The sequence below is a fragment of the Roseospira goensis genome, assembly GCF_014197795.1.
GTDB lineage: Bacteria > Pseudomonadota > Alphaproteobacteria > Rhodospirillales > Rhodospirillaceae > Rhodospira > Rhodospira goensis.
In genome coordinates, this window is sequence record NZ_JACIGI010000012.1 from 1 (window position 1) to 112,549 (window position 112,549).

The 112,549-nt window shown below is 70.0% G+C and carries 101 protein-coding genes, 2 tRNA genes and 1 pseudogene (1 of these 104 cut by a window edge); 60 read left to right on the forward strand and 44 right to left on the reverse strand.

Annotation, left to right across the window (positions count from 1 at the left end):
• Positions 1–198 precede the first annotated feature (198 nt).
• The 3 genes from GGD88_RS08620 (at position 199) to GGD88_RS08630 (ending at position 4,886) form a co-directional block, all read left to right on the forward strand.
• Entirely contained in the window at positions 199–1,992 is a 1,794-nt protein-coding gene (locus tag GGD88_RS08620) for a diguanylate cyclase (protein WP_184434218.1), read from the forward strand.
• Positions 1,989–3,320, forward strand: a complete 1,332-nt coding sequence (locus GGD88_RS08625) for a DUF2336 domain-containing protein (protein ID WP_184434220.1) — start codon at positions 1,989–1,991, stop codon at positions 3,318–3,320. Before GGD88_RS08620 ends, GGD88_RS08625 begins: the two co-directional genes overlap by 4 nt.
• Before the next feature lie 243 nt (positions 3,321–3,563).
• Positions 3,564–4,886, forward strand: coding sequence for an AarF/UbiB family protein (locus GGD88_RS08630; RefSeq protein WP_184434224.1), 1,323 nt, complete (start codon positions 3,564–3,566; stop codon positions 4,884–4,886).
• Between the two features lie 27 nt (positions 4,887–4,913).
• Here the strand turns inward: GGD88_RS08630 and GGD88_RS08635 are convergent, their stop codons facing one another.
• From GGD88_RS08635 to mutM, 8 genes are all read right to left on the reverse strand, one after another.
• Entirely contained in the window at positions 4,914–5,693 is a 780-nt protein-coding gene (locus GGD88_RS08635; protein ID WP_184434227.1) for a cyclic nucleotide-binding domain-containing protein, read from the reverse strand.
• 137 nt (positions 5,694–5,830) lie between these two features.
• Complete coding sequence (gene ccoS / locus GGD88_RS08640; RefSeq protein WP_184434229.1) at positions 5,831–6,007, reverse strand: cbb3-type cytochrome oxidase assembly protein CcoS; 177 nt, start codon at positions 6,005–6,007, stop codon at positions 5,831–5,833.
• Positions 6,004–8,475, reverse strand: a complete 2,472-nt coding sequence (locus GGD88_RS08645; RefSeq protein WP_184434490.1) for a heavy metal translocating P-type ATPase — start codon at positions 8,473–8,475, stop codon at positions 6,004–6,006. Before GGD88_RS08645 ends, ccoS begins: the two co-directional genes overlap by 4 nt.
• Positions 8,476–8,557: 82 nt before the next feature.
• Positions 8,558–9,073 carry a FixH family protein gene (locus GGD88_RS08650; protein ID WP_184434232.1) on the reverse strand — a complete coding sequence of 172 codons (516 nt, stop codon included), beginning with the start codon at positions 9,071–9,073 and terminating at the stop codon, positions 8,558–8,560.
• A gap of 295 nt (positions 9,074–9,368) precedes the next feature.
• A complete protein-coding gene (gene rpsT, locus GGD88_RS08655) occupies positions 9,369–9,635 on the reverse strand; it encodes a 30S ribosomal protein S20 (protein WP_184434236.1) in 267 nt (88 codons plus the stop codon).
• 183 nt (positions 9,636–9,818) lie between these two features.
• Positions 9,819–10,595, reverse strand: coding sequence for an enoyl-CoA hydratase (locus GGD88_RS08660; protein ID WP_184434238.1), 777 nt, complete (start codon positions 10,593–10,595; stop codon positions 9,819–9,821).
• Positions 10,596–10,752: 157 nt separating this feature from the next.
• Complete coding sequence (locus GGD88_RS08665; protein ID WP_184434241.1) at positions 10,753–11,163, reverse strand: hypothetical protein; 411 nt, start codon at positions 11,161–11,163, stop codon at positions 10,753–10,755.
• 16 nt (positions 11,164–11,179) lie between these two features.
• Positions 11,180–12,031, reverse strand: a complete 852-nt coding sequence (gene mutM / locus GGD88_RS08670) for a bifunctional DNA-formamidopyrimidine glycosylase/DNA-(apurinic or apyrimidinic site) lyase (protein WP_184434243.1) — start codon at positions 12,029–12,031, stop codon at positions 11,180–11,182.
• A 105-nt stretch (positions 12,032–12,136) separates the two neighbouring features.
• Here mutM and GGD88_RS08675 point away from each other — a divergent pair, with 105 nt between their 5' ends.
• The 6 genes from GGD88_RS08675 to GGD88_RS08700 all read left to right on the forward strand — a co-directional run bounded on the left by GGD88_RS08675 (position 12,137) and on the right by GGD88_RS08700 (position 19,307).
• Entirely contained in the window at positions 12,137–13,018 is an 882-nt protein-coding gene (locus tag GGD88_RS08675) for a class I SAM-dependent methyltransferase (RefSeq protein ID WP_184434246.1), read from the forward strand.
• A gap of 21 nt (positions 13,019–13,039) precedes the next feature.
• The gene (gene ubiB / locus GGD88_RS08680) at positions 13,040–14,587 is read left to right on the forward strand and encodes a 2-polyprenylphenol 6-hydroxylase (RefSeq protein ID WP_184434248.1); all 1,548 of its coding nucleotides are present in this window, start codon (positions 13,040–13,042) and stop codon (positions 14,585–14,587) included.
• Positions 14,588–14,711: 124 nt separating this feature from the next.
• Complete coding sequence (gene trpB, locus GGD88_RS08685; RefSeq protein WP_184434249.1) at positions 14,712–15,941, forward strand: tryptophan synthase subunit beta; 1,230 nt, start codon at positions 14,712–14,714, stop codon at positions 15,939–15,941.
• A 47-nt stretch (positions 15,942–15,988) separates the two neighbouring features.
• Positions 15,989–16,825 carry a tryptophan synthase subunit alpha gene (gene trpA / locus GGD88_RS08690; protein ID WP_221237074.1) on the forward strand — a complete coding sequence of 279 codons (837 nt, stop codon included), beginning with the start codon at positions 15,989–15,991 and terminating at the stop codon, positions 16,823–16,825.
• A gap of 21 nt (positions 16,826–16,846) precedes the next feature.
• Positions 16,847–17,935: an acetyl-CoA carboxylase, carboxyltransferase subunit beta gene (gene accD / locus GGD88_RS08695; protein ID WP_184434251.1), complete on the forward strand. Its 1,089-nt coding sequence runs from the start codon at positions 16,847–16,849 to the stop codon at positions 17,933–17,935.
• A 55-nt stretch (positions 17,936–17,990) separates the two neighbouring features.
• Positions 17,991–19,307, forward strand: a complete 1,317-nt coding sequence (locus tag GGD88_RS08700) for a bifunctional folylpolyglutamate synthase/dihydrofolate synthase (RefSeq protein WP_246423658.1) — start codon at positions 17,991–17,993, stop codon at positions 19,305–19,307.
• Positions 19,308–19,334: 27 nt separating this feature from the next.
• Here the strand turns inward: GGD88_RS08700 and GGD88_RS19370 are convergent, their stop codons facing one another.
• From GGD88_RS19370 to GGD88_RS08715, 4 genes and pseudogenes are all read right to left on the reverse strand, one after another.
• The gene (locus GGD88_RS19370; protein ID WP_425502583.1) at positions 19,335–20,426 is read right to left on the reverse strand and encodes an ATP-binding cassette domain-containing protein; all 1,092 of its coding nucleotides are present in this window, start codon (positions 20,424–20,426) and stop codon (positions 19,335–19,337) included.
• A gap of 375 nt (positions 20,427–20,801) precedes the next feature.
• Positions 20,802–21,147: pseudogene (locus GGD88_RS19375) on the reverse strand (ATP-binding cassette domain-containing protein); the annotation flags it as partial.
• A 137-nt stretch (positions 21,148–21,284) separates the two neighbouring features.
• Entirely contained in the window at positions 21,285–21,713 is a 429-nt protein-coding gene (locus GGD88_RS08710; RefSeq protein ID WP_184434256.1) for a hypothetical protein, read from the reverse strand.
• A gap of 92 nt (positions 21,714–21,805) precedes the next feature.
• Positions 21,806–22,675, reverse strand: coding sequence for a universal stress protein (locus GGD88_RS08715; protein WP_184434258.1), 870 nt, complete (start codon positions 22,673–22,675; stop codon positions 21,806–21,808).
• Positions 22,676–22,865: 190 nt separating this feature from the next.
• Here GGD88_RS08715 and GGD88_RS08720 point away from each other — a divergent pair, with 190 nt between their 5' ends.
• The 5 genes from GGD88_RS08720 to GGD88_RS08740 all read left to right on the forward strand — a co-directional run bounded on the left by GGD88_RS08720 (position 22,866) and on the right by GGD88_RS08740 (position 28,604).
• Complete coding sequence (locus GGD88_RS08720) at positions 22,866–23,873, forward strand: alpha/beta fold hydrolase (RefSeq protein ID WP_184434260.1); 1,008 nt, start codon at positions 22,866–22,868, stop codon at positions 23,871–23,873.
• A 27-nt stretch (positions 23,874–23,900) separates the two neighbouring features.
• Entirely contained in the window at positions 23,901–24,437 is a 537-nt protein-coding gene (locus GGD88_RS08725; protein ID WP_343056318.1) for a CIA30 family protein, read from the forward strand.
• Positions 24,438–25,127: 690 nt separating this feature from the next.
• Complete coding sequence (locus GGD88_RS08730) at positions 25,128–25,466, forward strand: hypothetical protein (RefSeq protein ID WP_184434263.1); 339 nt, start codon at positions 25,128–25,130, stop codon at positions 25,464–25,466.
• A 104-nt stretch (positions 25,467–25,570) separates the two neighbouring features.
• Positions 25,571–26,962, forward strand: coding sequence for a glycoside hydrolase family 191 protein (locus GGD88_RS08735; RefSeq protein WP_184434266.1), 1,392 nt, complete (start codon positions 25,571–25,573; stop codon positions 26,960–26,962).
• A 178-nt stretch (positions 26,963–27,140) separates the two neighbouring features.
• Entirely contained in the window at positions 27,141–28,604 is a 1,464-nt protein-coding gene (locus tag GGD88_RS08740; protein WP_343056319.1) for a bifunctional aminoglycoside phosphotransferase/ATP-binding protein, read from the forward strand.
• Positions 28,605–28,611: 7 nt separating this feature from the next.
• On the opposite strand, the gene GGD88_RS08745 is transcribed toward GGD88_RS08740, so the two are convergent.
• Entirely contained in the window at positions 28,612–29,316 is a 705-nt protein-coding gene (locus GGD88_RS08745; RefSeq protein WP_184434272.1) for a transglutaminase-like cysteine peptidase, read from the reverse strand.
• A gap of 270 nt (positions 29,317–29,586) precedes the next feature.
• Between GGD88_RS08745 and GGD88_RS08750 the strand changes: the two genes are divergently transcribed.
• From GGD88_RS08750 to GGD88_RS08770, 5 genes are all read left to right on the forward strand, one after another.
• A complete protein-coding gene (locus GGD88_RS08750) occupies positions 29,587–30,834 on the forward strand; it encodes a GAF domain-containing sensor histidine kinase (RefSeq protein WP_184434274.1) in 1,248 nt (415 codons plus the stop codon).
• 892 nt (positions 30,835–31,726) lie between these two features.
• Entirely contained in the window at positions 31,727–32,152 is a 426-nt protein-coding gene (locus GGD88_RS08755) for a hypothetical protein (RefSeq protein ID WP_184434277.1), read from the forward strand.
• Between the two features lie 42 nt (positions 32,153–32,194).
• Positions 32,195–33,499 (forward strand): proline--tRNA ligase, encoded by a 1,305-nt coding sequence (gene proS, locus GGD88_RS08760; RefSeq protein WP_184434280.1) that lies wholly within the window; start codon positions 32,195–32,197, stop codon positions 33,497–33,499.
• Positions 33,500–33,655: 156 nt separating this feature from the next.
• Positions 33,656–34,903 carry a lipoprotein-releasing ABC transporter permease subunit gene (locus tag GGD88_RS08765; protein ID WP_184434283.1) on the forward strand — a complete coding sequence of 416 codons (1,248 nt, stop codon included), beginning with the start codon at positions 33,656–33,658 and terminating at the stop codon, positions 34,901–34,903.
• Positions 34,896–35,621, forward strand: coding sequence for an ABC transporter ATP-binding protein (locus GGD88_RS08770; RefSeq protein ID WP_184434286.1), 726 nt, complete (start codon positions 34,896–34,898; stop codon positions 35,619–35,621). The genes GGD88_RS08765 and GGD88_RS08770 overlap by 8 nt, the downstream gene beginning before the upstream one ends.
• 11 nt (positions 35,622–35,632) lie before the next feature.
• Here GGD88_RS08770 and GGD88_RS08775 read toward each other — a convergent pair whose 3' ends face one another.
• The 3 genes from GGD88_RS08775 to GGD88_RS08785 all read right to left on the reverse strand — a co-directional run bounded on the left by GGD88_RS08775 (position 35,633) and on the right by GGD88_RS08785 (position 40,920).
• Positions 35,633–36,364, reverse strand: a complete 732-nt coding sequence (locus GGD88_RS08775; protein WP_184434289.1) for an ATP12 family chaperone protein — start codon at positions 36,362–36,364, stop codon at positions 35,633–35,635.
• Between the two features lie 219 nt (positions 36,365–36,583).
• Positions 36,584–39,508, reverse strand: a complete 2,925-nt coding sequence (locus GGD88_RS08780) for an AsmA family protein (RefSeq protein WP_184434292.1) — start codon at positions 39,506–39,508, stop codon at positions 36,584–36,586.
• Between the two features lie 983 nt (positions 39,509–40,491).
• A complete protein-coding gene (locus tag GGD88_RS08785; protein ID WP_184434294.1) occupies positions 40,492–40,920 on the reverse strand; it encodes a gamma-glutamylcyclotransferase family protein in 429 nt (142 codons plus the stop codon).
• 141 nt (positions 40,921–41,061) lie between these two features.
• Between GGD88_RS08785 and GGD88_RS08790 the strand changes: the two genes are divergently transcribed.
• The 10 genes from GGD88_RS08790 to GGD88_RS08835 all read left to right on the forward strand — a co-directional run bounded on the left by GGD88_RS08790 (position 41,062) and on the right by GGD88_RS08835 (position 48,360).
• Positions 41,062–41,610: a DUF192 domain-containing protein gene (locus GGD88_RS08790; protein WP_184434297.1), complete on the forward strand. Its 549-nt coding sequence runs from the start codon at positions 41,062–41,064 to the stop codon at positions 41,608–41,610.
• Positions 41,611–41,678: 68 nt separating this feature from the next.
• Positions 41,679–42,032, forward strand: a complete 354-nt coding sequence (locus GGD88_RS08795) for an FtsB family cell division protein (protein ID WP_221237069.1) — start codon at positions 41,679–41,681, stop codon at positions 42,030–42,032.
• Between the two features lie 185 nt (positions 42,033–42,217).
• Positions 42,218–43,255: a pyruvate dehydrogenase (acetyl-transferring) E1 component subunit alpha gene (pdhA, locus tag GGD88_RS08800; protein WP_184434300.1), complete on the forward strand. Its 1,038-nt coding sequence runs from the start codon at positions 42,218–42,220 to the stop codon at positions 43,253–43,255.
• 18 nt (positions 43,256–43,273) lie between these two features.
• Positions 43,274–44,731, forward strand: a complete 1,458-nt coding sequence (locus tag GGD88_RS08805) for a pyruvate dehydrogenase complex E1 component subunit beta (protein WP_184434303.1) — start codon at positions 43,274–43,276, stop codon at positions 44,729–44,731.
• Positions 44,732–44,745: 14 nt separating this feature from the next.
• Positions 44,746–46,143 (forward strand): pyruvate dehydrogenase complex dihydrolipoamide acetyltransferase, encoded by a 1,398-nt coding sequence (locus GGD88_RS08810; protein ID WP_184434306.1) that lies wholly within the window; start codon positions 44,746–44,748, stop codon positions 46,141–46,143.
• 16 nt (positions 46,144–46,159) lie between these two features.
• Complete coding sequence (locus GGD88_RS08815; RefSeq protein ID WP_184434309.1) at positions 46,160–46,642, forward strand: NUDIX hydrolase; 483 nt, start codon at positions 46,160–46,162, stop codon at positions 46,640–46,642.
• 180 nt (positions 46,643–46,822) lie between these two features.
• Positions 46,823–47,479, forward strand: coding sequence for a hypothetical protein (locus tag GGD88_RS08820; protein WP_184434312.1), 657 nt, complete (start codon positions 46,823–46,825; stop codon positions 47,477–47,479).
• Positions 47,476–47,826: a hypothetical protein gene (locus GGD88_RS08825; protein ID WP_184434315.1), complete on the forward strand. Its 351-nt coding sequence runs from the start codon at positions 47,476–47,478 to the stop codon at positions 47,824–47,826. The genes GGD88_RS08820 and GGD88_RS08825 overlap by 4 nt, the downstream gene beginning before the upstream one ends.
• A 100-nt stretch (positions 47,827–47,926) precedes the next feature.
• Positions 47,927–48,003 (forward strand) — tRNA-Pro (locus GGD88_RS08830).
• A 57-nt stretch (positions 48,004–48,060) separates the two neighbouring features.
• Positions 48,061–48,360: an ETC complex I subunit gene (locus GGD88_RS08835; protein ID WP_184434318.1), complete on the forward strand. Its 300-nt coding sequence runs from the start codon at positions 48,061–48,063 to the stop codon at positions 48,358–48,360.
• Positions 48,361–48,436: 76 nt separating this feature from the next.
• Here GGD88_RS08835 and GGD88_RS08840 read toward each other — a convergent pair whose 3' ends face one another.
• The 5 genes from GGD88_RS08840 to ruvX all read right to left on the reverse strand — a co-directional run bounded on the left by GGD88_RS08840 (position 48,437) and on the right by ruvX (position 52,896).
• Positions 48,437–49,504, reverse strand: coding sequence for a hypothetical protein (locus tag GGD88_RS08840; protein ID WP_184434321.1), 1,068 nt, complete (start codon positions 49,502–49,504; stop codon positions 48,437–48,439).
• Between the two features lie 221 nt (positions 49,505–49,725).
• A complete protein-coding gene (locus GGD88_RS08845) occupies positions 49,726–49,947 on the reverse strand; it encodes a DUF2783 domain-containing protein (RefSeq protein WP_184434324.1) in 222 nt (73 codons plus the stop codon).
• Positions 49,948–50,009: 62 nt separating this feature from the next.
• Positions 50,010–51,653 (reverse strand): FAD-dependent oxidoreductase, encoded by a 1,644-nt coding sequence (locus GGD88_RS08850; protein ID WP_184434327.1) that lies wholly within the window; start codon positions 51,651–51,653, stop codon positions 50,010–50,012.
• A gap of 266 nt (positions 51,654–51,919) precedes the next feature.
• The gene (locus GGD88_RS08855; RefSeq protein ID WP_184434330.1) at positions 51,920–52,408 is read right to left on the reverse strand and encodes a PilZ domain-containing protein; all 489 of its coding nucleotides are present in this window, start codon (positions 52,406–52,408) and stop codon (positions 51,920–51,922) included.
• A complete protein-coding gene (ruvX, locus tag GGD88_RS08860; RefSeq protein ID WP_184434333.1) occupies positions 52,405–52,896 on the reverse strand; it encodes a Holliday junction resolvase RuvX in 492 nt (163 codons plus the stop codon). Before ruvX ends, GGD88_RS08855 begins: the two co-directional genes overlap by 4 nt.
• 107 nt (positions 52,897–53,003) lie before the next feature.
• Here ruvX and gatC point away from each other — a divergent pair, with 107 nt between their 5' ends.
• Genes gatC through gatB form a run of 3 tightly spaced genes read left to right on the forward strand, consistent with a single transcriptional unit; the run spans position 53,004 to position 56,273 of the window.
• Positions 53,004–53,291, forward strand: coding sequence for an Asp-tRNA(Asn)/Glu-tRNA(Gln) amidotransferase subunit GatC (gatC, locus tag GGD88_RS08865; protein ID WP_184434335.1), 288 nt, complete (start codon positions 53,004–53,006; stop codon positions 53,289–53,291).
• Positions 53,292–53,302: 11 nt separating this feature from the next.
• The gene (gene gatA, locus GGD88_RS08870; RefSeq protein WP_184434338.1) at positions 53,303–54,793 is read left to right on the forward strand and encodes an Asp-tRNA(Asn)/Glu-tRNA(Gln) amidotransferase subunit GatA; all 1,491 of its coding nucleotides are present in this window, start codon (positions 53,303–53,305) and stop codon (positions 54,791–54,793) included.
• A 4-nt stretch (positions 54,794–54,797) separates the two neighbouring features.
• Positions 54,798–56,273, forward strand: coding sequence for an Asp-tRNA(Asn)/Glu-tRNA(Gln) amidotransferase subunit GatB (gene gatB / locus GGD88_RS08875; protein ID WP_184434341.1), 1,476 nt, complete (start codon positions 54,798–54,800; stop codon positions 56,271–56,273).
• Positions 56,274–56,442: 169 nt separating this feature from the next.
• On the opposite strand, the gene cobF is transcribed toward gatB, so the two are convergent.
• Positions 56,443–57,225: a precorrin-6A synthase (deacetylating) gene (gene cobF / locus GGD88_RS08880; RefSeq protein WP_184434344.1), complete on the reverse strand. Its 783-nt coding sequence runs from the start codon at positions 57,223–57,225 to the stop codon at positions 56,443–56,445.
• Positions 57,222–58,463, reverse strand: a complete 1,242-nt coding sequence (gene cbiE / locus GGD88_RS08885; RefSeq protein ID WP_184434347.1) for a precorrin-6y C5,15-methyltransferase (decarboxylating) subunit CbiE — start codon at positions 58,461–58,463, stop codon at positions 57,222–57,224. Before cbiE ends, cobF begins: the two co-directional genes overlap by 4 nt.
• A gap of 214 nt (positions 58,464–58,677) precedes the next feature.
• Between cbiE and GGD88_RS08890 the strand changes: the two genes are divergently transcribed.
• Genes GGD88_RS08890 through cobJ form a run of 3 tightly spaced genes read left to right on the forward strand, consistent with a single transcriptional unit; the run spans position 58,678 to position 61,818 of the window.
• On the forward strand, positions 58,678–59,310 hold the full coding sequence (locus GGD88_RS08890; protein ID WP_184434350.1) for a precorrin-8X methylmutase: 633 nt from the start codon (positions 58,678–58,680) through the stop codon (positions 59,308–59,310).
• 1 nt (position 59,311) lies between these two features.
• Positions 59,312–60,055, forward strand: a complete 744-nt coding sequence (locus GGD88_RS08895) for a precorrin-2 C(20)-methyltransferase (RefSeq protein ID WP_184434353.1) — start codon at positions 59,312–59,314, stop codon at positions 60,053–60,055.
• Positions 60,052–61,818 (forward strand): precorrin-3B C(17)-methyltransferase, encoded by a 1,767-nt coding sequence (cobJ, locus tag GGD88_RS08900; RefSeq protein ID WP_184434356.1) that lies wholly within the window; start codon positions 60,052–60,054, stop codon positions 61,816–61,818. The genes GGD88_RS08895 and cobJ overlap by 4 nt, the downstream gene beginning before the upstream one ends.
• A 90-nt stretch (positions 61,819–61,908) precedes the next feature.
• Here cobJ and GGD88_RS08905 read toward each other — a convergent pair whose 3' ends face one another.
• The 3 genes from GGD88_RS08905 to tcuA are packed head-to-tail and all read right to left on the reverse strand — an operon-like array spanning position 61,909 to position 65,057.
• A complete protein-coding gene (locus tag GGD88_RS08905; RefSeq protein WP_184434359.1) occupies positions 61,909–62,676 on the reverse strand; it encodes a cobalt-precorrin-6A reductase in 768 nt (255 codons plus the stop codon).
• Positions 62,654–63,766 (reverse strand): tricarballylate utilization 4Fe-4S protein TcuB, encoded by a 1,113-nt coding sequence (gene tcuB, locus GGD88_RS08910; RefSeq protein WP_184434362.1) that lies wholly within the window; start codon positions 63,764–63,766, stop codon positions 62,654–62,656. The genes GGD88_RS08905 and tcuB overlap by 23 nt, the downstream gene beginning before the upstream one ends.
• The gene (gene tcuA / locus GGD88_RS08915) at positions 63,753–65,057 is read right to left on the reverse strand and encodes an FAD-dependent tricarballylate dehydrogenase TcuA (protein WP_184434365.1); all 1,305 of its coding nucleotides are present in this window, start codon (positions 65,055–65,057) and stop codon (positions 63,753–63,755) included. Before tcuA ends, tcuB begins: the two co-directional genes overlap by 14 nt.
• 535 nt (positions 65,058–65,592) lie before the next feature.
• Here tcuA and GGD88_RS08920 point away from each other — a divergent pair.
• From GGD88_RS08920 to GGD88_RS08945, 6 genes are all read left to right on the forward strand, one after another.
• Positions 65,593–65,985, forward strand: coding sequence for a plasmid mobilization relaxosome protein MobC (locus tag GGD88_RS08920; RefSeq protein ID WP_184434368.1), 393 nt, complete (start codon positions 65,593–65,595; stop codon positions 65,983–65,985).
• 57 nt (positions 65,986–66,042) lie between these two features.
• Positions 66,043–67,275 carry a relaxase/mobilization nuclease domain-containing protein gene (locus GGD88_RS08925; protein WP_425502584.1) on the forward strand — a complete coding sequence of 411 codons (1,233 nt, stop codon included), beginning with the start codon at positions 66,043–66,045 and terminating at the stop codon, positions 67,273–67,275.
• Between the two features lie 302 nt (positions 67,276–67,577).
• The gene (locus tag GGD88_RS08930) at positions 67,578–67,862 is read left to right on the forward strand and encodes a type II toxin-antitoxin system RelE/ParE family toxin (protein ID WP_184434375.1); all 285 of its coding nucleotides are present in this window, start codon (positions 67,578–67,580) and stop codon (positions 67,860–67,862) included.
• Positions 67,862–68,179, forward strand: a complete 318-nt coding sequence (locus GGD88_RS08935) for a HigA family addiction module antitoxin (protein WP_184434379.1) — start codon at positions 67,862–67,864, stop codon at positions 68,177–68,179. Before GGD88_RS08930 ends, GGD88_RS08935 begins: the two co-directional genes overlap by 1 nt.
• 233 nt (positions 68,180–68,412) lie before the next feature.
• Positions 68,413–69,438 carry a thymidylate synthase gene (locus GGD88_RS08940; protein WP_221237070.1) on the forward strand — a complete coding sequence of 342 codons (1,026 nt, stop codon included), beginning with the start codon at positions 68,413–68,415 and terminating at the stop codon, positions 69,436–69,438.
• Positions 69,428–70,360 (forward strand): alpha-glutamyl/putrescinyl thymine pyrophosphorylase clade 3 protein, encoded by a 933-nt coding sequence (locus GGD88_RS08945; protein ID WP_246423669.1) that lies wholly within the window; start codon positions 69,428–69,430, stop codon positions 70,358–70,360. The genes GGD88_RS08940 and GGD88_RS08945 overlap by 11 nt, the downstream gene beginning before the upstream one ends.
• On the opposite strand, the gene GGD88_RS08950 is transcribed toward GGD88_RS08945, so the two are convergent.
• Positions 70,357–71,385 (reverse strand): ImmA/IrrE family metallo-endopeptidase, encoded by a 1,029-nt coding sequence (locus GGD88_RS08950; RefSeq protein ID WP_184434391.1) that lies wholly within the window; start codon positions 71,383–71,385, stop codon positions 70,357–70,359. The genes GGD88_RS08945 and GGD88_RS08950 overlap by 4 nt on opposite strands.
• Before the next feature lie 49 nt (positions 71,386–71,434).
• Positions 71,435–71,932: a hypothetical protein gene (locus GGD88_RS08955; protein WP_184434393.1), complete on the reverse strand. Its 498-nt coding sequence runs from the start codon at positions 71,930–71,932 to the stop codon at positions 71,435–71,437.
• 649 nt (positions 71,933–72,581) lie between these two features.
• Here GGD88_RS08955 and GGD88_RS08960 point away from each other — a divergent pair.
• Together GGD88_RS08960 and GGD88_RS19380 are read left to right on the forward strand one after the other, a co-directional pair.
• Positions 72,582–72,866 (forward strand): hypothetical protein, encoded by a 285-nt coding sequence (locus GGD88_RS08960; RefSeq protein WP_184434396.1) that lies wholly within the window; start codon positions 72,582–72,584, stop codon positions 72,864–72,866.
• Positions 72,853–74,421, forward strand: coding sequence for a recombinase family protein (locus GGD88_RS19380; protein WP_184434505.1), 1,569 nt, complete (start codon positions 72,853–72,855; stop codon positions 74,419–74,421). Before GGD88_RS08960 ends, GGD88_RS19380 begins: the two co-directional genes overlap by 14 nt.
• On the opposite strand, the gene GGD88_RS08970 is transcribed toward GGD88_RS19380, so the two are convergent.
• Together GGD88_RS08970 and GGD88_RS08975 are read right to left on the reverse strand one after the other, a co-directional pair.
• Positions 74,372–74,447: transfer RNA gene (locus tag GGD88_RS08970), tRNA-Ala, on the reverse strand. The genes GGD88_RS19380 and GGD88_RS08970 overlap by 50 nt on opposite strands.
• A gap of 225 nt (positions 74,448–74,672) precedes the next feature.
• Positions 74,673–75,044: a TIGR02300 family protein gene (locus GGD88_RS08975; RefSeq protein WP_184434399.1), complete on the reverse strand. Its 372-nt coding sequence runs from the start codon at positions 75,042–75,044 to the stop codon at positions 74,673–74,675.
• A gap of 232 nt (positions 75,045–75,276) precedes the next feature.
• Here GGD88_RS08975 and cmk point away from each other — a divergent pair, with 232 nt between their 5' ends.
• The 8 genes from cmk to GGD88_RS09010 all read left to right on the forward strand — a co-directional run bounded on the left by cmk (position 75,277) and on the right by GGD88_RS09010 (position 83,331).
• Entirely contained in the window at positions 75,277–76,710 is a 1,434-nt protein-coding gene (gene cmk, locus GGD88_RS19385) for a (d)CMP kinase (protein ID WP_425502582.1), read from the forward strand.
• An 84-nt stretch (positions 76,711–76,794) separates the two neighbouring features.
• Positions 76,795–78,522, forward strand: coding sequence for a 30S ribosomal protein S1 (gene rpsA / locus GGD88_RS08985; protein WP_184434401.1), 1,728 nt, complete (start codon positions 76,795–76,797; stop codon positions 78,520–78,522).
• Between the two features lie 274 nt (positions 78,523–78,796).
• Positions 78,797–79,090, forward strand: a complete 294-nt coding sequence (ihfB, locus tag GGD88_RS08990; RefSeq protein WP_184434404.1) for an integration host factor subunit beta — start codon at positions 78,797–78,799, stop codon at positions 79,088–79,090.
• Positions 79,091–79,302: 212 nt separating this feature from the next.
• The gene (locus tag GGD88_RS19295; protein ID WP_184434407.1) at positions 79,303–79,626 is read left to right on the forward strand and encodes a lipopolysaccharide assembly protein LapA domain-containing protein; all 324 of its coding nucleotides are present in this window, start codon (positions 79,303–79,305) and stop codon (positions 79,624–79,626) included.
• Between the two features lie 226 nt (positions 79,627–79,852).
• Positions 79,853–80,836, forward strand: coding sequence for an L-threonylcarbamoyladenylate synthase (locus GGD88_RS09000; protein WP_184434410.1), 984 nt, complete (start codon positions 79,853–79,855; stop codon positions 80,834–80,836).
• Positions 80,837–80,990: 154 nt separating this feature from the next.
• Positions 80,991–81,122 (forward strand): hypothetical protein, encoded by a 132-nt coding sequence (locus GGD88_RS19145; protein ID WP_281392887.1) that lies wholly within the window; start codon positions 80,991–80,993, stop codon positions 81,120–81,122.
• A 7-nt stretch (positions 81,123–81,129) separates the two neighbouring features.
• Positions 81,130–81,747 carry a phosphonate metabolism protein/1,5-bisphosphokinase (PRPP-forming) PhnN gene (phnN, locus tag GGD88_RS09005; protein ID WP_184434413.1) on the forward strand — a complete coding sequence of 206 codons (618 nt, stop codon included), beginning with the start codon at positions 81,130–81,132 and terminating at the stop codon, positions 81,745–81,747.
• A gap of 519 nt (positions 81,748–82,266) precedes the next feature.
• Positions 82,267–83,331, forward strand: a complete 1,065-nt coding sequence (locus GGD88_RS09010; protein ID WP_184434416.1) for an OmpA family protein — start codon at positions 82,267–82,269, stop codon at positions 83,329–83,331.
• Between the two features lie 175 nt (positions 83,332–83,506).
• On the opposite strand, the gene GGD88_RS09015 is transcribed toward GGD88_RS09010, so the two are convergent.
• Complete coding sequence (locus tag GGD88_RS09015; RefSeq protein WP_184434419.1) at positions 83,507–84,328, reverse strand: universal stress protein; 822 nt, start codon at positions 84,326–84,328, stop codon at positions 83,507–83,509.
• Between the two features lie 294 nt (positions 84,329–84,622).
• Here GGD88_RS09015 and GGD88_RS09020 point away from each other — a divergent pair, with 294 nt between their 5' ends.
• The gene (locus tag GGD88_RS09020) at positions 84,623–85,984 is read left to right on the forward strand and encodes an NAD(P)H-dependent oxidoreductase (protein ID WP_184434422.1); all 1,362 of its coding nucleotides are present in this window, start codon (positions 84,623–84,625) and stop codon (positions 85,982–85,984) included.
• Positions 85,985–86,005: 21 nt separating this feature from the next.
• Here the strand turns inward: GGD88_RS09020 and GGD88_RS09025 are convergent, their stop codons facing one another.
• On the reverse strand, positions 86,006–87,022 hold the full coding sequence (locus GGD88_RS09025; RefSeq protein WP_184434425.1) for a complex I NDUFA9 subunit family protein: 1,017 nt from the start codon (positions 87,020–87,022) through the stop codon (positions 86,006–86,008).
• Between the two features lie 248 nt (positions 87,023–87,270).
• On the opposite strand from GGD88_RS09025, the gene queG reads away from it, so the two are divergent.
• On the forward strand, positions 87,271–88,380 hold the full coding sequence (queG, locus tag GGD88_RS09030) for a tRNA epoxyqueuosine(34) reductase QueG (protein ID WP_184434511.1): 1,110 nt from the start codon (positions 87,271–87,273) through the stop codon (positions 88,378–88,380).
• Between the two features lie 169 nt (positions 88,381–88,549).
• Positions 88,550–90,697: a PAS domain S-box protein gene (locus tag GGD88_RS09035; RefSeq protein ID WP_184434428.1), complete on the forward strand. Its 2,148-nt coding sequence runs from the start codon at positions 88,550–88,552 to the stop codon at positions 90,695–90,697.
• 30 nt (positions 90,698–90,727) lie between these two features.
• Here GGD88_RS09035 and GGD88_RS09040 read toward each other — a convergent pair whose 3' ends face one another.
• The 5 genes from GGD88_RS09040 to GGD88_RS09060 all read right to left on the reverse strand — a co-directional run bounded on the left by GGD88_RS09040 (position 90,728) and on the right by GGD88_RS09060 (position 94,961).
• A complete protein-coding gene (locus tag GGD88_RS09040) occupies positions 90,728–91,465 on the reverse strand; it encodes an HAD-IA family hydrolase (RefSeq protein WP_184434431.1) in 738 nt (245 codons plus the stop codon).
• Positions 91,462–91,893, reverse strand: a complete 432-nt coding sequence (locus GGD88_RS09045) for a DUF2059 domain-containing protein (protein WP_184434434.1) — start codon at positions 91,891–91,893, stop codon at positions 91,462–91,464. The genes GGD88_RS09040 and GGD88_RS09045 overlap by 4 nt, the downstream gene beginning before the upstream one ends.
• Positions 91,890–92,882: an RluA family pseudouridine synthase gene (locus tag GGD88_RS09050; protein WP_343056322.1), complete on the reverse strand. Its 993-nt coding sequence runs from the start codon at positions 92,880–92,882 to the stop codon at positions 91,890–91,892. The genes GGD88_RS09045 and GGD88_RS09050 overlap by 4 nt, the downstream gene beginning before the upstream one ends.
• Before the next feature lie 14 nt (positions 92,883–92,896).
• Positions 92,897–93,280 carry a fluoride efflux transporter CrcB gene (crcB, locus tag GGD88_RS09055; RefSeq protein ID WP_184434439.1) on the reverse strand — a complete coding sequence of 128 codons (384 nt, stop codon included), beginning with the start codon at positions 93,278–93,280 and terminating at the stop codon, positions 92,897–92,899.
• A gap of 268 nt (positions 93,281–93,548) precedes the next feature.
• Positions 93,549–94,961: a diguanylate cyclase gene (locus GGD88_RS09060; protein ID WP_221237071.1), complete on the reverse strand. Its 1,413-nt coding sequence runs from the start codon at positions 94,959–94,961 to the stop codon at positions 93,549–93,551.
• A 342-nt stretch (positions 94,962–95,303) separates the two neighbouring features.
• Here GGD88_RS09060 and GGD88_RS09065 point away from each other — a divergent pair, with 342 nt between their 5' ends.
• Positions 95,304–97,073 carry a dynamin family protein gene (locus GGD88_RS09065; RefSeq protein ID WP_184434441.1) on the forward strand — a complete coding sequence of 590 codons (1,770 nt, stop codon included), beginning with the start codon at positions 95,304–95,306 and terminating at the stop codon, positions 97,071–97,073.
• Positions 97,074–97,101: 28 nt separating this feature from the next.
• Here GGD88_RS09065 and GGD88_RS09070 read toward each other — a convergent pair whose 3' ends face one another.
• From GGD88_RS09070 to GGD88_RS09090, 5 genes are all read right to left on the reverse strand, one after another.
• On the reverse strand, positions 97,102–97,791 hold the full coding sequence (locus tag GGD88_RS09070) for an exonuclease domain-containing protein (RefSeq protein WP_221237072.1): 690 nt from the start codon (positions 97,789–97,791) through the stop codon (positions 97,102–97,104).
• A gap of 36 nt (positions 97,792–97,827) precedes the next feature.
• Positions 97,828–99,696 carry a putative nucleotidyltransferase substrate binding domain-containing protein gene (locus GGD88_RS09075; RefSeq protein WP_184434442.1) on the reverse strand — a complete coding sequence of 623 codons (1,869 nt, stop codon included), beginning with the start codon at positions 99,694–99,696 and terminating at the stop codon, positions 97,828–97,830.
• Between the two features lie 165 nt (positions 99,697–99,861).
• The gene (locus tag GGD88_RS09080; protein WP_184434443.1) at positions 99,862–101,634 is read right to left on the reverse strand and encodes a sodium:solute symporter family protein; all 1,773 of its coding nucleotides are present in this window, start codon (positions 101,632–101,634) and stop codon (positions 99,862–99,864) included.
• Between the two features lie 21 nt (positions 101,635–101,655).
• Positions 101,656–101,940, reverse strand: a complete 285-nt coding sequence (locus tag GGD88_RS09085; RefSeq protein ID WP_343056324.1) for a DUF4212 domain-containing protein — start codon at positions 101,938–101,940, stop codon at positions 101,656–101,658.
• Positions 101,941–102,307: 367 nt separating this feature from the next.
• Positions 102,308–102,943 carry an FMN-dependent NADH-azoreductase gene (locus tag GGD88_RS09090; RefSeq protein ID WP_184434448.1) on the reverse strand — a complete coding sequence of 212 codons (636 nt, stop codon included), beginning with the start codon at positions 102,941–102,943 and terminating at the stop codon, positions 102,308–102,310.
• Between the two features lie 208 nt (positions 102,944–103,151).
• Between GGD88_RS09090 and GGD88_RS09095 the strand changes: the two genes are divergently transcribed.
• Complete coding sequence (locus tag GGD88_RS09095; RefSeq protein ID WP_246423664.1) at positions 103,152–104,039, forward strand: LysR family transcriptional regulator; 888 nt, start codon at positions 103,152–103,154, stop codon at positions 104,037–104,039.
• Positions 104,040–104,214: 175 nt separating this feature from the next.
• Here the strand turns inward: GGD88_RS09095 and greA are convergent, their stop codons facing one another.
• Together greA and carB are read right to left on the reverse strand one after the other, a co-directional pair.
• Entirely contained in the window at positions 104,215–104,688 is a 474-nt protein-coding gene (greA, locus tag GGD88_RS09100) for a transcription elongation factor GreA (RefSeq protein ID WP_184434454.1), read from the reverse strand.
• A 130-nt stretch (positions 104,689–104,818) separates the two neighbouring features.
• On the reverse strand, positions 104,819–108,064 hold the full coding sequence (gene carB, locus GGD88_RS09105; RefSeq protein WP_184434457.1) for a carbamoyl-phosphate synthase large subunit: 3,246 nt from the start codon (positions 108,062–108,064) through the stop codon (positions 104,819–104,821).
• A 199-nt stretch (positions 108,065–108,263) separates the two neighbouring features.
• On the opposite strand from carB, the gene glmM reads away from it, so the two are divergent.
• From glmM to GGD88_RS09125, 4 genes are all read left to right on the forward strand, one after another.
• Positions 108,264–109,628, forward strand: coding sequence for a phosphoglucosamine mutase (gene glmM, locus GGD88_RS09110; protein ID WP_184434460.1), 1,365 nt, complete (start codon positions 108,264–108,266; stop codon positions 109,626–109,628).
• Positions 109,629–109,835: 207 nt separating this feature from the next.
• The gene (gene trxA, locus GGD88_RS09115) at positions 109,836–110,222 is read left to right on the forward strand and encodes a thioredoxin (RefSeq protein ID WP_184434463.1); all 387 of its coding nucleotides are present in this window, start codon (positions 109,836–109,838) and stop codon (positions 110,220–110,222) included.
• Positions 110,223–110,452: 230 nt separating this feature from the next.
• Complete coding sequence (thiD, locus tag GGD88_RS09120) at positions 110,453–111,256, forward strand: bifunctional hydroxymethylpyrimidine kinase/phosphomethylpyrimidine kinase (protein ID WP_184434465.1); 804 nt, start codon at positions 110,453–110,455, stop codon at positions 111,254–111,256.
• Positions 111,257–111,363: 107 nt separating this feature from the next.
• On the forward strand, positions 111,364–112,549 hold the 5' portion of the coding sequence (locus tag GGD88_RS09125) for a pyridoxal phosphate-dependent aminotransferase (protein WP_184434468.1). It continues 17 nt past the right edge of the window; only the first 1,186 of its 1,203 coding nucleotides appear in the window; it begins with the start codon at positions 111,364–111,366; the stop codon falls past the right edge of the window.

The window sequence follows — 112,549 nt, forward strand, 5'->3', positions numbered from 1 at the left end:
CATCGCGCCTTGAACGGCCTGACCCCGCTCGCGTACCTTCAAAACGCTCTCAAGGAGCCTTCTCCAGAGTCTCAGGCAGCCTGAACCCATACACCCCGTCTCCACCTGTCGCCGCGGTCGGCAAAGCCGGCTATGATGACGGCCTTGTGACTCTGCCAAGGCGCGGTCGCGGCATTCTTCTCGAGACCAGGGCGGACGGTGACTCTGGATTCAGCGCACGACCAGGCCCCGCCGGGGCTCGGGCCGGGATCCGGAGGGGCGGCGGACCCTGCGGGGACAGAACCGGCGGCCGGGGTCGGGCTCGACAGCCTGCTGGCCTACGACGGTCCGGCGGCCGTGGTGACGGCGGCGGGTGAGATCGTGGCCGGCAACGCCCTGGCCGCCTGCCTGGGGGCGGTGTTGGCGTCCGGCGTGGCGAACGGCCTGCTGTCCGCGGTACGCAGCGTGCTCCAGACCCGCGTTCCCACCCAGCGGACCGTGACGGCGGACGCGACCGATGGCGCTTCTGATTCGGGCGGGGTGCGCAGTCTGGCCGTCACCCTGCTGCCGGTCCAGGGGGCGGCGCGCGTCGCCCTCCTGGCCCAGGATACCTCCCTGGAGACCTCGTTGCGCGATGCCCTGGTGGAGAGCCGGGCGCGCTACAAGGACTTCGCCGAGTTGGCCTGTGATTTCGCGTGGGAGACGGCGGCGGACGGGCGGTTCGTCTTCGTCTCGCCCGAAGGGGCGCTGGGCCGACCCGGGCGCGCCCTGATCGGCACCGATCCGCGCGCGCTTCTGGACCCGATCGAGGCCGACGCGGCCGGCCGGGTCTTCGGCGCGCGTGTCCCGATCCGAGAGGCCGAGGTGTGGGCGCGTGATTCGGGCGGCCGCCCCGCCTGCCTTCTGGTTTCGGCGCTGCCGGTGCTGGGGCCGGAGGGGGCCTGGCTGGGCGCGCGCGGCGTCTGCCGCGACGTCACCCGTCAACGCGCCGAGGATCTGGCGATGCGCCGCGCCCACACCCGGGATCGGGTGCGGGCGCACGTGATCCGTACTTTCCGCGATCAGCTCGACGTCGAGGTCATGCTGGCGGCGGCCGCCGAGGCGCTGGCCCATGGTGTGGGCGCGTCCGGATGCCGGGTGCTGCGGTGTCCGCGGGTCGGGGAGTCGGGGTGCGGCGACTGGCGACCCTGTGCCATGGGCGACCTGATCGTTGGCGGCGCCTTCGGACCCGAGGACGGCGGTCCGCCGGCGTCGGCGCTGCCCGAGACCGTGCCGGATCCGACCAGCCCCTGGCAGGCCGTGGACGACGGTCACCGGATCCTGGTGATGGGGACCGGGCACGATGGGTGCCTGAATGGGGCGGTGGTGGTCTGGCGGACGGCCCGCCGGGGGCCCTGGAGCGAGGACGAACACCTGTTGATCCGCGACGTGGCCGGGCAGGTGGGCATCGCCAACGCCCAGATCGCCCGGTACGAGGCCATCATGGCGATGTCGCGGACGGACCCTCTGACCGGGGTGCTCAACCGCCGGGCTTTCCTGGAGGACCTGGAGCGGCGGGTGCGCCGGCTGACGCGCGCGGGGCGACGCGGCGCCCTGTTCTATCTGGACCTCGACAACTTCAAGAAGGTCAACGACCGCTTCGGGCATGCCCAGGGCGACGAAGTGCTGGTCACGGTGGCCGACATGCTGGGGCAGAGGACCCGGCCGACCGACCTCGTGGCCCGGTTCGGGGGGGACGAGTTCGCGGTCTGGCTGGAGGACAGCGATGCCGCGGTGGCCGAACGCAAGGCGCGCGAGTTCCTGGCGGCGTCGGCCATGCTGCACTCCCTGAGCGCCGATCCGGCGGCGCCGCTGGCGGTGTCGATCGGTGTGGCGGTGTATGATCCGGGCCGGCCCGAGGATCTGGGCGCGCTGACCGCGCGGGCCGACGCCGCCATGTATGCGGCCAAGCGGGCCGGCAAGGGCCGGTTCGAGTTGGCCGCGCCGGCCGCGCTGCCGGGCGGGCCACCATGACGGAGTTGCTGCGCCGTCTGTTCGACGAGGCCGACGAACGCCCGCTGTCGTACGAGGAATCGCGGTCCCTGGCCGCGCACGCGGACGTGACCGTGCGCCGAACCCTGGCGCGGCGCACGGACGTTCGGCCCGAGGTGCTGTACTACCTGGCCGAGGACGCCGACGCCGGCGTGCGGCGCAACATCGCGGACAACGTGGCGGCGCCGCTCAAGGCCTACCTCCTGCTGACCGAGGACAGCGATCCGGACGTGCGCCTGACCCTGGTGCAGCGCATCACGGCCCTGGCCCCGGGCCTGTCGGAGGACGAGAAGGACCGGGTGCGCCAGCACGTGCACACCGCCCTGGGCCGCCTGGCCCGCGATCAGATCCCCAAGGTCAGGGCGCTGCTGTCGGAGGCCGTCAAGGACCTCGCCGCGGCACCGCCGGAGGTCATCAAACGCCTGGCCCGCGACGCCGAGGTGGCGGTGGCGGCGCCGGTGCTGACGTTCAGTCCGGTGCTGTCGGATGGTGACCTGCTGGACATCATCCATGATGGCCCGACGAGCGGCCATCTGTCCGCCATCGCGCGCCGCAGCGCCGGCCTGGCGGCGCCGGTCTCCGATGCCCTGGTCGCCACCGACGACACCGCCGCCATCGCCGATCTGCTGGCCAACCGTGGCGCCCAGATCCGGGAGGAAACGCTGGACGCCCTGATCGACCGGGCCGCCACGGTGCCGGAGTGGCACGCCCCGCTGGTGCATCGGCCCAGCCTGCCCGCCGATGCCGGGCGCCGGCTGGCCCTGTACGTCTCCGACACCCTGGTGCAGGCGCTGATGCTGCGCCGCGACCTGACCCCCGGGGACGCCCTCGCGGTGGCCGCCGAGGTGCGCCGCCGCCTGAGCAAGGGCTGGGACCCCGAGATGCTGATGGACTACGGTCCCGACTGGCGCGAGGCCCTGCGGGCCGCGCATGCGCGCGCGCGCCAGGACATCGCCGAGGGCGTGCCGGGCGAGGCGCTGCTGCACGCGGCCATGGCCAGCAACGAACGTACCGAGGCGATCGCGGCCCTCGCCGCCATGGCCGGCATTGACCCGCTGGCGGCGGCGGCGACGGTGCGCGCCGCCAGTCCGAAGGGGATCATCTCCGTTGCGTGGAAGGCGGGCGTGTCGGCCGCGGTGGCGGCCGAGTTGCAGCGCTGGCTGGGAGCCATCCCACCGCAGGAGGTTCTGGGTCCCGATCCCGAGGGCGGTGGCTATCCGCTGGCGGAGGCCGAGATGGACTGGCAGGTGACCATGTTCTGCGACACCGAAGCGGAGTCCGGTGCGGTCGACCAGGAAACCGGCGCCTAGCCCGGATCGCGATCAATCGGAACCATGTCGGGGTTCCGATTGATCGCACGAATCCGCGCCAAATGTATGAGGCTCAGCCGATAAGCGCCGATCGCTCGAAAACACCACGCGAGTCCGGTTTGTCGCCATCGGCTGGAAGGCGATCGACGCCCCCCGCCTGTCCGTGCCGTGTGACGAAGTTACAGTTCCGGCGCCGGCGCTGCGTTAGGCTCCGCCGTCAAGCCTCTCCGAACGGACACCCCGATGACCGACACACCCTCCGACTCCCGCGCGCTGGCCGTGCCCGGCGGCCGCCTGACACGCCTCGCCCGCTTCAGCGGGCTGGCCTCGACCATCGCCGGGACGGCGGCGCTCAACGGCGCCCGCCAGATCGTCCAGGGCCGCCGCCCGCAGGCGCGCGACCTGCTGCTGACCCCGGCAAACGCCCGCACGGTGGCCGACCAACTCGCCCACCTGCGCGGTGCGGCCATGAAGGTGGGCCAGCTCATTTCCATGGACGCCGGCGACATGATGCCGCCCGAGCTGGCCGAGGTCCTGGCGCGGCTGCGCGCCGACGCGCATTTCATGCCGCACGGCCAGCTCAAGCGCGTCCTGGCCCGCACCTGGGGCGCCGACTGGCAGACCCGGTTCGCCACCTTCCAGCGGCGCCCCATCGCCGCGGCCTCCATCGGGCAGGTGCACCGGGCGCGCACGACGGATGGACGCGACCTCGCGATCAAGGTGCAGTACCCGGGGGTGCGTCGCAGCATCGACAGCGACGTCTCCAACGTCGCCGCGCTGATGCGCCTGTCCGGCGTGCTGCCGCGGGACCTCGACATCGCGCCGATGCTGGCGGAGGCCCGGCGGCAACTGCACGAGGAGGCCGACTATGCCCGCGAGGGCGACCACCTCAGCCGCTTCGCCGCGCTGCTGGCCGACGCGCCCGCGTTCGTGGTTCCGGGCCTGCATGCCGATCTGACCACGCCGGACGTGCTGGCGATGGACTACGTCGAGGGTGTGCCCATCGACGCGCTGACAACGGCCCCCCAGGCGACGCGCGACCGTGTGATGACGCTGCTGATCGGGCTGCTGTTCCGTGAGCTGTTCGAGTTCCACCTGATGCAGACCGACCCGAACTTCGCGAACTACCGCTACCAGCCGGACACGGGCCGCGTGGTGCTGCTGGATTTCGGGGCGACGCGCGCGTTCCGCCCGGAGATGGCCGCGCAGTTCCGGCGCCTGATGGCGGCGGGCCTGGACGGCGACCGGGCGGCGGTGCGCCAGGCCATCCTCGACATCGGCTTTTTCGCGGAGGAGACGGCGCCGCACCACCAGGCCATGATGATCGACATGGTCGCCATGTCCATGGAGCCGCTGCGCCGGCCGGGTGCGTTCGACTTCGCCCACAACGACCTGGCGCTGCGGATGCGGGACACGGGCATGGCACTGGGGACCGACCGTAGCTTCTGGCACATCCCGCCGATGGACACGCTGTTCATGCAGCGCAAGTTCGCCGGCCTCTACATGCTCGCCACGCGGCTGAAGGCGCGCGTCGATCTGCGCGCCATCATCACCCCCTATCTTTGATCTCCGACCCGGGGCGGCGCGCGCGGTCTATCCCGCGCCGTCCGCGATGGCACGCAGCGCCTCCGGCTGGCGGATGGCGACCTGACTCGGGCTCGGCAGATCCAGCAGCCCCTCGCGCTTGAACCAGGTCATGGCGCGGCTGACCGTCTCCACAGTCAGGCCGATGTGGTCGGCGATGTCGGCGCGGCCCATGGGCAGCGACAGCGGCGACGGCGGGTCGCCGCGCCGGCGCGCCCGGTCGGACAGGGTGAGCAGGAACGTCGCCACCCGCTCGCGCGCCGTCTTGCGCCCCAGCAGCAGCACGTGGTCGTGGAACTGGGCCAGCTTCGCCGTCATGCGCAGGACGATCCGATACTGAATTTCCGGCGCGGTCTCGGCCAGTTCGCCGAGCCGCTGCATCGGCAGCCGGCACACCCCGACCGGCGTGATGGCCTCGGCGGTGTAGGCGTAGGTGCCGTCCAGGCAGAACCCGAACATGTCGCCGCGAAAGAAGAACCCGGTGATCTGGCGGCGGCCGTCCGGCATCAGCTTGTAGACCTTCACCGCGCCCGACACGACGCTGTAGACGGCCAAGCCTTGATCCCCTTCGCGGAACAGGGTGTCGTGGGGCTCGAAGCGCAAGGTGCACTGCACCCGCGACAGGCTGGAGATGGTGCGGGCCGCGAAGCCGTCGCAGAACGCCAGCGTGCCGAGGTCGCATTGCCCGCAGGGGCCCTGGGACTCCGCCGGGGTCGCCGGGCCGACGCCGCCGGTGGTCCCGTCGCAGACCGGATCATGGCGTAGGGCCGTAACGGTGGAACGGGTCATGACCGGACCTCCCTGACGCCCCGTGGGCGTTCTCGCTCATCGGCCGTCTCTTGATCTGGATCAACGTATATCAAAAGACACTGATATGCCATAGGACTCTCTCGGACGATGCGGCAGGATGGTGGCGACGGCGGCGCTCAGTCGCGCCGCGGACGCGGTCCCTTCCAGTCGTCTTCGTCGTCGTCGAACAGGATGCGGTGGGCGGCGCCGTCCATGTCATCGAACTGGCCGCTGCGCAGCGCCCACAGGAACGCGGCCAGCCCGCCCAGGCCGAGCAGAAGCGCCAGCGGAATGAGGAACAGCAGCGCGTTCATGCCGGTGCCTCCCGAGGGGCGGCCGGGGGCGTCGCAGCGGCGGCGGGGCGGGGCGGGGCGCCCCGGGTCAGGCGCAGGGCATTGGTGATGACCACAAGAGACGAGGTGCTCATGGCGACGGCCGCGATCAAGGGGGTGACCAGTCCCGCCAGGGCCAGCGGGATGGTGACGGCATTGTAGGCGAAGGCCAGCGCGAAGTTCTGCTTCACCAGCCGATCGGCGCGGCGGGCAACGCCGAGCGCGGACAGCAGCGGCGCCAGCCGGTCCCCCTGGAACACCAGATCCGCGGCCGTCTGGCTCACGTCCACCGCGCTTGCGGGCGAGGCCGAGACATGGGCGGCGGCCAGCGCCGGGGCATCATTGAGGCCGTCGCCCACCATCAGCACGCGCCGGCCGCGGGCGGCCAGGGCCTGGATGTGCGCCACCTTGTCGGCGGGGCTGCGGCCGGCCTGCCAGGTTTCGATGCCGGCGGCGCGGGCCACGGTCTCGACGGTGGCCGGCCGGTCGCCCGACAGCAGTTCGACCGCCAGGCCCCGCGCCCGCAGCGCCGTGACCACGGCGGCGGCATCCGGCCGCAGTGGATCGCGGAACCGGAATCGCACCGGCCGCGCCGATCCGTGCCGCAGCCACAGCTCGGGACCCGCGGCCACGGTGTCCGCCGGCGCCTTGCAGAACGAGGCGGAGCCGAGCCGCACGGTCTCCCCCGCTGGCCCGGCCCAGGACAGCCCCGCGCCGGGGTGTTCGCGCACGCCGACCAGAGCCGGGGTGCCCGGCCGGGCCGCGGCCAGCGCCCGCGCCAGCGGATGGCGGCTGCTCGCGGCCAGCGCGGCGCCCAGGCGCAGGTCATCGGGGGACCAGCCCCAGGGGTCGGCCGGGGCGTCCGGTCCCCCCGGTTGCACCGTGGGTGTCCCGAGGGTCAGCGTGCCGGTCTTGTCGAACACCACGGTATCGGCCTCGCGCAGCCGTTCCAGCGCGGTGGCCGTCTTCAGGAAGGTGCCCTCGCGCAGCAGCCGGCCGCTGGCGATGACCTGCACCACCGGCACCGCCAGGGCGAGCGCGCACGGGCAGGTGATGATGAGCACCGCGGCCGCGATCAACAACGCCTCCTGCCACGGCAGCCCGCCCGCCAGCCACCAGCCCAGGAAGGCCGCCAGCGCCAGCGCGTGCACCACCGGGGCGTACAGACGCGACACCCGGTCGGCCAGCGCCACGTAGCGGGCGCGGCCCTGCTCGGCGGCCTCCATCATGCGCACGATTTCGGCCAGCAGGGTCCCGTCGCCCACCGCGTCCACCCGCACCCGCAGCGGCGCCGACAGGTTCAGGGTGCCGGCGAACACCCGGTCGCCGGGGCCGGCGCGCGCCGGCACCGTCTCGCCGGTGATGAGGCTACCGTCCAGGTCGCTGATCCCCTGGGCCACCGTGCCGTCGACGCCGACGCGCTCGCCCACCGCGACCAGCACGGTGGCGCCCACCGGCACCGCCTCTGGTCGCAGGGTGCGGGTGCCGCCGCCGGCCTCGACCACCGTGACCGCGTGCCCGCCCAGGGCGAGGAGGTGCTCGGCGGCGGACCGCGCCCGGCCGCGCGCCCGGCTGTCCAGGTAGCGGCCAATGAGCAGGAAGAACAGCAGCATGACGGCGGCGTCGAAATAGGCGTGCGGGCCGCCGCGCGCGGTTTCCCACAGGCTCATGCCGGCGGCCAGCAGCACGGCCAGGGTGATCGGCACGTCCATGTTGGCGCGCCCGGCCCGCAGCGCGGTCACCGCCGAGCGTGCGAACGGCCGGATGCCATAGGCGATGGCCGGCACCGCGATCAGGGCCGACAGCCAGTGCATCAGGTCCCGCGTGGTGGGGCTCATGTCGGTGCCGAACCAGACCGACACCGAGAACAGCATGATGTTGCCGGCCGCGAATCCGCTCACCGCCATGGCCCGCAACAGGGCGCGTTCGGTGCGGTCGGTGTCGCGGCCGAGCGCCGCCGGATCGAAGGGCACCAGGCGGTAGCCGACGCGCAGCACGGGGTCGAGGACCCGCCGCGCCCCCTGGTCGGGCGCCGCCGTGTCGCCCTGGTCGGCCTGGGGTATCCAGCGCACCGTCAGCCGCCGGGTGGTCATGTTGACGCGGGCGTGGTCGACACCCGGCTGCATCGCCAGCAGGCGCTCGATCAGCCACACGCAGGCGGCACAGTGCAGGCCTTCGACCAGCAGGGGCAGCGAGGCCGTGCCGTCCTCCATCGCCGTCACGTGCGGGGCGTAATCGGGGATGGCGTCGGCGTCGGTCTCGGGCTTGAGCGGCCGGGTTTCCGGGTCCAGGCAGCGGCGGGCGTAATAGCCGTCGAGGCCAAGGCCGTTGACCAGCCGGAAGGCGCCCTCGCAGCCGGCGCAGCAGAACCCGGGGTGCCCCGCGGCGCAGCAGTCGCCGGCGATGGCGTCGCCGCAGTGCCGGCAGTGCGTCCAGCCCTCCGGCGGCATCGGCGTGCCATCGAAGCTGGCGGTCGCGGGATCGGATCCGGCGCCAGATCCGGGGTCGGGGCGGGTGACGGCGGCCACCACCTCAGTCCGTCCGCAGGCGTCGGCGCAGCTTGTAGGTGTCGTCGCCGCGCTGCGCCGTGAACATCACGTCCCACTGTCCGGGCTTGGGCAACAGGACGGTGACCTCGTAAGCGCCCGGGCCGACCGGCGCCAGCGCAACGCTTTGGTCCAGGCCCGGCTCGGTGGGGCGGCGGATGTCGGCGTGCAGGTCAAGACCGTCCAGCGGCGTTCCCGCCGCGTCCCGGGCCTCGGCGCGCACGGTCGCGCGCCGTCGCGGATCATCGGGGGCCACGGCACCGGTCGAGACCAGGTCGATGGACCAGATCCATCCGAGGGCCTCCTGGGCCTGCTCCTCGGCCACCTTGTCGTTGTAGGCCAGGCCCTCGACGTAGGCTTGACGGGTCGTGAGCCCGGAGAAGGTGGTGGTGGCGAAGTACAACAGAGTGCCGTTGGCCACCAGCACCACACCGAAGGCGAGCACGAAGGTGTAGGGGATCCACCAGCCGCGCGGGCGGATTTTTCCGGGGTTGCCGCTCATTGATCGACCGGCTCCTCACTGGTCCTTTGGGCTGGTCGGTCTCGACACGGCGCCCCATCGACCCGGACGCCGGCCCGCGGGCGCCCGACCAGGCCGGCGGTCCCGCTGTCGTGTTCCGGCCTTCATACCGCGCCGCCGCCGTCGGGCCAAGAGGAACCGGGCCGGATCGTCTGCCAGGGGGGCGGGCGGCCCGGCGTCGGTCACGACAAAAAGCCCGCCGCCCCGGCGTATGGGCCGGGGGACGGGCCGGATCGTGCCAGCACCGAGGCGGAGGGCCTATCGCCCCGGGGGCGCGTTACGCGTCCAGCGCCTTCACGCGTGCGGCCAGGCGGGAGATCTTGCGCGACGCGGTGTTGCGGTGCAGGACGCCCTTGGTCACGCCGCGGTGGATCTCCGGCTGGGCCGCGCGGAACGCCGACCGGGCCTGCTCGGCATCACCGGCGGCCAGGGCCGTCTCGACCTTCTTGATGAAGGTGCGGATGCGGCTGAGGCGCGAATGCTTGACCTCGAAACGCCGTGCGTTGCGGCGGATGCGCGTTTTCGCCGACTGATGGTTCGCCATGGACGCTTGTTTTCCCTCGGCTTGTGGCGGTGTGGAAACGGATGCAGGGGAGTGCGAAACCCCGCACACCCCACCGCGGGCCACGGCCGCGCGGCCCGGTCTGAATTCGGAAAGAGCGGTGTATACGCGGGCCGGCGGGGCACGTCAACCGGGAACGCGCGCCGCCGGACCGGACACGGACCCCTAACGGTTCTTGAAATCGGGCTGACGCTTCTCGACGAAGGCGGCCATGCCTTCCTTCTGATCGGCGGTGGCGAAGGTGGCGTGGAACAGCCGGCGCTCGAACCGCACACCCTCGGTCAGCGTGGTCTCGTAGGCGCGGTTCACCGACTCCTTGGTCATCATGACCAGCGGCAGCGACAGGTCCGCGATCTTGGTGGCCGTCTTGATGGCCTCGTCCTTGAGGTCGTCCACCGGCACGACGCGGCTCACGAGCCCGGCGCGCTCGGCCTCGGCGGCGTCCATCATGCGACCGGTCAGGCACATTTCCATGGCCTTGGACTTGCCGACGAAGCGGGTCAGGCGCTGGGTGCCGCCGGCGCCCGGCATGGTGCCGATGGTGATCTCCGGCTGACCGAACTTGGCGTTCTCGCCCGCCAGGATGAAGTCGCACATCATCGCCAGTTCGCAGCCGCCGCCCAGCGCGTAGCCCGACACCGCCGCGATCACCGGCTTGCGGCAGGTGCTCACGCGCTCCCAGTCGACGGTGATGAAGTCCTCGCGGTAGACGTCCATGTAGGACTTGGTCGCCATCTCCTTGATATCGGCGCCGGCGGCGAACGCCTTCTCGCTCCCGGTCAGCACGATGGCGCCGATCTCCTCGTTGGCCTCGAAGGCGTCCAGCGCCTGCGCCAGTTCGCGCATCAGGGTCTTGGACAGGGCGTTGAGGGCCTTGGGGCGGTTGAGGATGATGACACCCACCTTGCCGTGGGTTTCCACCAGGATGGTTTCATAAGCCATGAGGTTCGCGCTCCGCTCTGGTCCCCGCCGCATGGCCGCGGCGGAAAAGGGCTCGGGACGAGACGTCAAAATGGGGGCGAATGCAAGAGGCAGACGGGGCAGGGACGGGCGGGGGCCGGTGTCGGCCGGCGCCCCAACGGAGAGGGCGGCCCGCCGATCAGCCCCCCGGCACGATCCGGAACCGTACCGTCAGGGGCTCCGCCCGGGAGGGGAATGACAGCGTAAGGATTTCACCTTCCCGGTGGAAGCGCAGATCGGGGCCGCCCGCGATCCGGCGCCACCCCAGTTGCGGGAGGGTCTGGCGATAGAAGGCGCTCACCCGCTCGGCCGTCAGGTAGCCGACCGCATAGACCTCGACAATGCGGCCCTGCGCGGTTTCGAACACCACGCCCCGCTCCGCCACCTGCCGCAGACCGGCCATCAGGGGCAGATCCTCGGTGCCGGCCAGGAAGGCGCCCGCCTCGGTGCGGGTGTTCGCCGTCGTGTCGGCCGCGCCCGGGCCGGCGGACCCGAGTCCCAGGACGACCCCAACCAGCGCACCGGCCAGTATCTGGACCCCGTATCGCATGGCTCCGCACGCTACATCAGCGCTGACGGCGGGCACAGAAAAATGTCGACCGCCCGGTCTGCACCACCCGGCGGATGCCGCCGGTGCGGGCGACGTCGCAGGTGCACCCGGGGCAGGGCCGGCCTTCCCTGTCATAAACCGAGAAGGTGTGCTGGAAGTAGCCCAGGTCGCCGTTGGGCTGGCGGTGATCGCGCAGGGTCGAGCCCCCCGACTCCAGCGCGGCGCTCAGGACCCTCTTGATGGCCGCCGCGAGGCGCTGCGCCCGCTGTCCGCCGACGCTGCCGGCCAGCCGGCGCGGCGACAGGCCGGCGTGGAACAGGCTCTCGCAGACGTAGATGTTGCCCAGACCGGCGACGACGCGCTGATCCAGCAGTGCTGCCTTGATCGTGCACCGCTTGCCGGCCAGACGGGCCGCCAGCGCCGGGCCGTCGAAGGCATCGTCGAGGGGCTCGGGCCCCAGGTGGACCAGCAGCGGGTGATGGTCCACGTCCGTCCGGCTCGTCAGCAGCAGGGCGCCGAATCGGCGCGGGTCGTGGAAGGTCACCCGCACGCCCGCGTCGGTGTCGAACAGCACGTGGTCGTGCGGGTTCTGGGGCGGTGTCCCGGGTGTGCTGCCCGCGCGCACCGCCAGCGAGCCGGACATGCCGAGGTGGGCGATCACGACCCGGTCGTCGTCGAGCTGGATCAGCAGGTACTTGCCGCGTCGGCCCAGGGCAACCACACGCCGGCCGGTTACGGCGCGGACGAAGTCCGCCGGCACGGGCCAGCGCAGCAGGGGTTGGCGGACCATCACACGGACCAGGGTGCGACCCAGCAGGACCGGGCCCAGGCCGCGGCGGACGGTCTCCACCTCGGGCAGTTCGGGCATAGGGGCCGGGGCCTCCGGAAGTGGCGGGAAACAGGGGGATATGGCACGCTCTCGCAGGCGCGACAATTCTGGCACGGCGCTGCGCGATCCGCTAAGGTGCCGGCCATGATACAGCAAGACCCCGACGCCCCGGGGTCCGGATCCGCCGGTGCGGTCGATCCGGACACCACCCATTTCGGATATCGGACCGTGCGTGCCGTCGAGAAGGCGGGCATGGTGCGCGGTGTGTTTGATTCCGTGGCCACGCGCTACGATCTGATGAACGATCTGATGAGCGGCGGCATCCATCGCCTGTGGAAGGATACGTTCGTCGATCAGGTCTCGCCGCGGCCCGGCATGACCTGCCTGGATGTGGGCGGCGGCACCGGCGACATCGCCTTCCGCCTGATCGAGCGCATGACGCGCCGCGCCGCCGGGCGCCAGCGCCGGGCGGTGCACGAGGCCGATGTGCCGGAGCCGGACGAGGCCCTGGCCCAGGCGCCCCCGGCCGGCGGCGGTCGGGTGCTGGTCTGCGACATCAATGAGAGCATGATTCGCGTCGGGCGCGACCGCGCCATGGACCGGGGGCTGGTCGCCGGCCTCGACTGGCTGGTGGGCGACGCCGAGCGGCTGCCGGTCGCCGACGCCAGCGTTGACGTCTACACCATCGCCTTCTGCCTGCGGAACGTCACTCACATCGACGCGGCCCTCGCCGAGGCGCGCCGCGTTCTCAAGCCGGGCGGCCGGTTCTTCTGTCTGGAGTTCAGCAAGGTGGTGGTGCCGGGGCTGGATCGCCTGTATGACCGGTACTCCTTCACGGTGTTGCCGACGCTGGGCCAGATGGTGGCGGGGGACCGGGAGTCCTACGCGTATCTGGCGGAAAGCATCCGGCGCTTTCCGCCCCAGGACGCGCTGTGTCGCCGTATGTCCGCCGCCGGCCTGCGCCGGGTCCGCTATCGTAACCTGTCGGCCGGAATCGCCGCGATCCATTCGGGCTGGCGCCTTTAGGCGCGGCCCGGGACCCGTTCGATGCTACGCCTCACCCGCAATCTGACTCGCCTGTGGGTCATCGCCCGCGTGATGGCGCGACACGACGCCCTGTTCCTCCTGGAGCGGCTGGGTGTCGCCGCGCCGGTGGTCACGGCCGCCCGCGTGTTCGCGCGGCGCAATGTCCCGGGGCGCCCGGGCCAGCGCCTGGCGGCAGCCCTGGCCGAGCTGGGGCCGACAGCCATCAAGTTCGGCCAGGCCCTGTCCATCCGCTCCGACCTGCTGGGCGAGGAGATCGCCCGCGATCTGGCCGAGTTGCAGGACCGCTTGCCGCCGTTCCCGTTCGCCCAGGTTCGGACCATCATCGAATCCGAACTGGACCGGCCGCTGGAGGACATTTTCGCCGAGTTCGACCCGGAGCCGGTGGCCGCCGCCTCCATCGCCCAGGTGCATTTCGCCATCACCCCGCCGACGCCCGAGTATCCGAGTGGGCGCCGGGTTGCGGTCAAGGTGCTGCGTCCCGGCCTGGCCGAGGTGTTCCGCCGCGACATCGCCCTGCTGTACTGGCTGGCCGAACTGGTGGAGTTCGCTCAGCCGGCGTTGCGCCGGCTGAAGCCGACCGAAACCATCCGCATGTTCGAAGACTCCGTGACCATGGAAATGGATCTGCGGTTCGAGGCGGCCGCGGCCAGCGAGATGGCGGAGAACTTCGAGTCCGATCCCACCTTCCGCGTGCCCGAGGTGGACTGGATGCGCACCGGTCAGCGGGTCATGACGCTGGAGCGTATCGTCGGCCTGCCTGTGGACGAGGTGGACCGCATTGTCGCCGCCGGTCTGGACCCGCTGGACACCATTCGCAACGCCGCCAATGCCTTTTTCAACATGGTGTTCCGCGACGGCTTCTTTCATGCCGACATGCACCCCGGGAACCTGTTCGTGGAGCCGGACGGCACCCTGGTGGCGGTCGACTTTGGCATCATGGGGCGGCTGGACCGCGCGACGCGGCGCTACCTGGGCGAGATGCTGCTGGGCTTCCTGAACGGCGACTACCGACGCGTGGCGGAGGCTCATTTCACGGCCGGCTGGGTGCCGGCCGACAAGTCCGTGGAGGGCTTCACCCAGGCCTGCCGGTCCATCGCCGAGCCGATCATGGGCAAGCCGCTGGCCGACATCTCCATCGCCCGCCTGCTGGGGCAGCTGTTCCAGGTCACCGAAACTTTCCAGATGGAGGCCCAGCCGCAGCTCCTGATGCTGCAGAAGAGCATGCTGGTGACCGAAGGCGTGGGACGCACGGTGGCGCCCACCGTCAACATGTGGGAGCTGGCGCGGCCGATGATCGAGACCTGGATGGCCCAGAACCTGGGCCCCATGGGCCGGTTGCGCGACGGCATGGACACCGTGACCAGTGCGGCCGAGCGGCTGCCGCGCATCCTGGAACATGCCGACCGCGCCGCCTCGCTGATGAGCGCCGACGGCCTGCGGCTGCATCCCGATACGCTGAAGGCCATGCGCCCGCGCCGCAATCCAGTGCTCCAGGTGCTGCCGTGGGCGCTGGTGGCGGTGCTGGCGACACTGCTGGTGGTGGACTGACCGTCGGTCCGCGGGACGGGCCCGCCCGTACCAGGAGACCTGTGGGAGCCGAGCCGGAATTTGCTCTAGGCCCGGCCCGGTGGCCCGCGCTATAAGGCCGCGTCGCAAGGATGGTGGGCGAGCGATGACCAGTGCACTGAACACGTACCGCGCCGGTGCCGACGAGCGCGGGCATTTCGGCCTCTTCGGCGGCCGCTATGTCGCCGAGACGCTGATGCCGCTGATCCTGGAGGTCGAGCAGGCGTACCGCGCGGCGCGCGCCGACCCGGCCTTCCAGGCCGAACTGGACGGCTATCTGACGCATTACGTCGGCCGGCCGAGCCCGCTCTACCACGCGCGGCGCCTGACCGAGCACCTGGGCGGGGCCAAGATCTACTTCAAACGCGAGGATCTGAACCACACCGGCGCCCACAAGGTGAACTCCTGCATGGGCCAGATCCTGCTGGCCCAGCGCATGGGCAAGAGGCGCATCATCGCCGAGACCGGCGCCGGTCAGCACGGCGTGGCGACGGCGACGGTGTGCGCGCTGTTCGGGTTGCAGTGCGTGATCTACATGGGGCAGACCGACATCGAGCGGCAGGCCCCCAACGTGTTCCGGATGAAGCTTCTCGGTGCCGAGGTGAAGCCGGTGACCAGCGGCTCGGCGACCCTCAAGGACGCCATGAACGACGCCCTGCGGGACTGGGTCACGAACGTCGAGGACACCTACTATCTCATCGGCACGGTGGCGGGGCCGCACCCCTTCCCGACCATGGTGCGCGACTTTCAGAGCGTGATCGGCGAGGAGACGCGGACGCAGTGTCTGGCGCAGGAAGGCCGCCTGCCCGACAGCATCGTCGCCTGCATCGGCGGCGGCTCCAACGCCATGGGCATTTTCCATCCGTTCCTGGACGAGCCGGGCGTGCGCCTGATCGGCACCGAGGCCGCCGGCGACGGCGTCGACACGGATCGCCACGCGGCCTCCATGACCGGCGGCCGCCCGGGCGTGCTGCACGGCAACCGCACCTACCTGTTGCAGACCGAGGACGGCCAGATCACCGAGGCACACTCCATCTCCGCCGGCCTGGACTATCCCGGTGTGGGGCCGGAGCACGCCTGGCTCAAGGACAGCGGCCGGGTGCAGTACGTCCCGGTCACCGACCGCGCGGCGCTGGACGCGTTCCAGATGACGACCCGGCTGGAGGGTATCATCCCCGCCCTGGAGAGCGCGCATGCCGTGGCCCACGCCATGGAGCTGGCGCCGACGCTGCCGGCCGATCACCTGATGGTCATCAACATGTCCGGGCGCGGCGACAAGGACGTCAACACCGTCGCCGAGGCGCTCGGGGCCGACATGGGGGAGACCCTGGTATGACCACCCCCGGAGCGCCCTCCGCAACGACCCCCGCCATGACCCCCGCTATGACGGCCGCCCCGACCGCGCCGCTGTCCGCCGGCACCACCCCGTCGACCGGCCGCCTCCAGGCGCGTTTCGCCGCGCTGCGCGCCGCCGGCCGCGCCGGCCTGGTGACCTACCTGATGGCGGGGGACCCGGACCGCGAGACGGGCCAGGCGGTGCTCGACGGCCTGCCCGCGGCGGGCGCCGACATCATCGAGCTGGGTATGCCGTTCTCCGATCCCATGGCGGACGGGCCGACCATCCAGGCCGCCGGCCAGCGTGCGCTGAAGGCCGGGCAGACCCTGAAAGACACGCTCGCCATGCTGGCCCGCTTCCGCGAGACCGACACCGAGACGCCGGTGGTGCTGATGGGTTACTACAACCCCATCTACAGCTATGGGGCGGACCGCTTCGCGGCCGACGCCGCCGCCGCCGGGGCCGACGGGTGCATCATCGTCGACCTGCCCCCGGAAGAGGCGCCCGAGCTGACCGGACCGCTGGCGGAGCACGGGCTGCACCTCATCATGCTGACAGCGCCCACGACAGACGAGGCGCGATTGCCCGCCGTGCTGGCGCATGCGGGCGGCTTCCTGTATTACGCCTCCATCACCGGCATCACCGGGACGCGGGCGGCGGACGAGGCGCAGGTGGCCGCGGCGGTCACGCGGCTGCGTGCCCACACCAGCCTGCCGATCGCCGTTGGCTTCGGCATCCGGACGCCCGCGCAGGCGGCCGCCATCGCGCGCAACGCCGACGCCGCCGTGGTCGGCTCGGCCCTGGTCGACCGCATCGCCACCGGCGACGACCCGCTCGGGTTCGTGGCCGCGCTCGCCGAGGGGGTGCGTGGTGCCCGTCTCTGATTCGTACCTGCGGGAGCATCCATGAACTGGCTCTCCGACTACGTCCGCCCCAAGTTTCGCAGCCTGGTCGGCAGTCCCCGGGAGGTCCCGGACAACCTGTGGCACAAGTGCCCCGAATGCGGGCACATGATTTTCCACAAGGAGTTGGACAAGTCCCGCCGGGTCTGTGTGCAGTGCGGCCATCACATGCGGCTGCCGGTCAAGCACCGGCTGGCCATGATGTTCGATGACGGCGTCTACGATCGTCAGCCGCTGCCCAAGGTGGCGGTCGATCCGCTCAAGTTCCGCGACGTCAAGCGCTACACCGAGCGCCTCAAGGAGGCACAGGCCAAGAGCGGCGAGACCGACGCGCTGATCGTCGCCAAGGGTCCCATCGAGGGGCGCACGGCGGTGGTGGCGGCGTTCGACTTCGGCTTCATGGGCGGCTCGATGGGCATGGCCGTGGGCGAGGGGTTCGTGGCCGCCGCCGAACTGGCCGTGGCCGAGCGGGCGCCGCTGGTGGCCGTGCCGGCCTCGGGCGGCGCGCGCATGCAGGAAGGCATCCTGTCCCTGATGCAGATGGCGCGGGTGACCGTGGCCGTGGACATGGTCAAGGACGCCGGGCTGCCCTACATCGTGGTGCTGACCGACCCGACGACCGGCGGGGTGACGGCGTCGCTGGCCATGCTGGGCGACATCGCCATCGCCGAGCCGGGCTCCGTCATCGGGTTTGCCGGCGCGCGGGTGATCGAACAGACCATCCATGAGAAGCTGCCGAAGGGCTTTCAGCGGGCCGAGTACCTGCTGGAACACGGCATGGTCGACATGGTGGTGCCGCGCGACGAGCTGAAGGCGACGCTGGCCCGGGTGATCCGCCTGCTGACCGTGCCGGTCGCGCCGGTGGCCCATCCGAACCTGCCGGCGGTGTTCGACACCGACCACGCGGAAGGCCATCGCGAGACCGAGCCGACCGGGCCGGTCGACGACTCCGAGGATCCGCATCCCGACGTCGAGGCCCTGCCGGCGCCCGAACCGGCCGAGAAGCGCAAGGGCGGCCGGACCAAGGCGGAGGCGGCCGACACCGCCGAGCCGGCGGCGTCCACCGCCGCCGACCAGCCGCCGGGACCGTGAGGACGGGCGCGCCGGCGATGCCGTGTGACCGGTCCCGTCCCTGCCGTCACCGCCGATGATGACCGCGCCTCCGCTGCCGGCGATGCCGTCGGACCGCGTGCTGGCGCGGCTGATGGCGCTGCATCCGAAGGTCATCGACCTGGTGCTGGACCGGGTGTGGCGGCTGCTGGCGCGTCTGGACCATCCCGAACGGCGGCTGCCGCCGGTCGTGCACGTGGCCGGCACCAACGGCAAGGGCTCGGTGGTGGCGCTGCTGCGCGCCATGCTGGAGGCCGACGGGCGGCGGGTGCACGTCTACACCTCGCCCCACCTGGTGCGGTTCGCCGAGCGCATCCGGCTGGCCGGGCGGCTGATCGCGGAGGACCACCTCACCGCGCTGCTGGAGGACTGCGAGCGCGTCAACGGTCCGGCGCCCATCACCTTCTTCGAGATCACGACGGTCGCCGCCCTGCTGGCCTTCGCCCGCACCCCGGCGGATGTGGTGCTGCTGGAGACCGGCCTGGGCGGGCGGCTGGATGCGACCAACGTCGTGGCGCGGCCGGTGCTGACGGCGATCACGCCGATTTCCATGGACCATGAACAGTACCTGGGCGATACGCTGGGGAAGATCGCGGCCGAGAAGGCCGGCATCCTGAAGCCGGGCGTGCCCTGCATCGCCGCCGCGCAGGCACCGGCAGCGGCGGCGGTGCTGGCGCGGCGGGCGCAGGAGGTGGGCGCGCCGCTGGACCTGGGGGGCCGGGACTGGACCTGGGCGCCGGCCCCGGGCGGCGGGCTGACGATGGACGGGACCGTGTGGCCGGACCCCGCGCTGCCGGGCGATCACCAGCGCGCCAACGCCGCCCAGGCGGTGCGGCTGGCGCGGGCGCTGCCGCCGGACCTGCGGCCGTCCGATCCGGCGATCCGGGCGGGCCTGGAGCGGATGGACTGGCCCGCGCGGCTCCAGCGTCTACCCGCCGGGCCGCTGGTGGCCCGCCTGCCAGCGGGGACCGAGGTCTGGCTGGACGGCGGCCACAACCCGGGGGCCGGCGCGGCGCTGGCGGCGGTGTTGGCGGACTGGCCGGCGCGGACGCTCGATCTGGTCGTGGGCATGCTGGACACCAAGGACACTGCGGGCTTCCTCGGGCCGCTTCTGGCCCGGGCGCGCGCCGTGCGGGTGGTGCCGGTGCCCGGATCCGCGGCGGCGCTGCCGGTGGACGTGCTGGCCGCGCGGGCGCAGGCGGCGGGTGCGGCCATTGTCACGACGCACGACTCGGTGGCGGCGGCCCTGGAGACGAGCGCGGAGGCGGATCCCGCGCCGGGGCGGGTGCTGATCTGCGGGTCGCTCTACCTGGCCGGGGCGGTGCTGGCGGAGAACGGCCCGCTGCCGTCGTGAGGCCCGGCCGCGTCGCACCGGCCGGTCTCAACCCGGTCGGCCGGCCGCCTCCAGCTCCTCCCGCAGGATCTCCAACTCCAGGTATTCGTCCTCGGCGCTGGCCAACGCGGCGCGGGCCGCCTCCAGGCGGTCGGTGCGGGCCTGGAAGCCCGCCGGGTCGCGGGAGAACAGGGTGGCGTCGGCCAGTTCGCCCTCCAGGCGGGCCACCTCGCCCTGCAGGGTCTCGATCCGGCCCGGCAACTGGTCCAAAGCCCGGCTCTGCTTGTAGGACAGCTTGCCCGGCTTGGGGGCCGCCGGTGCCGCCGGTTTGGCCTTGGGCTTGCCGGCGGCGGGCGCCGTCTCGCCCTGCGGCGAGGCGCCCAGCATGCCCGGGAACAGCGCCGCCAGAGAACCGCCGGCCTGGGCCAGGGCATCCGAGAACCCGCCGGCGTACTCGACCGCGCGGCCGTCGCCGGGCAGCACGATCGTCGCGGTCACCACCCGGTCCAGAAAATCGCGGTCGTGGCTGACCAGCAGCAGGGTGCCGTCGTAGTCCGCCAGCATCTCTTCCAGCAGGTCCAGCGTCTCCATGTCCAGGTCGTTGGTCGGTTCGTCCAGAATCAGCAGGTTGGTCGGCCGGGCCAGCGCCTTGGCCAGCACCAGCCGGTTGCGCTCGCCGCCGGACAGGCTGCGGATGGGGCTGCGGGCCTGGCGGTCGTCGAACAGGAAGTCGCGCAGGTAGCTGACCACGTGCCGCGAGGTGCCGCGCACGTTGATGCGATCGGCGCCGGTGTCGGCCAGCAGGTCCCAGACCGTCGTGTCGCCGTCCAGCATGGAGCGGTGCTGGTCCAGCGTCGTGGGGGTCAGGTTGGTGCCCAGGCGCACCCGGCCGGCGTCGGGCGCCAGCGCGCCGGTCAGCAGCTTCAGCAGGGTGGTCTTGCCGGCGCCGTTGGGGCCGACGACGCCGACCCGGTCGCCGCGCAGGATGCGGGTGGAGAAGGGCGCCAGCACCGTCCGACCGTCGTAGCTCTTGGTGATGGCCTCGGCCTCGATCACCAGCTTGCCGGAGGCCGATCCGGTCTCGGCCTCGATCTTGGCGCCGCCGGCGCGCTGGATGCGCCGGGCGCGCTCCTCGCGCATCGCATAGAGGCTCCTCAGGCGGCCCTGGTTGCGCTTGCGCCGGGCCGTGATGCCCTGGCGCGACCACACCGTCTCCTGGGCGATGCGTTTGTCCTGCTTGGCCCATTCGGTTTCTTCCTGGGCGACGATGGCGTCGGCCCAGGCGTCGAAGGCGGCGAAGCCCTCCTCCAGCCGGCGCAGGCGGCCGCGGTCCAGCCACAGCGTCGCCTGGGTCAGCCGGCGCAGGAAGGCGCGGTCGTGGCTGATGGTGACGACGGCGCCGCGGAACGCCGCCAGCGTTTCCTCCAGCCAGGCGATGGTGGGCAGATCCAGGTGGTTGGTGGGCTCATCCAGCAGCAGGATGTCGGCCTCGGCCACCAGCGCCCGGGCCAGCGCCAGCCGGCGGGCCTCGCCGCCGGACAGGGTGGCGGGGTCGCGGTCGTAGGGCAGGCGCAGGGCGTCGAGCAGGATCTCGGCGCGGTGGACCTCGCCGGCGTGGCTGGGGGGCAGGGCGGCCGCCACGCTGTCGCGTGCGGTGGCGTAGCCGGACAGGTCGGGCTCCTGCGGCAGATAGGCCACGGCGACGTCGGGCTGCAGGGCGCGGGTGCCGGCGTCGGGCTCCACCAGCCCGGCGATCAGCTTGAGCAGGGTGGACTTGCCCGAGCCGTTGCGGCCCACCAGGCACAGTCGTTCGCCGCGGCCGATGGTCAGCGAGAGGCCGTCCAGCAGCGGCGGTCCCCCGAAGCCGAGGGTGATGTCCTGAAGCGTGAGCAGCGGCGGGGGTGGGGCCATGGGCAGCGGGTCTCCGACGGAACGAGACCCCTGCTGTAGGCGGGGCGGCGCCGCCGGGTCAAGGCGGCGGTCCCGATAGGCGGCCGATCAGCGCCGCGCCGGTAGCATCAGGGGATGGCCGTCCGGCGGATTGACGAGCCATCCGCCGCTGTCGAGGGCGCGCACGAACCAGCCGCGCCGCCCGGCCTCTGCGGCCAGATCGGCCGGCACGGGCGCCCGGAAGCCGTCGGGATGTTGGGGCAGGTCGCCCCCGTCCGCCCAGAAGCGGACCTCGGCGGACAGCGCGGCGTCGTCCAGCGCCCCAACGGTCCGCTGGCGCCAGACCTCGGCCAGGCGTTGCATGCCGGTGGCGCCGAGACGGCGGGTGAGCCCCACCGCCTCCAGGGCGTCGCGCAGCCTGGGCCAGCTCTCGGCGGTCTCCATCAGGCCCATCGCCTCACGGACCGCCTCCAGCATGGTGCGCTCGGCCGCCGCGTCATCCGGACCGGTCCGGCGCGGGGTCGTGTCTTCCGTCATGGGTGGGCCGCCTCCTGTCGTCCTGTTGGCGATGGGCTGGCGATGGGCTGGCGATGGGGTCTCCGGGGGCCGGCTCGGGCGTGGCGGGCGCGTCAGTGCGACAGCAGCACCGGAAGGGTGGCGTGGTCCAGCACGTGACGGGTCACGCCGCCCAGGATGAGTTGGCGCAGTCGGCTGTGGGTGTAGGCCCCCATGACCAGCAGGTCAGCGGCGCGGTGGTCGCAATGGGTCAGCAGGGTCTTGCCGACGTCGTCCCCGTGATGCCCGCGGACGTCGAGGATCGTGGTTTCCACGCCGTGCCACGCCAGGTACTGCGCCAACTCGTCGGCACCGCAGGGGGCATCGGACTCCGCGGCGGCCAGGATGGTGACGGTATCGGCGCGCTCCAGGAAGGTCATCGCCGCCTGCACCGCGCGCGCCGCCTCCGGCGAGCCGTTCCAGGCGATGGCAACGGAACTGCCCACGGTCGGTACCGGCGTCGGCGGCGCCACCAGAACCGGCCGGCCGGCTTCCATCAGGGCGGCGTTCAGGGTGATGAGGGAGGGCAGCTCGCGGTCCGGCATCGGGCGCCCGGCCACGATCAGGTCGGACACCCGCCCGAGCGCCGCCACCTCCTCCGGCTCGCCGCCGTCGCGCAGCAGCCAGCCCGCCGACAGCGTGTCCAGCGGCGGCGGTCCCTCGCGCAGGGGGGCATCGCGCGCGGCCACCAGGGCGTCGAAGGCGCTCTTGGTGGCGTCGGCGCGGGCCTGGGCGTCGCGTTCGGCGGCCGCCATCATCTCCTCGACCAGGGCGCCGGCCATGGCCTCGCCGACATAGGGCACGGCCGAGGCCGGGTCCGGCCGGACGTGCAGCACCGTCACGTGGGCACCCAGGGTGGCGCCGACCGTGAAGGCCGTCTCCATGGCCGACTGGCCACTTTCGACGCTGCTGGCGATGGCGAGGATGGTCTTGATGCCGGGCATTGTACGCTCCTTCGTGGGGCCCCGCGGCGGCCACCGGAGCCGCCCGGCCACCGGCGGGACCGGATCTCACTCATGCCACTATGAATCTCCACGGCCGCGCGGAAAAGCGATTTTCCGTGGCAACGCGGCGCGGCGGTCCCATCTGAAGGCGGAAACCCCTTGTTGGACCACGGGTGATGAGGCCCATCACGTGACAACCGTACTGACCATCGTGGTCGTCCTCGTGGCGGTCGCGCTGTTCCTGGATCTTGCGCTGCATCGGGCGTTGCGGGCGCCGCGCCTGCCCGGCACGACCGAGCCCGCCGACGTGGGGGTGCATGCCATCGCGGTGCGCCTGCTCACCGCCAACGACCGGCGCCTGTTCGCCTGGTACTGCCCGCCGCCGGCCGCGGACCGGCGGCGCCCGGCCCCGGCGCTGGCGGCCGTGCACGGCTGGGGCGGCACCGCGGACGGGCTGCTGCCGCTGGCCCGGGTGCTGCAAGCCGAGGGCTACGGCGTGCTGCTGATCGACACCCGCTGCCACGGCCGCAGCGAGGACGATACCTTCGCCTCGCTGCCGCGCTTCGCCGAGGATCTGTCGCATGGTGTCGACTGGCTGCGCGCCCGGCCCGAGATCGACGCCGGCCGCATCGCGGTGATGGGGCATTCGGTGGGCGCCGGCGCCGCCCTGCTGACGGGCAGCCGCCGCCGCGATCTGGTCGGCGTGGTCAGTCTGGCGGCGTTCGCCCATCCCGAAGAGGTGATGCGGGCGTTCGTGCGCACCTGGGGCGTGCCCTATCGGCCCATCGGATGGGCCATCAACCGCTATGTAGAGCGGGTGATCGGGCATCGCTTCCGTGACATCGCGCCGCTGTCCACGGTCGCCCGTCAGCACGCGCCGGTGCTGCTGCTGCACGGCGGCCGCGACCGGGTGGTGCCGGTGCGGGATATGGAGCGCCTGCGCGACGCCGCCCGGGCGGCGGGGTGCGCAGTGCAGGCCGTGACGGTGCCCGGGGTCGATCACGAGGGGGTCGATCCGGAGACCGGCACCTCGGTGATCGACCGCGGCGCGGACCACCTGCGCGCCTTCCTGGCCGGGGTAGCGCCGGTGCGGGCGATGACGGCGGCGCCGGACGATCTGGCCGCGCCGGCCGCTGCGCGTGCGGGCCGCGCCGGCCCGGTGATCGACGAACCCGGCCGCGCCCCGGTGCGGGCCTGACAGGAGAGGACAGGGAGTGTGGGACCCGTGAGCGAGCAAGGCGATCCGGCCGTCCTGACCGTGCTGGAGGCCGGCGACCCGGAGCAAGGGCTGTGCCCTCCGCCGCGTTGGCGCCTCGTCACCGACGGCGTGATGGGCGGGCTGTCGCAGGGGCAGGTGGTGGCCGAGCCCGTGCGGGGGCGGTCCGCCCTGGTGCTGACGGGCACGGTCAGCCTGGAGAACAACGGCGGCTTCATCCAGATGGCTTGCGACCTGCGGCCGGATGGGGCGGTGGTCGACGCGCGCGGCTTTGCGGCAGTCGAACTGGACGTGTGCGGTGACGGCGAGACTTATGGCCTGCACCTGCGCACCACGGACATCACCCGGCCGTGGCAGTCCTACCGGCTGGCGTTCGTGGCGCCGCCGGCCTGGACCACGGTGACGCTGCCGCTGGCCGAGGCGGTGGCGCACCGCACAGACGCGCCGTTCCGGCCGGAGCGGCTGCGACGGCTGGGCCTGGTGGCGATCGGGCGGGCGTTCCAGCCCTGGCTGGCGGTGGCGCGGATCGCCTTGCGCGGGCCGTGACCCACACCGGCCGGACACGACGGGGCGCCGCGAGCGGGCACACGCGAGCCTTCAAGAAAAGAGGCTCAATTCGCTTTGGGTATACATATCCAGGATCAGCAATATGCTTCGCGAGATTGAATGCCCTGTGGTTTCAGCGCCTTACGCTGTTCCTGTATACCCAATGCGATTTGAGCAAAAAAAAAGCGTCCCCGTGACGGGCCGATGGCCGGTGGGGGGACGCGGGACGAACGGGCTCTGGCCCTCGTCAAGGTCGGTGTCCGTGAGAGGAGTTCGGACCGCCGCGTCATCGGATACATCCGGCGGAGTTATCCGATGTCAGGTTGTATAGTAACTTACATAGAGCCCCGCGGCAAGACTCGCGTGGGCGACGATGGGGTCAGCAGACACCCCTCATGCCTTTCGCGTGCTGGTCTGTGCATCCCCAGGTGTGTTGTTTCGGTGCAACAGTGCGCGGCATTATCGCGCCTCTTGTGAGGCGGCCGGCCCGGGTGCTAACGTCGCCCCCAGTTGGTTCCACCGAAAATCCTGGCGAGGCAAGGCGTTCGTCCGGACGGCCGACCGCGTGACGACAGCGAAGCGTGGAGTGCGAGATCCGGACCTCCTAGCCGCGCCGGGCAAGCCGTGACGGGGTGAGTCTTGCGCGCGAATGCCATCAAGCCGGGCGACCGCTTTAGAAAAGCCGACTCGGTGTACCCGACCGTCTGGGTCGTGACCCGGGTGATCCGGTCGCCGGGTGTGCCGACGCACTACATGCTCACGGATACGGACGGCCGCAACGAAGTCCGGACCATCTCCGAGCCGACCCTTGTCGATACCGCCTACTACTTTCCCATCGACCCGCCGGCCGCGCCCGACCCGGTGCCGGCCGAGGGCGGCGGGCCGGCGCGGACCCAGTTCCAAGGGCGCGGGGAGACGTCGCGTACCGACACGGCCCGTGCCGACTGCGGCGACGGCGAGACGCGGGGGTGGCTGAACGATCTGGGGCTGGATGGGGCGCGCGCCCCGGGAGCCTCGCGAGCGCGCTGACCCGGCATGCCCCGTGCCGCGACCGGTGACCGGTGGGGTGTGCCGCGCGGGCCGGGACGGGATCCGCTCGGCGCCTGGGTGGGCTGACGAGGAGACAGCGACGGATGATCGCGGATTACGGGGTCCCGGCCGACTCCGGCCAGGACACGGCCCTGGCGTACGTCGCCAGCGCGGCGGCGGGCCGGGCCGACGTGTTGCGCGCCGTCGACCACTGGGTCTATGTGATCGGCGCCGAACTCGATGCCAGCCTGACCACGCGGATCGTGGACTCGGACCACGACATGGTGGTCATCGACGTCGTCACCACCGTGCGGGGCAGTGAGGGGTTCCCCCTGGCCTCGACCGTCCAGACCCTGAAACAGCGTCCCGGCAGCGCCGGGGATGCCGGCGCCGACGACAGGCTGGTGCTGGCCTACATCGACATCGGTCAGGCCGAGGACTATCGCACCTACTGGCAGGACGGCTGGGGGATCGGCAATCCGGACTGGATCACCGCGCTTGATCCCGACGGCTGGGAGGGCAACTTCCCGGTGGCGTACTGGACCGAGGCCTGGCAGGACATCTGGGTGCGTCCGGGCGGCTACCTCGACCGCATCGTCGACGCCGGCTTCGACGGTGTCTATCTGGACTGGGTCGAGGGCTACAGCGACGAGAACGTGGCGGCGGCGGCCGCCGCCGCCGGGGTCGATCCGGTGCAGGCCATGGTCGACTGGGTGGGCACGATCGGCGACCACCTGCGGGCCCGCGACGACGACCTGCTGGTCATCGGCCAAAACGCGGCCGACCTGCTCGTGATGAGCGACTACCGCGCGGCCATCGACGGCATCGCCCAGGAGCACGTGTGGTACGACGGCGGCGCCGACAACGAGCCCCCCGGCGACTGTCCGCTGCCGCGCACCCATGCCGACGTTGACACACACGCCTATTTCAATGCGCTCTCGCCGGCGTGCCAGGCGGTCTACCTGGCCTATCCGTACGGTCCATTGCATGTCAGCAGCGAGTACTACCTGGAGCGGCTGGCGGTGGCCGACGCCCATGGTATTCCGGTGTTCACCATCGACTATGCCACCGAACCGGACACCATCCGCTGGATCGCCGACACGGCGCGGGCGTTGGGATACACGCCCTTCGTCACCACCCGAAACGTGGACGTGTTCCAGGACGTGGTGGAGCGCAGCGACGCCGGCGATGGCAACACCCCGGGGTCGGACCTGGCCGATGTCCCGCTGCCGCCGCCGGGCGTCGATCCCCTGACCTGGGCCTTCGATGCGGCCTGGTACCTGGCAGCGGAACGCGACGTCGCCGCCGCCGGCGTCGACCCGTTCGGGCACTACATGGCCTACGGCTGGCGGGAGGGTCGGGATCCCGCCCCGTGGTTCGACAGCGACGCCTATCTGACCGCCTACCCGGACGTGGCCGCGGCCGGGCTCAACCCGTTCCTTCACTTCGTTCAGTGGGGCTACACCGAGGGGCGCGATCCCGCGCCCGATTTCTGAGGCCGCACCGGCCCGTGCCGGATGCCGTCGTGCCGGATGCCGCCCGCCCGGGCCGGGCGCCCAGCGGGGCCTCGCCGTGCCGCAGATCCATCGTGCCGGAGCCATGATCCCCGACCAGCAACGCGATACCTTCGCTTTCCTCGCCCGTCCCGGCTCCCACGGATCCGATGTCGGCCGCGTGGATCAGGTGCATACCCACATCTCCGCCATCTTCCTGGCGGGAGACCGCGCCATCAAGCTGAAGCGGGCGGTGCGGCTGCCGTTCGTGGATTTCACCGACCCACAAATCCGCAAGCGCGCCTGCGAGGCCGAGGTGGCCCTCAACGGCCGCTGCGCGCCGGACCTCTATCTTGGCGTCGCCGCCGTCACCCGCGACCCGGAGGGCCGCCTGGCCCTCGACGGCGCCGGGGAGCCGGTGGACTGGGTGGTGCTGATGCGGCGCTTCGACGAGCAGAGCCTGTTCTCTCGCCTGCTGGGCCGTGGCGAGCTGACACGGGAGCGGGCCACGGCGCTGGCGCGGGCCATCGCGGACTATCACGCCGGCGCGGAGGTCGTCCGGCGCGACGACAACGCCGCCCGCATGATCGCTGTCGCCCAGGGCAACCGGCGCAGCATGCTGGACTCCGTGCCCGAGGTGCTGACGCGGGAGGCGGTGGACACCCTGACCGCCCGCACCGTCGCCGCGCTCAACGCTCACGCCGACCTGATCGACCGGCGCGGGCGCGAGGGATGGGTGCGGCGCTGTCACGGCGACCTGCACCTGCGCAACATCTGCCTCTGGAACGACCGGCCGACGCTGTTCGACGCCATCGAGTTTAACGATACCTTCGCCGTCATCGACACCCTGTACGATCTCGCGTTCCTGCTCATGGACCTGGACCAGCGCGGTTTTCGGCGGCTGGCCTCGATCATCATGAACCACGTGATGGAGCACGAGCCGGACGTGGAGGGGCTGGCGCTGCTGCCGGTGTTCCTGTCGATGCGGGCCGCCATCCGGGCCCACATCAGCGCCACCATGGCCCTGGGCAGCGACGATCCGGCGCACGCCCAGGAGTTGCGCCGGCGCGCCCACGCCTACATGGACCGCGCGTTCGCCTATCTTGCGCCGCCGCCGCCTCGCCTCGTGGCGGTGGGCGGCCTCTCGGGCAGCGGCAAGTCCCGCATGGCGCGCGAGTTGGCCCCGCTGCTGGGGGCCTGCCCCGGGGCGCTGGTCAGTCGCTCGGACGTGCTGCGCAAACGGCTCGCCGGCGTCGGACCCTACGAGACCCTCGGGGAGGGCGGCTATACGCCGGAGATGAGCCGGGCCACCTACCAGGCGCTGTGCGAGGAGACGGCGGCGGCGCTCCGCCAGGGGCACGCGGCCGTGGCCGATGCCGTGTTTGCCCGGCCAGAGGAGCGTGCCGCCATCGAGGCGGTCGCGCGCGAGGTCGGCGTGCCGTTCCACGGCCTGTGGCTGGAGGCCGATCCCGATGTGGCGGCGCGCCGCATTGGCACCCGCCGCCACAACGCGTCGGAAGCCACGGTGGCGGTGCTGGAGCGCCAACGCACCTACGACCTGGGTCCGATGACGTGGTCGCGGGTCGACAGCAGCGGGCCGCGGCGCACCACCCTGGCCGAGGGCCGGCGCCTCCTGGGGGTGTGACCCAGGCTCACCGCCGCGGGATGTGGCGCCACCACCGGTCGCCCGAGAGCGAGTACACCGGCCGGTAGTGCCGGATGCGGTCGTGCCGCACAAGCTGGTTGCGGGCCTGATTGTCGAGGATATAGGTCGTACCGTCGAGCGTGGCGGCAAGGACCATGTGGCCGATCTGGAGGTTCAGGTCCTGGACGTAGACGATGCGCAGGTCCGACAGCGACCAGCCCAGATGCCGCAGGGTGGCGTACTTGGAGATGGCGAAATCCTCGCAGTCTCCGTTCCGGCTGATGAACTGCCCGGGTGTGGCCCAGTAGTCGTTCTGCCCCCAATTGGGCATGTCCTCGATGTAGCGCAGCCGGTCGAAGTACCGTGCCACCTCTTGAAGCTGCGAAAGCTTGTCGAGCCGGGACGTGCGCTCGATGAACCCCACCCAGTCGGGGTATGGACAGGCGTCGTAACCCCGGCCGCGGCACGGCGGCGGGACCACGGTCTGCTCCGTACCGTAGCGGTCTAGGACGCCGTCCCACTTGCGGAAGGTGGCGAGAGCGCCGGTGCGCTCGACCTCGCGGCTGCCGAACAGGCCGGCGCGCGCGTCCGGCGCCATCGGCCCTGCCAGCAGGAAGAGACAGAGCAGCGCCAGGAGCGCCAGGACATGGCGGGTGTGGATCGGCCAACCCGGGGAGGCCGCCGCGCGGAACTGAACCGACAGGCGTGACATGGGCGGTTGCGACTCCGTGACCTGAGCCCGAGGGCTGTGGTTGCGCCGTGATGCCCCGCCCCTGTGATCCCGACCCTCATATGATACGCGAGCGCGAGCCGCTGTGCATCCCGACCGAATGATATAAGAGACGGGGACGGGGACGGAGGACGCCAGCCCGGGCCGGGCGCTGTCGGCTTGCGGCGCCGCGGGGATCGCGGCACGGTGGGCGAGGGCGCCGCAGCAAGGCCGGCGGCCCGGTCGAAGCCGGTTCGGGAGGAGAAGCCGCCCATGAACGCCGACAGCCGCGGATACAGGTCCGCCCCGCTGCCCAGCGACGAGCGCGAGCGGCTGCAATCGCTGCATCGCTACGCCCTGCTGGACAGCGAGCCCGAACCCGCCCTGGATCGGCTGGCGATGCTGACGGCCCGCCTGCTGGGTGTGCCGATCGCCCTGGTGTCGCTGGTGGACGCGGAGCGTCAGGTCCTGATGGCGCGCTGCGGCCTGGAGACCCGCGAGACCAGCCGCGACGTGGCGTTCTGCGCCCACGCCATCCACAGCGACGACATCCTGGAGATCCCCGACACCCACGCCGACCCCCGATTCGCCGGTAATCCGCTGGTCGTCGGCCCGCCGTTCATCCGCTCCTACGCCGGCAAGCCCCTGGTCGACCGCCACGGCCACCGGTTGGGGACGCTGTGCGCGATCGACTGCGTGGCGCGGCCGCCGCTGGACGCCGGTGCGCGGGCGACCCTCACCGATCTGGCGGCCACGGTGATGGACCTGATCGAGATGCGGGCCGCAGCCCTGGACGCAGAGACCGAGCGCCAGCGGGCCCAGCGCATGGCGGAACTCAAGGACGACTACCTGTCGGCGATGGCGCATGAACTGCGTACGCCGGTGACGGCGTTGACGGGGTTCGGGCAACTGCTGAAGGCCAGCGGTGCGGCCGCCACGCTGACCGAGACCCAGCGCGGGTATCTGGAAACCATCGTGGAATCCGCGGAGTACCTGGGCCTGCTGGTGCGTGAGACGCTGGACACGCAGGCCGAGGCCGCACACGCCGGAGGGCCGAGCGCCGAGGTGGTCGACCTGGGGGCCGCCATGACGGCGGTCGGGGAGCTGATCGCGCCCCTGGCGGCCCGGCAGTCCCTGACGGTTGCGGTGCGGCCGCCCCCCGCGGAGGTGCGGGTCTGGGGCGATGCCCTGCGGCTGCGACAGGTGCTCGTCAACCTGATGTCCAACGCCGTCAAGTACAACCGGCCCGAGGGGTCTGTCCGGCTGTCCGCCAGTGTGGAGGCGGACGCGGTCCACATCGTGTGTGCCGATACCGGCTGTGGTATCCCGGCGGAGGAACTGCCGCGTCTGTTCCGGCGCTATCACCGAGTGGCCGCCACCAGCGACGGCATCGAGGGCAGCGGCCTGGGCCTGCGTATCACGCGGCGCCTGGTGCAGATGATGGGCGGACGGATCGTGGTGGAGAGCCAGGAGGGCGAGGGCACGACCTTCACGGTAACGCTGCTGCGGGCCTCGTGTTGAGGGCGGCGGTCTCGACGGGGAAGACGATCCGCACCGCTCGCGGTCCGGACCCAAACGTGCGCCCTGTCCGGAGACCACCGAGTCCTGGAACAGCCGGGGCCCGAAACGACAGAGGGGACCGAAACGACACAGGGGACCGAAACGACACAGGGGCCAGCCACGCCTGGCTCGCCCCCGTCTCGACAGGGCCCGATCACGACTGTGATGGCCCGCTGCCCGGTGTCTTTCCTTCCGGTCTTGCCCCGCCCCTTCTGTTCGGTGGCGACCAGATTATTGACTTGATCCCCGTGGATTGTTTTTTGGGATTGTTTTTTGTCCGAGGATCAAACCCCGTTGGTCGGGGCGTCCTCCCTAAACCTGGGCCGGGTGCGGCGCAATGGCCGTCTCCCGATGCTCAAAGTATCAGGGAATGTACGGAAATCAGGATCTTGAGTCACGCCTTTTTTTGGTCACGAGGGCGCCCAGTTTTTGTTCAATGGCGGGCCAATGGGGCCATGGTCGCCCAAATTGCGGGCGATTGCCGGAGGGCGCGCAAACAGAGCGTGCCTTGCCCGGGGTCTAAACAGCCCAGACGGGCAGCCCTCGCGGGTCGGCGCAACACAATGGCCCGGTCCGGTCGACCGGTCTCAAGTTGTCAGGAGGAGGGTGGCGCGGTGTTGTCTGCAAGCGACTTGGGTCCGTGCGCGGGAGGCGGATCATGACGCCGGCACGATGTTCGTTGGGAGCGGGAGAGCGCAAATGGTGCTCTTGGCTGAGTCGCTCTCGGTTTTGTGGCGTGCGTCCGCGTCGGAGGGCGGCCGCGCGCGGCCTGCTGGTGGCGGCCCTCGCGGCGGCGGTTATGCCGGCGGCCGTGTCCCGGGCGGCCGAGACAGGTCAGGCGGGACCGGCCGTCGTGGACATCGACGCCGAGACCTGCCGCCGCCTGGTGCGCCATGTCCCGGATCCGGACGTCACCTATCGGCCCGGCGTGGATGTGCGCGGCCGGCCCGTGCCTTCGGCCGACCTGCACGACTATTCGGCGTTCGAGGCCCTGGTGCCCGACACCGTCACGTTCCACGTGGTCCTCGACCCCTTCGAGGCGACCGACGCGGTGCCCCCCCGTGGCATTGAGAGCCCGGGCATGGTTCTCGGCACGGTCAGCTACGACATCAGCCGCGACGCCTTCACCGTGAACGGTCGGCCGGTCACCAGCGGGGAAGAGGCGACGCTGCGGTCCGCCTGTCGGCGCGGGCTGCGGGGGCAGGTCGCGCCCGGTGCCGTGGTCTACCCGGAGGGCTACGACGGACCGCGGTTGCCAGGACGGAAGCCGGTGCCCTAAAGTCCGCGCCATCGCGGACAATCCCACCGACCGAGGGCTCCCATGCGTCTGTCGCGCTACTTCCTGCCCACCCTCAAGGAAACGCCCGCCGAGGCGCAGATCGTCTCCCACCGGCTGATGCTGCGCGCCGGCCTGATGCGCCAGCACGCGGCCGGCATCTACACGTGGCTGCCGCTCGGCTTCGCGGTGCTCAAGCGCATCGAGCAGATCGTGCGCGAGGAACAGAACCGCGCCGGCGCCCAGGAGCTGCTGATGTCGACCATCCAGTCGGCGGACCTGTGGCGGGAAAGCGGCCGCTACGACGATTACGGCAAGGAGATGCTGCGCATCCGGGACCGGCACGAGCGCGATCTGCTCTACGGCCCGACCAACGAGGAGGTCATCACCGACGTCTTCCGCGGCTGCGTGCGCAGCTACAAGGACCTGCCGCTGAACCTCTACCATATCCAGTGGAAGTTCCGCGACGAGGTGCGGCCGCGCTTCGGCGTCATGCGCGGGCGCGAGTTCCTGATGAAGGACGCCTACTCCTTCGACCTGGATCTGGACAGCGCCCGCCACTCCTATAACCAGATGTTCGTGGCCTATCTGCGCACCTTCGCGCGCCTGGGCCTGAAGGCGATTCCGCTGCGCGCCGAGACCGGCCCCATCGGCGGCGACCTGAGCCACGAGTTCATCGTCCTGGCCGACACCGGCGAGAGCGAGGTGGAATGCCACGGCGCGCTGCTGGAGAAGGCGGTGCCCGAGGGCGTGGACTACGACGGCGACCTGCAACCGGTCGTGGACGCCTGGACCGGGCTGTACGCCGCCGCCGATGAGATGCGCGATGCGGCGGCGGCGGACGCGCTCGGCGACACCCTGGTGCGGGCGCGCGGCATCGAGGTCGGCCATATCTTCCATCTCGGCAAGAAATACTCCGAGGCCATGGGCGCCACCGTCACCGGGCCGGACGGCGAGCCGGTCACGGTGACCATGGGCTGCTATGGCATCGGGGTCTCGCGGCTGGTCGGTGCCATCATCGAGGCCAGCCATGACGAGCACGGCATCATCTGGCCGGCGTCCGTGGCGCCGTTCCATGTCGGGCTCATCAACCTGAAGACCGGCGACGCCGCCACCGACGCGGCCTGTGCCACGCTGTACGAGCGCCTGGGGCCGGACCGGGTGCTGTACGACGACCGCGACGAGCGTGCCGGGGCCAAGTTCGCCGACATGGACCTGATCGGGTTGCCGTGGCAGGTGATCGTGGGTCCTAAGGGCCTCGCCAAGGGCGTGGTCGAGCTGAAGGACCGCGCCAGCGGGGCGCGCGAGGAGGTCTCGACCGAAAGCGCGCTGGCCCGGCTGGTGGGGTAGGGCCGGTGCCCGCGGCCGACTCTCGTCCCGGCGCGGGGGGCGGCGCCCTGTGCCCGGGATGGCGCCGGCGCCGGGCCGAATTCCGCCATCTTCCGGTGATGGCCTGACGCGCGCCTCGCCGCGCGTCCCGTCACCGCCACCCGGAAAGACCCGCCGATGTTCAATGCCTTCGAGCGCATGATGGCGCTCCGCTACCTGCGCGCCCGCCGCAAGGAGGGCTTCGTCTCCGTGATCGCCGGCTTCTCGCTGGCCGGCATCGCGCTGGGCGTGGCCACGCTCATCATCGTCATGGCGGTGATGAACGGCTTCCGACAGGACCTGATGGGCCGGATTCTGGGCTTCAACGGTCACCTCTACGTCTACGGGGCGGAGGAGACCCTGGCCGACTACCGGGACCTGGCCGGGCAGGTCCGCGCCGTCGACGGCGTGGTCTCGGTGTTGCCGACCATCGAGGGTCAGGTGATGGTGACCGCCGGCGGCGAGAGCCGGGGCGCCATGGTGCGGGGCGTGCCGGCGGACCGCCTGGCCGAGCGCCCCATGCTGGCCGGCAGCATCGTGCAAGGGTCGCTGCCCGACCTGACCGGGCGCGACCGGGCGATGATCGGCGCCCGACTGGCCGAGCGGCTGGGGCTGCGCCTGGGCGACGACCTTACGCTGATCTCGCCCAAGGGCAAGGTGACCGCCTTCGGTTCGGTGCCGCGCATCAAGACCTACGAGATCGCGGCGATCTACGAGGTCGGCATGTTCGAGTTCGACTCGGCCTTCGTGTTTCTGCCGCTGGAGGCGGCCCAGGTCTACTTCCAGATGCCGGAGCAGGTCAGCCACCTGGACGTGACGGTCCAGAACCCGGACGCCGTGCGCGCGGTCACCGGCAACATCGCCGCCGCGCCCCTGAACCAGGGGGTGCGGCTGCGCGACTGGAGGCACACCAACGCCACCTTCTTCAACGCGCTCCAGGTGGAGCGCAACGTGATGTTCCTGATCCTCACCCTCATCATCCTGGTGGCGGCGTTCAACATCATCTCCGGCCTCATCATGCTGGTGAAGGACAAGGGCCGCGACATCGCCATCCTGCGCACCATGGGGGCGACGCGCGGCGCCGTCATGCGGGTGTTCTTCCTGGCCGGGGCCAGCGTCGGTGTGGTGGGGACCACGGTCGGGGTGGTCCTGGGGGTGGTGTTCTGCTGGAACATCGAGAGCATCCGCCAGGCGCTCCAGACGCTGACCGGGACCGAGCTGTTTTCGCCCGAGATCTACTTCCTGTCGCAGATGCCGGCGGAGATGGACCCGGCCGAGGTGGTCTCGGTGGCGCTGATGGCGCTGGGGCTCAGCCTGGCCGCCACCCTGTACCCGTCGTGGCGGGCGGCGCGCACCGACCCGGTGGAGGCGCTGCGCTATGAGTAAGGCGACGACCAGGGGCAACGGCGTGGCTGACGGGACCGAGGCGCTCACCCTGCGCGGCATCCGGCGGGCGTTCAAACAGGCCGACGCGCCGCCGCTGACGGTTCTGGACGGCGCCGACCTGGAGGTTCGCGCCGGCGAGATCGTGGCCCTGGTGGGGCCGTCCGGGTCCGGCAAGTCGACGCTGTTGCAGATCGCCGGCCTGCTGGAACGGCCCGACGCGGGCGAGGTGCTGCTGGCGGGCGAGCCCGCCTCCGGCCTGGGCGACGGCGGCCGCACCCTGATGCGGCGCAAGTATCTGGGGTTCGTCTACCAGTACCACCACCTGCTGCCGGAGTTCTCGGCCGAGGAGAACATCGTCGTGCCGCAGATGGTGGCGGGCGTGCGCAAGGGTGCCGCGCGGGTCCGGGCGCGGACGCTGCTGGAGCGCATGGGGCTGGCGCGGCGCGGACACCACCGCCCGGGGCAGCTCTCCGGCGGCGAGCAGCAGCGCGTCGCCATCGCCCGCGCGCTGGCGAACGGACCCCGGGTGCTGCTGGCCGACGAGCCCACCGGCAACCTGGACCCGCACACGGCGGACGGCGTGTTCGCGGAGCTGCTGCGGCTGGTGCGGGAGGAGGGGCTGGCCGCCCTCATCGCCACCCACAACCCGGACCTCGCGGCCCGCATGGACCGGGTGGTCACCCTGCGGGAGGGGAAGGTGGCAGCGGTGGCGCGATAGGCGGCGTCCGCTCAGCCCCGCGTCAGGCGCACCAGGGTTTCGGCGGCGATCAGGTCGCGGCGCACCGCCTCGCGCGCCCTGAGGGCCTCGCGGTCCGCGCCCCACTGTTCCATCTGCCAGGTCTCGTCGAGGCGGGAGAGGGCGAATCCGGTCTCGCCGTCCACGCGGCCGTGCGCCAACGCCAGCGCCAGCACCAGCGATCCCGACGCCGCCGCCGCGCTCTGCGCGGCCGTCAGCGCCCAGTCGTCCAGGGCGTCGAACGCCGCGTCGAGGGCCGCCGCCGCCTCGGTGGTCTGGCGCAGCGGCATCACGCCGGCGGTCACCGCCAGCCGGGCCGACAGCGCGGATTCGGCCCAGTCCAGCAGCGGCTGCCACTGGGCCGCCTGGCGCGCCGCCAGTTCCGCCGGGCTGTCGGCGCGGTAGCACAGCAGATCGGCGTCCACGTAGCGCAGCAACTCCGCCCGCAGGCCGGCGCGGTCCGGTGCCACCCGCTCCAGGGTCGTGTTGGCGAGCTGGGTCAGCGGCATGGCGTGCGGGTTGATGGTGTCATCCTGGGCCTGCCATTCGTCCGCCACCGCCGCCGCCAGCGCGGCCGTGGGCAGGCAGAGAACCGCCCGTGATGGGGTGCGCACCGGCCGTCCGTCCAGGAACACGCCATGGCCGCCGTCGACCGGGCCGGGCGCGGCGCTGGCATAGAACCGGTGCGGGCCGGCGGCGGGTGCGGGGGCGGCTGTCTGGGTCATGGCACGGTTGGATCACTGTAGAATGGGGGCCGGGGGTCGCTTAGCATACGGCCCGGGGCCGGGGCCAGACGTGCGGCCGGCCTACAGCCGATTGCGACAAACCGGAATCGCGGCACGACGTCGGTTTGCCGCGATAATCGGCTGTAAAATCAATAATATAGAGCCGATTTACGTTCGAAATCGGACCGCATCTGCGGTTCCGATTTCGAACAATCGGCCCTAGTTCCCCAGCAGGCCGCCCAGCCCTTCGCGGATGGCGTCCCCGATCGCCTCCTCGGGCGTGGCCGGCTGCTGCGGCTGTGGCTCGGACGGCGCCGGCTGCTGCGAGCCGTCGGGCTGTACCACGGTCCGGCTCTCGGTGGGCGGGGCCGGTTGCTCCGGCTGCGCCGGCTGCTCGGGCTCAGGCGCCGTCTGGGGCGCGGCCGCCGGTGCCGTGGCGGCGCCGCCGCTGTCACCGCCGCCGCCGCCCAGCACGCCTTGCAGCGCGCCGCCCAGGGCCTCGTTCAAGCGGTCGCCGGTGCCCTCGGGCAACCCCTCGGTCAGCCCTTCGGTGACGCCCCGGATCTGCTGCTGGATCTGCTCCTCGACGGCCTCGGCCGGGGCGGCGGTTCCGGGCGCGGCCGACTCGGCGGGGGCGGCACCGATCTCGCCGGGGTCCTTTTGGCCCAGTGCCACCAGGCAGGGCTCCATCTCGCCGTCCGTGCTGCTGCCCAGCAGGCTGCCGGCCAGGTTCTCGCCCAGCAGGGACAGTCCGCCGGTCGCCACCGCGCCGGCCGCACTGGCGGCCGTCTTCAGGCCGGTTTCGACCGCCTTCTGCGCGTCCAGCTCCAGCGCCGGGCTGGCGAACGGTCCGGTGACGGCGAACAGCTCGACGATCTTGCCGAACCCGGTCTCCAGGCCGATGCCCGGCCGCGGTCGGGGCGCGATCTTCACGTTCAGGCGCTCGGCGCCCAGGTCGAAGGCGCCGCCGCCGCCGACCACCATCTTGTCGGTCTCCAGCGCGATGCCGTGGTCGTTCGACAGGACGCCCTGGGTCGCGGTCATGTTGAACACCAGGCACTGGATCGGGGTCGTCGGCTCGCGCTGGCCGAACGGGTTGATGAGTTCGCCGAGCTGGGTGAAGACGTCGCCGCCGGCCCAGTTGACGGCGCCGTTGTTCATGCGGGCATCCACGGTGTGCACCAGCACGGCGCCGGTGAGCGTGCCCGCGATCTGGTGCGGCGTCGCCCCCTGGCCCGAGAGCGAGACCGTCAGGGTCGTCGGGCCGCCCTCCAGGGCGTCGGTGCCGCCGAAGGTGCGGGCCAGGGTGCCGAGCGCGACCCGCTCGCCGGTGAGGTCGACGCTGGCGCGGGCGCCGCCGCCTTCGGTGGGGGTCAGGGCCACGGTGCCGGCGATCTGACCGCCGGCGATGCCGGCCTGCACCGGATCGAGGGCCAGGGCGCCGCCGGCCAGCGTCAGGCCCAGGGTGACGTTGGCCATCTCGGCGCCGCCGGGCAGCACCGCGCGATCGGCGGTCAGGGTCAGCGTGGCGTCGGCGGCGCGCAGCGCGTCTAGGGGCAGCGGCGTGTCCGGGATCATCGGTCCGCCGCTGGCGCCGCCGCCGCTGCCGTCCGCGGGGGCGGCCGGGGCCGGGGCCGCGCCGGCGGGGCCGCCCGCCAGTTCGTTCAGGTCCAGCAGCGGGGCGTTGATCCGGCCCGCAACGGCCGGCCGGGGGCCGTCCAGCACGGCGTCGATGGCGCCGGACAGGGTGCTGCGGCCCACGGTGGCCTGGATGTCCCGGAGCCGATAGCCGCCGGTGATGTCGGAGAGGCTGGCGCGGGCGTTCAGGGGCACCGGCACCGGGGCGCCGAGGTCGGCCAGCACGGCCGGGTCCGGTGCGTCCACACCGACGGTCAGGTCGAGGCCGGATTGCGCCAGGGCATCGGCAATGGCGCCCGTGGCGGTGGCGCGGAAGCGGCCGGCCTCGCCCACGGCGGCGTCGAGGCCGGAGACGGCCAGGGCGTCCGGCGATCCGGTGACGGTGGCGGTGACGGCGAAGGGGCCGAGCGCCGGGACGTCCACCGGCTGTCCGACCTGCGCGGCCAGATCGGCCAGGGCGCCCACCTCGGCGCCCTCGGCGCTGATGGCGAGGTCGAGACCCTGGACGGCGGTGACGTTTTCCACCGCGCCGGTGGCCGTCACCTTCAGTCGCGGCATCGCGCCCAGGCTGGCGTCGAGCCCGGACAGCGCCAGCGCGTCGGCGTCGCCCTGCACCCGGGCCGCGACGCGATACGGGCCGAGGGCCGGGACGGGTTGGGTCTGGCCGAGCGCCGCCAGCAGCGCCCCCAGATCCCCGAGCTGCGCGCCTTCGGCGGAGACCGCGAGGTCGAGGCCCCGGGCCTTGGCCGGGACGGCGATGTCGCCGGCGACGGTGACGGTGGCGCCGCCGGCGGTGGCCGTGACGTCCAGCGGCCACGGCGCCGCGGACGAGGCGGTCAGGCCGGCCAGCGGTCCCAGTGTGCCGGCGAGCGTGAAGGCGGCGTCGTTGTAGGCGCCGGCGATATCGACCTCGAGGGGGGCATCCAGGCCCGCGCCGGTCAGCGAGACCCGCTCCAGGGTAACCCGCATCGTCTGGCCGCTGACGCCGTCGCGATAGGTCAGGGCGCCGTCGCGCAGGCGCACCTCCTGGATTTCGAGCTGGGCCGCGCCGCCGCCGGCCTCCCCGTCGGCGCCGGCCGGGGCCGTCTCGCCGGCGGGCGCAGCCGCGTCGGGGGTGCCGAAGGTCCAGTTGCCGGTGCCCTCGGCGTTGGTCTCCAGCGACACCACCGGTTCGACCAGGATCAACCGGTTGACGCGGATCTGGCCGGACAGCAGGGGCAGAACCTCCACCTGCGCCTCCAGGCGTTGCACCGAGACCATGGTGGGATCGCTGGCCCAGTCGGTGTTGCCGATGCTGACACCCTCGACCACCAGGGCCGGCGACAGTCCGATGGCGAGGTCCATCTCGCCGTCGATGGCGACGCGGCGACCGGTGGCGTCTTCGATCGCCCCGGCGATCTGACCGCGATACTGGCTGACGTCGAGCGTGGCGATGAACACGCCGACGCCGATGATCAGCAGCACGAGCAGGCCCCCGATCACCTTGAGGATGGTCGACAGTCGCATGGCAACAGTTCCCTATGTCGTCCGCCCTTGGGTCGTCCGCCCCTGAATCGTCCGCCCCTGGGTCATCCGCCCCCGGGTCGTCCGCTGGAGTGGTTGGAGCCGGGGCCGCCCCGCCACGGTCCCGGCCGGGCGCCGCGTGGTGGTCCCCGATCCCCCACCACAGGACGGAATTGTGGCCGTCCTTGGGCGCAGCGGCTTGGCGGCGGCGCCCGACCGCGTGCCGAGAGCAGATCGCGCCAAAACGGACTCGCGCCGCGGTCCCATTTCGGCGCGTGAATCTGGCCTAGAATCAATAATTTCGAGCCGATTCACGTTCGAAATCGGACCGCATGTGCGGTTGCGATTTCGACCAATCGGCTCGAGGTCAAAAAAAACCCCGGAAAGCGAGCGCTTTCCGGGGCAAGTGGAACAGGGAGGTTTCACGTCTGGGAGACGTCGGGAACCTGTCAGAGACAGGACCCGCACCGGGCGACACACCCGATGTTCCGTCGCCTCGCCGACCCGCACGGCATCGGATGTCGCCGGGGCGGTGAGGCAAACCGCATGTGACCAACGTCACGGCCAGGAACTTAGGGCCCGGCGCCGACGGCCACCATCTCCATTTCCGAAAAGTTGGTATGCGGAAGGGTCATGACTGGCGTTGCGTCGGCCGCGTGGACAACGCGGGGACAAAAAGAAGACCCCCGGAAGGCCGACGCCGTCCGGGGGCAAGGGGAACAGGGAGGTTTACATCACGAGGAGACGTCCGATGCGGACGATGAACTCCGCTGCGGAGGCATGCCGTCCCGGCGCGTCTTTGTCTGAACCACCGCAATGCGGGTCCCGGTCAGACAAAACCGCTCCGGGCGTGCCGGGCGCGGACACGTGGTCCACACCGTCACCGTGCCTTGACACTACGGGGATACCACCGCCAACACTATGGTTTTATTCACAATTGAGCCCTGAGGGGGGTGCATGGCTGGACGCGGGCGGCGGGTGGTGGCTCAGGGCGCCCGCTCGGCGCCGGGATCCGCGAGCGCGGCGGCGAGCACCGCCGGGTCATGGCCCCAGTCCGCATAGCCGCGGGCGATGTGCGCATAGTAGGCCTCGGTCGGTGGTCCGCGGCGGGCGTCCACCTTGATGTAGGTCAGGACCGCGCGCGACCGTCCCTTGGCGTCGGCGACCGTCAGGTGCGCCCGGCGGTAGCGTCCCTCGGCGACCCCCTCGACCGCGTCGAGGGTGCGCTCGCATGCGGGCGTCAGGCGGTAGAGCGCGGCGGGCACGGTCCCGCCCGGCGCCGGCTGGATGGTCGCCACCCGCTCGAAGCACAGCCGCCAGTCCGGCAGGATCACGGGATCGAGCGGCGTCGCCCGCGGGCACCGCTCGGCCATGCGCGAACGGCTGAGGTTCGATCCATAGGCCAGGTACAGCATCGCTCTCCATGGGGTGGCTGGGGGGCGGTGGGAGGTCGGTGGCGCGGGGGCGTGCGGCGCCGCGGTCGTGTCGCGTCTGGTCTCGCGACCGCGCCGCAGTATAGTGGCCGCCGTCCGCCCCGTGAACGCCCGGAGGTCTCCATGACAGCCGTTCCGCCGTCCCGCTTCCCGGCCGCGCTGACCCGGCGCCGGCTTGTCGCCGGCCTGCTGGCCGCTCCCGCGGTGGTCCGGTTCGGCCCGGCCGCAACGCCGGCCGCCGCCGCCGCGCCGGCGGTCACCTTCGCGCGCAGCGCCGTCGCCGTCGTGACCCATGACGGCCGCCGTTACACATTCTCTGTCGAGGTCGCGCGCACGCCGGCCCAGCGCGCCCGCGGCCTGATGTACCGGCGGCGGCTGGCGCCGGATCACGGCATGCTGTTCGACTTCGGCGGCACCGGCCCGCGCGCGATGTGGATGAAGAACACCTATGTCGCGCTCGATATCCTGTTCCTGGAGGCGGACGGGCGCATCTGGAAAATCGCCGCCGATACCACGCCGCTGTCGGAGGCCACCATCGTCGCCGAGGGGCCGATCCGGGCTGCCCTGGAGCTGCGCGCCGGCACCAGCCGGCTGCTCGGGATCGAGGTCGGCGACGACGTGCGCCATCCGATGTTCGGGGACCCGCCCGTGCGGGTGCAGGGCGCCGAGTGAGCCCGCGGCCCGCCGGCCGCGTGGCGGTCGTCCTTGACTTGGCGCAATGCCTCTGACTCACTGGCGCCATGGCCAGTCTTCCCGCCCTGCGTCGCCGCTTCGGCCCCGTCCTCCCGCCCGTGCTCGGGCTGGGGGCCCTGGTCTATTTCGGCTACCACGCGGTGAACGGCGACCGCGGCCTGCTGGCCTGGTGGCAGTTGCGCCAGGACATTCGCGTCGCGACCCAGGAGCGCGCGGCGCTGGCCGAGGAACGCCGGCTGCTGGAGCACCGGGTGCGGCTGTTGCGGCGCGATCAGTTGCATCCCGACATGCTCGACGAGCGCGCCCGGGCCATGCTGAACCTGGTGGGGCCGGACGAGATCGTGATCGTCCCGCCGCGGCCCGCCTCGGGGCGCGATCCGGGAGCGTTCTCAACCGATTAACCGCATTCTGGTTAATCGCCTTTTGTGCGTTGCCACACAAAGACTTAGCAGCCTTTTCCCTTGAATTCCGGCGCCGAACGGTTACCTCTGGGGCGTTCCAGCCGGGGGCGTCCCGGCGACGGGGGTTTGGTGACCTGTCGCGCGGCGTCGGTCCGGCCGTCCGCAGTCCGAGGGGAGATCAAGGCATGGCGGCGACACGGCGTTCGCGCGCATCGTCCGGGTCCGGCAAGGGGGCGGCCGACGCCGCCCAGACCCGGGGGTTCGAGCCCGACCAACTCGAGCACCTGTACCGCTCGATGCTGGTGATCCGTCGGTTCGAGGAAAAGGCCGGCCAACTCTACGGCATGGGTCTGATCGGCGGCTTCTGTCACTTGTACATCGGCCAGGAGGCGGTGGTCGTCGGCCTGCAATGCCTGGCCCGGCCGGGCGACTCCATCATCACCAGCTACCGCGACCACGGCCACATGCTCGCGACCGGCATGGATCCCAAGGGGGTGATGGCCGAGCTGACGGGGCGTGCCACCGGGTACTCCAAGGGCAAGGGTGGCTCGATGCACATGTTCAGCCGCGAGAAGGGATTCTTCGGCGGCCACGGCATCGTCGGCGCCCAGGTGCCGCTGGGGACCGGCCTGGGGTTCGCCCACAAGTACACCGAGGACGGCGGCATCTGCTTCTGCTACCTGGGCGACGGAGCGGTCAACCAGGGCCAGGTCTACGAGAGCTTCAACATGGCCGCGCTGTGGTCGCTGCCGGTCGTCTATGTGATCGAGAACAACAAGTACGGCATGGGCACGTCGGTGGAGCGTGCCTCCGCCCCCGGCGACCTGTCGCAGAGGGGCGCGTCCTACGGCATCCCGGGCAAGGCCATCAACGGCATGAACGTGCTGGAGGTGATCGAGGGCGCCGGCGAGGCCGTCGAGCACGTCCGCGCCGGCAACGGGCCGTACCTGCTGGATCTCAAGACCTACCGCTACCGCGGTCATTCGATGTCCGACCCGGCCAAGTACCGCACCAAGGAGGAGGTCTCCAAGATCCGCTCGGAGAGCGATCCGATCGACCAGCTCAAGAAGCGGTTGCTCGACGACGGGGTGTTCGACGAGGACCACCTCAAGGAGATCGACAAGCAGGTCAAGGGGATCATCGGCGAGGCCGCCGAGTTCGCCCAGAACAGCCCCGAGCCCGATCCCGCCGAGCTGTGGACCGACGTGTTGGTGGATGCCTGAGGCCGGGAGACGGACGCGATGACAACCCAGATTCTTATGCCCGCCCTGTCGCCGACGATGGAGGAGGGCACCCTGGCCCGCTGGCTCAAGCAGGAGGGCGATACGGTGGCCGCCGGCGATGTGCTCGCCGAGATCGAGACCGACAAGGCCACCATGGAGTTCGAGGCCGTCGACGAGGGCACGCTGGGCAAGATCCTGGTGGCCGCCGGTACCGAGGGCGTGAAGGTCAACCAGCCCATCGGCATCCTGCTCGACGAGGGCGAGGACGAGAGCGCGCTGGACGCCGCGGTCCAGGAGGCCGAGACCGCGTCCGGCAGCGGTGGCGGCGGCGGCGGCGGTAACGGCTCCGGTCCGGCGGCGGCGTCCGACTCCGGGACGGCGGCTCCCGCTTCGGCCGCCACTCCGGCCCCGAGGGCGCCCGACAAGAGTCGCGAGGGGGCCCCCGAGGACGCCCCCGAAGACGCCCCCGAGGAGGTCTACGACTCCACCAAGCGCCAGACCGTGCGCGAGGCACTGCGCGATGCCATGGCCGAGGAGATGCGCGCAGACCCGGCGGTGTTCGTCATGGGCGAGGAGGTGGCCCAGTACGAGGGCGCCTATAAGATCACCCAGGGTCTGCTGGCCGAGTTTGGCGACAAGCGGGTGGTGGACACGCCGATCACCGAGATGGGGTTCGCCGGCCTGGGTGTGGGCGCGGCCTTCGCGCGCCTGAAGCCGATCGTCGAGTTCATGACCTTTAACTTCTCGATGCAGGCCATCGACCAGATCATCAACTCGGCCGCCAAGACGCTGTACATGGCCGGCGGTCAGATGGGCTGCCCGATCGTGTTCCGGGGGCCGAACGGCGCGGCCGCCCGCGTCGCCGCCCAGCACAGTCAGTGCTACGCCTCGTGGTATGCCCATGTGCCGGGCCTGAAGGTGATCGCGCCGTGGTCGGCCGCCGACGCCAAGGGCCTGCTCAAGGCCGCCATCCGCGATCCCAACCCGGTGGTGTTCCTGGAGCACGAGATCCTCTACGGCCAGACCTTCGATGTGCCGGACGTGGAGGACTTCGTGCTGCCCATCGGCAAGGCCAAGGTCGAGCGGCGCGGCACCGACGTGACCCTGGTCGCGTTCTCGCGCATGGTGAGCCACTGCCTGGAGGCGGCCGAGACCCTGGCCGGCGAGGGCATCGAGGCCGAGGTCATCAACCTGCGCACCCTGCGGCCGCTCGATACCGCCACCATCCTGGCGTCGGTGCGCAGGACCAACCGCGTGGTGACGGTCGAGGAGGGCTGGCCCTTCGCCGGCATCGGCGCCGAGATCGGGCAGCTCTGCATGGAAGAGGCGTTCGACTGGCTCGACGCGCCGGTCACCCGCGTGACCGGCAAGGACGTGCCGATGCCCTATGCCGCCAACCTGGAGAAGCTGGCACTGCCCCAACCCGATCAGGTGGTCGAGGCGGTGCGCGGCGTGTGCTACCGGTCGCAGGCGTAAGGGGGGCGTGGACCATGCCGACACAGATCCTGATGCCCGCCCTGTCGCCCACCATGGAGGAGGGCACGCTGGCGCGCTGGCTGAAGAAGGAAGGCGATCCGATCGCGGCCGGGGACGTCATCGCCGAGATCGAGACCGACAAGGCGACGATGGACTTCGAGGCCGTGGACGAGGGCCGGCTGGGCAAGATCCTGGTCGGCGACGGCACCGACGGGGTCAAGGTCAACCAGCCCATTGCGATCCTGCTGGGCGAGGACGAGGACGACAGCGCCCTCGACGCCGCGGTCAAGGAGGCCGAAGGCGGCCCGGAGGCTGCCCCGGGCGCGGGGAACGGGGGCGGCGGCAACGGGGCCGCGCCGGCCGGCGCCGGGGCGCCCGCGCCGCGCCCTGCGGAGCGGTCCGCGGCGGCGCCCTCCGGCCCGGTACAGCCGGCCCCGCCGGCGCCCAAGGACGCCGAGGGCGCGCGCATCTTCGCCAGCCCACTGGCCCGGCGCCTGGCGGCGGAGGCCGGCCTGGACCTGAGCGCGGTCAAGGGGACCGGCCCGCACGGCCGCATCGTCCGCGCCGACGTGGAGGAGGCCCAGGCGGCGGGCACGGCGGCCCCGGCCAAGGCGGAGGAACCCGCGCCGGCCGCCGCGACCCCGGACGCCGCGCAGGCCCCGGCGGCGCCGGCCGCGCCGGCGGCCCCGGCCCGGGCGGTCAAGGCGCAGCTCCAGCCCTGGCAGACCTACACCGAGGTCCCGAACTCGCAGATGCGCAAGGTCATCGGCCGCCGCCTGGTGGAGGCCAAGCAGACCATTCCGCATTTCTACCTGACCATCGACTGCGCCCTGGATCCGCTGCTGGACCTGCGCACGCAACTGAACGCCCGGGCCGCCGAGGGCGGCGTCAAGCTGTCGGTCAACGACCTGCTCATCAAGGCGGCGGCGGCGGCCCTGCGGCGCGTGCCGGCGGCCAACGCGGTGTGGACCGACGAGGCCATCCTGCGGCTGGAGACGGTCGACATCTCCGTGGCCGTCGCCACCGACCGCGGGCTCATCACGCCGGTGATCCGTGACGTCGACACCAAGGGGCTGGCCGCCATCGCCACCGAGATGAAGGACCTGGCGGCGCGCGCCCGGGACGGCAAGCTCAAGCCGGAGGAGTACCAGGGCGGCGGCTTCTCCATCTCCAACCTGGGCATGTATGGCATCCGCGAGTTCTCCGCCATCATCAACCCGCCGCAGAGCTGCATCCTGGCGGTGGGGCAGGGCGAACAGCGCCCGGTGGTGAAGGCCGGCGCCCTGACGGTGGCGACCATGATGAGTTGCACCCTGTCGGTCGACCATCGCTCGGTGGATGGTGCCGTGGGGGCGGACTACCTGGCGGCGTTCAAGGCGATCGTCGAGGACCCGTTGACGCTGCTGCTGTAGGGAGCGGGAAAGACCCATGCCGGCGCCCGCCTGTGCGCCCGACCGCCCCGTGCCCGCCACCATCGCCGCCCTGGTGCACGACGGGCGGGTGCTTCTGGTGCGCCGTGCCAACCCGCCGGACGCCGGGCGCTGGGGCTTCCCGGGCGGCAAGATCGACCACGGCGAGACCATCGCCGCGGCGGCGGTCCGGGAGTTGCACGAGGAAACCGGTGTCGTCGGCGCCGCGGGCGACGTGTTCACCGCGGTCGACGTCATCGACCGCGACGGCGCCGGGGTGGTGCACCATCATTACATCCTGGTGGCGGTGCTGTGCCGCTGGGTCGCGGGGGATCCGGTTGCCGGTGACGACGCGCTGGAGGCGCGCTGGTTCACGCCGGAGGAGCTGGAGCGTGCGGCCGTGGCCCTGAGCTTCGGCGTCGCCGACGTCGCCCGACAGGCCGTGGCGCGACAGGCCGTGGCGCTGGCGGCGGCGGCCGAGGGGCCGCCTGAAAAGGCGTGACCGGGTCGCCACTCTTCAACCAAAGGCGTCTTTGTGGCTGGCGATCTCCGCATTGTGTGCCGATGCGGTCTGGACTATCCTGATCCCTGCGTGTCGTGTCGCCCCGTGCGATGGCCCTCCGCCAGAGTCCGGGGCGGAGCGATGCGGGCTCTGTGGGCTCTGTGGGAACGGGGGCCAGCCATGTACACGATCACCGAGCTGACGGCCGCGACGGCGCCGAAACGCCAAGACAAGACCAAATACGTCTTCTTCGCGCTGTACTATACGGTCGCCGACAATGCCTTTCAATACGCGGCCCGGACCTGGCTGGATGCGGTCAAGACTCAGCGGAGCTTCAAGGCGGGCACCGACGTTGAGGTCATGACCGCCTTCAAGACCGAGAAGGACTTCAAACAGGGCTGGGAGCAGGTCGACAAGACGTGCAAGACCGCCGCCGCCACGGTGGCCGCCGGCGCGGTGTTCTCCCACGCGTCCAAGCAGGAGGGTGGGGGCGATGGCCTGGAGTTCATTCCCGAGGGTTCGGACGGCACCCTGATCAAGACCGAGATCGCCGTTCTGCCCAAGCTGTCCTGGGCGGACGGGGCCTACCTCCTGCTGGCGAGCTGCAACTCCGGCCTGTCGGGCCAGCGCGGCTGGTCGCTGTCGAACCAGTTCGCCAAGCGGCAGGGTGTCGTCACCCTGGGACAGACGGGCTACGCCTATTTCTCGAAGAAGTGGGCCTCCTACGAAGAGAAGGGGACGAGCGACACCAAGATTGCCCTATGGGCCTATGCGCGCGGCAAGAACAGCCCCCTGGGGGGCGGCGGCCGCATGCTGGCGCAGGTCTCCAAGCCATGACGGCCGTCCGCCTCGGGGCGGGGCTGTTGTGGCTGGCGGTGCTCGCCCTGGCGGCGGCGGAGCTGCTGCTGCTGGCCTGGTTCGGCTATCGCCTGGCGAGCTATCCCGAGAACCATCTCGGGTTCAGCCCGTACCTCGGCCTGGGGCTGGCCCTGCCCGGACTCGGTGCCGGTCTCCTCGGCCTGTTCGGTGCCCGCCTGGGCGCGCCGCGGTTGCGCCGCGTGGGGGCGGGCCTCGTGATCCTGTCCTTGGGTCTGGTGGCGGTGCTGGCTGCGTTCGACCGCTTCAACATCCTCATCGACTACGAAACCTGGCTTCAGCGTGGGATGCCGCCGCGGCCCTTCTGAGCGACCGGGCGGCGGGTCGCGGCCCCTCTTGGGCTTGCCGAGCGGCATGCAAGAGGCTAGGTAGGTCGGGGTCCACCATTGAGGCCCGTGACGGCCACGCCGGGGCGTAGCTCAGCCTGGTAGAGCGCTAGCTTTGGGAGCTAGATGCCGGAGGTTCGAATCCTCTCGCCCCGACCAGTCGGCCCGCGCCGCCCTGACGGCGGGCCGGTGCCGCGCGCAGGATCGAGGCAGACCATGAGCAAGACCGTCCGTATCTTTCAGCCGGCCAAGTCCGCGATGCAGTCCGGGCGCGGCACCAGCCGCCAGTGGGTCCTGGAGTTCGAGCCCGACCAGCCGCAACGCAACGATGCCCTCATGGGCTGGGTCGGGCGCGGGGATACCGTCAATCAGCTTCGGCTGTACTTCCCGACCAAGCGCGAGGCCATCGCCCATGCCCAGCGCAACGGCTGGGCGGTGCGGGTGCACGAGCCGGCGAAACGGCGCTGGCGGCCGAAGAGCTACGCCGAGAACTTCGCCTACAACAAGGTGACCTGAACCGCGTTGGCGCGGACGCCGGGAGCGCGCGCCTGCGGCACCCGCGCGAACGCGCCGGGCGTCGGCCCGGGCCGGGTCACGACCAGATCATCTTGCCCGACATGTACTTGATGGTCTTCTCCTTCTTCAGGAGAAGCTCCTGCGGCGGCTTGCGACGGCCCGGATCCTGCAAGCGCGTCATCATGACCCATTCGTCGACCGGCATGTAGCGCGGGGCCAGGAACCGGTAGGTCTCACCCATGAGGTCCTCGGTCGGGCGGCCGGGTTTCATCGGGTGGTTCATCCACTTCATCAGCAGGTCGTCCCAGGCCACCAGCCGCACCCGCAGTTCGTTGCGGTGTTCGCGCACGTACGCCTTGACGGTGTCCAGGTTCTTCAGTGCCGACATCACCTCGCCGGTCTGGGCGTCCACGGTCTCGAACTGCCCGCTGAAGTCCTCCACGGCCAGATTGACCAGCCGGTTCAGCGAGTTTCCGGTCTCCAGCAGGGAGTGTTCGTTGGCGTACAGGCGGGGCAGGATCTGGACCTTGCGCTGCATGCGCTTGATCATGCCGAACTCGTCCCGCAGCGCCTCGATGTACGCCAACTCCTTCGACAGGTCCTGGATCAGGCCGGTGACCTCGTCCTTGCTGGCGAGGTGCAGGTTGCGCGCCGCCTCCGAGAAGGCGTCGTTGACCTGCCGGCGGAAGGTGGGATCGCCGGCCACCTGCATCAGTTCGTCCGGGTTGGTGATGACGTGCTCGTCGCCGGACAGCCATCCCAGGAGCTGGATGGCGAGTCGGTGGTAGGCGATCTGCCGGTGCTTTTCCTTCGGGGTCCAGGAGGCATCCCCCGTCAGCACCTCCTTGGGCACCGGATCGCCGGGCCGCAGCGCCTTGACGAACTTCAGCCCCTTGGACAGCAGCCCCAGCATCACGCCGTCCGGGCTGTCCGGTTCGATCTCGAATTCGCGCCGGATGCCGGGGAAGGGCAGGCTGATATCCTCGTCCCCCAGGCGGACGACCGCGAGGGGTTGCTTGGTGGCCGGGTCGAGCCGGAAGTGGATGTCGTCCACCTTGTTGAAGAAATAATGCTCGAACGCCACCGTGTCCGGGAGGCGGGCGCCGGCTGCGGGCGCGGGCGGGGCGGAGGGCGGCTCCGTCATGGCGCTGATCCTGCGATCCGGATGTGGGGGGCGACCGCGAGGCCGCGTCCCTTCGCCAGCCGCGACAGACCCTGCGGGCGCAGCGTCTCCGGCGCGGCGGCGCGCGGATACGGGTCATCCCGTCCGCCTCGGTGGGACGGCGGCCGACCCCGGGAGACGAGGCGCCATAATGCCACAGCGGTCCGGCACCGCAACCGGCCGTTCGGCATGTCCGGTCGGCGTTAGCCCGCCGCCGCCGCGTCCCCACGGTGTGTCGCCGGATCCCGCGCCAACGCGAGGGCGCGGTCAAGTACCGCGGGATCGCCGATATGGTTGGCCAGCAGCAGAATGAGGCGTGCGTTCACGACCGCGCTCTGGTCGGCATCGAGGCCGCGATGCAGCGCCACCAGGCGTTCGTAGAACCCGTCCGGGTCGGGAAGGTTGGGCTGGACGTTCAGGGTCATGGTCAGGGGTGTTCCTGTCATTCGCGAGGGGGAGGCGGGGGGCGCCGGGGCGGGGGCTCGGCTCAGGTCCGCGCCACCGCCCGGTCGCGGGCCGCCGCGATGCGGGCCGGATCGAAGGTCCGCCAGCGCGCGGCCACGTACTGGTCGGGCCGGATCAGGTAGGTGGTCCCGGCGGCCGCGTCGTAACGCGCGTGGGCCAGCCCCTCCGCGTCGACCAGATCGCCGCCGCGCCGTCCCACCGTGACCGTCGTCACCGGGATGTCGGCGTCGGCGAGCCCGTCGGAGGCCGGCGCCGCGCCGTCGTCGCCGAGGAAGTGCAACGCGACGAACCGGTCCCCGAGGGCGTCGAGCAGCCAACCGGCGGTGCCGTCGCGGGTCACCGGGGCGTCGGCGCAGTTGGTGCCCGGCGCCATGGCATCGGCGAACGCGTCGGCGTCGGCATCGGGTGTGTTGAGCGGCGAGTCCCGGTACGGGGTCGGGCGCGACAGCCGGCCGGAGTTGACCAGGGTGCGTGCGAACGGCAGGTGCTCGGCCAGATCCAGGGTGGCGTCGCGGAACGCCCGAGAGGCGGCCGTCTTGGGGGTGATGAAGTCGGTCGAGCGGGTCGAGGTGCGCAGGTTGTCGCGGGCGGCGGCCACCCGCTCCGTGCTGTAGCTGTCGAGCAGGGCGTCGGGGGCATGGCCGTCCAGCACCAGCTTCAGCTTCCAGACCAGATTGTCGGTGTCCTGCACGCCGCTGTTGGCGCCACGGGCGCCGAAGGGCGACACCTGATGGGCGGCGTCGCCGGCGAACAGCACGCGGCCATGGCGGAAGTCGTCGAGCTGGCGGCAGGCGAACTGGTAGACCGAGACCCATTCCAGATCGAACGGCGTGTCCGCGCCCAGCATGCGCTTCAGCCGCGGGATCACACGCTCCGGCGTCTTCTCCTCCTCCGGGTCGGCGTCCCAGCCAAGCTGGAAGTCGATGCGCCAGACGTTATCGGCCTGCATGTGCAGCAGGACGGACTGGTTGCGGTGGAACGGGGGGTCGAACCAGAACCACCGCTCGGCCGGGAAGTCGGCCTGCATGACCACGTCCGCGATCAGGAACCGGTCCTGGAACGCCTGGCCCTCGAACGGCAGCCCGAGGGCCTCGCGCAGGCCGGAGCGGGCGCCGTCGCAGGCGATCACCCAGTCCGCCTCGATCGGGAACACGCCGTCCGGGGTCTCGACCTCAAGCAGCACATGATCCGCCGCGGGGGCGATGCCGACGACCCGGTGCTTCCAGCGCAGGTCGATCCGGTTGCCCAGGGCGGCGGCGCGGCCGATCAGCGTCTCTTCCAGGTGGTATTGCTGGAGGTTGATGAAGGCCGGCCTCTTGTGGCCGGGCTCCGGCAGCAGGTCGAACTGATAGACCAGGCGCTCATCCCGGAACACCTTGCCGATCTTCCACACCACCCCCTTGTCGACCATCGGGCCGGCGCAACCCAGGCGGTCCCAGATCTCCAGCGCCCGCTTGGCATAGCACACGGCGCGGGAGCCGACCGAGACGGTGTCGTTGTCGTCGAGGACCACGACGGGGAGGCCATGGTGGGCGCAGTCCAGGGCCGCGGTCAGGCCGACCGGCCCGGCGCCGACGACGATCACCGGCTTGCGCACCCTCTGTCCGGTCCGCTGCTCCTCCGACTGCACATAGGGAAACGTGGGGAACTGGTAGGTGTTGAGCATGGCGGACGGCCCTCCCCGGCGCGGGTGCCCGGGGCGGCCCCGGTCCCGACGGCAATTAGTTTCAAATGATACTGTTTCATCTGATACTATTTTGCCGCCGGTCCGGCAAGGCCGGACCATTTTGCCGCCGGTCCGGCAAGGCCGGACCATGACCGTCCGCGCGGTCCAGCCCCGCGGTCCAGCATGGCACGCGGGCGCGGGTGTCGGGGTGGGCGGAAGGGCGGGCGGAAGGGCGGCTGTCGGGGCGGTCGGACGGGTGCGGCGGCTCAGTAGCTGCCGACGCGGGCCTCGATCGCCAGGCGGAGCTGTTCGTAGGCCTCGCGGAGCTGTCCGGCGGCTTCGGCCACCTCGGGCTCGTGGTAGGCGTCGGTCAGGGCAAGCTGATCGAGAACCTCGCCGAGCCAGGGCGACTCCAGCTCGAACAGCACGGTTTCGAGCAGGTCGGGCGGGGGCGCCAGCGTGGGGCGCTGACCGGGCCGGAACCGGATGCCGAGTTCGACCCCGGCGGACCGGATGATGTCGGCTTCGAGCTTCTCGCCGTCGCCGAAGGCCAGCGACAGCGAGCCGGCGAGCTGCGTCACATCGGGCAGCTTGATGCGCGCCCCGGTCGCGGAGATGTCCTTGACGATGCAGTCGACGGAGGACAGGCCGCCGCCGAGGATCAATCGCGCCCCCTTGAACACCTTCTTGCGCCGGGCCTTGCGGCGTTTGGGAGGCACGTTCGCCGGGCCGCCGGCGTCTTCCGTCTCGCTCATCGGTCGCTCCCTCCGGCTGGCCCCTGGCGGGCCAGCGCATCCAGCGCCCCTTGCAGGATGTACGCGGCGGCGGCCGCATCCACACGGGCCGCGCGCTTCTGCCGGCTCATGTCGAACTCGCGCACCATCATGCGCTCCACCGCACTGGTGGACAAGCGTTCATCCCACAACAGTAGGGGAACGTCTCGGCTTTTCAACAAATTGTTGGCGAAACTTCGGGTCGCCTGGCAACGCCGCCCTTCGGTGCCGTCCATTTCGCGCGGCCAGCCCAGGACGAGCCCGACGGCGGCGCGCGCGTCCATGAGCGCGAACAGGTCGGCGGCGTCGCGGGTGAACTTGGTCCGCGTCAGTGTCTGTAGCGGCGAGGCGATGTGCCAGCCCGGGTCGCAGACCGCGATCCCCAGCGTCTTGGTGCCCAGGTCGAGCCCGAACAGCGCCCCGCGCGCGGGCAGGGCCGCCGCCATCGCGCCGGCGTCGCGCAGGATCATGGCGATCCGCGCCCCGCCGGCGGGCCGGTGCCGGTTGCCAACCCGCGAGCCTTCCGAGTACACATGAGCCGCCCGACCGATGGTCCGAAAGCGGAGAGATCTACTCCATGTCCCTGGACAAAGAAACCGTCCACCGCATCGCCTTCCTGGCCCGCGTCGCCGTGCCGGACGATCAACTCGATCCGCTGTCGCGCGAGCTGTCCGGAATCCTGCACTGGATCGAGCAACTCGGGGAGGTGGACACCACCAGCGTGGAGCCCATGACCAGCGTCGCCGAGATGACGCTGCCGTGGCGCGACGACGTGGTGACCGACGGCGGCTATCCGGAGCGGGTGACCGCGAACGCACCGGAGAGCCAGGACGGATTCTATCTGGTGCCCAAGGTGGTGGAGTAGGAGCCCGCGCGATGACCGCATTGACCGACCTGACCATCGCCGAGGCCCGCGCCGGGCTGGCGGCCGGCGACTTCACGGCCACCGAGCTGACCGAGGCGCATCTGGCCGCCATGGAGGCCCGCGCCGGCCTCAACGCCTACATCACGCCGACCGCCGAGCGCGCGCTGGCGATGGCCAAGACCAGCGATGCCCGCATCCATGCCGGCCAGGCCGGGACGATGGAGGGCATCCCCATCGCCATGAAGGACCTGTTCTGCACCAACGGGGTGCGCACCACCGCCGGCTCCACCATCCTCGGCACCTTCGTGCCGCCCTACGAGAGCACGGTCTCCGCCAAGCTGTGGGACGCCGGCGCCGTGCTGCTGGGCAAGGCCAACCAGGACGAGTTCGCCATGGGCTCGTCGAACGAGACCAGCGCCTTCGGCAACGCGGTCAACCCCTGGACCCGGGCGGGTGATCCGGACACCACGCTGGTGCCGGGCGGCTCGTCCGGCGGATCGGCGGCCGCCGTGGCCGGGCGCATCGCCATGGCCGCCACCGGCACCGACACCGGCGGCTCGATCCGCCAGCCGGCCAGCTTCTGCGGCATCGTCGGCCTGAAGCCGACCTATGGCCGCTGTTCGCGCTGGGGCATCGTCGCCTTCGCCTCGTCCCTGGACCAGGCCGGGCCGATGGCTCGCACGGTCACCGATACCGCCATCATGATGGGCGCCATGGCCGGGCACGACCCGCAGGATTCCACGTCCGCCCCGGTCGCGGTGCCGGACTTCGCGGCCGCCGTGGAGCAGGGCGTCAAGGGGCTGAAGGTCGGCATCCCGAAAGAGTATCGCCCCGAGCAGGGCCTGTCGCCGGAGATCGACGCCATCTGGGCGCAGGGCATGGCGATGCTCCGCGATGCCGGCGCCGAGACCGTCGACATCAGCCTGCCGCACACCAAGTACGCGCTGCCGACCTACTACATCATCGCCCCGGCGGAGGCGTCGTCGAACCTGGCCCGCTACGACGGGGTGCGCTACGGCCTGCGGGTGCTGGAGGAGGGCGACAGCCTCAACGACATGTACTGCAAGACCCGCGCCGCCGGCTTCGGCGCCGAGGTCAAGCGCCGCATCCTGATCGGCACCTACGCCCTGTCGGCCGGCTACTACGACGCCTATTACCTCAAGGCCCAGAAGGTGCGGACACTGATCGCCCAGGACTTCAAGGCCGCCTTCGACGGCGGGGTGGACGTGATCCTGACCCCGACCACGCCGTCGGCGGCGTTCCCGATCGGGGCCGAGATCGACGATCCGGTGACCATGTATCTGAACGACGTCTTCACCGTGCCGACCTCCCTGGCCGGACTGCCCGGCCTGTCGGTGCCGGTGGCGCTGACATCCGAGGGGCTGCCGCAGGGCCTGCAACTGATCGGCCGGCCGTTCGACGAGGAAACCGTGCTGCGCGCCGGGCGCGCGCTGGAGAAGGCCGCCGGCTTCACCGCCAAGCCGCGCCTGCTGGAGGGCTGAGACCATGGACGCAACGCCCGAAACGAGCTATCGCCTGCGCGGCGAGACCGGCGACTGGGAGGTGGTGATCGGCCTGGAGGTGCACGCCCAGGTGATTTCCACGGCCAAGCTGTTCTCCGGTGCCTCCACCACCTTCGGCGCCGCGCCCAACAGCCAGGTCTCGCTGGTCGATGCCGCCATGCCGGGCATGCTGCCGGTGATCAACCGCGCCTGCGTCGAGCAGGCGGTGCGCACCGGCCTGGGCCTGCGCGCGCACATCAACACGACCAGCGTGTTCGCGCGCAAGAACTACTTCTACGCCGACCTGCCGCAGGGCTACCAGATCAGCCAGTACGAACAGCCGATCGTCGGCGAGGGCTCGCTGGTGCTGGACATGCCGGACGGCGCGTCGCGCACCGTCGGCATCGAGCGCCTGCACCTGGAGCAGGACGCCGGCAAGTCGCTGCACGACCAGCACCCGAGCCGGTCGTTCATCGACCTCAACCGCTCCGGCGTCGCGCTGATGGAGATCGTCTCCAAGCCCGACATGCGCAGCCCGGAGGAGGCCGGCGCCTACCTGCGCAAGCTGCGCTCCATCCTGCGCTACCTGGGGACCTGCGACGGCAACATGGAGGAGGGCTCCATGCGCGCCGACGTCAACGTGTCGGTGCGCAAGGTGGGCGAGCCCGGCCTGCGCACGCGCTGCGAGGTCAAGAACGTCAACTCGGTGCGCTTCGTCATGCAGGCCATCGAGGTCGAGGCGATGCGCCATATCGAAATCTGGGAATCGGGCGCCGAGGTGGAACAGGAGACTCGCCTGTTCGACCCGGCGCGGGGCGAGACCCGGTCCATGCGCAGCAAGGAGGAGGCGCACGACTACCGCTACTTCCCGGACCCGGACCTGCTGCCGCTGACCTTCGACGACGCTTTCGTCGATCGCATCCGCGCCACCCTGCCCGAACTGCCGGACGACAAGAAGGCGCGGTTCATCGCGGATTATGGCCTCACCCCCTACGACGCCTCGGTGCTGGTGGTGGACCGCAAGGAGGCCGATTTCTTCGAGGCGGTGGCCAAGGGAAGGGACGGCAAGGCGGCGGCCAACTGGGTCATCTCCACCCTGTTCGGCACCCTGAACAAGAGGGGCGTGGGCATCGAAGACAGCCCGGTCTCGGCGGAGAACCTGGGGAAACTGATCGACCTGATCGCGGACGACACCATCTCCGGGCGCATCGCCAAGGAGGTCTACGAGATCATGGTGGAGACCGGCGGTGCCCCCGATGCCATCGTGGAGGAGCGCGGCCTCAAGCAGGTCACCGACACCGGCGCCATCGAGGCAGCGATTGATCAGGTGATGGCCGCCAACCCGGACAAGGTCGAGCAGGTCAAGGGCGGCAAGGAAAAACTCCTCGGCTGGTTCACCGGCCAGGTCATGAAAGCCACCCAGGGCAAAGCCAACCCGGGCATGGTGAATGAGTTGTTGAAGAAGAAGATACTGGGCTGACCAGGGGGTCCCAGGTTCGAGACCTCCAGGTTCAAGACCTGGGGGGCTCTTGGCCATCCGGCGCCGATGCCCCCCCGCTGCGGGCGCGCTGCGCCGATGGTCGGCCCTCCGGCCGAGTCACGCTCGAAATCGGCCTCACCCCGGTGGGTCCGATTTCGAGCGATCGGCGCTAGTCCCGATCCCGCGGTCGCGTCCGCCGCCGCAGGATATAGGTGTCCATGACCCAGCCCTTGCGGGCGCGCTGGGCCTTGATGGTCTCCGCGATCCGGTCGGCGGTGGCGTCAAGTGGGCCGGACAACAGCACCTCGTCCGGGCTGCCCACATCGCCGCCCCAGTAGATGTCCAAATCCGTCTGGTCCCGCAGCCGCATGTAGGCATCGCGCGAATCCAGCATCACGACGCTGTTGCGGACCGCCGCCGGGTCGCCGGTCTCGATCTGGCGGCCGGTGGTGATGACGATGTCCTCGCCCACACGATTCAGGGGCAGGCGGTGCCGGGCGGTCAGCGCCTGAATGCAGGTGATGCCGGGAATCACTGTGAACGCGATGTCCTCGCGGCCCTCCGCGATCAGGTCGTGCAGGTTCTGCATGGTGCCGTCGTACAGGGCCGGGTCGCCCCACAGCAGGAACGCCCCGGTCTCGCCGTCGTCCATGTTGGCGTCGATCAGGTCGGCGATCACCTGCGTGCGGCGGCGGCGCCAGTCCTCGACCGCGCCCCGATAGTCGGCCGAGGCCCGGTCCCGCTTCGGGCTGGCGCCGGTGGCGATGCGGTAGGGGCGATCGGTGGCGTGCTCGGCGAGGATGTCGTGGCGGAACCGGATCAGGGAGTCCTTGCCCTCGCCCTCCTTCTCCAGGAAGAAGAACACATCGGTGCGCCGGATCGCCTTGACGGCGGCCAGGGTCAGGGCGTCCGGATCGCCCGGCCCGATGCCGATGAGCAGGATGGTCTTCATGGCGTGGGGGCCTCTTCAGTCTCGGTGGACGGTTTGCGCAGCGCGAGCAGGGTCACCGGCATGGCCGGGCGCCAGCCGTGGAACCCGCCCAGCGGTGCCGCATGCGCCACGGACAGGCGGGTCAACGCGCCGCCCAGCCGTGCTTGGAGGGCCGTCAGCATCGCCTCGCCTTCCAGGGTCACGGCGTTGGCGACCAAGCGGCCGCCCGGCTTCAAGGCCGTCCAACAGGCGTCGAATACGCCATCGGCGGTCACCCCGCCGCCGATGAACACGGCGTCGGGTGGCTCCAGGCCCTCCAGTGCGGCCGGAGCCTCGCCGGGGACGATGACCAGCCCGGGCACGCCCAACGCCTCGCGATTGCGGGCGATGTGGTCGCGGCGGTCGGCTCGGGGTTCGACGGCGATGGCCCGGCACGCCGGGTGCGTGCGCATCCATTCGATCCCGATCGAACCGCAGCCGGCGCCCACGTCCCACACCAGCTCGCCCGGGCGCGGTGCCAGCCGGGCCAGGGTGACGGCGCGCTGATCGCGCTTGGTGATCTGGCCGTCGTGGTCGAAGGCGTCGTCCGGCAGGCCCGCCAGCCGCGACAGGCCGCCGGCGGTGCCGCCGTCGGCCGCGCAGGTCACCGCGATCACCGCCAGATCCGCGCCGGGCGGGTGTGGCCACCCGGCGGCGCGGCCCTCGAAGCGGCGTTCGCGCAGGCCGCCCAGGTGCTCCAGGACGGTCACGGCGCTGCCCCCGAAGCCGCGCGCCGTCAGCAGGGCCGCGACCCGCGCCGGGGTGTCGCGGTTTTCCGCCAGCAGCAGCAGGCGGGCGCCGTCGTGCAGCAGCGGATGCAGGGCCGCCAGCGGGCGGCCGTGCAAGGGCAGGGTGGCCGTCTCGTGCAGCGCCCAGCCTAGCCGCGCCGCCGCCAGCGAGACGCAGGAAGGGGCCGGGAAGACGCGCATCTCGGCGGCGGGGAGGCGCCGCGCCAGGCTGGCCCCCAGCCCGAAGAACATCGGATCGCCGCTGGCCAGGACGCACAGCGGCGAGCCCCGCCGCGCCATCACTCGGTCGTACCCGTCGGCGAACGGCGACGGCCAGGTCTCACGGGCCTGCCCGGGAATCTCCGGCAGCAGGGCCAGATGACGCGCCCCGCCCATCACCGCCGGCGCCTCCCGCACCGCCCGGCGGGCCGCCGCGCCCAGGCCGTCCCATCCATCCTCGCCGATACCGACGACCGTCAGCCAGGGGTCCATCCGTCCTCTCGTCCGTTCTCTGGGAAAACGAGCGTGGTGATACGCCCCGGGGCCGGGCCGTGACAAGCGGTCCCGCAGCCGGGCCATGGGCGCCGGTTTCCGGTTTCCCGCCGCCAAGGCACGGTGTAGATAACCCCATCTGAGATCGGACTATCGGATGCCCCGCGCCCGTCCCGCGGGGTCGCAAGACCCCCTGAATCCTCCGGAGCCTGCCATGACCGCCTACAGCCGCGATGCGCACGACATCTACCGGCAGTCCTTCGCCATCATCCGCTCCGAGGCGGACCTGAGCCGCATCCCCGCCGACCTGGAGGCGGTGGCGGTGCGGGTGGCCCATGCCTGCGGCATGCCGAACGTGGTCGACGACCTGGCCTTCTCGGAGGGGGCCGGCCGCGCCGGTCGGACCGCCCTGATCGACGGCGCGCCCATCCTGTGCGATTGCCGCATGGTGGCGGAAGGGATCACCCGGGCGCGACTGCCGGCCGACAACGCGGTGGTCTGCACGCTGAACGAACCAGAGGTCACGCCGATGGCGCGGGACCTGGAGACGACCCGGTCGGCGGCCGCCGTCGAGCTGTGGCGCCCCCATCTCGCCGGGTCCGTGGTCGCCATCGGCAATGCGCCGACGGCGCTGTTCCACCTCCTGGCCCTGCTCGACGACCCCGCAACGCCGCGCCCGGCACTGATTCTGGGGTTCCCCGTGGGCTATGTCGGCGCGGCCGAGTCGAAGGACGACCTGATCGCCGACAGCCGCGGCGTGCCGTTCGTTGCCCTGCGCGGCCGACGCGGCGGCAGCGCCATGGCCGCCGCCGCCGTCAACGCCCTGGGGCGGGAGACGCACGGCTGACATGGTGGACCAGAAAGGACGCCTGTTCGGTCTCGGTGTCGGTCCCGGGGATCCCGAACTCATCACGGTCAAGGCCCTGAACCGCTTGCGGGCGGTGCCGGTGGTGGCCTTCCCCAGCGCGCAGGGCCGCAAGGGGCATGCGCTGACCATCACGGAGGGCTACCTGCGGCCGGACCAGATCCGACTGCCCATGGTCTTTCCGGTGACCATCGAGACGCCGTCGACCTCGCCGGAGTACGAGCGCCTGGTCCAGGGCTTCTATGACCGATGCGCGGGCGAGATCGCCGCGCATCTGGACGCCGGACGCGACGTGGCCGTGCTGTGCGAGGGTGATCCGTTCTTCTACGGCTCCTACATGTACCTGCACGACCGGCTCGCGGGCCGCTATGAGACCGAGGTGGTGCCGGGCGTCTGCTCCATCCTGGCCGGGGCCTCGCAACTGGGCACGCCCCTGGTGTATCGGGATCAGGTCCTGGCCGTGCTCTCCGGGGTCATGACGGAGGCCGATCTGCGCCGGCGGCTCGCCGACGCGGATGCGGCGGTCGTGATGAAGCTGGGCAAGACCTTCGCCAAGGTCCGCCGGGTGATCGAGGACCTCGGTCTGATGGACCGCGCGCGGTACGTGGAGCGCGCCACCATGGCCAGCCAGCGGATGCTGCCCCTGGCCGAGGTCGCGCCGGAGACCGTGCCCTATTTCTCCCTGATCCTGATTCCGGGGCGGACCTGGCCGGGGGCGGCGCCATGACCAATGGCGCAGATCCGGCCGTCGCCATCGTCGTCCTGGGGCAGCGGAGCCTGGAGACCGCGCGCCGGATCCAGGGCGCGTTGCCCGCCGGATCGCGTGTGTTCGGCCTGTCGGGGCGGGTCGACGGCGCGGACGTGACCTATGACGCCTTCGGGGACACGCTGCGCGGGCTGCATCGGGACGGCGTGCCCATCGTGGCCCTGTGCGCCAGCGGCATCGTCATCCGCGCCCTGGCCCCGCTGTTGCAGGACAAGCGGATGGAGCCGCCGGTTCTGGCGGTGGCGGAGGACGGCAGCGCCGTGGTGCCGTTGCTGGGCGGCTTGCACGGGGTCAACGGGTTGGCGCGCCGCATCGCCGACGTCCTGCGCGTCGCGCCGGCGATCACCACGACCGGTGATGTCCGCTTCGCGGTGACCCTGGAGGCACCGCCGACTGGCTATGTCGCGCGCGATCCCGGGGCGTCGAAGGCGTTCATGTCGGACCTGCTGGGCGGCGCGTCGGTGCGACTGGAGGGGCACGCGCCGTGGCTCGCGGAGAGCCGTTTGCCGGTCGCCCCGGAAGGGGAGCGGTGCATCCGCGTCACCCCGGACGACCGCCCGCCGGAGGACGGCGCGCTGGTGTTCCATCCGAAGACCGTGGTGGTCGGGGTGACCGGCGGCGGTGAAGAGCTGCCGGAGCGGGTGACGGCGGCCCTGGCAACGGCGGGACTGGCGCGGGCGGCGGTCGCGGTCGTGCTCGCGCGGGAGGCGGACGGCGCCCGTGGCGAGATCCAGCGCGTGGCGGACACCCTGGACTGCCCGGTGCGCCTGGTCCCGAATGGGGGCGATGCGGCCGCGCTGGCCGCCGCCGCCGTGCCGGAGGCGGATCGGGATCGGCCGGTCTGGACCACGGGGCCGATCGCGCTGGCGGTCGCCCGCGCGCCCGAGGCGGTGCGCCCCGTGGGGCATCCGCGCGGGCATCTGGCGGTGGTCGGCCTGGGGCCGGGCGGCGCCGATCTGCTCGCCCCGGCGGCGCGCGCCGCGCTGCGCCGCGCCGATCACTGGATCGGCTACGAGACCTACATCCGCATGGCCGAGCGTCTGGCCGGCGTGTCGCGTCCGGGGCAGGCGCTCCATGCGACCGACAATCGCGAGGAACTGGACCGCGCCCGCCATGCCCTGACGCTGGCGGCGGCGGGCGCCAGGGTGGCGGTGATCTCCTCCGGCGATCCGGGCGTCTTCGCCATGGCGGCGGCGGTGATGGAGACCCTGCACGAGGCCGCGGACCCTTCCTGGCAGGGGGTCGACCTGGAGATGGTGCCCGGGATCACCGCGGCCCAGGCGGCGGCGGCCCGGGTGGGCGCGCCGCTGGGGCATGACTTCTGCGTGCTGTCGCTGTCGGACAACCTGAAGCCGTTCGCGGTCATCCTGGAGCGGCTGGACCATGCCGCCCGTGCCGATCTGGCGTTGGCGCTTTACAACCCGATCTCGCGGGCGCGGCCCTGGCAACTGGGGCAGGCGCTGGAGCGCCTGCGCGCGATCCGGGGGCCGGAAACGCCGGTGGTGCTGGCCCGCGACGTGGCCCGCCGCGGTGAGACCGTCCGGGTCACCACCCTGGGGACCGTGCGGCCGGAGGACGCCGACATGCGCACGGTGATCCTGGTCGGCTCGTCGGCCACACAGACGTTTTCCCGTCCGCTGGACGGCGGCGCGTGGGTCTACTCCCCAAGGTGGTACGCTAAGGCAGGTCGTGATCAATCTGACTCACGCCGTGTTCCGGATTGATCCCGTGACTCTGCCCTGAAACAAAGAGTTAGGGGGGATTCACGCACGGCATTGGAGCCCGGGCGCGGGTCCAATGCCGTGCGATCCGCCCTAAAGGCTGAGCCCGTCCAGCCACTCCGCCGCCGCGACCACGGTCGGCACGGTGGCGGTCTCCGGTCGGCGCGGGCGGTCGCGCATGACCACCCGGACGCCCAGGGCGCGGGCCGCCGTCAGCTTGGCGTCGGTGGCGCCGCCGCTGTTCTTGCAGACGATGGTGTCGATGGCGCGGTCGCGCAGCAGGGCGGTTTCGTCCGCCAGGCTGAACGGTCCCCGCGCCAGCCGCACCTCGGCCCGGGCGAAGGGCGGCATGGGCTCGGGGGCCTGGACCGAGCGGATCAGCATCCAGACGTCGGAGAGGACCGCGAACGGCGCTACTTCCTGACGGCCCACCGCCAGCAGTACCCGGCGCGCCCCCGTCTCGCGCAGGGCCTCGACGGCGCCGTCCCAGTCCCCGACCAGGGTCCAGGCGTCCCCGGGTCCGGGCTGCCATTTCGGCCGCTCCAGTCGCAGCAGCGGGACCCCCGAGTCGGCACAGGCGGTGGCGGCGTTCCAGCCCATGCGGCTGGCGAAAGGGTGGGTGGCGTCGATCACCGCCGCGATGCCCTCGTCGATCAACCAGCGGGTCAGTCCCTCCGGACCGCCGAAGCCGCCGACGCGCATGGCCCCGGCGGGCGGACGCGGGTTCGCCGTGCGGCCGGCCAGGGAAGAGACCGGCGCCCAGCGCCCGCCCGCGGCCAGGGTCTCGGCCAGGGCATACCCTTCCGTGGTGCCGCCCAGAATGAGCACGCGGGGCCGGTCAGGGGTCTTGGGGGCGGGCATGGGGGCGGGCGGTCTCCTGGCGGTCGATGGCGGCGCGCAGCAGGGCCAGCGCGCGGAACGGCGCATGCATCATCTTGCCGAACGGCAGGGTGACGAAGAAGGCCAGCACGGTGCCGAGGTGCAGGGCGAGCAGCATCCCCATCGCGGCCGTCTCGCGCAAGACCAGCAGGGCCAGGCCGCTGGCGGCAGCGGCCCCCAGCACGGCCAGCAGGGTCCATTCGGCGGTGCGGGTTTCGGGAGCCTCCGGGGCCGGATCGGCGCGGTGCTTGATCCAGGCCAGCGCCGCCACCCCGGCCAGCAGGGCGACCCCGCCGGTGGTGCCCAGCAGCACCGGCGCGCTGATCCAGGGATAGGGTGCCCGCATCCCCAGCAGGTGGTGGGCCCCGGCCGCCGCCAGCGTCGCGGCGACCGTCAGCAGAAAGCCCCAGAGCACCAGATGATGCGCCCGGCGCCGCGCGCCGGAGGCCGCGTCATCACGGTCGTTGCAGCCCGCGCCGCCGCCGGACAGGTTGCGCAGGGTGACAATGTCGCGCAGCGCCAGCGGCACGGCGGCGGCCACCTGGGGCCCTGAGGTGTCGGCGCCGATGGCGCGCCAGAAGCGGACCATCGCCACCGCGACCCATCCCACCGGTCCCAGAATGGCCAGGGCCGCGCCCCAGACCATCGCGTCGCGCGGGATCACGGCATGGAAGGCACCCGGTCCCCGGTGTGTCGCGAACAGCGTCTCGGCGGGCACCAGCAGCACCGCCAGCAGCGGCACCAGCAGGGTTGCGGCCAGGGCGAGTCCCGCCAGTCCGCCCGGCGACGGCCGCAGCCCCACGAACCGCCGCCACGACAGCACCCGGACGCGCGCCAGAGCCGCCGGCAGCGCCACGGCGAAGGCATGCGGGGGCCGATACTGGCAGGCATACCAGCAGTTCCGGCAGTGGTGGCAGAGGTTGGCGAGAAACAACAGGTCGGCGTCGGACAGAGCCGGCCGTCTGTCGGCCGCCCGGAAGACGTCGCAATAGCCGTTACAGTACTTGCAGACGACACATACCGTCATCTGCCGTCGCGCCTCATCCAGGATCATCGTGTCAGGCGTGGGCATGGCGTGCCGCCGCCTCCCCGGCCCGCCGGCCAAACACCGCGCAGACCGTCAGGGCGGTTCCCGACAGATATCGGCCGCCGAGCACGGCCGGGGCCATGATCATGCCGGCGGCAAACAGACCCGGCACAGGGGCGCCGCACCGGTCAAGCACCCGCCCGTCGGGGTCCACCCGCACGCCGAGCCCGGTGAAGGTGATCCCGGGGCGGATGGACAGCACATGCCAGGGCGGCCCGCCCGCCGGTCCCTCCCGAGCGAGCGTGGCGGCCAGGCGTGCCGGATCGACGCCGAGGGTCTGGGCGAGGGTGTCGGTGTCGGCCATGGTCCGGGGGGCATACACCCGACGGCCGAGCCGCGCCACCCCGGCATTGTCGAGGATCACATGGGCGAGTCCGCCCGGACACGCGGCGACCCGTCGCCCCCAGCCGGAGTAGCGCGCCGAGCCGGTCTCGTGCGTCGCGTCGCGCACCGGCCGGCCGTCGCGATCCAGCACCAGGCCCCACGCCATGCCGTCGGCACGGGTGACGATGCCGCCGTCGTCGGCGGGCGCGCGCGCATCGACGGCAACGAGATGGGCGTGTGTCGCATGGCCCACCGGTGCCGCGCCCCGGTCCAGCAGCGCCCGCAAAACGCGGCCGGTGGCGTACGGTGTGCCGCGGTTGACGAAGCCGTCGGCAGCGCACCCGAAGGCGTCGCGCAACCAGGGTCGATTGGCCTGGAAGCCGCCCGTGCAGGCCACGATTGCGCGGGCGCAGACCTCGGCCCGCCCCTCCCGGGCGCGCAGAACGGCATGTCCGCCCGGAGCGACCTCTTCAACGGTCGTTTCGTGCAGCACGCGGACCCCCAGCCGGCGAGCCGTCCGGGCCAGGGCGTTGACCATCGCCGTGCCGCCCCCCAGCAGGAACACCGTTCGGCGTGAATAGGGAAGGGCGCCCGCCGCATGGGGCTGGAACGCGACCCCCTGCGCGGCCAGCCAGCGGGGCACGTCCCGGGAGTCCATCGCCAGGCGATGCAGGAGCTGTGGATCGGCGCCCGGGTCGGCGCGCCGCAGGTCGGCCTCCAACTCGGTCACCGCATAGCGATCCGGGACGTGCGCGGTGGGCCCGTCATGGGCGACGCGCAGGTTGCGGCCGTGGCGGGCGTTGCCCCCACGCAACGTGTCCGGCGCCGCGTCGACCAGCCAGACCGACGCTCCGGTCCGGCGCGCCGCGATGGCGGCGCACAGCGCGGCCAGACCGCCGCCGGCCACCAGGATGTCGGGTCCATGTCCGTCGGAGGGGATGGCTGCTGGCATGATCACGACAGGGTTCGGAGGGACCGGTGGCGCGATCAAGCCGGCGCCGATCCTGGTCGGTCGTGTCGGCCGGGCATGGCGCGATTCCGGTGGTGCCGGTCCCTGGTGGTCCTGGCGGACAGTCTCGCGCCCGGTCCCGCCGGCGCCAAGGGCCCGGAGCCCGCGCGGCCGAAGCCCGCACCCCAGCTGTACCAGGCGAAAGGAGCGCCAGCGAGGGCACCTGTGGCGCCTTCTGTGGCACAGCCATAGAAAACAGCCATAGAAAAAGGGGTCGCCGCTGCGCGGTGACCCCTTTTTCTTTCATTGGTGGACGTAACGCCATCCGACTCGAACCTTATACTCGAAACACTGGAAGAATGGAACACAGTCCTTGAGGACTGTGACGCACCGTATCCAGATTTCACCCCAAACTGATACCGACCCAATTTCACCCGAAGTCCGCCCGGGGCGGCGGACTTCCTGATTTACCCTGACAACTGACAAACGCGCGCCGCTCCGGTCCTTTCGGACCGGGGGCGATGCTCTGTGCTTTTTCATGATCGCCATGCCCGAACACACCACGACAGGATCGGCCCCGTTCTCGATCCGCCTGACGCCCGAGGAGCGTCAAGCGCTGGAGAACCGCGCGGGCCGTCAGGCCCTCGGGGCCTACATCCGCGCGCGTCTGTTCGAGGACCAGGGCGAGGAGCAATCACCGCGCCGGACCGCGCGGCGTCCCGCCATCAAGGACGACAAGGCCCTGGCCCAGGTTCTCGCCCTCCTCGGGCAATCGCACCTGGCCGGCAACGTCAACCAACTGGCCCGCGCCGCCAACAGCGGCTCCCTCCCCATGACGCCCGAGGTCCGGGCCGCGCTGACCGACGCCAGCGCCGACATTGCCGACATGAAGGCGGCGCTTATGCAGGCGCTCGACATCCGGGAGCGGTGATCCATTATCCTGAAGGCATCCCAACGCGGCGGGGCGAAGGCCCTGGCGCTCCATCTTCTGCGCGCCGACGAGAACGAGCACGTCGAGGTGCACGAGATTCGCGGCTTCGTCTCCGCCGACCTCACCGGCGCGTTGAAGGAGGCCCAGGCCGTCGCGCGCGGCACCAAATGCCGCCAGTTCCTCTTTTCCCTGAGCCTGAGTCCGCCACCGGGCGAGGCCGTTCCCGTCGTCGCGTTCGAGAACGCGCTGGCGCGCATCGAGACAAAGCTGAACCTCGGCGGCCAGCCCCGCGCCATCGTCTTCCACGAAAAGGAAGGACGGCGGCACGCCCACGCGGTTTGGAGCCGCATCGACGCGGACACCATGACCGCCCGCAACCTTCCCCACTTCAAACGGAAGCTCCGCGACATCTCCCGCGCGCTGTACCTGGAGCACGGATGGACCCTGCCGCGCGGCTTGATGAACAGCGAGGCCCGCGATCCGCGCACCTTCACCCTGACCGAGTGGCAGCAGGCCAAACGGATGGGCCGGAACGCCCGCGACCTCAAGGAGATGATTCGGGAGTGCTGGGCCGCGTCCGACTCGCGCGCCGCCTTCTCCGAGGCGCTGGAGGCGCGCGGCCTGATCCTGGCCAGGGGCGACCGGCGCGGCCACGTCGCCGTCACCCACGAGGGGGAAGTGTTGTCGATTGCCCGCTATGCCGCCGTGAAGACCAAGGACGTGAACGCCAAGCTGGGACCCGCCGAGACCCTGCCCGGCGTCGAGGAGGCCCGCGTCCGCATGGCGCGAGACATGGACTCGACCCGGCAGCGGCTTATCCAGGAAGCGCATGACCGCATGGCCGCCGCGTTCAGGACACTGGATCGTGAGCGCCAGGAAGTGACGCAGCGGCACCGCGCCGACCGTGCCGCCTTGAAGGAAAGCCAGCGCGAGCGCTGGGACACCGAAACCCGCGCCCGATCCGACCGTATGAGCCGAGGGCTCCAGGGGTTCTGGGACCGCCTCACCGGACGCTATGCCCGATTGCGACACCAGAACGAGGCCGAAACCTATGCCGCGCTTTGCCGGGACGGGGACGAGCGCGACACCCTCATTCTCACGCAGATGACCGAACGCCAGGACTTGCAGGCCCGGATACAGAACGCCCGGCACCACCACGCCGAGATGCTGCGGGAAATCGAGAGCGACCGAACCCAGGGCGAAACCCAACGGCAGGACAATCCTGGACCGTGGCGATATACTGAAAACGCGCGAGGCCGGGCGGACAGCGGCCTTTCCCTGGGGCTGTAGACCCGGTGCATAAACGTTTCACACAGGGTCACGGCACCCCCGTTATCGCGTTCCGCAAGATGTGTGCTGTAATACAGCACCATCTTGGCAAGGGGGGCGTGCCGCCCCCCGTTGCATCCCCCCTGCCGTGGCGCGCCCCCGGCATCGAGCCGGGTTCAGTGCCATCGGACCGTATCGCCGGTCCATCACTCGCAGCCCTCAGACCGGATCGTGATCCGGTCTGCTGGTCTGAATCTGTCGCTGCACCGCCTTCTTTTTCATCACGCTTGACAGGCATACGGCAATACCGTATGATACAAGGAATGGATATTGTTTCATTCAGTCATAAGGGATTACGGGAACTCTACCTGACCGGCAATGCAAAGGGCGTGAAGCCGTCCCTGGTTGCCCGCGTTCGACGGGTCCTGTTCGCGCTGGCCGCCGCGCCGGACATGGACACCCTGAACGGCCCGCCCGGCTGGCGCATCCACCAACTCACGGGGGACCGCGCCGGTGACTGGTCGATCTCGGTATCCGGGAATTGGCGACTGACCTTCAAAATCGAAGACGGCGCGATTGTTGACCTGAATTTGGAGGATTATCACTGATGGAAAGAGAACCACTGAAAATGGGAATGGCCCCGGTTCATCCGGGCGAATTTATCCGGGAGGAGATTCTGGACGAACTCGGGCTTACGATTACCAAGGCCGCGAAGGTGCTGGGCGTGCGCGCCGCCACCCTGTCCGACCTCACGAACGAGAAATCCTCGCTCTCGCCGGAAATGGCCATGCGGATCGAACTGGCCTTTGACGTGAAAGCGGACCTGCTTCTGCGCATGCAGGCGCTCTACGACAGCATGACGATCCGCAGCCGGGCAGCGGAACTGAATGTGCAGCGGTATGTGGAGGGGCGGCAGACGGTTTGAACTCGTTCGGAACTGAACGCACCAGATCGCCGCACTCAGCTCACCGAGAGATACTGCGGTTTTGGACGCTGAGCCGCAGAAATGGCCGGCCTTAGATCCTTTAAGTGTACATAGCGGCGTCACCCCTACTCCTTCTGCCCACAAGCCCAGGATGCTATTCCCTAAACGCTTTTTACGTGCTAAGAATGCGGAATACCCTTTCAATCCAATCGACTAACCGCTACCATCGAGCTATGGATATCGAGGGCCGTTTTTTGGATGAGATATTGCGAAAGCTTTACGATAAGCTTTCGAAGAGTGCCGACACGTTTGTAGCCAGTAAGGGAAGTGGACAAGATCTTCTTGGAGCAAAGATCAAACTTACAAATCCACGCGCTAGAATTAGCGCAACATCTACACGAGGGCGATTAATCTCAGCGCTAGCCGAATTTTGTTGGTACATGAGCGGCAGCGCCGACCTTGATTTTATTCGTTTTTACATAAAGGATTACCCTCCCAAGGAAGCCTCCGGATCTATTGAAGAAGCCTATGGCCCTCGCCTGATAGGAACTGGTGAGTTTGGCAGGTCTGTTAACCAGATTGAAAGGGTGATTGATCTACTTCAAAAGAAGCCCGATACACGCCGAGCATTAATTTCGATAATTGAAGCCAATGATCTAGAGCCTAATAGATCCGAGAATCCATGCACTGTTGCTTTGCAGTTTATTTGTCGACGCAGCCGCTTACACATGATTACCATGATGCGATCCAACGACGCCTATATGGGTTTTGTCCATGATGTATTTTGTTTCACTATGATCCAAGAGCTTATTGCCCGCTCTCTTGATGTAGAGGTTGGCGACTATCATCACTTCGCGACCAGCCTCCACCTTTACGAACACAACTCAAATGATATTTCAAGGTACCTCAATGAAGGATACCAAAACCCAACCTTTGCAATGCCGGAAATGCCGTCAGGCTGTCAACGCGACAACTTGGCTGCATTCCTAATAACCGAGAAATCGATTAGACAAGGAAAGATCACGACAGCTTCGCAAATTGATCTACCAACCTATTGGCGCGATCTTTCACTAGTACTTCTACGGCATGCTGACGGAAAACTGAAAAGGGGAAACAAGATACTGGAGGAAAATTTTTCGCAGATTTCAGACTCGTTCTACATGAACTTCTTTTTGCGAAAACCAAAAACTACCCGGAAATCAGCCAATAGTGGGCCGACTCAGATTAAACTTGATCTAGGTGACCGATATGACAGTTAGAATAAAAAATGAGGGTATATCTAATGATATCACTGCCACCCTTAAAAATTTTTCCGAAACGGAGATCAATCTTCCAGGAATCTCGAATCCAGAGCGCAGGTTTGTGCTCGCACAGCAGATAATCGACAGTATTCGTCGAATCGAATACCTTCATGTCGTATCAATAAGAGCAAAATCGGCAAGCCTACATACACCTTATTCGGGCAGCTTTGCCCCTTTTGGTGGCGCGGTAGTTCTGCACAAGGCGGGACGATTGGATGACGCTTTTTGGCTGGTCTATCTTGCTACTCATTTTGGCAAACACAAGATCGATGGATGGAACCTCACTGAAGACTTCTATGGCCGCTTTGGGCAAGGAGGAGCTTGGGATTGGCCTACCGCAAGCCGGGACCCACTAGCAATATCTCTTTGGTTGGACTCCATCTATCCTACAGTCACCGCCTCAGGGCGCTCACGGCGTTTTGGCAATCATAGGAAATTTGAAACCTTGAAGCCTGGACCAAAGGGCACCGGGCAAGCCGTTGCATCTTATATCCGTTGGATAGCCGAATACGGCTCTCACGATGATCTAATACGACAGGTACATAAAACGGTAGGGCAGAACCCAAAAGAAGTTTTTTCCTACCTATACAAAGACCTTAACAAGGTATCCAAGCTTGGACGCTTGGGTAAGTTTGATCTACTGTGCTACCTGGGTAGTCTTTCGATTGCACCTATTGTTCCAGACAAAGCTTACATTTCTGAGTCGACCGGCCCAAAAGCTGGTGCCAAGTCGCTTTTTGGATCCCAGACAAATACGAATACACTCGAAAGTGCCTGCACTAGGTTAGCTGATTACCTCGATGTCAACCCACAGGTAATTGAAGACGCTTTGTGCAACTGGCAAAAAAGCCCCGACAAATACGTATACTTCCGTGGTTAGTTGACCCAACGATAGCGGCGTTTTAGGTGCTGCATTTGCTTAAAATCAATGAGTCCTTCGTGCTGGAGTTGACCAACAACCAGTCCAGGCGCTACGCCAATTTTCTTGGCGAAATTGATAATCGGCAAACGGGCCGCGCCAAGGGAGGCCATTTCTTCACGATACTGTACTGGGACAATAACATTTGCCGCAAATTCATTTGCTTCCCGTTCGCAAATTTCTTCCACTGTTCCCCCGTTCTCAAAAATCGGCATTCTGTCATAATGAAGCAACAAGTGGCCAATCTCGTGAAAGAACGAGAACCAAAACTGATCGTCGGACAGAAACCGAAAACTAAGCTGAATGTGGGGCGTGCCATGTGAAATTAGCCTCACGGCACCACTCGCTGAGCATCCTTTTGGTGCCCTGACAACTGCAAATTTAACGCCGCACTCGGCAAGAAATTCCTTCAGTTTGGGCAAAAACAGTGCTGGACTTTTGTACCATGTCAACCGCCGGAAATGCGAAATCTTACTTCTAAGATTCTTTGGCGACCAGTCGCCGACCTTATCGTACTCTGTTTCAATCTCTCCTTGACGAAGCCAAGCCGTTGTCGCGATCTCGCACGAGGCATATGCTGTCGAGCGTCGGTAGGATGCTTGTTGAAATGCGCATTCATATCGGCCTTGCCACTGCGCAAGCGATGACACACCAAAAAATGTCAAACATGCCGCAATCTTCTCATCTTTTGATTGAGCCCTGTCGATCCAGCCAAATTTCTGCATGTCGCTCAAGGGAAGCCGACCCAAAAGCTCAGCTAAGCTTGCGACCTTGGTGTTCTTCGGCGAACCTAGGCTCGCACGGTAGTCGTATTCTCGTGCCAGCCAAAACGTATCAGAAGCGCCAAGTGTACGAGACAGTCGTTGCGCTAGCTCCGAATCTACGACTTGAACGCCGTCAAGAATTTTTTGCGCTACGGCCGTAGATCTGCCAATTGCGCAAGCAAATTGTTCAACCGTCAGCTCTTTCTCTTCGAGAATGCTCAATATGGTATGTCCGGGCGGAGACACCCAATCAGGCTTTTCTCTGATTGCTTCATTTGACATCATTTATTCCCACGATCTTTACCCGCCCCACCGTAGACCAGTCATAAATACCATCATCTTCAACTGCACCGTAATTTGGGACCATAAATATTGACAAAATACTTCTGAAGGTAAACGCACAAAAGTTACCGTCTATGGAAACCCGCCCTAGGGGAAGTTCATAGACGTTCTTTGCTGCCTGAATATCGGAATGCCGCGCTTGCAAGCAAGTTGCCGCCTCTTCCCCTAAGTGTTCTCTGGCAGCACAAGAGCGGAAGCATATTTGTTGAAGTAACTGAGTGTCGTAAGAAATTAACAAAACACCCCCGCATTTTTGACCGGCTACTTTCAGTCCGGCGGCCAGGACACTCCCAAGTCCTGCCAGTTTTTGCGCAGAAACCGCCCCTGCGACTAATCGGAGTGCGCAATAACTGTCTGGCTCGCCCCAAGTGAAAGCGGGCAGCAGAGGGGATCGTCGAAAAAAGTCAAATTTCTTGTACCTCAACATACCCTTGATTGTCCACTGGGTTGTGCGCGGAATGGACGTGCCTTGTTACCTTTTTTCAACTTCTTCCCTGCGGCACTCCACCTACGACGCAGCAGCACTTAAGTGAAGGGTACCATATTGTTGCCTTTAGGCCCACAGGCAGACCACACCGCACCGGAAAAATCCCCAACCGAACTGGTGCAAGATCGAGCCTTGCCCGTACTCTCGTCCACCTCGCGTGCTGCGCATCCAAATCGGGTGTTTGGTTGTTTTTCTAAGGGGCTTCGCCCCTGGCGCGCGCAAGGCATTCAAACGTATCCCAGCATCGCGGGGCCCCTCGTTCGGAGCCTCCTTGCGCTTGCTACCCCCACTCTCGGCGAGGGCCAGGGGTGCATGCGCACCCCTTTTTCAAGTATGAAGGAAAACAAAGGAGAAAAACGTTATCCGATATTTCCGATAGTGCCTTCATTCTTTCGTTTACAAATTAATGTCGTTCCTGTATATAATTGGAAGTCTTTCCTATTTCTGTGTCCGGAGCGTGGCGCTGCCAAGGGCAAAAACTGCCCAATATCTGCCCGCCCCGCCGGACCGGACCGTTTATCCTCGACAGTGTCGAACCAATTTTGCAGCCGCGCCCCTTGGTGCGGCGGAAAGGAGCTTTGTGTCCGCCATGCGCCCGGAGCTCGAAAAATACCGTCCCTACGTGGACGGCTTCGATCTGACCGAAGCACAGAAGGCGGAACTTATCCACACCCTATGGACCATCATGGAAGCCTTTGCCGATCAAGCCTTTGGCCTGCATCCGGCCCAGCTCATCCCGGCCGCCTTGATGCAGCGGGATCCACCGGACACGGCAAATGACGTAGACTCGGATCCGGTTTCCACGTCGAACCCAATCAGGCAGGTCGCCGGAGCGTCGCGGCGGCGGAAAGGCACGGATCATGCCGGAGAGTGAAACACAGGCCCTCATCTATTGCCGCGTGTCCAGCACGCGCCAGGTCCGCGAGGGGCATGGTCTGTCCTCACAGGAGAGCCGATGCCGCGAGTTCGCGGCCCGCAAGGGCTACGCGGTCGCCGAGGTCTTCCGCGACGAAGGCGTCTCCGGCGGCTTGATCGACCGCCCCGGCATGCAGGCGATGTTGGCCTTCCTGAAGAAGCGCCGCGCGAACGGCAAGTACGCCGTCATCATCGACGACATCAGCCGTCTGGCCCGCGACATTCACGCCCACATCCAGCTTCGCACCGCCATCCAAATCGCGGGTGGCAAGCTGGAAAGCCCGTCCATCGAGTTCGGCACGGACCCGGATAGCGTCCTGGTCGAACACCTTCTGGCCTCGGTCTCGCAGCACCAGCGCCAGAAGAATGCCGAGCAGGTGAAGAACCGCATGCGCGCCCGCGTGTTGGCCGGGTACTGGGTGTTCTCGCCGCCCGTGGGCTTTCGCTATAACAAGGTGGCCGGGCACGGCAGCATGCTGGTCCCCGACGAACCCGTGGCCGGGATCGTCCGCGACGCCATCGAGGGCTTCGCCTCGGGCCGCTTCCAAACGCCTTCGGAGGTAAAGCGCTACGTGGAAACCTTCCCGGCCTTCCCCCGGAACGGCTACGGCGAAGTGTCCCTCAAGACCGTTCTGGACATGCTGGCCCGCCCGCTCAATGCCGGGTACATCACCGTGGAGAAGTGGGGGATCCACCTGCATCCCGGCAAGCACCAGCCGCTCATCGCCTTCGAGACGTGGCGGAAGGCGCAGAAGCGCCTTCGCGGGGACGACGTGCAGGCCCCCATCCGCATGGACACCAACGGGGATTTCCCGTTGCGGGGCTTCATTACCTGCACCTGCTGTGGCCATCCCATGACCGCCGCGTGGTCGAAGGGGCGCAATGCGCGATATCCGTACTACGAATGCCAGCAGCGGGGATGCGCCGAGCGTCGCCGCTCCATTCGCCGCGAGCGCGTGCACGCCGAGTTCGAGACCCTGCTGAACAGCGTGCGGCCCAGCGGCGCGTTGTTCGGGGCCTGCTACGCCATGTTGCGGGATCTGTGGGAGGAACGACTGGCCGGAGCCCGCCAGCGGGCTAGGGACGCCAAGGCCGAGATCGCCCGGCTTGAACAGCAGAGCGTGCAGCTCATGGACCGGATCGTGCAGACGGACAGCCCGGCGCTGATCACCGCCTATGAGACTCGCTTGCGAACGCTGGAGGAGGAGAAGCTGGCGCTGGTCGAGCAGGACCGGAAACGGGGCGCGCCGCAACGGAGTTTCGAGGAGACCTTTCGAACCGCCTGCGCGTTCCTGGCAAACCCTTGCAAACTCTGGCTTTCCGACCGCCTGGAGCACAAGAGAATGGTGCTCCGGCTGGTCTTCGGCGGGCACTTGCCCTACAGCCGTTCGGACGGGTTTCGAACCGCGATTCTGACCTTGCCCTTCAAAGCGTTAGCCGGTCCGAATGGCGCGGAGTGGGGTTTGGTGGAGCCGAGGGGAATCGAACCCCTGACCTCTACAATGCCATTGTAGCGCTCTCCCAACTGAGCTACGGCCCCAAAAGACTCTGCGACATAAGGATCAACGATCCGCGCGTCCCGGCATGTCGTCCGGCGGGTCGGTGCGGCGCCCGTTGGGGGGCGCCCTGTCGAGGCCCGGGAACTTAGGGGCTTCGGCCGGGCGGGGCAAGCGGAAAATCGACCCTCCCCGCGCTTTTTTTCCGGGGCGTCCGCGGCGCTCTTCGGTGTGCCCGCGGTGTCCCGGCCCGGCCGGCCCGGGTGCGCCTATTCGTCCTCGTTATCGCTGTCGAGGTGCTCGATCACCTCGGCCATGTCCTCGTCGTCCTCGCCGAGATCCGAGGCGTCCTCGATCATGTCGCCGCCTTCGTCCTCCGCGCTGTCGTCGATCTCCGTCTCCTCCAACTCGGCCCCCTCGATCGCGGGTTCCTCGTTGAAGTCCGCGGTCTCGTCCACCACCGGCACCGCCTTGGGCTTCTTCTCCGGGGCGGCCGCCTTGGCGCGGCGGGGCCGGGCCGGCGCGTCCTCTTCGTGGGCCGCGCCGCACTTGGGGCAGACCACGGGCTGGCGCCGCATGTCGTAGAAGCGGGCTCCGCAGGAGCCGCAGGTGCGCTTGGTTCCCCATTCCGGCTTGGCCACCGTGGTCCTCCTTGGTTTGCACCGCACCGTATGTCCCCGGCGGGCGGCCCAGGCCGCCCCGCGAGACAGGCGCGTTTGCCATCATCGCCCGGGCAAGTCAACGCCCTTGCCGGCGCCTCACGCAAGGCAGAGCGGCACCCCCCTGTCGCCCGGCGCCGACGCGTGCTACATCGCCGCCGTTTCGTCGGGCCTGCGCGCCCGCGTTGTCCGCCTTCTGCCGCGAGCCTCTGCCATGACCCTGCCGCCCTCCCTGATCGACGATCCCGCCACGGCGGGCGCCCTGGCGGCCGTGCTGAGCGCGGCGACGGTGGGCGAGAGCCGGCTGTCCGCCGCGCTGGTGCCGTGCGTCCTGCGCCCGCTGCTGGCCGAACTCGGCGCACAGGTGGCCGAGGGCGGCGGGACCGTCGCCGTCACAGGGCGCGGGCTCGGCGGTCTGCGGTCGCCGGAGACGCCGCTGGACGCGCGCGCGGTGCCGGGCGCGCTGGGGCCGCTGTGCGGGCTGCTGGCCGGGCATGCCGTGTCGGCCGTGGTGCGGGCGGACCGACTGCCGGACGGCCTGGTCGCGACCCTGGAGCGGGCCGGCGCGCAGGTCGTGGTGGGTGGGTCGACGACGGCGCCGCTGCTGACGGTGCGCGGCACGGCGAGCCCGCTGGCCCCGGACTGTGGGGGCCCGGCGGCGCTGCCGCCGGCGGCCGCCATGGCGGCGCTGGCGGTCGGTCTGACCGCGCCCGGCGAGAGCCGCGTGGCCCTGCCGCCGGCGCTGGCGGGCGTCGCGTTCGACCTGCTGGCGGCCTTCGGCGTCCCGGTCCGGCTGGAGCCGGCCGGGGCGGTCCTCGATCTGGTGGTCACCGGCGAGGCCGAGACCGCGCCGGCCGCGTTGCCCGCGGACTGGCCGGTCACACCGGTCTGGCTGGCGGCGCTGGACCACGGCGCGGGGCCGCTGACCGTGGCGATCGACGGCCCGGCCGCCGCCGGCAAGGGCACCCTGGCGCGGGCGGTGGCGGCGCGCCTGGGCCTGGCCTATCTCGATACCGGCCTGTTGTACCGGGCCACGGGCCTGGCGGTGCGGCGGGCGGGCGGCAGCCCCGACGACCCGGCGGCCACAGAGCAGGCGGCGCGGGCGCTGAGCCCGGACGACCTGAACGATCCCGCGCTGCGCGGCGAGGCGGCGGGCGATGCCGCCTCGCGCGTCGCGGCCATCCCGGCGGTGCGGGCGGCGCTGCTGGAGTTCCAGCGAGCGTTCGCCGCCCAGCCACCGGACGGGGCGCGCGGGGCCGTGCTGGATGGACGCGACATCGGCTCGGTGGTCTGCCCCGAGGCGCCGGTCAAGCTGTTCGTGACCGCCCGTGTCGAGACGCGGGCGCGGCGGCGCTTTCTGGAGTTGCGGGAGCGCGGCACAGAGGTTATAGAGTCGCGCATCCTCCGCGACATGGAGGAGCGCGACGCGCGGGATCGCTCCCGCAGCGTCGCGCCGCTCGTGCCTGTGGCCGATGCCGTGGTTCTGGATACATCCGATCTCGACCGGGATGGCGCCCTGAGCGCCGCATTGGCTCTGACGGGCGCGCGCGTGTGGGCGTGGCACCACGCCTGCGCGCGGGCCGACGGGCGCGCCGGCCCCCCGGGGGCACCCGGCGCGACCGACACGGGCAGCACCGGCGATTCCTGAAACAGAGACGCCTTGGCAAAGACCGCCGGATCCAACCGGCCGGCCGGAAAATGATCGTCAACGACCCGAAAGGACAGCACCCCCATGGCCGACGCCGCCACCCAAACGCCTCCTGCGGAAGACTTCGCGGAGAACTTCGAAGCCCTGCTGAACGAGTCCCTCGGCGAAAACGCCTCCCTCGAAGGCACCGTCATCAGGGGGTCCGTCATCGCCGTGCGCAATGACCACGTGGTCGTCGACGTCGGCCTGAAATCGGAAGGGCGGGTTCCCCTCAAGGAGTTCACCAAGGCGGGCGAGGACCCCGAACTGCACCCGGGCGATACCATCGACGTCTACGTCGAGCGCTACGAGGACCGCGACGGCAACATCATCCTGTCGCGCGACAAAGCCCGGCGCGAGGAAGCCTGGAACGAGCTGGAGAAGGCCTACAACAACGGCGAGCGCGTCAAGGGCCAGATCTTCGGCCGCGTCAAGGGCGGCTTCACGGTCGACCTGTCGGGGGCCATGGCCTTCCTGCCGGGCAGTCAGGTGGACATCCGTCCGGTGCGGGACGTCACCCCGCTGATGGGCCAGCCGTTCGAATTCCAGATCCTGAAGATGGACCGCACCCGCGGCAACATCGTCGTCTCGCGCCGCTCGGTGCTGGAGGAGACGCGCGCCGAGGAGCGGGCCAAGCTGCTGGAGCGCCTGAAGGAAGGCGAGATCCTGGACGGTGTGGTCAAGAACATCACCGACTACGGCGCCTTCGTCGACCTGGGCGGCGTCGACGGCCTGCTGCACGTCACCGATATTTCCTGGAAGCGCATCAACCACCCGACCGAGGCGCTGTCCATCGGCCAGACCGTGCGCGTGCAGGTGATCCGCTTCAATCCGGACACCCAGCGCATCAGCCTGGGCATGAAGCAGCTTGAGGCCGACCCGTGGGAGGGCGTGGCCGCCAAGTACCCGGTCGGCACGGTGTTCACCGGCCGTGTGACCAACATCACCGATTACGGCGCCTTCGTGGAGCTGGAGCCGGGCGTCGAGGGCCTGGTGCACGTCTCCGAGATGAGCTGGACCAAGAAGAACATCCATCCGGGCAAGATCGTCTCCACCAGCCAGGAAGTGAACGTCATGATCCTGGACGTGGATCCGGACAAGCGTCGGATCTCGCTGGGCCTGAAGCAGACCATGGGCAACCCGTGGTCCGACTTCCTGGAGAAGTTCCCGGTCGGCTCCGTCGTCGAGGGCGAGATCAAGAACATTACCGAGTTCGGCCTGTTCATCGGGCTGCCCGGCGAGATCGACGGCATGGTGCACCTGTCCGATCTGGACTGGAGCCGCTCCGGCGACGAGGCGGTCAAGGACTACGCCAAGGGTGACACAGTCCAGGCCAAGGTGCTCGACGTCGACGTCGACAAGGAGCGCATCAGCCTGGGCATCAAGCAGCTCGCCGAGGACCCCTATGCCACCGCCACGGCCGACCTGCGCAAGGGCCAGACCGTCACCGGTGTGGTGACCCAGGTGCAGGACAACGGCATCGAGGTCGAGGTGGAAGGCGCCATCGGCTTCATCCGCAAGGGCGATCTGGCGCGCGACCGGTCGGACCAGCGGCCGGAGCGGTTCGCGGTCGGCGAGAAGGTGGACGCCAAGATCACCAACATCGACAAGGCCAACCGTCGTCTCGGCCTGTCCATCAAGGCGCGCGAGATGGACGAGGAGAAGCAGGCGATGGCCGACTACGGCTCGACCGACTCCGGCGCCTCGCTCGGCGACATCCTGGGGGCGGCCCTGAAGCAGGCCCAGCAGGAGAAGAAGGGCGACGACGAGTAGGGATCCCGACGCCTCCCGCCCAGTGGGGCGGGCGAGGCGGCGGGCCAGACCCCGACTCGAGGCGGCGGCCCCTTCGTGGGGCCGCCGTTGCGCGTTTTCGAGGCCGCAGCCGGGGTCCGGGCCGTGCGAAAAATCCTTGTCATGGAAGACGTTATCTTGACCTGACGGCAACCCTTTGGCAGCTTAGGGTCTCTGTTGACCGTTGGTTTCCGGCTCTGGTCCGACCCGAGTCGGACGGGCCGGGGGATGGTCGAAGGCGCATGGGGTTCGCAGGATGACCAAGTCCGAACTGATCGCGCGCATCGCGGAACTCAATCCGCATCTGTATCAGCGCGACGTCGAACGGATCGTGTCGACGATCTTTGAGGAGATCGCGGATGCCCTGGCGCGGGGGGACCGGGTGGAACTGCGCGGTTTTGGGGCCTTCTCGGTGAAATACCGCGAGTCGCGCATGGGTCGCAATCCGCGCACGGGGGAGACCGTGGAGGTGGATGCCAAGGCGGCGCCCTACTTCAAGACCGGAAAACAATTGCGGGAATTGTTGAACCAGGGTCAGCCTGTCTCGTAAACTGGACAGTGGCCTGAGGGATGCGGCCCGCATGGCGTGCGCGACCAGGGTCCCAGGGATCCGGGTCGGGGCGGGTGCGGTCGCGTGTCCGGGCGGGCGGCCGTGTCCGGAGGGCACGGTCACCGTACGAGGGGCGCCGAGGCGCGAGGGCCGGGGCAACCCAGCCGATCGCGCGCGGGGGCTGGCAACACTCAAGAAACAGGACGCGACCCGTGTTCAAATTCTTCGCCTGGGTGATCGGGGTCCCGGTCATCGTCATCGCTGTGTTTTTCGCCATCGACAATCAGGATCCGGTGGTTCTGGGTCTGTGGCCGACCCAGTACGAGCTTCAGGTGCCGTTGTACTGGGCGGTCGAAGGGGCCCTGCTGGCCGGATTCATCATCGGTGTGTTCCTGACCTGGCTGGCGGGCGGTCGCGCGCGCGGTCAGGTGCGGCACTACCGCCGCGAAACCAACTCGGCGCGCCGCGAGGCCGCCAATGCCACGGTGCGGGCTGAGCGCGCCGAGGCCAAACTGAAGGAGGCGGGCAAGGCCTGACACGCGCACCGGACACGGTCGGGACCGCATCGCCCGCCGCCGGCACTCCACAAGGGTGCCCCGGCGTGTCCCCGTGGTCTCGATCGGACCGGCGGATCGGGAGTCTGGCCCGACCGGGCCGGGGTCCCGACCGTCCGGACCCCGTCTGGGGCTGGCGGCATGGGCAGGCGGAGCAGCCGGAACCGCCCCGGGGATCGCCCGGACAGGACAGGCGGAGGGACGGAGCGTGACCGTGATACCGGCGACGCCGGCGGCGATCGCCGACGGCGCGGCTGCCCTGCGGGCGGGCGCGTTGGTGGCGTTTCCCACCGAGACCGTCTACGGTCTGGGCGCGGACGCGCGGTCCGATGCGGCGGTCGCGGCGATCTACACCGCCAAGGGCCGGCCCGCCACCAATCCCCTGATCGTTCATGTCGCCGATGCGGCGGCGCTGCCGGAGCTGGCCGTGGTGCCGGAGGCGGCCGCGCGCTTGGCCGCGGTGCTGTGGCCCGGGCCGCTGACGCTGGTGCTGCGGCGGCGCCCGGGCGCGCCGTTGTGTGCGCGCGTCTCGGCCGACGGACCGACCGTGGCGGTGCGGTCGCCGGCGCATCCGGTGGCCCAGGCCCTGCTGACGGCGGCCGGGCTGCCGGTGGCGGCGCCGAGCGCGAACCGGTCCGGCGCGGTGAGTCCGACCACGGCCGACCACGTGGCGGCGGAGTTCGCGGCGGACGGAGGGTCCGGGCCGACGCTGATCCTGGACGGCGGGCCGTGCCCGGTGGGCGTGGAGTCGACGGTGCTCGACCTGAGCGGCGGGCGGCCGCGGCTGCTGCGGCCCGGCGGGGTGCCGCGCGAGACCCTGGAGGCGCTGCTCAAGGCGCCGGTTGAGGCGGCAGCCCGCGAGGGCGCGGGGAGCGGCGACGCGGCGGGGCCGGCGCGGTCGCCGGGCCTGTTGTCCAGCCATTACGCCCCACGGCGCCCGGTGCGTCTGAATGTGACGCAGGTGCGGCCGGGGGAGGCGCTGCTGGGGTTCGGCGGCACGTCGGGCGCCGTGCTGGACCTGAGCCCAGGGGGGGATCTGGACGAGGCCGCCCGCAACCTGTTCGCCATGCTGCGGGCGCTGGACCGACCACCCTATGACGGGATCGCGGTGGCGCCCATTCCCGGGCATGGGCTCGGCGCGGCGCTGAACGATCGCCTGACCCGGGCGGCGGCCCCCCGGCCGGCCCGCTGAGCGGGGCCGTCCACCCCGCCCCGCGTCGGGCCGCAACAAAACATTCTCTCCCCGAGGGTTGGGGACCCCTGCGGGCGCTCGTTACCATGCGCGGCGGCCGCAGCCGAGGGCGCGTCCGCATGGATGCGCAGGACCGCACACAGGAGGACGGGTCGTGACCACCGTGGAGATCATGCCGACCTACGCCGACCGGACCACGCTCGCCGACAGCCCGGTCCGGGCGCGTGCGCTGGCCTGCCTGATGGAGGCCGGCCGGGGCGGCGATGCCGCCGCGGCGGCGGAGTAGGGTGGCGATGGAAGGCGGTCTGGGTGACCGGAGGCCGTGTGGTGGTCTCGTCTATGTGATCGGGGCGTCGGGGGCCGGCAAGGACACGCTGATCGCCTGGGTGCGCGCCCGGCTGAGCGCCACCCGACCGGACTTGCCGGTGGCGTTCGCGCATCGCTACATCACGCGGGGGGCCGACGCGGTGGGCGAGAACCATGTGTCGCTTCGGCCGGCGGAGTTCCAGACCCGGCTGGACGCCGGTCTGTTCGCGCTGGCCTGGGATAGCCACGGACTGCGCTACGGCGTCGGGGTGGAGATCGACCTGTGGCGGGCGGCCGGCCTCACGGTCGTGGTGAACGGCTCGCGGGCCCATCTGCCGTGCGCGAGCGGGCGCTACCCCGACATCCGGCCGGTCATGATCTCGGTGGCGCCCGATATCCTGCGGCGCCGGCTGGAGGCGCGCGGGCGCGAGACGGCGGCCGAGATCGCGGCCCGTCTGGAGCGGACCGCGGCCCTGCGCGTCGACCACCCCGGTCTGGCGCGGGTCGACAACAGCGGGTCCATCGAGGCCGGCGGCGCCCGGCTGCTGGCGTTGATCGAGGCGGTGGCCGACTCGTCACGGCGGCTGTCCGTTGGCGAGGCGTGAATCCTGGCCGACTCTCGAGAACAACGATCCAGGTACCGCCCGACCCTGGACGGGCGCACTTCATCGTATGACTGGGCATGGTCCGGCGACTTCTGCACGAGGACCTTGTGTGGTCTTGGCGCGGCGGCGAGTCCGTGGCCCGGGACCTTTTCTAGTGATTTGATATTCAACGATTCAGCGGGGTCCCGGCGGTTCGGTCGGGGGGCATCCCGGAGGGTCTCCGGGCTGTGACCCGTCAAATCCGGCGTTTCGTTTTGGCGTGCTTCCGTATATCGTGGGCTCGAACTGGCGAGGCGCGATATCTGGGGCTGCCTGATCAGTCGTCAGATCTTTCTTGCGATATCAGCGTGGTCGTTCAGTATTCTGAGACAAGCGTTGAGGGCGGACCCGCTGGTGCCGGTTGTTTCCGTCTATTCAGGGGCTGATCAAGACCATCTGCGCTCCGTCTCGTGGCGGACCGGCGGGCGTACCGTCGGGCGTCCCGTCGGGTGGGGCGACAGGGGCATCGGGAGAAGAGAGATGCGGGCGAACACATGGACGCTGGGCCTGGGCATCGTCGTGGTCGCGGTGCTGGCCATGGTCGCGGCGGGGCCGTCCCGGGCGGAACAGGTACCGGAAGGCTTCTACGTGGGGGCCGGCGGCGGCCTGAACCTGAACGACAGCGGCGATTTCGACATCCAGGGCGTGGGCCGCGACCTCAACACCGATCTGGGGTTCGTCGGTCTGGTCAACTTCGGCTACGCCTTCGGCAACGGCCTGCGGGCCGAGATCGAGGGCGGGTACCGCCAGAACGGTGTCGACGAGTGGGGCGGCGTCGGGCTGGATGGTGACCTGAGCGCCTGGCATACCATGCTGAACGCCATCTACGACTTCGACACCGGCACCAGCCTGACGCCCTACGTGGGCGCCGGCCTCGGCGCCGCGATCGTCAGCATCGACGCCGAGAACAACGCCGCCGGCGTGCGGATGGATGACACGGACGTGGGCTTCGCCTATCAGGCCATTCTTGGCGCCGCCTATGACATCACCGAGAACGTCGCGGTGACGGCGGACTATCGCTTCTTCCATGCCGTCGACCTGGACCACGAGATCTCCGACGGCCGCGGCGGCGGCCCCGGCGACGACTATCTGAACCATTCTCTGGTCATCGGTGTGCGCTATGCCTTCGGCAAGCCGTCGCGCCCGCAGACCATGCCGGCGGCCGCGACGCCGCCCCCGCAGGTTGCCCCCGCGCCGGCCCCGGCGCCGTCGGTGCCGACCAGCTATCTCGTGTTCTTCGACTTCGACAGCGCCAACCTGACCCCGGAGGCGACCAGCATCGTCGATACCGCGGCCAGCAACGCGCTCCAGGTCGGGCGCACGCGCATCGAGGTGACCGGGCACACCGACCGCGCCGGCTCGCGGCAGTACAACATGGTGCTGTCGCAGCGACGCGCCAACGCCGTGATGGAGCGCCTGGTGGCCCAGGGCATTCCGCGCTCCGAGATCGCCGTGTTTGCGCGCGGCGAGGACGAACCGCTGATCCCGACCGGCGACGGGATGCGCGAGGCCCAGAACCGGCGCGTCGAGATCATCCTTCTGTAGGCCGTCTGTAGTCCGTCCGGAGGGTATCGCGCCTCGGGCCGCGCGCCACCCGCGCGTCGGCCCGAGACCACCCCGACCCGGCACCGGTCCGGTGCCCGAACGCAGAACCGCCACCCCGGTCGGCCCGGGGTGGCGGTTCGCGTGTCAGGGCGGATGCCGAAACGGCCGCGCCGGATCAGCGCGCCAGCAGCAGCGGAAGGGTCAGGCCAGGCAACATCGACTTGGTGACCCCGCCGCGCAGCAGGCGCGGCACGTCATAGGCGCCGTGGGCGCCCATCGACAGCAGGTCGGCGGCCAGGTCGGCGCAGCGCGACAGGATCAGCTCCGAAACCGGGATGTCGGTCGGTGCCTCGTGTTCGACCTCGGCGCGGATGCCGTGGCGGCCGAGGGCCGCCTTGTGGGCCTGCCAGCGCCAGTCCTGGGCCACCGGGTCGCGGCTCACCGCCAGCAGCGTGACCAGTTCGCACTCGGCCAGGAAGGGCAGGGTGTCCGCCAGCGCGCGCGCGCTGGCCCCATCCTCGTTCAGCGCGATCACAGCCCGCTTGGGCATCGTGAACGACTTGGTGATGTACGGGAACACGATCAGCGGCCGCCCGGCACTGACCGCCACCTGTTCGATGACGTCGTTGGTCAGGGTGTGGCCCATGTCCTCGCTGCGCGGCTGGGAGACCACGCCCACGTCGACGGTCTGAAGGTTGGCCGCCGTCTGCACGGCGATCAGGTTGCCATCGGCGCCGTGGATGCCGTGCCAGCTACAGGACAGGCCGCGTTCCGCGCAGGCGGCCCGGAACGGGGCTTCGGCGGCATCGACCTTGGCCAGGAAATCGCTGGAGACCTGACGACTGTACGGGTGCCGTTCGGTGTGGTCGACCACGCCATAGACGCCCAGGACGTGCCCCGAGGCCACGTCGTCGCCCAGCATCGAGCGGGCGATGTCCAGGCGGATCCGCCAACCGTCGGTGTCGTCCACGTGAACCAGGATGGTGCGTGGCGTCATCAGGTTTCCTCCGTGTCTGCTGGCCGGGGTCCGGCCGTCCCTGTTCATGGTGTTGTGTTGGCCCGAGGGTCGCCCCCGACCGGCCCCGCTTATAGCACGGCGGTGGGCGGTGCGGTAAGGGCGAACGGCCCCGGTTGCTTGCCTCGTCTTGTCACGATCGGGGGTTTGACCGAGACTTGCCTGCGCATCGGCCGCGAACACGACGGCCGCCACAGCAACGACGTCAACCGGGGCCATTGCGAACCAAGGCTGACGTCAAGCAACACCACCAGGGACGAGGGAGGACGGCGGGGCATGGCGCTGACCGGTTTGATGGAACGACGGCTGGCGGACGGCGCCGGCCCGGTTCGCGTGGCGCTCATCGGCGCGGGCAAGTTCGGGGCCATGTTCCTGGCCCAGGTCCCCGGCAGCCTCGGCATCACGGTGCCGGTGATCGCCGATCTGGACCCCGACCGGGTTCGCGGCACCCTGGAGGGGGTGGGATGGCGCGCGGAGCGGATCGCGGCCACCCGCATCGGCGATGATGCCCTGGCGGCGATCGCGGCCGATGACGTGGACGTGGTGGTGGAGGCGACCGGTGATCCCGCCGCCGGCATCCGCCACGCCCGCGCGGCCTATCGGGCGGGCAAGCATGTGGTCATGGTCAACGTCGAGGCCGATGCCCTGGCCGGCCCCGCCCTGGCGCGCGAGGCGGCCGCGGCCGGTGTGGTGCATTCCATGGCCTACGGCGACCAGCCGGCGCTGATCTGCGAGTTGGTGGACTGGGCGCGCGCCTGCGGCTTCGCGGTCACGGCGGCCGGCAAGGGCACCAAGTACCTGCCGGCCTATCACGCCTCGACGCCGGATACGGTGTGGGACCACTACGGCCTGACCGCCGAGCAGGCGCGGGCGGGCGGCATGAACGCCCGCATGTTCAACTCCTTCCTCGACGGCACCAAGTCGGCCATCGAGATGGCGGCGGTCGCCAACGCGACCGGCCTGGCGGCGCCCGAAGGCGGCCTGCGCTTCCCGCCGAGCGGGGTCGATGACCTGCCCCATGCGCTGCGGCCGCGGGCGCTGGGCGGTCAACTCGACGAGCGCGGCATGGTGGAGGTGGTGTCCTCGCTGGAGCGCGACGGCCGCCCCGTGTTCCGCGATCTGCGTTGGGGCGTCTACGTCACCATCGAGGCGCCGACCAACTACGCCGCCGCCTGTTTCCGCCAGTACGGCCTCGTGACCGACACCAGCGGCCGCTTCGCCGCCATGTACAAGCCGTTCCACCTGATCGGATTGGAACTCAACGTGTCGGTGATGTCGGCGGCGCTGCGCGGCGAGCCGACGGGGTCCCCGCGCGGCTTCAGGGCCGACGTGGTGGCGGTGGCCAAGCGCGACCTGACGGCCGGCGAGACGCTGGACGGGGAGGGCGGCTACACCGTTTGGGGCCGCCTGACCACCGCCGCGGCGTCCCTGGCCGTCGGCGCGCTGCCGATCGGGCTGGCGCACGGCGTCCGCCTGACGCGGTCGGTGGCGGCCGGCGCCGTGGTGCGCTGGGCCGATGTGGCCATCGACCCCGCCGACGAGGCGGTCGCGCTGCGCCGGGCGCTGGAGAGCGATCACCGCGCCGGGGGCGACGCGGCCACCGGGACCGGGCCGGCGGCGCCGGCCCCGGTCGCCTGACCGGCGGCCCCGCCGGCTTGCCTACTGCGGCGCCCGCAGGATGACGTTGCGGTGATGCGGCCGGAAGCGGTTCATGTAGGTGGGCAGGATGGCCTCCGCCGCGGTGGGCTCGATCCCCAGCGCCTCGAAGCCGGGCAGGGTGCCGGTCACCACGTTGTCGCGCTCCAGCAGCTTGACCTGGTCCGGGGTGATGAGCGGCTTCGGCAGCAGCCCCATCACCTTGGCCTGGATGCGGGCGACCCAGAACGGCACCGGCACGACCCAGGTGCGGCGCTCGGTCTGCTCCACCACCAGCTCCATGATCTCGCGCATGGTGTAGGCGCGCGGCCCGCCCAGCTCGAAGGTCTGACCCGCGAAGGCGTCTGACGTCAGGCACTTGATGGTCGCCTCGGAGACGTCGCCGACGTAGACCGGCTGGAAGCGCGGCCCGCCGGAGCCGCCCAGGTCGATGGCCGGCCGGCCCGTCGTCTCGTCACGGACCAGGCGGAAGGCGTCCTTGACGTAGTAGGGCAGGGCGGGCACCAGCCGGGTCATGGCGCCGAACATGTTGAAGAAGGAATCGTGCGAGCCGAACACCACCGACGGACGCAGGATGCTGGCCTCGGGGATGTGGCGGCGCACGGCGGCCTCGCCTTCGGCCTTGGCGCGGGCATAGGCGGCGTCGGCCTGCGGGTCGGCCCCCAGCGCCGACATGTGCACGAAACGCTGCACGCCCGCGGCCTTGGACAGGCGCGCGATGCGTTCCGGGGCGTCCACGTGCAGGGCCTGGAAGGTGCGCCGGCCGCTCTCGTACAGGATACCGATCAGGTTGACGACCGCGTCGGCGCCCTCGACGGCGCGTGCCACCGCCTGTTCGTCGGCCACATTGACCTTCATCGGGGCGATCTGCCCGAGGTCGCCCAGGGGCTTGAGGAACGCGGCCTTCTGCGGATCGCGTACGGCGACCCGGACGCGCACGCCCATACTCGCCAAATCCTGTACGATCTGGCGGCCGATGAACCCGCTGCCGCCGAAGATCGTCACCAAACGCAGTGCCATATGCGGCCTCCCTTGCGTGTTGCGGCGGCGCCGCCCGGGTGGCGCCGTCCGATGTCGTGCCCCTCGATACGCGGGTGTGCGTCCGCCGGATCGACGCCGCCCGCCGCGCCACTGTTCGCGTCCCGTTTACCGCGACGGCGTGTCGTGCCAGGGTGTGGACCGTGACCGACCCGCCCGCCCGACCCTTCGGCGGCGGCTCTCCGGGGCCGGACCGGACCGCGCCCGCGCCGGCCGCCGACCGTGCCGCCATTCTCGCCCGCGCCCAAGCCTGCGGCCTGGACGCGGCGGCGATCACGCGCGCCTGGCTGCCGGAGTCGGTGCGGCGCGACCTGGACCTCTACCTCGACCAGGGCCGCCACGGCTCCATGGCCTGGATGGCCGAAACCCGGGAGCGACGGCGCGATCCGCGGGTTCTGTGGCCGGAGGCCGTGTCGATCCTGACCCTCGGCCTCAACTACGGCCCGGGTGGGGCCGATCCGCTGGCCCTTCTGGATCATCCCGATCGCGGCGCGGTGACCGTGTACGCCCGCAATCGAGACTATCACGACGTCCTCAAGAAGCGGGCCAAGGCGCTCGCCCGATGGATTCACGACAGCCACGGGGCTGCCGTCAAGGTGTTCGTCGATACCGCGCCGGTGATGGAGAAGCCGCTGGCCGCGCGCGCCGGTCTGGGCTGGTCGGGGAAACACACCAATCTGGTGTCGCGCCGCCACGGCTCGTGGCTGTTCCTGGCCGAGGTGTTCACGACCCTGGATCTGGAGCCGGACCCGCCGCATGCGGATCTGTGCGGCTCGTGCCGGCGCTGCCTGACGGCCTGCCCGACCGGGGCGATCCGGCCGGAGGAGCCCTACCGCATCGACGCCCGGCTGTGCGTGAGCTACCTCACCATCGAGCACAAGGGGCCGATCCCGCGGGCCCTGCGGCCGCTGATGGGCAACCGGGTATACGGCTGCGACGACTGCCTGGCGGTCTGCCCGTGGAACCGTTTCGCCACGCCGACCCCGCACGCGGCGCTGAGGCCGCGTCTGGAACTGACGGCGCCGCGGCTGGCCGACCTGGCCCGCCTGGACGATGCCGGCTTTCGCAGCCTGTTCAGCGGCTCGCCGATCAAGCGGACGGGGCGGGACCGCTTCGTCCGCAACGTGCTGATCGCGATCGGCAACAGCGGTCGCCCGGACGCGCTGCTGCCTGAGGTGGAGGCGCGCCTGGACGACGTCTCGCCGCTGGTGCGCGGTGCCGCGGTGTGGGCGCTGCGGCGGCTGGCGCCGGACCCGGCGATGGTGGAGCGGGCGTGGACGCGGCGGGCGGCACTGGAGGACGACCCGACGGTTCTGGCGGAGTGGCGCGCGCCGCCGTGACCCGTCGTCCCGCCCGGCGGCCGGGGCCTCCCCCGTTGGAAGGACGGGCGGCGATACGGAGCGGACGCCTCCTTCTTCCGGTTCGTTTGCCGGCCGGCCGGATTGTCCTATCCTGACAGGTCTCGGCACGGCAGGTGTGCGGGATGGGCGCGCGAAGAGGATGAACGGTGTGGAAAAGTCGCAGGCCGAGTGTCAGGCAATCATAGAGGATCTTGAGGCGCGTCTCGCGCGTCAGGAGCAAGACCTCTGCCAGTATCGGGACCAGCGGCACGCTTTGGAGACGGCGCTGGAGGACCTCGCCACCCATCAGGAGGAGTTGCGGGCCCAGAACGAGGAACTGCGCGCCGCGCGGCAGTTCAACGAGTCGCTGGTTCGGCGCTACGCGGCGCTGTTCGACGGCGCGCCGGTCGGCTACTGCCTGATCTCCGAGCGTCGCGCCATCGAGAGCGCCAACCGCAAGGCCGGCGAGATGTTCGAGTGCTGGTCCCGGGACGTCGAGCACAAGCCGCTGCATCTGTTCATCCATCCGGCGTCGCATGCGGCCCTGTCGCGGCACCTGGACAAGGTGTTTGCCGGCGAGGCGGCCAGCGATGAGATCCGCGTCCTGGGCCGCGAGGGCCGCGAGCTGGACTGCCTGGTGCAGAGCCGGCCGACCCCCGACGCCGAGGGCGACGACGCCCTGTCCTGCCTGACCACCTTTATCGACATCTCCCAGCGCAAGCAGGCGGAACGCGCCCTCGCCGATAGCGAGCTGAAGTTCCGCAACATCTTCACCCTGGCGCCGTTCGGCATGATGACGCTGTCCAAGGACGGCCGCCTGATGGAGACCAACGAGGCCGCCCAGCGCATGCTGGGGCTGTCGGCGCTCGAACTGCGGGGCATGACCTATACCGACCTGTTGGCGCCCGACATCACGCCGACCGAGGCGCGCCGGCTGGCGGACGGCCAGCCCCGCCCCGGCTGGGTGGACGTGTTCGAACGCGAACTGCGCGGCCGTGGCGACCGCCGCCTGCTGACCCGGGTCACCTTCGCCGTCATGCCCTCCAACGACGGCCAGAGTGTCGAGGGCCTGGTCATCATCGAGGACATGACCGAACGGCGCGACCTGGAGGCACGCTTCCAGCATGCCGCCAAGCTGACCCTGCTGGGCGAGATGTCGGCCAGCCTGGCCCACGAGATCAGTCAGCCGCTCAACATCATCCGTCTGAAGGCCGAGGGGGCGCTGGAACGCCTGAAGCGGCAGGGCTACGACGCCGAGCGCGCCGAGCGCGGCTTCGCCGCCATCGAGGAGCAGGTGGTGCGGCTGTTCGAGGTCATTTCCTACATGCAGGGCCTGAGCCGGCGCGACACCGGGGCCATCCAGCCGTTCCGGGTCTCGCGGGCCATCCACGCCGCCCGCACCCTGATCGACAAGCAGTTCCGGGACGACAACATCGCGCTGGAGGTGGACGACCAGCTCGGCGACACCGAGGCGCTGGGGCGCCAGCACCAGCTCGAACAGGTCCTGGTCAATATCCTGCGCAATGCTCGGGACGCGCTGCTGTCCACCGAGGGGGCCCGGATCCGCGTCGGCGAGGAGCCGCGCGTGCGCATCGCCGCCGGCCTCGACGACGACGGCGACCACTTGCGCATCATGCTCAGCAACAATGGGCCGCGCGTGTCGGAAGAGGTGCGCCGGCGCATGTTCGACCCCTTCTTCACCACCAAGTCGGGCGATCAGGGAACGGGGCTCGGGCTGTCCATCAGCCTGGGGTTCATCAACGAGATGGGCGGCACCATCACCGCCGAGAACACGGACGAGGGGCTTGCGTTCAACGTGCTGCTGCCCCGGGTGCGCCAGCACCGGCGGACCAGTCCGGTCGAGCAGACCGGACGGACCGCCGGCCAGGAGGCGATCGCCGCCCGCACCGCGACCAGCGGGGAGCGGCCCCACGTCCTGGTTGTGGACGACGAGGAGGAGGCGGCGCGCGAGATCGCGGGCTTCCTGGAGGCGATCGGCTACCGGGTCACGGTGGCCTTGAACGGCCAGGAGGCGCTGGAGGTGCATGTCACCGACCCGGCGCGGGCCGTCATCACCGACCTGCGCATGCCGGAGCGCGACGGCCACTGGCTGATCGACCGCCTGCGCGCCGGCGAGCAGGCGGTGTTCATCATCATCATCACCGGCCAGGCGGCGCGCTCGACCAAGGAACTCGACCGGCTGCGTCAGCGTGCCGATGCCTTGCTGCGCAAACCGGCCTCGCTGCGCGACATCGTGCGCCATCTGCGCGCGGGTGTGCCCGACGTCGCGGACGAGCATCGGCGGGCGGCGGGATAGAGCCGGTTCAAAGGGTTGGGGTTGATCCGGTCAGGCCGGGGTGGCCGCGCGGGCGCCGGCGCTCCACGGCAGGTTGGCCGCCAGTGCCTCGAAGCGCGGCAACACCAGGCGGGCACCGGCCGCCGTCAACTCCTCGACCGGGTGGTAGCCCCAACCGACGCCGACGGCGTCGGTGCCGGCGGCGCGCGCCATCTCCATGTCGAAGCGGGTGTCGCCGACCATCACGGTGCGGTCCGGGTCGGCGCCGACGGCCGCCATGGCGCGTAGCAGCATGGCGGGATGCGGCTTGCCGGGGGCGTCGTCGGCGGTCTGCACCGTGACGAACCGGCCCTCGAGACCGTGGCGTTCGACCACCGCGTCGACACCGCGCCGCGATTTGCCGGTCGCCAGCCCAAGCACGCAGCCAAGAGTCTCCAGGGCCTCCAGCGCCCTGTGCACGCCCGGGAACAGGGGTTCGTCGTGGTCGGGGCGGCTGCGCAGGGCGACAAAAGCCTGCTTGTAGAGCGCCGCCACATGACGGCGTTGCCCGTCGTTGGCGGACGGGGTGACGGTCGCCACGGCCTCCGCCAGCGACAGCCCGATGACGGCCCGCGTCGCGGTGTGTGGCGGGACCGGCACGCCGGCACCCTCGCAGGCCATCGCCATGGCCGCGATGATATTGTGCTGGCTGTCCACCAGGGTCCCGTCCACGTCGAACACGACCAGCCGCAGGCGGTCGGGTTCGGGGCCGGGCGGGCCATGGGCGGTGCTGTGGGGGGCATGGTTCATTCGGTGACGTTTTCCCTCGCATAGGTCGTGGCGGCGCGGCGCACCGTCATCATCATCAGCGGCATGACGCGCTCGGTGTAGGTGCCCATCTTGTCGGCGACCGACTGGCCCACGGGCGACCCGAAGAAGTCCGCCATGGCCCGCAACTCGTCCGCCGTGAAGGTCTCGGTCAGCGCCGACAGCACCGCCGCGCGTATCTCCGCGCGGTCGATGTGCAGCATGGCGAAGTCGATGAACGGCTGCCGGTGGGCCTTGGGCAGCATGCGCGCGACACGGATCACGCTGGTTTCCAGGACCGCCGTTGTCGGAACCGTCCGTTCGTAGCGTTCCGCCTGGGCACGCCGGTTGGCGGCGGTGTCCTCCAAGGCCAGGGCGGGACCGGCGAGGGCCGTCGACAGAGCGAGGCCGACCAGGGCGGCGCGGATCATCGGCGGTCCTCCAGCGCGGGTGCATCCTGCTGGCGGAAGCCGAAGTAGCGAAACGCCTCTGTCATATGGGGGGGCAGGGGGGCCTCCACAACAAGCGTCCCGCCGGCGGGATGCGGCATCGCCAGGTGGCGGGCGTGCAGGTGCATGCGCCGCGCGACCTCGGCCCCGCCGATGAAGGCGCCCTGACCACCGTACTTGCCGTCGCCCAGGATCGGGGTGCCCAGAACCATGGCGTGGGCGCGGAGCTGATGGGTGCGGCCGGTGCGCGGCTCCATCGCCAGCCAGGAGACCGTTCCGGCGGCGTCGTCCACCACCTGGTAGTCGGTGATCGCCGGCTTGCCCGTGGCGTCGTCCCAGACCACGCGCTCGCCCTTGGGACCGCCCTCCTTGCGCAGGGCGGCGCGGATGGTGCCGGCGCGCGGCTTCGGCAGGCCGACCACCAGCGCCCAGTAGACCTTGCGCGTCTCACGGCGGCGGAATGCCTCGGCCAGGGCCTTGGCCGCGCGCGCCGTGCGGGCCAGCAGCAGGACCCCGGAGGTGTCCTTGTCGAGCCGATGCACCAGGCGCGGCCGCTCGTCGTCGGGGTGGCGCTTGAGACCGTCCAGCATGGCGTCCAGGTGCCGGGTCAGGCCGCTGCCGCCCTGGGTCGCGAGCCCGGCCGGCTTGTTGAGCGCGATCAGCCACTCGTCCTGGTGCAGGATGGCGGCGCGCAGGTCGTCAAGGTCGCCAGTGCGGATCGCGGCCGCCGGCTTCGGGCGCGGCGCGGCGTCGTCCGGCGGGGCCGTCGGCAACGGGGGCACCCGCACCGTCTGACCGGCGGTCAGGCGTGTGCTGGCGCGGGCGCGGGCGCCGTCGACCCGCACCTGTCCGGTGCGCAGCAGTTTCTCCAGACGGCCGTGGGTCAGCGCCGGAAAGCGGCGCCGGAACCAGCGGTCGAGGCGCTGATCGGCCTCCTCGGCCGAAACCTGAATGCTCTGTACGCCGCCCACGGCGTCCCCTTTCCCTAGAAGAGCGCGCGGCCCAGCCATAGGCCCGCCAGCAGCGCCGTGACGCCGGCCACCACGGATCCGCCAGCATACAGCGCCGCGCTCCCGAACGCCCCGCGCTCCCACAGCGTCACCACGTCGAGCGAAAAGGTCGAGAACGTGGTGAAGGCGCCCAGGCCGCCGGTCACCAGAAACACGCGGGCCTCGACCGGGGCCGACCAGCGCCGGGCCAGGACCTCGATCAGCAGGCCCATCAGCAGCGATCCGGCAATGTTGACGACCAGGGTGCCCCACGGGAAGCCGTGCCCCAGCCACCGCGGCACCGCCGAGGTGACAAGATAGCGCGCGACGGCGCCGACGGCACCTCCCGCGGCGACGACGAACAGCAGCGAAGGCGACACGCGGAATGCTCCGGCGGCGGCAAGACGGCAGATGCCCGGGGCATAGCATCGGCCGGGCCTGACAACAAGGGACTCGCCTTGCACAGCAGGGGTGCGATCCGCGCGATCTGTTGGTTTCAGAGCGGAACGCCCGACTTCGAAATCACCATGCGAGTCCGTATTCGGACGTTCCGCTCTACAGCGGCTTGCGACAAACCGGCCGCGCCGCGCGATGTCGGTGTATCTCAACCATAAGGTGCGGTTCCTATCTCTAGCGCAGACTCACGCGCTAGGTCGCCGCGGCCACGCGGTTGCGGCCGGCGCGCTTGGCGCGGTACAGCGCCTCGTCGGCGCGCGTCAGCACGTCGGTCAGGGTCTCGTCGTCCGGATGCGGAGCGGCCACGCCGATGCTGATGGTGAAGGCCAGCGGTCCCGTCTCCGGGACCGCCATCGTCATGCCGCCGACGGCGCTGCGCAGGCGCTCGGCCGCGACGGCGGCGGCCTCCGGAGGAGTCTCCGGCAGCAGGGCGACGAACTCCTCGCCGCCCAGGCGGCACAGCATGTCGATCTCCCGGAGTTGGCCCAGGCAGCATTGGACCATGGCCTTCAGGGCATTGTCGCCGACGGCATGGCCATAGGTGTCGTTGATGCGCTTGAAATTGTCGATATCGAGCATCAGCACCGAAAGCGGGCTGCCGTAGCGGCTCGCGCGGCGCATCTCCCGGTCGCCCTGGTCCATGAGCTGGCGGCGGTTGCCGATCCCCGTCAGGGGGTCGGTGGTGGCGAGGCGCTTGAGTTCGTCCTCCATCGCCTTGCGGCCGGAAATGTCGTTGAACGACATCAGGACGCCGGGTTCGCCGTCGAGCGACATGGCGATGGCCGCGACCAGCGCCCAGAAACGGTGGCCGTCGAAGGCGATCACCTGGGCTTCGAAGTCCTCGACCTTCTCCTCGGCGGCCACGCGCGCCATCAGGTGGCGGCGATCCTCCGGCCGCGCCCAGATGCTGCGGTCGGCGCGCGACGGCGTCAGGCCCAGCAGCAGCCGCGCCCTCTCGTTGGCGTACATCACCCGGCCGTTGGACACCCGGCTGATGACCATGGGCACCACCGACGTATCGAGGATCGAGCGCAGCCGGGTCTCGCTGTCGCGCAGCGCCCGGGTGCGGTCCGCGACGCGCTGTTCCAGGGTCTGGTTGAGGCGGGCCAGGGCGTCGCGCTGGTGCGCGATGGTGCGGATGCGGTCGAAGGCGCGCAGCCCGGCGATGACCACGCTGATCAGCCGGGTGTCGGTCAACTCCGCGCGCGAGCGGTAGTCGTTGATGTCGTAGCGCAGGATCACGTCGCGTTCCGGCACGGTGCCGGGCTGCCCGGTGCGCAGGACGATCCGTGTGTCCTCGATGACCAGCGTCTCGCGGATGGTCCGCACCAGCCGCAGGCCGGCGTCCTCGGTCTCCATCACGACGTCGAGCAGGATGACGGCCACATCGCCGTGCTGCCGCAGGATGGTCTCGGCCTCGGCGGCCGAGCCGGCGTGCAGCAGGGTGATCCCGCGCTCCGCGAACCGCAGGTCGCGCAACACCATGCGGGTGATCGTGTGTACGTCCGGGTCGTCGTCGACGACCAGAATGGTCCACGGCGGCAACGCCTGATCCGGTTTCGTCGTCTCCGGCTCCGGCGCCCCTGCCGTTCCGGTGGCGCGCATCCCGGACCCCTGCGTGCTGCGGTGGCGGACCGTGGGACGTGCGCCGTAGCCGACGCGCGGCACCGCTCCCATGATTGCCCCTCGTTTTTTTGCCCCCGACCAATCGTGCGGTCGCCGAACCCACATGCCGCAACCAGCAGGATTGCCTCGCCGGCCTAGAATGCGCCGGGCGGCGGACGGACGCAAGCACCGGGGCAGACCTCGATGGGACCCCGCGCGACCATCGGCCCGCGCGCGCCGAGGGGATTGGACAGGGCCCCGTGCGGTGCCTACACTGCGCGCCGCGCCGCCTTCGTCCTATCCGGCCGGCGCCCCCTTCACGAACAGCGGCTGGATGGCCCCATGACGACACGCACCTCCCTGCGCAACCGTCTCCGGACCCTGGAGGCCCACCTGAAGACGGAACACCCGGGCCTGGTGGAGTTGATGCCTCTGTTCCGCCGTGTCGACCGGGTGCTGTACCGCACCGGCCTTCTGGACCGTAGCGAATCCCTGGCGGCGCGCATTCCGTGGTGGCCGATGATCAGCGTGCTGGGCACCTTTTCCGCCGGCAAGTCCACCTTCATCAACAGCCATCTCGGCGTCGCCCTGCAATCCACCGGCAACCAGGCCGTGGACGACAAGTTCACCGTCATCTGTTACGGCGAGTCCTCCGAGTATCGGGTGTTGCCGGGCACCGCGCTGAACGCCGATCCGCGCTTCCCCTTCTTCCGCATCAGCGACGAGATCGAGAAGGTGGCGCCCGGCGAGGGCAAGCGCATCGACGCCTATCTGCAACTCAAGACCGTTGCCAGCCCGCGCACCAAGGGGATGATCGTCATCGACAGCCCGGGCTTTGACTCGGACGACCAGCGCCGCTCCACCCTGCGCATCACCGACCATATCATCGACCTGTCCGATCTGGTGCTGATCTTCTTCGATGCCCGCCATCCGGAGCCGGGCGCCATGCAGGACACGTTGCAGCATTTGGTCTCCAAGACCGTGCGCCGCGCCGACCCGACCAAGTTCCTCTATGTGCTCAACCAGATCGACACCACCGCCAAGGAGGACAACGCCACCGAGGTGGTGGGCGCCTGGCAGCGGGCCATCGCCCAGGCGGGACTGGTGAGCGGGCGGTTCTACGCGATCTACAACTCGTCTGCGGCGGTCGAGATCGACAACCCCGAACAGCGGGCGCGCTACGAGGCCAAGCGCGACCATGATCTGCGCGAGATCGAAGGGCGCATCGACGAGATCGGGGTCGGCCGGTCCTACCGGGTGGTGGCGATGCTGGAGACGGCCATCAACGAGCTGGAGACCGAGCTGATCCCCGAATTGCGCAAGCACCTGGCGCGCTGGCGCAAGCGCGTCATGCTGGCGGACATCGGCTGGGGAGTGGTGCTCGCCGCCGCGCTGGGCGGGCTGGCGACCGTGCTGGATCCCGGCGTGCTGGATGCGGGCACCACCTGGCTGACCGGGACCGAGCCCGGGATCACGGAGGCCGCGGGCGCGGCCCCGGCCGGGACCGCCGGGACCAACGGCGCCGCCGTTGCCGAGGCGGCGGCGCCGCCGGGTGCGTCGGCCGACGCGGTGGCGACGGTCGCCGATCCGCTGACCCGGGCCTGGGAGACGGTGCAGACCGGGGCGACCGCCGCCGTGGCATGGCTGGGGGCGGCGCTCGGCGGCATCGGCCAGGGCACCGCGGCGGTGGCGGTCCGGGGCGTGGCGGTGCTGCTCGGGCTGTGGTTGCTGTTCCAGATCGGCCACCTGGCGGCCCGTGCGATCTTCGCCCGCCGGCTCGCCCCGCAGGTCCCGGAGGTGATGGGATCGGCCAACCTGCGGGTGCGCGAGGCCTTCCGACGCAACACCGGCTTCTGGACCCGGGTCTATCGCGGCCGCCCGGTGGGGTGGACCCACCGCGCGCTGCGGCGCTTGCAGGCGATCCGTGAGACCGCGATGGCGGAGGTTCAGCGCCTCAACGACCAGTACACCGATCCGTCGGGCCGCAAGGTCGCGCCGGCGCCGGCAGGGGTGCCGCAACCGCCGTTGACTGGCACCTCGGCGTTCGCGCCGCCGCCGGCCGATCCGCTGGCGGTGCCGGCGGCGGACACCGGCCGCGGCGGCGGCGCATAGGGCCGGCAAGCGGGGTGGGGCGGCGGCCTTACCCCGTCGCCAGCTCGTCCAGGCGCGGCGGCTTCTTGGTGCCCATGTGATCCACCTGCGCCAGGAACAGCTCGGCCGCGGCAATGGCGTCCATCATGGCGTTGTGGGCCTTGTAGCGCGGCAGCCCGTAGCGTTCCCGCGCCGCGTTGAGCCGCAGCGTGCCCGGGACCACGGAGCGTTGCGCGCGCTCCATCATCCGGCTTTCAAGGCGCAGCGTGTCCACGTAGGGCACGGTCAGCGGCAGTCCGTACAGGCTTTGACAGGCCGCCGTCAGGAACCGGCGCTCCACCGGCGCGTAGTGCGCCACCGGCACCCGGCCCGACAGGGCCTCCAGGACCTCGGGCAACACCGCGTCCAGCGGCGGCGCCGATTCCAGATGACCGTCCAGCAGTCCGTGGATGACCGCGGTCTCCTCCGGGATCGGCCGCGTGGGCCGCACCAGCAGGTGACGGGCCTCGCCGAGGCGGACCGCGCCGTCTCGGATGGGCACGAACCCAAAGCTCAGGATTTCGTGCTTGGTGGGGTCGAGGCCCGTGGTCTCCAGGTCGATCGCCAGATAGTCCACCTCGCACCAGGCGGTATCCAGCGTGGCATAGTCCATGCGGTAGTAGTCCCGCAGGGGACCCGGTTTCGCCATCAGCCAGAACATGCGGCGGGTCATGTCGAAGCCGAGCAGGTGCCTGAGCATGGCCGCGATGCGCTCCGTGTCGGGGCCGGCTGTGTCCTACATCCGGCCGGTCTGGTAGGCGGTCGCCAAGGCACCCTGCATGGTCTTGACCACCGAGAAGGCGTCCTTGAGCTGGTCGCGCTCGAAGTTCGACAGGTTGTCCACGCTCACATAGTTGTCGGCCTTCTTGTTCTCTCGGATGCGCAAGGCCTGGTGACGCAGGCGCATGGTGCTGATGAAGTCCCAGGCGTCGCGCAGATCGGCGGCTCCGTCCTTGGAGACGCTGCCCTTGTCGCGTGCGGTCTCCAGCCGGTCGAGGGTATTCACCGCGTCCGCGCCGGCGTCGAGGGCATAGACCCGCGCCAGATCGACGATGGGCACGATGCCGCGGTGCTTGAGGTCGAGGGTGTTGTCGTGCTCGCCGCCCTTGATGAGCACCAGGTTGCGGAAGAAGCCCAGCGGCGGCTGACGGCTGAGGGCGTTGGACGCCAGATAGGCGAGGAAGATGCCGTTGGACTGTGTCTTCTTGAGCACGTAGGCCCGCAGCTCGTGGAACAGGGCATGATTGCCGAAGATCGGCCGCATGTCGAAGAACACCGAGGCATGCATGAGCGCCTTCGGCTGCGGCTGGTCGATCCAGCGCGAGAAATAGGTCTTCCAGACCTTCAGCGGCTGGCGCCACTGGTCGGTCATCGCCATGACCTCGCCCGGGCAGTAGACGTAGCCGCAGATGTTGAGGCCGTCACAGACCATGCGGGTGAAGGTCTTGAAGTACTCGCCGTGCTTCTCCGGATCGTAGGCGTCGCTCAGCAGCAGGCAGTTGTCCTGGTCCGAGCGCGCGGTCTGCTCGTGCCGGCCCTGGCTGCCGGCGGCCAGCCAGACGTAGGGCACCGGCGGCGGCCCCAGGCGCTGCTCCGCCAGCGCCATCAGGCGCACGGTGGCGGCGTCCGACAGGGTGGAGATGACGTGCCCGATGTTGTGCGCCGACGCGCCGGTCTCGACCAGTTGCAGGATCAGCTCCGGCACCATCGTCAGGGCATCGCGCATGCCCTCGGCGGTGTCGCGCTTGTAGATGTCGCCGACCAGATAGACCGCCGATGTGTTCTGGGTCTGCACCAGGTTGGTGTTGGTGATGACCCCGGCCAGGGCACCGTCGCGCAGCACGGGCAGGTGGCGGATGTTGTGCCGGGACATGATCAGCATCGCGTCGAACAGGTAGTCGTCGGCCTCCAGATGCAGCGGATCGGGGGTCATGACCTGGGACACCGGGGTGTCGTAGGGCAGCGCCTTGGCCACCACGCGGTTGCGCAGGTCGCGATCGGTGAGGATGCCCACCGCCCGGTCGCCCTCCACCACCAGCAGGCACGACACCCCTTCCCGCGACATGCAGGCGCCGGCGGCGTGGATGGTGGCGTCCGGCTCGATGGTCACGGGCGGGCGGCGCAGCATGTCGCCAAGGCGGATGCTCATCAGGTTGAGCTGGCCGTGTCCGTGGCCCTGGTTGCTGACGGCGCGGCCGGTGCGCAGCCGCGCTCCGCCCAGCGGCTGGAAGTAGTAGGCGAACTGCTTGTAGCGCTGGCGCAGGGTGTGGAAGGTCTCGGCCGGCAGGGCGTAGATCAGGCTGTCTTCGATGGCCGTGACGGTGTTGACAGCCTCGCCCCCGCGCAGCAGGGCGGCGGCCCCGGCGGCCTCGCCCTCGCCGGCGCGGGCCAGCACCTCACCTGCCGGATCGCGGGTCTCCAGCGCGCCGGTGCGCACGATGTAGAGGTGCTCCACCGTGTCGCCGACGGTGATGATGGTCTTCCCGGCGCGTGCGTACCGCGATTGCAGGCTCGCGACCGCGGTCTCCAGCGCCTCCGGCGGCAGCATGTCGAAGGGGTGGTAGGCGGCGAGGAAATCGCCGATCTCGATCAGTTCCACATCCATCGGGGGCCTCGTCTGGCCGGGCGTCCGCGCGCCCGCGCGCGCCCTCGGTGTCAGAATGCCTGCTCCTCCCGCCAAAGAAAAGCGCGAGCCCCGAAACCCCGGGGCTCGCGCCGTGCAGGAGCCGTCCGGTCCGGGCCTCGGGCGCGGACCGGCGCGGGACGGGACCTATTCCGCGGCCGTGGTGACGCGCGGGGTGCGGATGTCTTCGACCATGTGCTGGATGTGATCCGGCGGGGCCGCCGTGATCTTCGAGATCAGAGTGGCGACGATGAAGTTCAGGACCATGCCGACGGCGCCGATGCCCTCGGGGGAGATGCCGAACAGCCAGTTCTCCGGCACGTTGTCGATCACCGGTTCGATGAACACCCCCTTGTAGAGGATGATGTAGCCCATGGTGAACGCCAGGCCGGTCAGCATGCCGGCGATGGCACCCTCACGGTTGATCTTCTTGGAGAAGATGCCCATCAGGATGACCGGGAACAGCGACGAGGCCGCGAGCCCGAAGGCGAAGGCCACCACCTGCGCCACGAACCCGGGTGGGTTGTACCCCAGATAGCCGGCGATCAGGATGGCGACCGCCACCGCGATGCGTCCGGCCATGAGTTCGCTCTTCTCCGAAATCCCCGGTGTCACCGCGCCCTTGAGCAGGTCGTGCGAGATGCCGGAGGAGATCACCAGCAGCAGTCCGGCCGCGGTTGACAGCGCGGCCGCGATACCGCCGGCGGCCACCAGGGCGATGACCCAGTTGGGCAGGCCGGCGATTTCCGGGTTGGCGAGAACCATGATGTCGCGGTCGACGCTCAGTTCGTTGCCCTGCCAGCCCCACTCGCTGGCCTGCTCCTGGAACGCCGGGTTGTTGTCGTTGTAGTACTGGATGCGGCCGTCGCCGTTCTTGTCTTCGAACGACAGCAGGCCGGTGGCTTCCCAGCGCTCCATCCAGTCCGGCCGCTCCGCGTACAGCAGGTTGCCGTCCGGGCTGCCGATCTCGCCGGTCTGAACGGTGGTGGTCAGGTTGTAGCGGGCCATGGAGCCGACCGCCGGGGCGACGGTGTACAGCAGGGCGATGAACAGCAGCGCCCAGCCGGCGGAGGCGCGGGCGTCGCGCACGCGCGGCACGGTGAAAAAGCGCACGATCACGTGCGGGAGGCCGGCGGTGCCGACCATGAGCGCGAGCGTGATGCAGAACATGTCGATCATGCTCTTGCCGCCCTCGGGGTAGGCCGCCGTGTACTGGGTGAACCCGAGATCCTGGACGATCTGGTCCAGCTTATCGAGCAGGAAGGTATCGCTGCCGCCCACGGTGCTGCCGAACGCGACCTGCGGGATCGGGCTGCCGGTGAGCTGCATGGCGATGAACACCGCCGGCACGGTGTAGGCCAGAATGAGCACGCAGTACTGCGCCACCTGGGTGTAGGTGATGCCCTTCATGCCACCCAGAACGGCGTAGATGAACACGATGCCCATGCCGATGATCAGGCCGGTCAGCAGCTCCACCTCAAGGAAGCGGGAGAAGACGATGCCGACACCGCGCATCTGGCCGGCGACGTAGGTGAACGAGATGAAGATCAGGCACACGACCGCCACCAGGCGCGCCGTCCGCGAGTAATAGCGGTCACCAATGAATTCCGGCACCGTGAACTTGCCGTACTTGCGCAGGTACGGGGCCAGCAGCATGGCCAGCAGCACGTAGCCACCGGTCCAGCCCATGAGGTAGACCGAGCCGCCGTAGCCCAGAAAGGCGATCAGGCCGGCCATCGAGATGAACGACGCCGCGGACATCCAATCCGCCGCGGTGGCCATGCCGTTGGCCAGCGGCGGCACCCCCTTGCCGGCGACGTAGAATTCGCCCGTGCTGCTGGCCTTCGACCAAATGGCGATGCCGATGTACAGCACGAAGCTGAGACCCACGACGATGTAGGTCAGCGTTTGCAGATCCATGTTCCCTGTCCCCCCTGAGGCCTACTGCTCGTCGACACCGTGCTTTCGATCCAGCGCGTTCATGCGGATGGCATAAACCGCGATCAGGATAAGGAAGACGTAGATGGCGCCCTGCTGGGCGAACCAGAATCCGAGCTTGAAGCCGCCGAACTCGATGGCGTTGAGGGGCTCGACCAGAAGGATGCCGAAGCCGTAGGAGACAACGAACCAGATCACCAGGCTGACCGCGATCAAGGTTACGTTGGCCTTCCAATAGGCCGCCCCGCCATTTTCCGAATTGTCGGACATTGTTCCTACCTCCCACATGAGACCGGGCCGCACCGGCATGAATACTGATTCGGCCTGTGCGTGCCAGCTTTCTGTACTGTTCTTGCAGGGGCGCGGCTACCGCCTAGCAGATCGCCCGGATACCGGTCGGCGATCACCGCTGCCGACGCGCTGTGTCGGGGGCGGTGACCCGCTACCGCGTCCCGAGCCCGTCACTGAACCAGCGTCCCCCCGGGGAGGCAAGCGGAAAACGCGTGATTCCGGGAGTTTAGACGCGAACACCGGGAACGTGATGCGGCCGCGCCGGAGCAGTGTCCGCGCGCGGCCGTCTCAAGGGGGGCACCGGATGAACCGGCGCGCGGCCGGTGACGGCCGAGTCTCGCCGGGGCAGCAACGGCGGGACCGCTCAGGCGGCGCGGGCGGCGTCCCGGATCGGCGCCACGGTCTCGGAGACCGCCGCGCGCGCGGCCGCAATGCGGTCGTCCTCCGCGGTCAGGTGACGGTCGGCGGCCACCACCGTGACGTCGGTGATGCCCAGGAAACCGAGGATGTGGCGCAGGTAGGGGGTGGCGAAGTCGATCGCCGAGCCGGCCGCGGTGCCGCCGCTGGCCATGGCGAGGATGGCGCGCGTGCCGGTCAGCAGCCCTTCGGGGCCGTCGGCGGTGTAGCGGAAGGTCTCGCGGGCGCGCGCCACCATGTCGATCCACGCCTTCAGGGCGGCCGGCGGCCCGAAGTTGTAGACCGGCAGACCGATGACGATCACGTCGGCGGCGCGCAGCTCGGCAACGAGCGCATCCGAGAGGGCCAGGACGGCGCGGGCCTCGGCGGTGCGCGCCGACGGATCGGTGAAATTGGCGGCGATCCAGGCGTCATCGACGAACGGCGCGGGGGTCTCGGCCAGATCCCGAACGGTGACCGAGACCGGACCGGTTTCGGCCAGGGCGGCGATCACGCGGTCGGTCAGATCGCGGCTGACAGAACCGTCGCGGCGGGCGCTGGCGTCGATGCGCAAGACGGACAGCGGGGCTGTGGGGAGGGTCATGACGGGTCTCCTCGCGGGTGGGTCGGGCGGCCGGGCGCCACCGATGAGGAGAACCCTATCTGTTGCCTTCCGGCGGAAAAACAGGGTAGAAGAAAACTCTCTGTTCTCCATAACGCAACATAAAACCGGTAACGATGAGCCGATTCCCATGAGCCGATTCCCATGAGCCGATTCCCATGAGCCGATTCCCATGAGCCGATTCGGGGACATGCTCACCTTTGTTCGCATCGTCGAGGCCGGCGGCATCACCGGCGCGGCGGCCCGCCTCAATGTAGCGAAATCGGCGGTGAGCCGGCGCCTGGCCGATCTGGAGACCCGGCTCGGGGTGCAGCTCGTCACCCGCACCACGCGCCGCCTGACGCCGACCGAGACCGGGCGGGCCTTCTACGAACGGTGCGTGCGCATTCTGGCGGACGTGGAGGAAGCCGAGCAGGCCGTGTCCGCGGCCCACGCCGACCTTCGCGGCACCCTGCGGATCGCGGCGCCGCTGTCGTTCGGTGTGCGGCATCTCAGCCCGGCCCTGGCGGCGTTCGTGGAGACCCATCCGGCCGTGTCCGTGGACCTGGACCTGAACGATCGGGCCGTAAACCTGGTCGAAGAGGGCTTCGACCTGGCGATCCGCATCGGTCGGCTCGGTGATTCGAGCCTGATCGCGCGCCGGCTGACGGCCGTGCGCCGGGTGGTGGTGGCCAGCCCGCGCTGGTGGGCGACGCACGGGCATCCGACTCGGCCGGCGGATTTGGCGCACCACGTCGCCCTGAGTTATGCCAACGTGCCGGAGTCGGAGACCTGGGGGTTCGTGCGCGCTGACGGCGGGTCGGTGCCGCCGGTGCGCATCCGGGCCAACAACGGTGACATTCTGGCCGACATGGCCGAGGCGGGGCACGGCATCACGCTGCTCCCCACCTTCCTGTGCTACGAGCGCATCGCTGCCGGCCGGCTGGAGCCGGTGCTCCCGCAGGTCGCGTTTCCGCCGCTCGATGCCGTGGTGTTGTATCCGCCGACGCGGCACCTGTCGCACCGGGTGCGGGCGTTCATCGACTTCATCGCCCGGCGCTTCGGGGACCCGCCGTACTGGGACGAGGGTCTGCCGTAGCGCGGATCGCGATCAATCGGACCCACGACGTGGGTCGGACGGATCGCGTGACCCCACGCTCAAGAGAGGAGTCGCAACCGGCCGTGGGCGCCCGCCGCAAGGGCCGGCGGGCGGGATCGGCCCGGCGGCCGCGAGGGGACGGGTGGGCCGGGACCGATCCGAGGGCGTTCGGTCGTCAGGTGAACGCGATGGAGATCACTTCGTAGAACTTGCTGCCGCCGGGGGCCTTGACCTCGACGGTATCGCCCACGCCCTTGCCGATCAGCGCGCGGGCGATCGGCGAGCTGATGGACACCCGTCCGGCCTTCAGGTCGGCCTCGTGCACGCCGACGATCTGATAGGTCATCTCCTCGTCGGTGTCCTCGTCGGCCAGGGTCACGGTGGCGCCGAAGCGCACGGTGTCGCCCGAGAGCTTGGAGACGTCGATGACGTCGGCGCGGCTGATGATGTCCTCCAGCTCCTTGATGCGCCCCTCGATGAAGCTCTGACGCTCGCGCGCGGCGTGGTACTCGGCATTCTCCGAGAGATCCCCGTGTTCGCGCGCCTCCGAAATGGCACGGATCACCGCAGGCCGGTCGTTGCTCTTCAGAGTCTTCAACTCCTCCTCCAGGCTCTTGAGCCCTTCGGCGGTCATCGGGACTTTCTCCATGGTCGGGAACCCTCGGCTTGGCGCCCCGCTGCACCCGGAAAAATGTGGTGAACGGGGCCATGCAACACAAAGCATCCCCCGGCGGTCCGGCCGCAAAGCCGACCGCCCGGAGGATGGCCTACGGGGATGATCAACGCACAAAATAGGATTGCAGAGGCTTCACATCAAGCGTTTCCCGTTTCAGCGCGGCAATGGCCTTGACCGCCGCCCGGGCCCCCTGAAGCGTCGTATAGTGCGGAATCGTGCGCATCAGGGCGGTGCGCCGGATGTCGAAGCTGTCCTTCAGGGACTGCGCGCCGGCGGTGGTGTTGATGACCATCCGGATCTGGCCCGAGATCATGGCGTCGACGCAATGCGGCCGGCCCTCGCGCACCTTGTTGATGACCTCGACCGGAATGCCCAGGCGCTCCAGGTGGTCCGCCGTGCCGCGCGTCGCCAGGATGCGGAAGCCCAGGTCGGCGAGGGTGCGCGCCTCTTCCTCGAACGCCACCTTGTCGTCGTCGCGCACCGAGACGAACACCGTGCCGTCCATCGGCAGCGCCGAGCCGGCGCCGATCTGCGCCTTGGCGAAGGCCCGGTCCAGCGTGGTGTCCAGGCCCATGACCTCGCCGGTGGACTTCATCTCCGGCCCCAGCACGATGTCGACGCCGGGGAAGCGCGCGAACGGGAATACCGCCTCCTTGACCGCGACATGCGCCAGGGGGCGCTCGCTCAGGCCGAAGGAGGCCAGCGGCTCGCCGGCCATGACGCGGGCGGCGACCTTGGCGACCGGCACGCCGGTGGCCTTGGCGACGAACGGGACCGTGCGGCTGGCGCGCGGGTTGACCTCCAGCAGATAGACCGTGTCGTCCTTGAGCGCGAACTGGATGTTCATGAGGCCGACGACACCGAGCCGCTTGGCCAGCGCCCGGGTCTGGTCCTTCATGGCCTCCATCAGGCCGTCGTCGATGGAGAACGGCGGCAGCGCGCAGGCGGAATCGCCCGAGTGCACACCCGCCTCCTCGATGTGCTGCATGATGCCGGCGATGTAGACGCTCTCGCCGTCACAGACCGCGTCCACATCCACCTCGATGGCGCCTTCAAGGTAGGCGTCGATAAGCACCGGGCTGGTGCCGCTGACCAGCACCGCGCTCTTCATATAGCCTTCCAGACCGTCCTCCGAGTAGACGATCTGCATGGCGCGTCCGCCCAGCACATAGGACGGCCGGATCACCACCGGGTAGCCGATGCGGGCGGCGATCGCGCGGGCCTCCTCCAGCGAGGTCGCGGTGCCGTTGTTCGGCTGTTTCAGGCCCAGGTCCGTCAGCATGGTCTGGAACCGCTTGCGGTCCTCGGCCAGGTCGATCGAGTCGGGTGTCGTGCCCAGGATGGGGATGCCGGCCGCCTCCAGCGCCCGCGCCAGCTTGAGCGGGGTCTGGCCGCCGAACTGGACGATCACGCCCAGGACCGAACCGCGCTGCTGCTCGCGGCGCACCGCCTCGATCACGTCTTCGGCGGTCAGCGGCTCGAAGTACAGCCGGTCCGAGGTGTCGTAGTCGGTGGAGACGGTCTCCGGGTTGCAGTTGATCATGATGGTCTCGTAGCCGGCCTCCGACAGCGCGTAGGCGGCGTGGACACAGCAGTAGTCGAACTCGATGCCCTGACCGATGCGGTTCGGTCCGCCGCCCAGGATGACCACCTTGGTCTTGTCGGTGGGGTCGGCCTCGCACTCGGCTGCCTCGAGCCCGTTGCCCTCGTAGCAGGCGTACATATAAGGCGTGCGCGACGGGAACTCGGCGGCGCAGGTGTCGATGCGCTTGTAGACCGGATGCACGTTCAGGACCTGGCGACGGAACGCGACCTCGGTCGGCGTCTTGCCGGTCAGGGTGACGAGGCGCTCGTCGGAAAAGCCCATCTTCTTGACCGCCAGCATGGCGGAGGCACTGGTTGGCAGCCCGTCGCGGCGCAGCCGCTCTTCCGCGTCCACGATCTCCTTGATGCGCTCCAGGAACCAGGGATCATAGCTGCACGCGGCCTGGATCTCCTCCAGGGTGAGGCCGTGGCGGAAGGCCTGGGCGATGGTCAGGATGCGTTCCGGCCGTGCCACGGTCAGGGCGGCGCGGATGGCATCCTTGCTCTCTGGTCCCTCGGCGCCGGGAATGGCGATCTCGTCCAGGCCGGTCAGCCCGGTTTCCAGCGAGCGCAGGCCCTTCTGCAGGCTCTCGGCGAAGGTCCGGCCGATGGCCATGGCCTCGCCCACCGACTTCATCGACGACGACAGGATCGGGTCGGTGTCGGGGAACTTCTCGAAGGTGAAGCGCGGCAGCTTGGTGACGACATAGTCGATGGTGGGTTCGAACGACGCCGGCGTCACCCCGGTGATGTCGTTGGACAGTTCATCCAGCGTGTAGCCCACGGCCAGCTTGGCCGCCACCTTGGCGATCGGGAAGCCCGTCGCCTTGGAGGCCAGCGCCGACGAGCGCGAGACGCGCGGGTTCATCTCGATCACCACGAGGCGGCCGGTGCTCGGGTTGACGGCGAACTGGACGTTGGAGCCCCCGGTCTCCACCCCGATCTCACGCAGGCACGCGATCGAGGCGTCGCGCATGATCTGGTATTCCTTGTCCGTCAGCGTCAGGGCAGGGGCGACGGTGATGGAATCCCCGGTGTGGACGCCCATCGGGTCCACGTTCTCGATCGAGCAGACGATGATGCAGTTGTCGGCGCGGTCGCGCACGACCTCCATCTCGAATTCCTTCCAGCCGAGAACCGACTCCTCGACCAGAACGGAATGCACCGGCGACGCCGCCAGGCCGGCGGCGACGATGCGGTCGTATTCCTCGCGGTTGTAGGCGATGCCGCCGCCGTGGCCGCCCAGGGTGAACGACGGCCGGACGATGACCGGCAGGCCGATCTCTTCGGCGGCGCGCGCGGCCTCGTGCATGTCGTGGACGAGCTGGCTGCGCGGGCTCTCCAGGCCGATGGCGTCCATGGCCTCGCGGAACTGGAGGCGGTCCTCGGCCTTGGCGATCACGTCGCGCCGCGCGCCGATCATCTCCACGCCGTAGCGCTCCAGAACCCCCTGGTCCGCCAGTTCGATGGCGGTGTTGAGGCCGGTCTGGCCGCCCATCGTGGGCAGCAGCGCGTCGGGGCGTTCCTTGGCGATGATGCGCGCGACGATATCGGCGGTGATGGGCTCGATGTAGGTGGCATCGGCCGCGTCCGGGTCGGTCATGATGGTGGCCGGGTTGGAGTTCACCAGAATGACCCGGTAGCCTTCGGAGCGCAGGGCCTTGCAGGCCTGGGCGCCGGAGTAGTCGAACTCGACGGCCTGTCCGATCACGATAGGACCGGCGCCGATCACCAGGATGGAGCGGATGTCGGTGCGTTTGGGCATGGTGCTCTTCTGATCGCGGGGGACGGCCACGACCCGTGTCGGCGCGGGGTCGGGAACCGAGGCGAGCGCGTCTTACCACACGTGTCCGGGTTTGGACATTCCCCTTGATGGCCCGGCGCGGCCCGGATAAGACCGGACCAAGGGGGCCTGGGCCTCGCCTTGTCATCCTCTCCCCACTCCCCCAAGCGGACCGAGCGACATGACACGCACGTTGTTTGGCACCGACGGTGTGCGCGGCACCGCCAACACGCCGCCCATGACCGCCGATCTGGCCTTGCGCCTTGGTATGGCGGCGGGTGCCTATTTCACCCACGGCGACCATCGCCACACCGTCGTGATCGGCAAGGACACGCGGCTGTCCGGCTATATGCTGGAACCCGCGCTGACCGCCGGCTTCACCGCGGTGGGCATGGATGTGGTGCTGCTCGGGCCGCTGCCGACGCCGGCGGTGGCGATGCTGACGCGCTCGCTGCGGGCCGATTTGGGGGTCATGATCTCGGCCTCGCACAATCCGTTCGAGGACAACGGCATCAAGCTGTTCGGGCCGGACGGCTTCAAGCTGTCCGATGCGACCGAAGCGGAGGTCGAGCACCTGCTCGGCAACGGGCTGGATACGCGCCGGGTGGGGCCGCGCGACCTGGGCCGGGCGCGTCGCCTGGACGACGCCGGCGGGCGCTACATCGAGGCCGTCAAGGGCACGTTCCCGCGCGGCCTGCGCCTGGACGGCCTGCGCATCGTGCTCGATTGCGCCCATGGGGCCGCCTACAAAGTGGCTCCCCGGGTGCTGTGGGAACTGGGGGCCGAGGTCATCCCGCTGGGCATCGAGCCGGACGGCTTCAACATCAACGCGGGCTGTGGTTCGCTGGCCACCGAGGCCATGCGGGCGGCGGTCATCAGCCACCGGGCTGACCTGGGTATTGCACTGGACGGCGATGCCGACCGCGTGGTGCTGGCCAACGACCAGGGCGCCCTGGTCGACGGCGATCAGGTGCTCGGCGTGGTCGCCCGGGCGTGGCGCGACCAGGATCGGCTTGCCGGCGGCGGCATCGTCGCAACGGTGATGTCCAACCTCGGCCTGGAACACTACATCCAGGGGCTTGGGCTGACGCTGACGCGCACGCCGGTGGGCGATCGCTATGTGGTCGAGCGCATGCGCGCGGACGGCTGCAACCTGGGCGGCGAGCAGTCCGGCCATATCGTCATGTCGGATCTGGGCACCACGGGAGACGGCCTGGCGGCGGCCCTCCAGGTGCTGGCGGCGCTGGTGCACGCCGGCCGGCCGGCCAGCGAGGTGCTGCGCGTGTTCGACCCGCTGCCGCAGGTGCTGCGCAACGTGCGCATGGCGGCGGGAACGGATCCGGCCGCCGTGCTGGAGCAGGCCGCGGTCAAGGCCGCCATCGACGCCGGCGAGGCGCGCTTCAACGGACACGGCCGCGTTCTGATCCGCAAGTCCGGCACCGAACCGGTGATCCGGGTCATGGCCGAGGGTGAGGACGACGGTCTGGTTGGCGACGTGGTCGCCGCGATTGTGCAGGCGATCGAGGGTGCCGCCGCGCCTGCCTGAGATCCGCCGGACCGGGACCACCGGCGGGCGGGGCCGCCCGCTTGGTTCCCTTTTTTCCGGGCCGGGGGTTGCATCGCGGCGGCCAAGCCTTCACGTTGACGGCAACAGTTTCGGGGCGGGCCGCCGGGTCCAGGCGCGGTCCGCCCCGCCCTGTTTTCGCCGCCTGCCGATGCAAGCTGGTACATGCAACCTGGAAAGGAGGGTCCCGTGGCGACCGTCACCCTGACCAAGGACAACCTGGAAGACGTCATCAAGCCCGACAACATGGTCGTGGTCGACTTCTGGGCGGACTGGTGCGAGCCCTGCAAGACCTTCGGACCCACTTTCGAGAAGGTCAGCGAGCAGCACCCGGATGTCACCTTCGCTAAGGTGGACGTCGAGGCCGAAATGGAGTTGGCGCAGAGCTTCGGTGTGCGCTCCATTCCGACGGTTGCGATCCTGCGCGACCGCGTGGTGCTGTTCAACCAGGCCGGCGCCCTGCCGGAGAGCGACCTGGAAAGCGTCGTCACCCAGGGCAAGGGCGTGGACATGGCCGAGGTCCACGCGGAGATCGCGCGCCAGCAGCAGGCCGGCGGTGACGGCAGCGCGGCCTGACCGCGCCCGCACGGGGTGACGTAAGGAAGACCGCCGGCCGGATCGCGGCGCCGAACCGGCCGGCGCGTCGTATCTGTGACATAGATCCGTCTGTGACAGAGTCCCTGTCGGCGACCGTGATCCCAGGGGCGGTCTGTCGGAGCCATGCGGACACGCCGCAGGGATGCCGACGCAGGAAAGTCGACGAGACAGCGCTGTCCAGTAGCTAAGGTGGGGGAGGTGAGCGGTCCATGACCGGGCGTGTTCTGATCGTCGCTGGATCCGATTCCGGCGGCGGGGCGGGGATTCAGGCCGACATCAAGACCGTCACCGCGCTCGGCGGCTATGCCGCCACCGCCATCACCGCTCTGACCGCCCAGAACACGCATGGCGTGTTCGGCGTGCACCCGGTGCCCGTCGACTTCGTGATCCAACAGATCACGCTGGTGCTGGCGGATATCGGCGCCGATGCGCTGAAGACCGGCATGATGGGCTCGGGCGAGCTGATCGCGGCGGTGGCCGACACGTTGAGCCGCCACGGCGGCGGTGTGCCCCTGGTCGTCGACCCGGTGATGGTCGCCAAGGGCGGACACCCCCTCCTGGAATCGGCGGCCGAAAGCGCCCTGCGCGAGGCGCTGGTGCCGTTGGCCCACATCCTGACTCCGAACATCCCCGAGGCCGAGGTTCTGTCCGGACGGTCCATCGGCTCGGTGGCCGACATGGAGAGCGTCGCCGGCGACCTGCTGGCGCGCGGCCCGCGCGCTGTCCTCATGAAGGGCGGCCACCTGCCGGGCGAGACCGTCACCGACCTGCTGGTGACGCCCGACGGCGTGACCTGGTTCGACAGCCCGCGCATCGACACCACCGCCACCCACGGCACCGGGTGCACCCTGGCCTCCGCGATTGCCTGCGGCCTGGCCCAGGGCCGGCCGTTGTCGGAGGCCGTCGCGCGCGCCCGGGCCTACGTGCGCCGCGCCATGGCGACCGCCCCGGGCCTGGGCCACGGCCACGGTCCGATGAACCACGGCCACACCGTCGCCCCGTTCGAGGTCTGAGGTCCACCCTCACCGCCTTGCAGGCCCGCGCGGCTGCGTATACCGTGCCGGCCGGTCGCCGCCGCGACCCCCTGTCCCTCGACCTCCCATCCGGAAGGCCTGCCCCCATGTCGATCCTCGCCGCGCGTCTGTCCGCCATCAAGCCGTCGCCGACCATCGCCGTCACCACCAAGGCCAACGAGCTGCGCGCCGCCGGTCAGGACGTGATCGGCCTGGGCGCCGGCGAACCCGACTTCGACACCCCGGACAGCATCAAGGCCGCCGCCAAGGCCGCCATGGACCGGGGCGACACCAAGTACACGCCGGTGGCCGGCACCATGGCGCTGCGCAAGGCGATCGTGGAGAAGTTCCAGCGCGACAACGGCCTGACCTATACGCCGGAGCAGATCACCGTCGGCTGCGGCGGCAAGCAGGTGCTGTACAACGCCATCATGGCGACCGTCGAGCCGGGCGACGAGGTCATCATCCCGGCGCCGTACTGGGTCAGCTATCCGGACATCGTGCTGCTGGCCGGCGGCACGCCGGTGATCGTCGCCTGCCCGGAAGAGACCGGGTTCAAGATGCGCGCCGCCGACCTGGCGGCGGCGATCACGCCCAAGACCAAGTGGGTGATCCTGAACTCGCCCAACAACCCGACCGGCGCGGCCTACACCGCGGACGAGTTGAAGGCGCTGACCGATGTGCTGATGCAGCATCCGCACGTCTGGGTCATGACCGACGATATGTACGAACACCTAGTCTACGACGATTTCGTGTTCGCCACCCCGGCCCAGGTGGAGCCCGGCCTGATGGACCGGACGCTGACCTGCAACGGGGTCTCCAAAGCCTATTCGATGACCGGGTGGCGCGTCGGCTACGCCGGCGGTCCGGTCGAGCTGATCAAGGCGATGAACAAGATCCAGTCGCAGAGCAGCACCCACACCGCCTCGATCAGTCAGGCGGCGGCGCTGGAGGCGCTGACCGGACCGCAGGACTTCATCGCCGAGCGCAACGCCGTGTTCAAGCAGCGCCGCGACCGGGTCGTGGGGCTGCTGAACGACTGCCCGGGCCTGAGCTGCCGCACGCCGGAGGGGGCGTTCTACGTCTACCCCTCGTGTGCGGGCGTGATCGGCAAGACCGCGCCGGACGGCCGCAAGATCGAGAGCGACGGCGATTTCGTCACCGCCCTGCTGGAGCTGCAGAACGTGGCGGCGGTGCAGGGCGAGGCGTTCGGCCTATCGCCGTACTTCCGCATTTCCTACGCCACCTCGACCGAGAACCTGGAGAAGGCTTGCGCCCGCATCAAGGCGCTGT

Excerpts from the sequence above, each read along its gene's own strand:
- tcuB (WP_184434362.1), bottom strand. The coding sequence starts at position 63,766 with ATGCCCACGCCTGACACGATGATCCTGGATGAGGCGCGACGGCAGATG.
- GGD88_RS08825 (WP_184434315.1), top strand. The coding sequence starts at position 47,476 with ATGACGGCCGTCCGCCTCGGGGCGGGGCTGTTGTGGCTGGCGGTGCTC.
- GGD88_RS08940 (WP_221237070.1), top strand. The coding sequence starts at position 68,413 with ATGGATATCGAGGGCCGTTTTTTGGATGAGATATTGCGAAAGCTTTAC.
- GGD88_RS08810 (WP_184434306.1), top strand. The coding sequence starts at position 44,746 with ATGCCGACACAGATCCTGATGCCCGCCCTGTCGCCCACCATGGAGGAG.
- GGD88_RS08955 (WP_184434393.1), bottom strand. The coding sequence starts at position 71,932 with ATGTTGAGGTACAAGAAATTTGACTTTTTTCGACGATCCCCTCTGCTG.
- GGD88_RS08665 (WP_184434241.1), bottom strand. The coding sequence starts at position 11,163 with ATGCGATACGGGGTCCAGATACTGGCCGGTGCGCTGGTTGGGGTCGTC.
- GGD88_RS09070 (WP_221237072.1), bottom strand. The coding sequence starts at position 97,791 with ATGCTCAGGCACCTGCTCGGCTTCGACATGACCCGCCGCATGTTCTGG.
- GGD88_RS08905 (WP_184434359.1), bottom strand. The coding sequence starts at position 62,676 with ATGCCCGCCCCCAAGACCCCTGACCGGCCCCGCGTGCTCATTCTGGGC.
- ruvX (WP_184434333.1), bottom strand. The coding sequence starts at position 52,896 with ATGATCCTGCGCGACGCCGGCGCGATGGCGGCGGCCCTGCCCGCGCGC.
- GGD88_RS19370 (WP_425502583.1), bottom strand. The coding sequence starts at position 20,426 with ATGCGCGAGGAGCGCGCCCGGCGCATCCAGCGCGCCGGCGGCGCCAAG.
- GGD88_RS08775 (WP_184434289.1), bottom strand. The coding sequence starts at position 36,364 with ATGACCCAGACAGCCGCCCCCGCACCCGCCGCCGGCCCGCACCGGTTC.
- GGD88_RS09040 (WP_184434431.1), bottom strand. The coding sequence starts at position 91,465 with ATGAACCATGCCCCCCACAGCACCGCCCATGGCCCGCCCGGCCCCGAA.
- cobJ (WP_184434356.1), top strand. The coding sequence starts at position 60,052 with ATGACCAATGGCGCAGATCCGGCCGTCGCCATCGTCGTCCTGGGGCAG.
- GGD88_RS08625 (WP_184434220.1), top strand. The coding sequence starts at position 1,989 with ATGACGGAGTTGCTGCGCCGTCTGTTCGACGAGGCCGACGAACGCCCG.
- GGD88_RS08765 (WP_184434283.1), top strand. The coding sequence starts at position 33,656 with ATGTTCAATGCCTTCGAGCGCATGATGGCGCTCCGCTACCTGCGCGCC.
- phnN (WP_184434413.1), top strand. The coding sequence starts at position 81,130 with ATGGAAGGCGGTCTGGGTGACCGGAGGCCGTGTGGTGGTCTCGTCTAT.
- GGD88_RS08815 (WP_184434309.1), top strand. The coding sequence starts at position 46,160 with ATGCCGGCGCCCGCCTGTGCGCCCGACCGCCCCGTGCCCGCCACCATC.
- ihfB (WP_184434404.1), top strand. The coding sequence starts at position 78,797 with ATGACCAAGTCCGAACTGATCGCGCGCATCGCGGAACTCAATCCGCAT.
- GGD88_RS09015 (WP_184434419.1), bottom strand. The coding sequence starts at position 84,328 with ATGACGCCACGCACCATCCTGGTTCACGTGGACGACACCGACGGTTGG.
- GGD88_RS09010 (WP_184434416.1), top strand. The coding sequence starts at position 82,267 with ATGCGGGCGAACACATGGACGCTGGGCCTGGGCATCGTCGTGGTCGCG.
- GGD88_RS08945 (WP_246423669.1), top strand. The coding sequence starts at position 69,428 with ATGACAGTTAGAATAAAAAATGAGGGTATATCTAATGATATCACTGCC.
- ccoS (WP_184434229.1), bottom strand. The coding sequence starts at position 6,007 with ATGAACGCGCTGCTGTTCCTCATTCCGCTGGCGCTTCTGCTCGGCCTG.
- GGD88_RS08930 (WP_184434375.1), top strand. The coding sequence starts at position 67,578 with ATGGATATTGTTTCATTCAGTCATAAGGGATTACGGGAACTCTACCTG.
- GGD88_RS09025 (WP_184434425.1), bottom strand. The coding sequence starts at position 87,022 with ATGGCACTGCGTTTGGTGACGATCTTCGGCGGCAGCGGGTTCATCGGC.
- GGD88_RS08855 (WP_184434330.1), bottom strand. The coding sequence starts at position 52,408 with ATGAGCGAGACGGAAGACGCCGGCGGCCCGGCGAACGTGCCTCCCAAA.
- ubiB (WP_184434248.1), top strand. The coding sequence starts at position 13,040 with ATGCTACGCCTCACCCGCAATCTGACTCGCCTGTGGGTCATCGCCCGC.
- GGD88_RS08650 (WP_184434232.1), bottom strand. The coding sequence starts at position 9,073 with ATGAGCGGCAACCCCGGAAAAATCCGCCCGCGCGGCTGGTGGATCCCC.
- GGD88_RS09075 (WP_184434442.1), bottom strand. The coding sequence starts at position 99,696 with ATGGATGTGGAACTGATCGAGATCGGCGATTTCCTCGCCGCCTACCAC.
- GGD88_RS08790 (WP_184434297.1), top strand. The coding sequence starts at position 41,062 with ATGACAGCCGTTCCGCCGTCCCGCTTCCCGGCCGCGCTGACCCGGCGC.
- GGD88_RS08660 (WP_184434238.1), bottom strand. The coding sequence starts at position 10,595 with ATGGCTTATGAAACCATCCTGGTGGAAACCCACGGCAAGGTGGGTGTC.
- GGD88_RS08785 (WP_184434294.1), bottom strand. The coding sequence starts at position 40,920 with ATGCTGTACCTGGCCTATGGATCGAACCTCAGCCGTTCGCGCATGGCC.
- GGD88_RS08780 (WP_184434292.1), bottom strand. The coding sequence starts at position 39,508 with ATGCGACTGTCGACCATCCTCAAGGTGATCGGGGGCCTGCTCGTGCTG.
- cmk (WP_425502582.1), top strand. The coding sequence starts at position 75,277 with ATGACCCTGCCGCCCTCCCTGATCGACGATCCCGCCACGGCGGGCGCC.
- GGD88_RS08960 (WP_184434396.1), top strand. The coding sequence starts at position 72,582 with ATGCGCCCGGAGCTCGAAAAATACCGTCCCTACGTGGACGGCTTCGAT.
- gatC (WP_184434335.1), top strand. The coding sequence starts at position 53,004 with ATGTCCCTGGACAAAGAAACCGTCCACCGCATCGCCTTCCTGGCCCGC.
- mutM (WP_184434243.1), bottom strand. The coding sequence starts at position 12,031 with ATGCCCGAACTGCCCGAGGTGGAGACCGTCCGCCGCGGCCTGGGCCCG.
- GGD88_RS08820 (WP_184434312.1), top strand. The coding sequence starts at position 46,823 with ATGTACACGATCACCGAGCTGACGGCCGCGACGGCGCCGAAACGCCAA.
- GGD88_RS08635 (WP_184434227.1), bottom strand. The coding sequence starts at position 5,693 with ATGACCCGTTCCACCGTTACGGCCCTACGCCATGATCCGGTCTGCGAC.
- GGD88_RS09080 (WP_184434443.1), bottom strand. The coding sequence starts at position 101,634 with ATGGATCTGCAAACGCTGACCTACATCGTCGTGGGTCTCAGCTTCGTG.
- GGD88_RS08630 (WP_184434224.1), top strand. The coding sequence starts at position 3,564 with ATGACCGACACACCCTCCGACTCCCGCGCGCTGGCCGTGCCCGGCGGC.
- accD (WP_184434251.1), top strand. The coding sequence starts at position 16,847 with ATGAACTGGCTCTCCGACTACGTCCGCCCCAAGTTTCGCAGCCTGGTC.
- GGD88_RS09060 (WP_221237071.1), bottom strand. The coding sequence starts at position 94,961 with ATGCGCGCCACCGGAACGGCAGGGGCGCCGGAGCCGGAGACGACGAAA.
- proS (WP_184434280.1), top strand. The coding sequence starts at position 32,195 with ATGCGTCTGTCGCGCTACTTCCTGCCCACCCTCAAGGAAACGCCCGCC.
- GGD88_RS08700 (WP_246423658.1), top strand. The coding sequence starts at position 17,991 with ATGATGACCGCGCCTCCGCTGCCGGCGATGCCGTCGGACCGCGTGCTG.
- greA (WP_184434454.1), bottom strand. The coding sequence starts at position 104,688 with ATGGAGAAAGTCCCGATGACCGCCGAAGGGCTCAAGAGCCTGGAGGAG.
- GGD88_RS08920 (WP_184434368.1), top strand. The coding sequence starts at position 65,593 with ATGATCGCCATGCCCGAACACACCACGACAGGATCGGCCCCGTTCTCG.
- thiD (WP_184434465.1), top strand. The coding sequence starts at position 110,453 with ATGACCGGGCGTGTTCTGATCGTCGCTGGATCCGATTCCGGCGGCGGG.
- glmM (WP_184434460.1), top strand. The coding sequence starts at position 108,264 with ATGACACGCACGTTGTTTGGCACCGACGGTGTGCGCGGCACCGCCAAC.
- GGD88_RS09020 (WP_184434422.1), top strand. The coding sequence starts at position 84,623 with ATGGCGCTGACCGGTTTGATGGAACGACGGCTGGCGGACGGCGCCGGC.
- GGD88_RS08890 (WP_184434350.1), top strand. The coding sequence starts at position 58,678 with ATGACCGCCTACAGCCGCGATGCGCACGACATCTACCGGCAGTCCTTC.
- GGD88_RS08935 (WP_184434379.1), top strand. The coding sequence starts at position 67,862 with ATGGAAAGAGAACCACTGAAAATGGGAATGGCCCCGGTTCATCCGGGC.
- gatA (WP_184434338.1), top strand. The coding sequence starts at position 53,303 with ATGACCGCATTGACCGACCTGACCATCGCCGAGGCCCGCGCCGGGCTG.
- GGD88_RS08750 (WP_184434274.1), top strand. The coding sequence starts at position 29,587 with ATGAACGCCGACAGCCGCGGATACAGGTCCGCCCCGCTGCCCAGCGAC.
- gatB (WP_184434341.1), top strand. The coding sequence starts at position 54,798 with ATGGACGCAACGCCCGAAACGAGCTATCGCCTGCGCGGCGAGACCGGC.
- GGD88_RS08845 (WP_184434324.1), bottom strand. The coding sequence starts at position 49,947 with ATGACCCTGAACGTCCAGCCCAACCTTCCCGACCCGGACGGGTTCTAC.
- GGD88_RS19380 (WP_184434505.1), top strand. The coding sequence starts at position 72,853 with ATGCCGGAGAGTGAAACACAGGCCCTCATCTATTGCCGCGTGTCCAGC.
- GGD88_RS08840 (WP_184434321.1), bottom strand. The coding sequence starts at position 49,504 with ATGACGGAGCCGCCCTCCGCCCCGCCCGCGCCCGCAGCCGGCGCCCGC.
- GGD88_RS09090 (WP_184434448.1), bottom strand. The coding sequence starts at position 102,943 with ATGACCCTCCCCACAGCCCCGCTGTCCGTCTTGCGCATCGACGCCAGC.
- GGD88_RS08735 (WP_184434266.1), top strand. The coding sequence starts at position 25,571 with ATGATCGCGGATTACGGGGTCCCGGCCGACTCCGGCCAGGACACGGCC.
- GGD88_RS08745 (WP_184434272.1), bottom strand. The coding sequence starts at position 29,316 with ATGTCACGCCTGTCGGTTCAGTTCCGCGCGGCGGCCTCCCCGGGTTGG.
- GGD88_RS08895 (WP_184434353.1), top strand. The coding sequence starts at position 59,312 with ATGGTGGACCAGAAAGGACGCCTGTTCGGTCTCGGTGTCGGTCCCGGG.
- GGD88_RS08715 (WP_184434258.1), bottom strand. The coding sequence starts at position 22,675 with ATGCCCGGCATCAAGACCATCCTCGCCATCGCCAGCAGCGTCGAAAGT.
- GGD88_RS09085 (WP_343056324.1), bottom strand. The coding sequence starts at position 101,940 with ATGTGGGAGGTAGGAACAATGTCCGACAATTCGGAAAATGGCGGGGCG.
- cobF (WP_184434344.1), bottom strand. The coding sequence starts at position 57,225 with ATGAAGACCATCCTGCTCATCGGCATCGGGCCGGGCGATCCGGACGCC.
- carB (WP_184434457.1), bottom strand. The coding sequence starts at position 108,064 with ATGCCCAAACGCACCGACATCCGCTCCATCCTGGTGATCGGCGCCGGT.
- trpB (WP_184434249.1), top strand. The coding sequence starts at position 14,712 with ATGACCAGTGCACTGAACACGTACCGCGCCGGTGCCGACGAGCGCGGG.
- GGD88_RS08795 (WP_221237069.1), top strand. The coding sequence starts at position 41,679 with ATGGCCAGTCTTCCCGCCCTGCGTCGCCGCTTCGGCCCCGTCCTCCCG.
- rpsT (WP_184434236.1), bottom strand. The coding sequence starts at position 9,635 with ATGGCGAACCATCAGTCGGCGAAAACGCGCATCCGCCGCAACGCACGG.
- GGD88_RS09065 (WP_184434441.1), top strand. The coding sequence starts at position 95,304 with ATGACGACACGCACCTCCCTGCGCAACCGTCTCCGGACCCTGGAGGCC.
- tcuA (WP_184434365.1), bottom strand. The coding sequence starts at position 65,057 with ATGCCAGCAGCCATCCCCTCCGACGGACATGGACCCGACATCCTGGTG.
- GGD88_RS08675 (WP_184434246.1), top strand. The coding sequence starts at position 12,137 with ATGATACAGCAAGACCCCGACGCCCCGGGGTCCGGATCCGCCGGTGCG.
- GGD88_RS08770 (WP_184434286.1), top strand. The coding sequence starts at position 34,896 with ATGAGTAAGGCGACGACCAGGGGCAACGGCGTGGCTGACGGGACCGAG.
- GGD88_RS09095 (WP_246423664.1), top strand. The coding sequence starts at position 103,152 with ATGCTCACCTTTGTTCGCATCGTCGAGGCCGGCGGCATCACCGGCGCG.
- GGD88_RS08850 (WP_184434327.1), bottom strand. The coding sequence starts at position 51,653 with ATGCTCAACACCTACCAGTTCCCCACGTTTCCCTATGTGCAGTCGGAG.
- GGD88_RS09045 (WP_184434434.1), bottom strand. The coding sequence starts at position 91,893 with ATGATCCGCGCCGCCCTGGTCGGCCTCGCTCTGTCGACGGCCCTCGCC.
- GGD88_RS08645 (WP_184434490.1), bottom strand. The coding sequence starts at position 8,475 with ATGCCGCCGGAGGGCTGGACGCACTGCCGGCACTGCGGCGACGCCATC.
- GGD88_RS08805 (WP_184434303.1), top strand. The coding sequence starts at position 43,274 with ATGACAACCCAGATTCTTATGCCCGCCCTGTCGCCGACGATGGAGGAG.
- rpsA (WP_184434401.1), top strand. The coding sequence starts at position 76,795 with ATGGCCGACGCCGCCACCCAAACGCCTCCTGCGGAAGACTTCGCGGAG.
- GGD88_RS08835 (WP_184434318.1), top strand. The coding sequence starts at position 48,061 with ATGAGCAAGACCGTCCGTATCTTTCAGCCGGCCAAGTCCGCGATGCAG.
- GGD88_RS08710 (WP_184434256.1), bottom strand. The coding sequence starts at position 21,713 with ATGACGGAAGACACGACCCCGCGCCGGACCGGTCCGGATGACGCGGCG.
- pdhA (WP_184434300.1), top strand. The coding sequence starts at position 42,218 with ATGGCGGCGACACGGCGTTCGCGCGCATCGTCCGGGTCCGGCAAGGGG.
- trpA (WP_221237074.1), top strand. The coding sequence starts at position 15,989 with ATGACGGCCGCCCCGACCGCGCCGCTGTCCGCCGGCACCACCCCGTCG.
- cbiE (WP_184434347.1), bottom strand. The coding sequence starts at position 58,463 with ATGGACCCCTGGCTGACGGTCGTCGGTATCGGCGAGGATGGATGGGAC.